The sequence below is a fragment of the Gulosibacter sp. GYB002 genome (assembly GCF_036577665.1).
In the GTDB taxonomy this organism is placed as follows: Bacteria; Actinomycetota; Actinomycetes; order Actinomycetales; family Microbacteriaceae; genus Gulosibacter; species Gulosibacter hominis.
The window spans coordinates 115,343-200,145 of sequence record NZ_JARBDD010000002.1; the positions used below are offsets into that span (position 1 = coordinate 115,343).

Genomic DNA, 84,803 nt, shown 5'->3' on the forward strand with positions numbered 1-84,803 from the left:
TGACGAAGAATCGACCACCAAGTGGATCGCCAACCGGCTCGGTAAAGAAACCATCAACCAGCGCGACGACACGCGCCAGCGCGGCGGGCAGGGCTTTGGCAGTGCCTCGCAGATGTATCGCAAAATCGGTCGCGAGCTGCTCACTCCCGACGAAATTGCGCGCCTTGATGGTGGCGAGTGCCTCTACATGCTGCGCGGTGTGCCACCGTTCCGCAGCAAAAAACTCAAACCCGTGCCGAGCGGTTCGTACGAGTATGTTCCGCTCGCCGAGCGGCCCACCGAATCCGAGCCACCGAAGCCTCCGGCTGCGTCGACCACTGCGCCAGCTGCCGGTACCGTGCCCGCTCAGCCCGCGCGCCAGCCAGCGCCAGTAGCAACAGCACAAACACCGGTGACCACGAACTATGTGCAGCCCCAGTCAGTGCGCAACGCCCCGGTGACCCCATCCGACCGGGCCCAGCTTGCCGCCGCCAGCGCGCGGGCGGCAGCTGCAAGCACCCAGCCGCTTCCCACCACTGGCCAACGAACGCCAGCACCTGCCGGGGTCGCCGCACCCGCCGGTGTAGCCGCAGGCACCGGTGCCGCGGGGCCGCGAGGCTAAGTCGGCACGCGCATCCATCAACACAGCAGTGCGCCCGACCGATTCATATCGGCTGGGCGCACTGCGCTGTGCAGCTCGAATGGTCAGGGGCGGCGCGGTGTTGGCCGTAATACCTCGGCGTCGTTCTCGGAGTCGATGACACCGCCCAGATTGGAGCCCCAGCACCACGGCTTGTCGTGCCCCTCACGCACCGCGCAGGTCGTGAAACGGCTGCCATACAGATCGGTTACTTTCGCCGAGCTGCCGAAATCAACTTTGGTGGGCTCCATTGGATCACCCGACTGACCATTACCGACCTGGCCGACGTTGTTGGATCCCCAGCACCACACCTCGTCATTGCTCGACGCGCAGGTGTGGCTCTCGCCCGCCCACAGGTGCTGCACCGGTTTGTCTGCGAGCGCGGCAACCTCTGCCGGCGTTACCGAAGCGCCGTCTTTTTGACCGGTCTGCCGCCACTTGTTATTTCCCCAGCAGGTGACGCCGAGACCATCCGTGGCACAGGCGAAATGCACGCCAGCCACCAGGTCGGTGACCTCACCATCAAACTTGATCTCGCTCGGCCCGGGTGCTTTATCGTCACCCAACCCGAGGGCCCCGTTGCGGTTACTGCCCGAACACTGCACTGCATTTCCGTAGGCAGCACAGTCAAACGATTCGCCCGCGGCACGAAGCCGCTGAGTGTTGGTGGGACGAGCCGAAGCCGAATTGGGGGCCTCGGTGCTGCCCGGGTCGGCCTGCTGCGCCGCTTCTTGCGTTGGTAGCGGAGCCGCATCCTGCGACGAAGTATTGCGGATCACCGACACCGCGGTCACGGCACCAGCGAGCACCACCAGCGCCAAACTCCCCGAAATCAGGGCGGCACGGCGGGCCGGATTTCGCCGGCGCGGCCCGCGCTGCACTGATTTTGCGTTGCGCGTTCGAGCTGGTCGGGGATGCGCTGCCTTGCCAGTCCGGCGCGGTTTCTCGACCGGTGGCGGCGGTGGCGGTGTGATGTTGCCCGAGTGCAGCTGGCCGAGCTGCGCGAATGCCCAGCTGCGAAGCTCTGGATAGCAATTGGGATGCTCGCCAAGCGCCATGAGCGCCTCGTCATCGAGCACATGCGGGGTTTGCGCGATTCGGTACAGACCCTCGGCATCCACTGACGGGCTAATCACTTCGCAAAACTCTTTCTTCTAGAGGCCGGTTGGTTCGGCCAGGCCAACAATCTCTGCCGATCCGTCATTGTGCATCTTGACGGTAAACATCCACGTAGCCTGGCCGTAGGCAACTGTTTCGCTATCGCCGCCCTTGGGTAGATGCAGCGTGTATTTCACAGGCTGGGCGATGTGGAGTAGCTCGGCTGAATCATCGGCGCTACCGGCAAGCGTTGCCTCCGGGATGTCGTCGACAGTCACCGAGGCACCGGAAATCTCGGTCATGGATGCAGCAAACGGGCTTTCGTTGACGAGATCTTCGGGAATCCACTTCGACACCCGGTTGCGTCGCTCGGCCGCAGTTTCGCCCTGTTGCCACGGCGCGAGTTCGGCTGCAGCGTCATGAACCAGTTCGGCTGCCTCGTCGGGGATTTCGGTGATCACTCGGGAATAGTCGTTCATGCCGTCGGGTGCGTTTGGACGCAGTGTCGAACCGATCCGCGGATTCGGGGCGGCGCTGCTGTTCGAAGGCGCCACGGTCGCCGGCGTCGCGCCGTCTGTGGCTGCGGCGTCGCCACCAACACGCGCACTCACAAACCACACAACAAAACCAACGAAAGCGATCAGCAGGATACCGACCAGCATCCCAATAATTACCCGGCGATCAGACCCCCGCACGCTGTCTCCTAGTACCAGTGCGGGTCGTTCGAGTTCCAAAACTCGAGCGCCGCGGACGGGCTGCCGTAGGTGTCTTTAATGTATTGGAGACCCCAGTCAATCTGCGTGGCCGGATTTGAACGCCAGTCTTCACCCGCCGAAGCCATTTTTTCGGCCGGCAGTGCCTGCGGAATGCCGTAGGCGCCGGAGCTGGGGTTTTCAGCGTTCCACCGCCATCCCGACTCGCCCTCCCACAGGCGGGTCAGCGCTACCATTTCGCTCTCATCCCAACCGAAATCGGCCAGCCGCGACCGGGCATAGTCACGGGCATCCTGCGGGCTGTAAAGCTGTGAGGTGACACCAGCGCCGAGCGCATTACGCACCGGATTGGCAGCGTTGGTTTTGAACACCACGCCACCCTGAATGAACGAAGCGACCTGTTCGGGTGTGTATGTCTGCTGGTAGTAGTGGTTTTCGCCGTAGTGCTCGGTCAGGATCGAGCCGTCCTCGTTGCGCACCGCCACATAGGCCACGTGTCCGTAGGGGCCGCCGCTACTGCCGGCACCGACGTATCCGGCTGGAACCGAAAAAATATCGCCGGGCCCCGGTGTCGTGGTGACCTCCCAACCCGGCATATTGCCCGGCAGACCCCAGTCTTTACCGTCACCGCCGAGCGGGGTGAGATCGCCCCAGGTGTACGACCACGGTTCGCCGTACGAGCCCTGGTCACGGTTGATGCGCCAGGCAACAAAGTCGGTGCAATTGCCGTAGGCGTAGCCCATCGGCGACATTCCCTGGCCGAAATTTTCGGGGTAGGGGTAGTCGTCGAGCCGGCTTGCGGCCGCGGCAGCTGGCACCGAATTGTTCTGCAGCGCCACCAGCGCATAGCCCGTACCCACCAGCAGACCGATCATGACCAGCACCGTGATGACCGCCGCGGCAATGGCTGAAAATGCTGCCGTAACCGCACTGGTAACTACCGACGTGACGGCACCGGCGGCCGTCGTCACCGCCGATGTTGCGGCGCTCACAGCACCGGAAACCGCAGTGGTGGCGGCCCCGGCGGCAGCGCTGGCAGCACCCGAAACCGCAGCGGACGCGGCCGTTGCGGTGGTGGTAGCGGCTGCGCTCGCGGCGGTGGCGGCGGCAGTGGACGCAGCGGTTGTGGCGGCGGTGGCCGTTGCGGTGGTAGCGGCCGTGGCCGCGGTAGTGGTCGCCGTAGTTGCAGCGGTTGTGGCCGCGGTTGTGGCTGCCGTGGCGGCTGCCTGCGTGGCCATAACGCCGGCCTCGGTGGCCCGTTGCACGAGCACCCGACTGGTTTGTGTCGCCACAGTGGTGGCTCCGCGGATGCTGCTGCTCACGAGCGTGGTTGCAGTCTTGGATGCGGCCTGCACGCTGGTGGCCACCGATGACTCAACGATGCGCTGCTGGCCACGCACCTGAATCATGGCGGTTTGAGTGGCCGTATTGGCACCCTGATGCACCATCATGGTGCCGCGCGAACCCGCAGCTAACACATCGCCGTGGCCGCCCTCATCATCCTGTTGCCCGCTCTGGGCCGAGCCGACGCGGTTAATCAACGAACCAACTGCCATACCGCCCTGGAATGCGGTCATAGCTCCCGCTTTGATCGCCTGCTGCCCCTGCTCAGCCGCCATCCGGAAACTCTCACGGCTGATCTCAGCGCTCTGCTGGAAGCTCGCATGAACGAAGTCTTGCGAGCCCGCCACAATCGGTTCGGTAACCGAATGTGAGAGGTCGTATCCGCTGCCGGCTGGTGAGTTCATCGGCGATTTTGCTCCTGGAACTTCGTTGTAAACAGGCGGTACATATCGGTGCTTTCAGGGATGGTGCTGTCGAACGGGATCGTTGCCGTCCCCATCCGGAAAAGGCCGTGACCGCTCGAGACATTGCGGAAGTATGACGATTCCTGCTGGCTGAACCCAAACAGCTGTTGCAGCGCGCGGGCATCGGTTTCTTTTTGGTTGAGCAGCGCGAGCACATCCGAGTTGGCGAGCATCAACCGTGCGCGGTCGTTCAAAAGGAGCTCTTCGATGTTTTGCGTCAACCCCGTGGGATTTAGGCCGTATTTACGGGCCCGCTTGAAGACGCTCTGGAAATAGCGCGCAGCGTATTCATTCGCGAACAGTACGTGGAACTCATCCACATACAGCCAGGTGACCCGACCACGGGCGCGGTTACGCACCACACGCGACCACACCTCTTCGAGCACCACGAGCATGCCGAAAGTGGTCATGTCTTGGCCCAGTAGCGAAATATCGAACAGTGTCAGGCGATTGTCGCGGTCGACGTTCGTCGGCAGCGCAAATCCCGAGAACGAGCCCTGCGCGTAGAGCTCGAGCGAGGTCGCGATCTGCTGCGCCTCGGGCTCGGGCTGGGCTCGCAACGCATCGAATAGGCTCCGCAGCGTGGGCTGCTCGCGAGTGCGCGGTTTGGCCGATTGGAACTCGTTATACAGCTGCGATGCGGCTCGGTCGATGATCGAGCGGGCTGCCGAGTTGAGACCGAACTGGCCGCCGATGAGCACCTCGCACATCGAGAGCACGAACTCGCTTTTGCGGCGCACCGGGTTGTCATCCATCTGGTCATCCACCAGCTCCATCGGGTTGATGGCTGAGGTCGAACCAGCGTGAATTTCGATGCGCTGCCCGTTGAATGCTTCGACCAGCGGCACATACTCGCGTTCGGGATCGATAATGATGACATCGTCATGGGGGCGGCTTGCGAGCACCTGCGCGATCTCGCTCTTGCCGAACATCGATTTACCAGCGCCCGAGGTGCCGAGGTAGAAGGCGTTACCGTTCATGGTGGCCTGTCGCGAACCGATGATGAGGTTGCGCGACAGTTTGTTGACGCCGTAGTAGAGGCCACCCTCATCGAGCAGTTCTTGCACGGTGAATGGCACGAGCACCGCAACACTCGCGGTGGTGAGCGTGCGGAAAAGCGGCAGATCGCAGCGCCCCAGGGGGAGGGATGCATTGAGGGCGTCTTCGTTCATCCACTTGGTGGTGACAAATTCACACGAGTGGCGGCGGCCAACCTCACGGACGCGGTCGACGCGGTGCACGAGCTCTTCTTTGCTGGGGGCCTGCACCATCACGAGCATCGTGGTCGAGAACAGCTTCTCGTTTGACTGTTCGAGCTGGCGGCGCAGTTCGACCGCTTCTTGGTGTGCGCGGCGCAGCGAGTGCGGGACGAGGTCGGCAGAATAGCCCTGTTTGGCTGCCCGCTTCTGCTCGTTAGCGGTTTGGATTTCCATATCGGCGATGCGCCGGTTCACGTGCAGGAGGCCCTCACCCGGATCGAAGGGGCGGGCGTGCAGCGAAATAGCAATGTTGGTGTTGATTTCGGTGAGATCGCGGATCAGCTGGTCTGATAGCCACGCCGGCAGCCGGTCGAGAAAGAGAATCTGTGCGTAGGTGTCTGATTCGCTCGAAAGGCACACCGTGTTCGGGTCGGTGAAATCGATTGCCCAGGGCGCCACCACGTCTTTGGTGGTGATCCCCGAAACCGCCATCGATGAATAATCAAACTCGAGTCGACTTTCGGGACGCAGCAGGCTGTTGAGAATACCGACGCGACCGTATCCCGAAACTATTTCGGCCTTGCATCCACCAACCGCGCGCAGGAAGGTGATCGATTCGTTGGCTAGCCGCATCAGCCGGGTGTGTGCCGACTCGTAATTTTCGGCATCGATCGTGATGGTGGCGTATTTTTCGGTGACGGTGTCGTTGCGGCCCTCAGAGAGCCGCCAGTCGATCATGTCGTTATATTCGGCGCGGTACGAGTCGAACCCGTCGCCGCGGTATTCCATTTCGACGGCGCGACGCAGCGCGGCACGGTCGACGCGCCGGTTAATCACGCTGATCTGCAGGCTTTGGGATGCATCAAACGAGTTGATCCACTGTGCGTAGCGTTCTAGCAGTGCCTCCTGGTGCTCCCGCGCGGCCATCTGATAGTTGATATCGCCGAGTTTCAGTGTGATCGAGTAGCGGCGGTCGTCGAGCACGCAGATGCCGCTTTCGGTGAGCCCGAGGTAGGCGAGTGCATCCTGGGCGGTGTTTCGCGTGCGGCGCGAGTACGACTGCTTGTCGCGTTTTTTGTTTTGTGAACGCTTCGAGTCGCTGTCAGAGTTTGTGTGGTCGGTTTCGTGGTTATCGGCCACACTCGACGACTTCGTTGCGGTTTCGCCGCGTCGACTGAACGGGAACACCGTAGTCCTTTCGTTGTTCGTCTACCTGCCAGATCGGTTCTTGTGCGTAGATGCGCCGTTTTGAGTTCCATTGGTGCGCGAGCACATAACCCGCGTATTTTTCAAAAGGGAGCCCGCGTGGGCGTACCCAACCAAATGCCCCAAACGGAACGGCGATGAGCGCCGCCAGCCACTGGCCTAGGTCTTTCATATTGAGTACGTAAAAAATTGCGAAAACACCGCCGCCGAGCACCAGAGCGCATATGGCACACGCGAGTTGTCGCCAGCTCATGCCCATCATGACTTTGGCCTGGTAGTCGGTGATCTCTTTGTAAACCTTGACTTCGAGCGCCATGACTAACCTGCCTGTCCCACGATTGATTTCGCGAGCTTACTCGACCCGATGACGACGAAAATCATGAGGATCGCTGCCAGTGATACGGGCAAGACTGCTTTCAATGCCCAGCCCGTCACGGTCATCCCCATTGGGCCGATTTCTTGTGGGTCGGGGAATACTGCAAAGCCGCCGTATTGAATCATCAGCTGGTACAGGTAGATGCCGAGTATTAGTGTGGCGCCCTGCAGCGAGACGGAACCGTAGGCGCGCAGGTATCCCACCGCAATACTTTTTGTTTCTGGATGCGCGGCGAAAGCGATCGGCAGCGTCGCGAATGCGGTGAGTGCGTAGATTTCGATGAATCGGAAGATGACCACTGCCTGGGCGACGATTACCGCGAGCCACGAGATGATGAACGGCAGCGCCAAAATAATCAGCACCGGGATAGCGTTCAGCATGTTCAGGTGGGGTTTGATCTGATCGCCGAGCTTGCCTGAGGCCGTGGTCTCCGGGGTGGATGCGGATGCCGCAACGCCCTGGCTGATGGTTTCGGTGACGCCGCTGATTGCCTGCAAAATCTGCGGTGCGTATTGCACTGCCACGATGAGCAGCACGAATTTGAACATCGTGCCGGCGATGATGCGCACGCCGATCTGGCCGTCGCCCTCAAATTTGGAGGCGTTGCGGGCGAGCTCGACCACAAGCATGAGCGAGAGGATGACGGAGGCGACCGGACGAACAACGGTGTCGGCAATTTGTCGCATCGCCTCGTAGGCGACCGGGCTGGCTTCGGAGATTGGCGTCATGGCACCCTGGCCGATTTGGCCGAGGTGGTAACCGCCAACGGCGTTGAGCAGCTCAACGACGATGGAAATGATTGGGTTGTCCATGGAAACGCCTCTTCGCTCGAGAACTTTGGCGGGGATGCACCCGCCCTGCCGAGAACGCCGAAAGCGTTAGACGGTGACTTGGCTGAACAGCTGCGCCGCAGCGATGATGAGGCCACCACCGACGGTCTGCCAAACGCCCGACTGCGTTTGCGGTCCGTTCTGGTCTTTCAGACCACCGGCGAGCGTAATAACACCCCAGACGGCCCACAGACCGCCACCGATGGTGGCAAAGGTGACAAACAGGCCCAGCAGAGTGTTGAGCATCTCCATATTGAAATAAACCCTTCCTAGCGTTTAGGCGTTGATGCGGCGGCGGGTGCTCACGACGGTGAGTGACATACCTGCAGCCAGCAGGGCACCAGCTGCACCACCGATTAGCAGCATCGAGTCGTCTGCACCGGTCTCAGCGAGTTTGGGCTGGGGGGCAGCGCTGGTGTCAGAAGCAGCATCCTGCGAGTCGTTCGGCGGCGTGGCGGTGTCGTTTTCTGCTTCGTCGGTGTCGGATTCGGTCGCGGGTTCTTCAGCTACCGGCGGGGTGGCGGGGGCAGTGCCGGGGCCGGGGGTTGCGCCGGGGCCGGAGTTGCCACCGCCGGGGTTGCTTGGCCCGGGTTCGTTCGGCTCAGGGTTATCGGTTGGGTCGGTGGGGCCGGGTTCGTCGCCTTCACCGGGGGCGGGCTCGTCGGTGTTGTCGTCGTTGCCTTCGCCGGGGTTCGGCTCTACGGTTTCGTCACCGTTGTCGCCACCTTCGCCAGGGCCGTCTTCGCCCTCGCCCGGGGCGGGTTGTTCGGTGTCGCCACCGTCACCTTCGCCGGGGTTCTGGCCGCCTTCGTCAGGGTTTGGTTCCTCGCCGCCGTCTTCGCCGGGTGCGGGTTGTTCGGTGTCGTTGCCGCCGTTGCCGGGCTCGTCTTCGACAATGCCGCCGCCGTTGCCGGGAGCCTGCTCCTTGTCGTCGTTCTCGCCGGGTGCGGGCTGCTCATCAGTAGCCTGCATGAGGTGGAACGATGCAACGTTTGCGTCGGCAGCGGGTGTTGCTGCGACGTCTTCACCCTGCTGAAGTGAGGGGAGTGCAAACGCTGCGGCAGCGGTCAAAGTGATGAGGTCCACGATCAACTCCGAACTAGTTGGGAAGTCTTCCCCGCGCGGTTCACGTAGCGGGTCCGGGGGAAGAGTCTTACTAGTCGAAGTTAACAGCCGGCGAACTTTGCTTGCAGGTGTTGAGTAAATGCTGATGCGGATAGCTGGTTCTACGGTGATATCACAGGGGAGTTGGGTCACTGAAGTATGCGGGAATACGGCGTCCTTGGCTCTCCAGTCGGTAAACCTCTAAAACTAGAGTATTATTGGAGGTGGCTTTGAGTGCCCACAGGGTTGTGCGCACTTAGAAGTTCGAACTGGTCAACGCTGACCTTGAAAGAGAGAACGAGATGACTCAGCAAACAACTGTCGGGCACGAAACTGTGCTCGACCACTCTGAAGAGTTCAAACGAGACATGGGATTTTGGGGCAATCTAGCCCTGGGCTTCACGTACCTATCTCCGGTGGTGGGTGTCTACACGACACTCGCCGCGTCGATTGCGATTGTTGGCCCGCCGGCGTTCTGGATGATTCTCGTTGCCGGCTTCGGTCAGTTGATGGTTTCGCTGGTCTTTGGCGAGGTCGTCTCGCAGTACCCGATTGCCGGTGGCGTGTATCCGTGGAACCGTCGCCTGTGGGGACCCAAGTGGGGCTGGTTCAGCGGGTGGGTGTATGCCATCGCAATTTCAGCGACAATCGCATCCGTTGCCTACGGTGCTGGTCCGTTCTTGGGTGCTTTCTTCGACATCGAAATGGATGCGGTAGCGAACGTTATTATCGCGCTGGTGATTATCGCGCTGGCCACGCTCATTAACTTCGGTGGTACGCGACTGCTCGCAAACGTCGCCTTCTTTGGATTCGTGGCCGAAATTATCGCGACCATTGTCATCGGTACCTGGCTGTTGATCGGTGGTCGCAAGCACGATCTCAGTGTGCTGGTAACCGACTTCCGTCCCGAGGCGTTCCAAGACAACACCCCGTTCATCATCGCGCTCGGGTTCGCTTCAATTGTTGGTATTTACCTCTTCTACGGCTTTGAAGCCTGCGGCGATGTGGCTGAAGAAGTGAACAACCCCGGCAAGGTGGTTCCGCGTGCGATGCGGATGACGATCTACGTCGGCGGTATCGCCTCGGCATTCATTGCGATCGGTCTCATTTTGGCGGTACCCGATTTCACCGCGGTGATTGAGGGTACGGCAACTGACCCCATCGGTGAACTCTTCGTTTCGGTGTTCGGCGTGACCGGTTTCAAGGTCGTGCTCGCGGTGGTGCTGATTTCGTTCTTGAGCTGCCTCATCTCGCTGCAGGCCGCTGCCTCGCGTCTGCTCTACTCGATGGGCCGCGACAGCCAGCTACCCGGGTCGCACCTGCTCAAGCAGTTCAATGCTCGCCGCGCTGTGCCGCCGTACGCGCTTCTGGCTTCGGGCGCCTTCCCCGCGCTCGTGGTGATCATTTCGCTGCTAAGTGAAGACGCATTGATCGCGATTATTTCGTTCTCGTCATTCGGTGTGTACTGCGCGTTCTCGATGGTTGTGATCGCGTCGATCCGGGCCCGTATGCGCGGCTGGCAGCCGAGGGGTCAGTTCAAGCTCGGCAAGTGGGGATGGATCGTCTCGTTCGCGGCCTTGAGCTGGCAGGTTTTCGGCATGTTCATCGTGCTCCAGCCGGGCGAAGGGCCCTGGTATCAGGCCTGGCTGGTTGGGCTCTCGAGCGTCGTGGTGCTGGGGATCGGCCTGATCTACATGGTTGCGGCGAAACCCTACAACCGTGCCAAGAGTATGGCCGGCGATGCTGCGACGGGTGTGGTTGACACCCGCGCGATTGACCCCATTGCTCCATCAGAGGAACTCGTCGACCTGGCAGTCCGCCTCGACGGTGGTAAGCCGCACCTCTACGAGGACCGTAGCCCGCAGCAGTAGCTAGCGAAACAATCGGGGTCACCACTGCTTTGTTGGTGGTGACCCCGATGTTGTGTGTGCCAAGCGTATCTCTGTTCAGCGCATCATGGTGAGCTAGTGCCGGTGCATGCGGGAACTAGTGTGCAGAGATATCGACCACCCGCATCCGGGTTGGTCCATCATCGATAGCTATGCCGAGACGTGCATCCATTCGATCGCCAGGCAACCAGGATGCAGTGGTTGAGCAGATGACCTGGCCCTCCGCATTCGTGAGCGCGGCTTCGCCCGAAAAATCACCACATGCTTGCAATAGTGCGCGCTCAGCATCGGGCACGTCGATATCACAGGCAGTAACGCCGGCGAATTCTCCGTGGTGGAACACCGGTGTAGACAGGGTCAGTGTGAGCTGGTTGGCGCAGAGAAAATCAAAGTAGGGGCCCGTGAATCCGGCACAGCCATACTCGGCTGGCGCGATGTACCAACTGAGGTGGCGATACTCGTAGACATGAGCCGGCGCAACCGCGTGGATGAGCAAATACGGCACCGAGCCAGTTTCGGTGCGCACCCGCCACTGTAGGGCCTGGTCACGCTGCCCGGTGCGGGTGTGTGCGACCACAAACCCGGCCCCTTTCGCGAGTGGCAGGCGTTCGAGTGTTTGGCCGGCGAGGTGCTGAAACTGGGTGGCCTGCTCGCGTGTGAACGGCTCGTCAGGAGCGGCCAAAGACTGTTCCAAAACCTGTTCAATATTTGCGGCCAGTGATGCTAGCTCGCGATATGCCTCATCGAAGCGCAAGGCAATGCGGCCGGCTATCGTGTCGATGGTCGTCATTCGTCGGTTCCTTTCCGCCGAATTGAAGCGCGTTCGATGCGCAGCTTCTCGGCGATGAGAAAACGTGAGTCGTGGCGAATCGTTTCGTTGACCACTTTTTCTGCGAGCGTGCTCGGGTGACCAATTGCAGCGATGATGTCGTGCATTCCGTTCACAGCAGCGTTCAGGTTGTCGGCATCACGATGCTCTGGCCACAACAGCGCAGCAATTTCAAACTGGATGCGCATTTGATGGCTCAGCAGTCGCGCAGACTGTGCCGCGACGGCCAGATCAATCCAAAAGCGTGAATAGTGCTGATTGCGAAGGTTCAGATTTGGCGCGTTCTCGAATCTGAAGACATCGTGCTTGAGGCGTTCGATGTCGGTGTGATCATGGCGGGCTTGCGCGAGCCGGACACAGGCCGTAGTGATCATCGCCCACTCATCGCCAAGATCTCGCAGATCGATTGTCGAGTAACCCTGCAACCGGCCGGCGCGCTGCTCGGCACTTTCGATAGGAGCTTCGACGATGAATGAGCCGCCATTGCGTCCACGGCGAGTCTCAATAACGCGGGCGTCGCGAAGCCGTGCCAGTGCCTCTCGCACGGTGGCCGGCGCCACCTCGAAGGCTTCGGCAAGATCGGTTTCGGTGGGTAGCCGATCGCCGGGCTGTAGTAGCCCGAGAGCAACCGCATCGGATAGCCGGCGAACGATCTGCCCTGCTCGATCGGCAGCGTTCAGTGGCGTATATAGCTCGCGCCTCACCTGAAACGATTGCAGCACCGGTTGCGGCAAAAGAGGTACCTCCTCGCTGCTGTTACAAAACTTTCTCGACGCTAGCCGAGCACGAGCCCTCAATGCTGAGATGCGCATCCTATGTATGAATCTCCACTGGATGTGAGAGAGACCGGCGTGCTGCGAGACAAATATGGTGATGGAAAATTCGGGTGGGAATGACCGCTCGAGTCATTCCCACCCGTGCAGTTTGTCTAGCCGCTACCGCTTACGCCGCTTTGCCTCGACGATGCGGATCAGTTCTTCTTCAGCGTCCGGGCCGGGTTTCACGCCGCCGGGGATGCCGACGAAGAAGATCAGACCGGCAAGCCACCACAGGCCGAACACCACCCAGGGCTCGATGCCCAGCTGTGCCGGCATGAACGGCAGGTAGAGGGCGGTGAGGAACGCGGTGATGAGCGCCGACACTACACCGATCACGATGCCGAAGTTGCCGCTACCGCCGATGCGCAGCGGACGCTCCATGTTGGGTTCGCGGCGGCGTAGGATCACGAACGAAATCGACACGATCAGGTACGCGATCACGATCATCGGCGAGCCTGCATCCACGATCCATCCGAGAGCCTTCGAACCGAAGAACGGTGCGAGCGTGGCGATACCACCGAGCACCAGCAGTGCGTTGACGGGGGTGCGGGTGCGCGGGTGCAGCACGCCGAGCCAGCGCGGAAGCATGCCCGACTGGGCGAGCGAGTAGATGAGTCGCGAGGCACCCATCTACAACGAGTTCCACGAGGTGAGAATACCGGCGATACCGGCAGCCACCATCATGTTGGCGAAGAACTGGCTGCCGAACAGCGCCCCCATGGCGTCGGCTGCGGGGAGGTTCGACTCGGCAAGCGCCGTATCGTCGAGTGCCAGCGAAACGGTGAGCACGATGAGGATGTACCAAACCGCGGCGATTACCACCGAGGCGAACGAGATGCGGCCCACCTTGCGCGGAGGAAGGTTCACTTCTTCGGCGGTCTGCGGAATGACGTCGAACCCGACGAACATGAACGGCACAACCACCAGCACCGCGAAGAACCCGACCTGGCCGTTGACGAACATCGGTTCAAGGTTGGCGGGGCTGCCGCCGGTGAAAGCACCGATGAGCTGCAGAGCGCCGATGGCGAACAGGAACAGCACCACGAACATCTGGAAACCACCGGCGATCTTCACGCCAAGGATGTTGATGATGGTGATCACGATCGCCATGATCGAACCCACCAGCGCCCAGATGAGGTACACCTCAGATTCGTTAATGGTCCACAGATGGATGTGCTCGAGATCGACCACGTACCCAATAGCTCGGGGGAGAGCCACCGCCTCAAAGGCCACCACAGTCGCATAACCACCGGTAATTGCCCACGAACCGATGAACGACCAGCGCGGCCCGAGCGCGCGCATGATGTAGTTGTGCTCACCACCGGCCTTCGGCATCGCGGCCACGAGCTCGGAGTAGACGAGCGCCACGATGGCCATCATCAGACCACCGATGAGAAATGCTCCGGCGGCGCCGAACGAACCGGCGCTGGTGATCCAGTCGCCGACCAGGGTTACCCAGCCGAAACCGACCATGGCGCCGACGCCGAGGGTCAGGGTGCTGAGCGCACCGAGCGAACGTTTGAAGCCGGGGTTATTGCCGTGCGTGCCTGACGCCGGTGCTGCTGACTTCGAGGGAGATGTGGACATCTTTGTCTCGCGATCTGTTATAGATGAATGAATAACTGAGCGTTACTTGGGTAGAACCTAGCAATATGCTGACAGTCGCGCAACATTATTGTGATGTTGCTCTAAGATGCGAAGACGATTCATTTTCTGCGGGAATAGGCATCTGCGCGTACGCTAGAGGAGTTATGCGCACATCCCTCTATAAGTCTCACGACGAACTCAAGATGATGGTCCCAGCGGGGATGCTCACCGCGGCAGCACTCGACGCGGTCGAAGCAGCAATCCGCCCGGGGATCAGCACCCTCGAACTCGACGCGATTGCCGAAAAAACCATCCGCGACGGCGGCGGTGTGCCGAACTTTCAGCTGGTGCCCGGCTACTCGCACACCGTCTGCGCCTCGGTCAACGACGCCGTCGTGCACGGCATCCCCAATTCGACGCCGCTCGAACCCGGTGACGTTGTTTCAATCGACTGCGGTGCCAAGCTGAACGGCTGGAACGGCGACTCGGCGCGCACCTTCATCGTGCCGGGAGAAGTGACGCGCCCCAACGCATCCGAATGGCTCGCCGAAGCGAACCGGGTGAGTGACGCCACTCGCGCCGCGATGTGGGCCGGTATCGCCGCCTTCGCATCCGCGCGGCATCTCAACGACGTCGGGACCGCAATCGAGGTGGCCATCGATGAACAGCTCGGGCCGCTCGGCAACCTCGAAAACTACACCGGTCACGGCATCGGGCGAGATATGCACGAAGAACCCACCGTTTTCAACTATCGGGTGCGCCGCCGCGGGCCGGTGGTGCGGGCGGGCTTGGCGATCTGTATCGAACCGATGCTCACCGGCGGCAGCCCCGACGTCACCGTCGACGATGACGGCTGGACCGTTCGCTCGGCCGACGGTACGGTCGCAGCCCACTGGGAACACACCGTTATCCGCCACGCGGACGGTATCTGGGTGACCACCGTCGAAGACGGTGGCGCCGCTGGGCTTGCCAGTTACGGTGTGGTGCCGGTTCCGCTGGATTAGGGGTGAACCCGCTTCCCAAAGCTAGCTGGCAAGGTGCATCGTTACGGTGCTCGTCACCAGTCCGACAATGATGATGGTTGCGGTCGCAATCGCGCCGAGTATCGCCGGGCGTGGGCCGAGCTTCACAATCGACCGCAGGTGCACGTTGAGTCCCAGTGCAAACATCGCCATCGCGAGGGCTGCGGTTTGGATAAAAGCCGCGGTATCCAGTGCTGGCTGTGGCAGTAGATCTACGCTGCGAATCACAACGCAGGCGATAAACCCCAACACAAAATAGGGGACAAGTGGTGGGCGCTTGCGGCCCGTGTCGGGCAGCTCTTGGCGATTCAAGAGCCCAAGTGCTGCCATTACCGGAGCCAAAAGCAGCACGCGGCCGAGTTTCACCACTATTGCAACCGCGAGAGCCGTGGCGCCAACAATCCCACCCGCGGCAACAACCTGCGCAACCTCATGGGTGGTGAGCCCGATGAACAACCCGGCGGTTTTTGCATCCATACCAAACAGCACGGCCAGCGCCGGACCCGCGGGAATCATGATCGTGCCAAAAATCACCACGAGCGCGACCGCGGTGGCGGTGTCGTCATCATCGGCATCAGTCACTGACCTTGCGCCCGCAACTGCCGCAGCGCCGCAAATTGAAAATCCGGATGCGATGAGCATCCGCAGCCTGCGATCTACTTCCAACCGGCGGCCGGCTGCCATCGTGACCGTGAAAGTGATCACCACTGCTGCGACGATGCCCAGCAGCGGTATCCAACCCAGGTTGATGATGTCGCCGGCCGCGATTTGCAGACCAAGCAGCACAATTCCAAAGCGCAGGATTGGCTTTTCGACAATGGCGTTGCCCGGCATGAGCTGCTCGGGAACCGGAAACAGATTGCGCCAGGCGATACCGGCGAGCATCGTAATCAGCAGGGGGCTGAGTGGCGAAACCCACGGCGCAACGAGTATCGCCAACACGGATACGGCAAGCGCGACAGCAATGCCGGGAAAGTATTGCCGATACTGGATGCGATCTGTTACGAGCATGCTCGAAGTCTGCGATTTGCGGCGCAGTTGCGGAAGACCTCATTAATCGATGCTGATATATCATTGCGATATGGTCACGCTTGGCGGGGAAATACAGCAGGTGTCAATGTCGACGCTGCGCCTACTCGTCGCGCTGGCTGAAGAAGGCTCAATTAGCGAAGCCGCTCGTCGAACTGGAATGGCGCAATCCAACGCCTCTCGCAGTCTGAAAGCTCTCGAGGCAAGCGTTGGAGTGCAACTCATCGTGCGAGCGCATTCAGGCGCGCACCTCACCGATCGTGGCAACCTGCTCGCACTGTGGGCACAAGAGGTTGTCACCGCAATGGACCGACTCCTCGTCGGGATGAACTCGCTCAGCGGAACCAGCGGCGGTCAGATTACCGTTGGTGCCTCGCACACGGTTGCCGAGCATCTCGCCCCCGAATGGCTCGCCACTTTCCACCGCCAACCCCGCGCCGTGACCGTCGCACTCGATATGGAAAACTCCGAACGCGTGCTCGAGGGGATCGCACGCGGTGAATTTGATCTCGGATTTGTCGAGTGTCCAGTAGTGCCCGGCAGTTTCGCGCAGGTCGAAGTTCGCGTGGACGCACTCAAGCTCATCGTGCATCCGGGACATGAATGGGCCGCGCTGGCGCATCGGGACGAGCCGCTGCTGCCATCGGTGCTGGCGAAAACCCCGCTGATTCTGCGCGAATCCGGATCGGGTACCCGTGCAGTTGTATCGGCGGCCCTCGCGCCATACGGCGGTGTGCGCACACTCATGGAGCTCAACAGCACCTCGGCAATAGTGCGGGCTGTAGAGGCTGGCGTGGGGCCGGCGCTACTGAGCGGGCTGTCGGTTGAGGCTGGAATTCGCGAGGGGCGATTGGTGGCAGTGCCGGTGCTTGGCCAGACACTCGAACGCTGCATCCGCGCGGTTTGGTTGCCGAGCTCGCCACCGCGGGGAGAGGTCAGAGATCTCCTTTCGATCGCGGTGAGTGGACAGCTGCTGTAGCTCATTGCTCGGGTTCGGTGGCGATAAATAGGATTGAAATTGCGCCAAATTACTAACGAGGAGACGCAGATGACCGCACCAATCCGTGTAACCGTCACCGGAGCCGCCGGAGCTATCGGCTATGCGCTGCTATTCCGCATCGCATCCGGTGCGATGTTTGGGTCGCAGCAGCCGGTTGAGCTGCGCCTGCTCGAGATTCCGCAAGCGGTGGATGCGGCAGCTGGTACTGCACTCGAGCTCAGTGACTGTGCCTTCCCGCTGCTGCGCGATGTGACCGTGACCGACGATGCGGAATCGGCATTCGACGGCACCAACTATGCGCTGCTCGTGGGTGCCATGCCCCGTAAGCAGGGGATGGACCGCGCCGACCTGCTCTCGGCGAACGCGGCAATCTTCTCGGGCCAGGGGCGTGCCATCGGCGCACGTGCCGCTGACAACGTGCGAGTGCTCGTGGTTGGAAACCCGGCCAACACCAATGCAGCGATCGCGCGAGCTGCCGCGCCCGATGTGCCTGCCGAACGCTTCCATGCGCTGATGCGACTCGACCACAACCGCGCCATTGCGCAGCTCGCGGAGCGTGCCGGAGTGGTATCGAGCGAGGTGCGCAAGCTAACTGTTTGGGGTAATCACTCGAACACGCAGGTGCCTGATGTCGACCACGCGCTCATTGGCAGCCGCTCGGTGCGTGAATGCATCGCTGATGATGCTTGGCTTGATGGTCCGTTCGTTGAACGAGTGGCAAACCGAGGCGCAGAAATTATTCGCGCGCGGGGCGCATCCAGTGCCGCCAGCGCGGCCTCGGCGGTGATTGATCACATTGCCGATTGGCATCTCGGCACTCGCGCCGACGATTGGGTGACCGTAGCGCGGCCATCGCGAGGCGAATATGGAGTGCCGGAAGGGCTGGTGTTTGGGATGCCGGCAACCGCACGTGCGGGGGAGTGGCACACGGTAGAAGGGCTCGACTGGAGCGAGCGCACCCGCGATGCGATTGCCCGCACCGTTGCTGATCTCGAAGGTGAATGGGATGCGGTGCGCGCGCTCGGCATCGAGATCTAGTGGCTGCGGCTGTCGGGAAAGAAAACATGCGCGAGCCCTTGCGGAACACGCCGAAAAGTCTCTATAGTTGACAGTCGGTGTTTCTGCACGCGCCCGCGCGTGTGATGCACTGATTCCGCATGACCGGCATGTGGGCAACGATATCAAAGCGATTAGTGAGGCTATGGCCAAGAAGGACGGCGTAATCGAGATCGAGGGCACGGTAGTGGAAGCACTGCCGAACGCGATGTTCCGCGTGGAGCTCTCAAATGGTCACAAGGTGCTTGCGCACATCTCAGGGAAGATGCGCCAGCACTACATTCGAATCCTTCCTGAAGACCGGGTAATCGTAGAGCTCAGCCCCTACGACCTCACCCGTGGTCGGATCGTCTACCGCTACAAGTAAGCCCACAGCTGGATAAGGAACGGCCGGCGCATCCCGCGCCGGTACGAGGCCAGCGACTCAAAGGACACCTCATGAAGGTCAACCCCTCTGTAAAGAAGATTTGTGACAACTGCAAGGTCATCCGCCGCCACGGCCGCGTGATGGTGATCTGCAGCAACCCCCGTCACAAGCAGCGCCAGGGCTAGGCGAACGAGCTTCGGCTCGAATAACTCAACACTGAAATTGCGACGATAAGAACCCGTACGCGGGGGACACCTCCGGGCCTGAGGCCGGAGCCCAATCGTCGCTCCACACCTCAATAAGGAGCACACTCCCATGGCACGTCTCGCAGGCGTAGACCTCCCGCGCGAAAAGCGCGTGGAGATCGCACTCACCTACATCTACGGCATCGGCCGCACCCGCGCGCTCAAGTCGCTCGAAGCCACCGGAATCGACGGCAACACTCGCGTGAAAGACCTCACCGACGAACAGCTCGTGGCACTCCGTGACCACATCGAAGGCACCTACCAGGTAGAGGGTGACCTCCGCCGTGAAGTCGCAGCCGACATCCGCCGCAAGGTCGAAATCGGTAGCTACCAGGGCATCCGCCACCGTCGCGGCCTTCCGGTCCACGGTCAGCGCACCAAGACCAACGCTCGCACCCGTAAAGGCCCGAAGCGCACCGTCGCCGGTAAGAAGAAGTAACCCATCCGCCATCGCGGATGTGAGTGAACCGGAATTCGTAGGAGAGAAGAATTGGCTACCCCAAAGACCGCGGCGCGTAAAGCTCGCCGCAAGCAAAACAAAAACGTTCCCGTCGGCCAGGCACACATCAAGTCGACGTTCAACAACACCATCATTTCCATCACCGACCCCAGCGGTGCTGTCATCAGCTGGGCCTCGTCCGGTGGTGTGGGCTACAAGGGCTCGCGTAAGTCGACCCCGTTCGCCGCACAGCTGGCCGCCGAAGCCGCTGCTCGTCAGGCGCAGGAACACGGCATGAAGAAGGTCGACGTTTTCGTGAAGGGTCCCGGTTCGGGCCGTGAAACCGCGATCCGTTCGCTGCAGGCAGCAGGCCTCGAGGTTGGCTCGATCAGCGACGTGACCCCGCAGGCACACAACGGCTGCCGCCCGCCGAAGCGCCGCCGCGTCTAAGTCTTCCGGGTCGCCCGCGCGCATTCGCGTTCGGGCGACCAGCGGCATCCGCCGTTCCACCGCCCCCGTACGCCTGCTTACGCACATTCCCCAACTCGCGGGACTGCAGCCCGTGAACACGCCAAGCGTCATATAGCGGACGCTTCGCCGAAAGGACCATATAGTGCTCATTGCACAGCGCCCCACTCTCACCGAGGAAAACATCTCGGAGTACCGCTCGCGGTTCACTATTGAACCGCTCGAGCCCGGCTTCGGCTACACCCTCGGCAACTCGCTGCGTCGCACACTGCTCAGCTCGATCCCCGGTGCTGCCGTAACCAGCATCCGCATCGACAACGTGCAGCACGAATTCACCACGATCGCCGGGGTGAAGGAAGACGTCACCGAGATCATCCTCAACATCAAGCAGCTCGTGGTTTCGTGCGAGTTTGATGAACCGATCACCGCCTACCTGCGTAAAACCGGCGCGGGTGAGGTGACCGCAGCCGACATCTCGGCACCCGCCGGCGTCGAGATCCACAATCCCGAGCTGGTCATCGCCACGCTCAACGACGACGCCAAGTTCGAACTTGAGCTCACCATTGAACGCGGCCGCGGCTATGTGTCAGCACAGCAGAACCGCGACGAGTACTCAGAAGCCGGCCAGATTCCGGTCGACTCGATCTACTCGCCCGTGCTTAAGGTGACCTACCGCGTCGAGGCCACCCGTGCCGGTGAGCGCACCGACTTCGACCGCCTGGTTGTGGACGTCGAAACCAAGCCCTCGATGCTGCCCCGCGACGCCGTCGCCTCGGCAGGTGGCACCCTGGTTGAGCTGTTCAGCCTCGCTCGCGAACTGAACACCGAAGCCGAGGGCATCGAAATCGGTCCGGCCCCGGTCGAACAGGTCATCAGCGACGAACTGTCGATGAGCATCAACGACCTCGACCTGTCGGTTCGCTCATACAACTGCCTCATGCGCGAAGGCATCACCACCGTCGCGCAGCTGGTGGCACTGAGCGAAGGCCAGCTCATGAACATCCGCAACTTCGGTCAGAAGTCGGTTGACGAGGTACGTGAAAAGCTTGCCTCGCTCGGCCTGTCGCTGAAGGACAGCGTGCCCGGTTTTGAAGGTACGCACTTCTACGGCGGCAGCGAAGACAGCGGCGAGTACATCTAAACCTGCGGATCATCGATCCGAAACCTGAGAAAGAGAACCAGCAATGCCTAAGCCCAACAAGGGTCCACGCCTCGGAGGCGGTCCCGCCCACGAGCGCCTGCTGCTCGGCAACCTCGCCTCGCAGCTGTTCACCCACAAGCGCATCCAGACCACCGAAACCAAGGCCAAGCGCCTGCAGCCGGTTGCTGAGCGCCTGATCACCCAGGCGAAGAAGGGCGACCTGCACAACCGCCGTCGTGTGATGCGCACCATCACCGACCCCAGCGTGGTGCACGAACTCTTCACCGAGATCGCACCGCTCGTGGCCGAGCGTGAGGGTGGCTACACCCGCATCATCAAGACCGGCTACCGCAAGGGTGACAACGCACCCATGGCGGTTATCGAGCTCGTGCTCGAGCCGGTGAACCCCAAGCCGAAGCGCCAGAAGGTTGAAGAGCCGGTTGTTGAGGTGGCTGACGAAGACATCGAGCCCACCGAGGCCGAGGTCGAGGCTGCCGAGGTCGCTGACGCTGCTGAAGGCGACGCGCCTGAGGCTGAGGCAGCTGAGGCTGCTGAGGCTGACGCCGCAGCCGAGGAAGAAGCAGCTGAGGAAGAAGCAGCTGAGGAAGAAGCCAAGTAGCTTTCTTCAAGCAAAAGAGTGAGGGGTCCGCACATGGGTGCGGGCCCCTTCGCGTTTCCCGATCGGCTTCGGTGCCGCAGCCCTCTGCGGCAAATGACCCTGTTGTTGCGAAATGACCCTGTTGTAGCAGGGTCATTTGCTGATAACAGGGTCATTTGGTGAAAGGGGCCGCTTGGTCAAGCAGTGCTGTATGCCGATAACAGGGTCATTTGGTGAAAGGGGCCGCTTGGTCGAGCAGTGCTGTATGCCGATAACAGGGTCATTTGGTGAAAGGGGCCGCTTGCTCAAGCAGTGCTGTATGCCATTAGGAGGGTCATTTGCTACTAACAGGGTCGCTTGGCGAGAAGAAGGGGTGGCGTGGGAGGGGAGTCTCGTGTCACGGAGTTATCTGTCTGTGGCTCAGGAGTCTGTCGTTGCGTGGTCAGGCCATGCCATGCGCGATCCCGGAGCCCTCGCGCCGGCGATGCCTCGCGCCGGCGATGCCTCGAACCCACGCCTTCTCTGTAGCAAGTGACCCTGTTGTTGCGAAATGACCCTGTTGTAGCAGGGTCATTTGGTGATAACAGGGTCATTTGGTGAAAAAAGAGCGGCTGGCGGGCGGGCGGCAAGGGGAGAGCGGCGGGCGGGCGGCGGGCGGGGGCGGCAGGGCCCACCCGCACAGGGCCCACCCGCACTGGGCCCACCCGCACTGGGCCCACCCGCACAGGGCCCACCCGCACAGGGCTCACCCGCACAGGGCTCACCCGCACAAGGCTCACCCGCACTGGGCCCACACACCCAAGGCCCACACACCCAGGACCCACACGCCATCGAGCGGGTGCGGCAAGATGGAGATATGCAGGACAACACCGTGCGCATCCGGCTCGACATCGCGTATGACGGCACCGCCTTTAGTGGTTGGGCGACACAACCTGGGCTGCGCACGGTGCAGGGCACGCTTGAGGATGCAATCCGCATCCTGTACCGTGATCTCCCCGACGCCGGCCCGTTGCTCACAGTGGCGGGGCGCACTGATGCCGGGGTACACGCGTTGGGGCAGGTGGCGCATCTTGACCTTCCCGAGTCAATCTGGGCGACCACTGCGCGTCGCCTCGGCCGAGAGCATGGCGAGGTCGCATTCGTGCGGCGAATAACCGGGATCCTCGGCAACGATGCCGACGTGGCAGTAACCGGATGCGCGCTCGCACCCGAAGGTTTCGATGCTCGTTTTTCAGCGCTGCGCCGCAGCTATGAGTATCGCCTCGCCGACCCCACATCGCCGGCGAACCCGCTTGAGCGACACCGCACGGCGCAGGTGCGTCGCCCCCTCGATCTCGAGCTGATGAATGCGGCCGCGCAAGAACTCATCGGACTGCACGACTTCGCCGGATTCTGCCGGCCGCGGGCGGGCGCCACCACGGTGCGCACGCTCGAAGAATTCGCTTGGCATCGGGATGAGCTGGGCGTGTTTGTTGCCCACGTTCAGGCTGATGCGTTCTGTCATTCGATGGTTCGCTCGCTGGTCGGCATGTGTGCGGCTGTGGGGATGGGGCGGTTGTCGCTGGCAAAGGTTCCAGAGCTATTGCAGTTAACCGGCCGATCGAATGACTTCACGGTGCTCCCGGCGAAGGGATTGACGCTGGTGAGCGTTGCGTATCCGGGGCAGGACGAACTCGCATCCCGGCAGGAACAAACGCGCGCTAAGCGTCCCGCGCTGCGGGTGGTGGAATAGGCCAACTGCGCGCCAGCTGAGGAATGGGGCTGGCTGGGATGCATCGGGCTGGCCTGTCCGGGACGGGGAGAGAGTTGGTTGGATGTGCCGGGCTGGATGGAGAGCCCGGGTGTCTTGGACGGGCTGGAAGGATGCGCCGGTCACGTGAGCACAGCCTCGCTACGTTTGCGGAGGTAGCGGCGGGAACAAGGATGCGCCGGCGCGTGAGCACAGCTGGCCAGATGCGCTGACCGGACGTGAAGAATTGCCTGGATGCATCGGACTGGTTCAACGGTGCAGGGCCGGCCGAAGCTCAGCCGCGAAACTCACCATTGCAGTGCATCCCAAATCTGTCGTACAATAAGCAGGTTGCCCGCCACCGGCAGGCATCGAAGTGAGCCCTCAACTGCGACGTTACCCCACGCATCCCGTGGTGAAACTATCGCGACCGAGTGGGATTCACGGACCTCTCACTCCGAACGAAAGTTGCATATTCATGCGTACTTACACCCCCAAGGCTGGTGAAGTCACCCGCGAGTGGTTCGTCATTGACGCAACCGATGTCGTGCTTGGCCGCCTCGCTTCGCACGCAGCTCAGCTGCTGCGCGGTAAGCACAAGCCGACCTTCGCGCCGCACGTTGACACCGGTGACTTTGTCATCATCATCAACGCCGACAAGGTGGCCCTCACCGGTCAGAAGCTCGAACAGAAGCGCGCCTACCGTCACTCGGGTTACCCGGGTGGTCTGCGCTCGCAGAACTATGCCGAGTTCCTCGAGAAGCGGCCCGACCGCGTCATCGAAAAAGCGGTTCGCGGCATGCTCCCGAAGAACTCGCTGGGCCGCGAGCAGCTCAAGAAGCTCAAGGTGTACGCGGGTGCAGAACACCCGCACCAGGCTCAGCAGCCCAAGCCGTACACTCTCGACCAGGTTGCCCAGTAGCGGCAGCGATAACGAAGGACGAATAAGTGGCGACCATCGCAGACTCCATCGAAGAGCAGCCCACCAACTACAGCACCGAGACCCCTGCCGCGGCGGGCGTCGAGGTTACCGAGCGTGCACCCCTCACTGTTTCGGGTGCCGCTGTCGGGCGCCGCAAGCAGGCCATCGCCCGCGTGCGCGTGATCCCCGGCACCGGTGTTATCACCGTTAACGGTCGTGAGTTCGCGGAGTACTTCCCGAACAAGCTGCACCAGCAGCTCATCACCGACCCCTTCACCCTGCTCGACCTCACCGACCGCTATGACGTGATCGCAACCATCACCGGTGGTGGCCCCTCGGGCCAGGCCGGCGCGCTGCGTCTGGGCATCGCCCGTGCGCTCAACGAGATCGACCGTGAAAACAACCGTCCCGAGTTGAAGAAGGCTGGATTCCTCACTCGTGACGCACGTGCGAAGGAACGTAAGAAGGCCGGTCTCAAGAAGGCCCGCAAGGCACCGCAGTACTCGAAGCGCTAAGCGTTTACCAGTACGGTGTCACGTCTTTTTGGAACTGACGGAGTTCGGGGCCTGGCGAATGACCACCTTACGGTGGAACTCGCCATGGCCCTGGCTCAGGCGGCGGCGGTCGTCCTCGCTCGCGAAACCCGCGAGCAGGGCGGCCGCCCCGTCGCCGTACTCGCTCGAGACCCGCGTGTTTCGGGCGAGTTTTTGAGCGCAGCGGTTGCCGCTGGGCTCGCATCCTCGGGCGTGCATGTGCTCGATGCCGGTGTTATCCCCACCCCGGCCGCAGCCTTCCTCACCGCCGATGTCAACGCCGACTTCGGGGTGATGATTTCTGCCTCGCATAACCCGGCTCCCGATAACGGGATTAAGTTTTTTGCTCGCGGCGGCCGCAAACTGCCTGACGAGATCGAAAGTGAAATTGAGCGGCAGCTCGATGCTGAAATGCTGCGCCCGATCGGCGACGGTGTGGGCCGCATCGAACGCTTCGCCGACGCTGAAGACCGCTACGCGCTGCACCTGCTGAGTGCTGTGCCAAGCCAGCGCCCCGATGGAAAGCACGCACTGGCCGGTTTGCACATTGTGATCGACGCAGCCAACGGTGCCGCATCGGGCGTATCACCGCAGGTGTTTACCGACGCCGGGGCGAAGGTGTCGGTAATCGGTAACGAACCTGACGGCCTTAACATCAATGATGGTGTCGGTTCTACGCATCTTGCCGGCCTGCAAGAAGCCGTCACCCGCTTCGGCGCCGACCTCGGTATCGCTCACGACGGCGACGCCGACCGCTGCCTCGCCGTGGACGAAACCGGTGCTGTTGTCGATGGTGATCAGATCATGGCGATACTCGCTACCGCGATGCACGAGCACGGTCAGCTCACTGGTGACACCCTGGTCGTTACCGTGATGTCAAACCTGGGCCTCAAACTCGCGATGCGTGAGCGCGGCATCAAGCTCATCGAAACGAAGGTGGGCGACCGCTACGTGCTTGCCGAGCTGAACCAGCACGGGCTGGCCCTTGGCGGCGAACAGTCGGGGCACGTGATTATTGCTGAACACGCCACCACGGGTGATGGCCTCCTCACGGGGCTATGTCTGGCGAGCATTATGGCGAGCACTGGTAAGCGGCTGTCCGAGCTGAAGCAGGTCATGCGCGTGTACCCGCAGGTGCTCATCAATGTGAGTGGCGTGCATCGAGAACTGTGCGAGTCGAACCAGGCAGTTCAAGACGAGGTCACGAAGGTCAGTGATGAACTTGGCGATACCGGCCGCGTGCTTCTGCGGCCATCCGGCACTGAGCCTGTGGTGCGCGTAATGGTTGAAGCTGAAACTTCCGAGTTGGCGCAGCAGTATGCGCAGCGACTCGCCGATGTCGTGAGCACCGAACTCGCAATCTCCTAGGCCCGTCACACGCGGGCACACCGGGCACATTTCGCGGGAGAATCGTGCAGTAAACGCACCTGAATTCACAGGTGTTTTGCATGTTCGGGTAGAGTATACGGGTCGCATCCATTCACGACGGCTCAAAATGCCGGTCATTGGATTCCCTCGCCACCGCGAAGATCGCTGTGCTCTGGCGAAGGTGCCGCGCTCGTAATCTCATCCTGGTCATTGCTGGCTTCAAGGGCAATTCGTTATGAATTCACTCATCATCATGTTCATCGGCCTCGCCTTCATTGCGGCGGGCTATTTTCTCTACTCGAAATACCTCTCCGAAAAGGTTTACAAGCTCAACCCCCGGGCAATCACACCCGCACACGCGCAAAAAGACGGGGTCGATTTCGTCCCCACCAACAAGTGGGTGCTTTGGGGCCACCACTTCACCTCGGTCGCCGGCGCCGCACCCATCACCGGCCCAGCTATCGCCATGATCTGGGGTTGGCTCCCCGCCTTCCTCTGGGTAACTATCGGCACCGTATTTTTTGCCGGGATGCACGACTTCGGTGCCCTGTGGGCGGCCACCCGCAACAAGGGTCACACCATTGGTGATCTCGCCAAACGCTATATCGGTTCGCGCGGTTCACTGCTGTTCACCATCGTGATTTTCCTGCTGATCGTGATCGTCAATGCCGTTTTCGCTTCGATCATCGCCGGCCTGCTGGTGTCGACGCCGACTTCGGTGATCCCCACCTGGGGTGCGATTGTGGTGGCGCTGCTTATCGGTCAGGCAATCTACCGGTTCAAGTGGAACCTGCCGCTGGTGTCGATCGTCGGCGTTATCGTGCTTTACGGCCTGATGATCCTTGGCGATATGTTTCCGATCGTGCTGCCTGAAACCATCATGGGTATGTCGGCACAGTCGTTCTGGATTGTGGTGCTGTTCATCTATGCGGGTGTCGCATCGCTGATGCCGGTGTGGATGCTGCTGCAGCCGCGTGACTACATCAACGGTCTGCAGCTGTTCGTGGGGCTCGGCATCCTTTACCTTGCCATCATTCTTTCGGCACCCACCGTGCTGCTCGATCCGATCGCAACCGAGGTTCCTGCCGGCACGCCGCCGATCTGGCCGCTGCTCTTTGTGACCGTTGCCTGTGGCGCGATCTCGGGTTTCCACGGTGTGGTCGCCTCGGGCACCTCATCGAAACAGCTCGATAAAGAAACGGATGCGCGTCTGGTCGGTTATTTCGGTGCCGTGGGTGAGGGTCTGCTGGCGCTCGGCACTATCGTGGCCGTGTCGGCTGGTTTCAACACCGTTACCGAATTCCAGGATGCATACGCTAAGGGCGGTATCGGTGCCTTCGTTGCCGGTGGTGGCAATATCCTCAATGCCGGGCTCGGTATTCCGTTCAGCTTGAGCGCCACTATTCTCGCCACTATGGCGGTGCTGTTTGCGGCCACCACGATGGACACCGCGGTGCGGCTGCATCGTCTGGTGATTGTTGAGCTCGGGGCCCGAATGGGCGTCAAGATTTCGCCGCTGGTCGGCACCGTCATTGCCGTTGGGCTGGGGCTCGGGCTCGCCTTCGGTGCTGGCGAAAACGGTTCGGGCGGTATGGTGCTGTGGCCGCTATTCGGCACCACCAACCAGATTCTCGCGGTGCTGACGCTCGCGGTGCTCGCGGTTATTCTGATGCGCAAGCGCCGACCGGTGTTGCCGATTCTGATCCCGTTGCTGTTCGTGTTCGCGATGACGTTCTGGGCGCTGGTGCTGCAGTTAATCACCTTCGTCAAGGATGGTGACTGGCTGTTGCTCGTGCTCGGTGGCGCGGTCTTTGTGGCAGCGCTGTGGACGGTTATCGAGTCGGTCACTTCGATGCGTCGGGTGATGACCGAAGCTCCCGAGCCAGCAGACGCCGACGGTGTTGAAGAGTGGCCTGAGCAGGCTGAAGTGGGCTCGGGCCAGTCGGGCGCGGTGAACTAATGTCACCGCAACGGCAGCCGGGTGGCGGGGAGCAATCAGACTCTCCGCCTCCGGGCTGGCCGCAATTTGTGGCGTGGCTGCGCGAAAAGTTTGGTGCTTTTAGCGCGGGGCTAAATGAGTACTATGTGGGGCCGTATCGGCAGACCATGAAGCGTGCCGAGCGCGATGAAGACGATCTGTTGATGCTCTACATCTACGGTGAAGCGCTCGGAATTCCCGGGCCGGCAAACTACTACCTGATGGAGCTCTATCCGGTGCTGCTTGATGAGCTGCACGAGTGGCACACCCGGGTGGGGCTTGAGCGTTCGCCAATCGCGGGAGCCCGTTGCTGCTGAGGCGACTATCTCTCGGATGCAGCAACGACGGTACTAAACGGGGGTGCGGATATGTTCCGTGACGAGATCGCGCAGCGGCGCGTGCTGTTTTTTGGCGGTAAGGGTGGTGTTGGGAAAACCACCAGCGCTGCCGCGGTAGCCCTCGACCAGGCTCGGGCTGGCCGTCGCGTGCTGCTGGTTTCAACCGACCCGGCGCACAATCTTGGCCACCTTTGGGGTCGAAAGATTGGTGAAAAGCCGGTGGCGCTGCATCCCGGTTTGGATGCGGTGGAAATTGATCCCGACCGTGAAGCCGGCCGTCATTTCAAGGCGGTTGGGCAGCATCTGTACGGCATGATGCCCGAACATTTGCACGGCGAGGTGCGGCGTTATTTGCAGGTGTCGGCGCAGGCGCCGGGCGCCCATGAGGCGGCGATGCTTGAGCGCACCGCGCAGCTCACAGTTGATGGGCTGCGTGACTACGACCTGGTGGTGTTCGACACCGCTCCGAGCGGGCACACCGCGCGGCTGCTGGCACTACCCGAGATGATGGCGCAGTGGACGCGGGCGCTGCTCGATAATCGCACTCGTGCCGACCGTTTTGGTTCGGTGGCCCGCTCACTCGACGGTGGTAAAGAAGAATCAGGTATTGGTGCCCGTCGCAGCCGAGATCAGCGCATCCGCGAGCTGCTCGAACGGCGACAAACACTACTGGCTGAGTTTCGCGCCGTCATTACTGATGCCAAACTCAGCGGGTTCATTATCGTTTTGGCGGCAGAGCGGATGCCGGTGCTCGAAACACTCGAGTTGCGTAAGCAGCTGGCCGAGTCAAATATCGCGGTTATCGGCTATCTCATTAATAAGCGCACACCGGATGCGGCTGATAGCGAGCTGCTTGCCACCCGTCACGCGGCCGAAGAAGATTGGGTGGCGGAGCTTCGGAAGGGGACCGGCCGAGGCGCGCTCATCGTGCAAACGCCGCTGCTCGCGCACGAGCCGATCGGTGAGGCTGCGCTCATCGAGTTTGGTGGGATGCTGTGCGGCACGCGGTAGCCCCCGCCGCGTTGCGGTGCGTCGGCTTAGACTTTCCGCAAGAGCACTCGCTCAACCGTGTGATCGGCAGCTTTGCGCAAAATCAGCCGCGCGCGGGAGCGAGTCGCGAGCACATTCTCTTCCAGGTTTGGCAGATTGATTGTCGACCAAATTTCGTGAGCCGTTGCGCGCGCATCCGCCTCGCTGAGGTCGGCGTAGCGGCGAAAGTATGAGGATGGGTTGGCGAACGCGCCCTTTTGCAGCTTCAAGAAGCGTTCGATATACCAGCGCTCAATATCGGCGGTGCGTGCATCCACGTACACCGAAAAATCGAACATGTCGCTCACCGAAAGCGCGCGGCCCGGCTGCGGTGGCTGCAACACATTGAGCCCCTCAACGATGAGCACATCCGGTGCGTGCACCACGATTTCGGCGTCGGGAACGATGTCGTACACCATATGCGAGTAGAACGGCGCCCGCACCTCTGGCATACCCGATTTCACCTGAGTCACAAAGCGCAGCAGCGCCCGCTGGTCATATGACTCGGGGAAGCCCTTGCGATGCATAATGCCGCGCCGCTTGAGCTCGGCGTTGGGATAGAGGAAACCGTCGGTGGTGACGAGTTCAACCCGCGGGGTGTCATCCCAGCGCCGCAGCAGTTCGCGCAGCAGTCGCGCCACGGTCGATTTGCCCACCGCGACCGAACCGGCCACGCCGATCACGAAGGGTGTGCGAGCCGACCGCTCGCCAACAAACGAAGAGGTGGCGCGATGCAGTTCGCGGGCGTTCATGATGTGCAGGTTCAGCAGCCGCGATAGCGGCACATACACCTCACGCACCTCGGCGATATCCACCGGGTCGCCGAGCGAGCGCAGCCGCAACACATCGGCCTCGTTGATTGTGAGCGGGGTGGTGGGTGCGAGGGCCGCCCACTCGTCACGTGCCACCTCGAGAAACGGGGTCGATGAGTGCGCGCTGGTATCACGACGGTGGCCTGCCTGCATGGGGTTCAAGCTTAGCGAGCATCTCACTGGTTTTATGCGCGAGAATGGTGAGCATGTGTGGAATTGTTGGATACATTGGACCTCGTGCCTGCCAGGAGATTCTGCTGAGCGGATTGGGGCGACTGGAGTACCGCGGTTACGACTCATCCGGCATTGCGCTGGTTGACGATACGGGTGAGCTGCAGATGCGTAAGCGTGCCGGCAAGCTTTCGGTGCTGCGCGATGATCTTGCCGCTCACCCGATGCCTGACGGGAAGGTCGGTATCGGGCACACCCGCTGGGCCACGCATGGCGCCGCAAACGACCTCAATGCCCACCCGCATCTGAGCGATGGTGGCAAGCTCGCCGTGATTCACAACGGCATTATCGAAAACTTTGTGGCCCTGCGTGACGAGCTGCTCGCTGAGGGTGTTGAGTTTGTTTCTGAAACCGACACCGAAGTGGCGGCGCATCTGCTCGGCCGCGAATATCGTCGCACCGGCGACCTGATCGAGGCTTTCCGCGAAGTTGTAGGCCGACTCGAGGGCGCGTTTACGCTGCTGGCGGTGCACGCCGATCAGCCCGATGTGATCGTGAGCGCGCGGCTCAACTCACCGCTGGTGGTTGGGCTCGGCGACGGGGAAAACTTTCTCGGGTCGGATGTGGCGGCGTTTGTGGCCCACACCCAGACCGCAATCGCGGTGGGGCAGGCGCAGATGGCGATTGTGCGGGCTGATTCGGTTGAACTGACCGATTTTGACGGTAACCCGGTGGCCGGCGAACAGTTCCACATCGACTGGGATGCATCGGCTGCTGAAAAAGGCGGCTGGTCGTCATTCATGGCCAAGGAGATTTCGGAACAGCCCGAAACCGTTGAGAACACGCTGCGCGCCCGTATCAAAGATGGCCGAGTCGTGCTCGACTCACTGATCGACCTCGGCAGCGATTTTTTCCGCGAAATCAATCGCATCATCGTAGTGGCCTGTGGCACGGCCTCGTACGCCGGGATGACCGCCGCCTACGCCGTCGAGAAGTGGACCGGCGTGCCGGTGACCGTTGAACTCGCGCACGAGTTCCGTTACCGCCAGCCGGTGCTCACCCCGCAGACGCTGGTGGTTTCGGTATCGCAGTCGGGTGAAACGATGGACACACTGATGGCGGTGCGCTACGCCCGTGAGCGCGGCGCCAAAACGCTCTCGATCTGCAACACTCAGGGGGCCACCATTCCGCGCGAATCGGATGCCGTGGTGTACACGCACGCCGGGCCCGAGGTGGCGGTGGCCTCGACCAAGGCGTTCGTCGGACAGGTGTCGGCGCTTTACCTTGTGGGGCTCTATATTGCGCAGCTGCGTGAGTCGCTGCCGACGGCAGAAGTCGAGGAGATCACCACCGAGTTCGAGACCCTGCCGGGCAAAATTGCCGAGGTGCTCAACCACCACGAGCGCATCTATCAGTTGGCCAACTGGATGGCCGATACCCGCTCGGTGCTCTACCTTGGCCGCAATATGCTCTACCCGATTGCACTCGAAGGCGCGCTCAAGCTCAAAGAAGTGGCGTATATCCACGCCGAGGGCTTCGCTGCGGGTGAGCTTAAGCACGGCCCCATCGCGCTGATCGATCACGGTCAACCGGTGTGGGTGCTGGTGCCGAGCCCGCGCCACGATGACACCCTGCATCCGAAACTGATTTCAAACATCCAAGAGATCCGCGCTCGCGGCGCCCGCGTGCTGGCGGTTGCCGAACGCGGAGACGCTGCGGTGCTGCCGTTTGTTGACGAGGTGTTTGATGTGCCCATGACCAAGCCCGAGTTTGAGCCGCTGCTGCAGGTAATTCCGTTGCAGTTCTTCGCACTTGAGCTGTCGACCGCGAAAGGCCTGGACGTTGACCAGCCACGAAACCTCGCGAAGTCGGTCACGGTCGAATAGTCGATGATTGTCGGAATCGGCACCGACTCGGTTGAGATCGACCGAGTTGAGCGCGCGCTGCGACATCCAGGGTTTGCGCGGCGTGTGTTCATGCCGGCCGAACTCGAACTGCCGCTGCCCTCGATCGCAGCCCGGTTCGCTGCGCGCGAGGCGGTGGTGAAAGCGCTCGGCGGGCTGGGGCGGTTTGGTGCGGATGCGCCGCCGCTGCGCGAATTTGAGGTGGTGCGCACACCGCTCGGGCCGCCAGCGTTCAAACTCGGTTTAGCTGCTGCAGCTGCGGTGAGTAGCATCGGAGTGACCGCTTTGCACGTGTCGCTGAGTCATGACCGCACCTATGCATCCGCGTTTGTGGTGGCGGAGCGACTCGAAACCGGCTCGCAAGCGGAGACAACATGCTGAATTCAGCGGTAGAGGAGTGACCGTGGGTCCGATCATTGACGTCGACCTCAACGCCATCGTTCACAACTACCTCGCATTTGCCGATGCGGTGCAGGTGCCGGTGCTATCGGTGGTGAAAGCGGATGCTTATGGGCACGGAGCGCTGCCGGTGGCGCGTGCTGTGACTCAAGCCGGATGCGGCTGGCTCGGTGTCGTTGATATTAGCGAGGCACTGGCACTGCGCGCCGGTGGGGTGGCGGATGCGCGCATCCTCACCTGGATGCATTCGCCGGCCACCGACTGGGCGATGGCATTCGACGCCGATATCGATATTGCGGTGTCGACCATTGAACAGCTTTCGCTTGTGGAGCGGGCCGCCAAGAAGTTTTGCGGTAAAGGCACCAAAGCTCCGCGGGTGCACCTCAAACTCGATACCGGCCTGGGGCGTAATGGTGCCACCGCCAAGACCTGGCGGGCATTGATTGCTCAGGCGGCCGAGGCTGATCGTGCCGGAGTGTTGCGAGTGTGTGGCCTGATGAGCCACCTTTCGGGCACCGGTGCCGCTGAAGATGTACAGCAGGGCAAGCAGTTCGATGCTGCCCGCGAGCTGGCGCAGGAAGCTGGCCTGCACATCGAACACGCTCACATCGCCGCTACCGCCGGCGCCATGAAATATCCGCAAATGCGACACGACCTGGTGCGGCTGGGAATTTCGCTGTACGGCCTGGCCCCTGAAGAATCGGGTGCTGCGGATGCGCTAAAGCTGCGCCCGGCGCTGCGGCTGCGGGCACCCATTCGTCGTTTTGATAATCGCTGGGCTGTGGCGGTCGGTGAGGGCGACGGACTGCCACCGCTCGTGTCGGCGCTGCCGCCGCTTGTCGACTCGCAGGGCACCTATTGGAAAATTGACCGGATGGGGCCGCTGCACCTGTATTTGTCACCGATGGGGGAGGTGCCGGTCGATGAGAGCGCGGCGACAACAGCACCCGCGCGCGAGCTCGTTGTGATCGGCCACGGCCGCAATCAAGACGGTGAACTCGTCGGCGCCGACGCGGATGATTGGGCGCGTGCTGGCGGCACGATCAACTATGAAATCACCACTCGACTCACCCGCCGCATCCTGCGTGACTACGCTGAGCATCCTGCAGCCGAGGGCACCAATATTGCCTGGCCGCCGATGGAAGAGTCGGAGCAGCGCAGCAAGCGTTCGATCACCGCGCCGCTTCGCGAGGCGGTCATTGATCTCGAGCTTTTTCAGCGCCGGCTCACCCGCCTGACGCAGCGGTCGCTCGCGGTGGGGGCGCAGCGCCGCAGCGCCGAGTTCGGTGTGGACGTGTCGTCGGATGCGTACGGTCACGGTCTCGATCAGATTTTGCCGTATGTGCGCAGCTCAGGGCTGCCGATTGTGGCGCGCACCCGCACCGATATGGACGCCCTCGAACGTCGCGGCGTGACCGGGCACTATTTCCCCGACGCGCCCTCGGCCACCAGGGGAGTGTACGGCCTTGACCCGCGCGAACCGCTGCCACCGACGCTCTCGCTGGTGAGCGAATTGGTGAGCGTGAAGCGGGTTCCTGCCGGGCAGCGGGTGAGCTACGGCTATGAGTGGACCGCGTCGAAGTCGACCACGCTCGGGCTTGTACCGCTCGGTTATGCGGATGCGCTGCCGCGCAGCGCTTTCGGTAAGGCTCAGGTTATGGTTGCCGGCTGGCCGGCACCGATTGTTGGCCGAATTGCGATGGACCAGGTGGTCGTTGATCTCGGCGATCGTGAATGCTGGCCGGGGATGCGCGTGCAGGTGTGGGGCAGCGCCGGGAATGATCTCAGCCTCAGCCAGTGGGCCACCTGGACGGGTTGGTCGCCCGAGGCGCTGTGCGCGAATCTCGGTAGCCGGGTGGAGCGCCGCTACCGTGGCCGACAGGTCATGGTGGAGGTGAAATGAACGAGGTGCAGCTGACCGTTGCCGATTCGGCCGCGATGCATCGACTCGGTGCCGCTCTCGCGCAGCTGTGCGAGGCTGGCGATGTGGTGGTGCTCACGGGGGAGCTCGGAGCGGGAAAGACCACGCTGACGCGCGGTTTTGGTGAGGCACTGGATGTGCGCGGCACGGTTGCCAGCCCCACCTTCGTGATTGCCCGCACCCATCCCGCGCTCGGAGACGGCCCGGCACTCATCCACGTGGATGCGTACCGGCTGAGCTCGGCACTCGAGCTTGATGATCTCGATCTCGACCTGGATGCATCCATCACCGTGATCGAGTGGGGTGCCGAGATGGTCTCGGCGCTTACCGACAGCTGGCTCGAGGTGCTCATCGAGCGGCCCACGGGCACACCGGCCGCTGCTGACGAGCTCGAACAGCCGCGCCTGGTGACGGTTCGTGCCGTGGGTGGGCGATGGCAGCCCGTGCAGCTTGCGGGGCTTTCGGCTGCGCTTTGAACGCGAGCTGCCGTTCCGGGGGTGAGGACGACAGCAGTAGACTCGAGACTATGTTCCTTGCGATCGATACCTCGGCCGGCACCGATGTTGCGGTGGTGACCGACGCCGGGCGGTTGCTCGCCGAATATCGCCTGCCGGATGCGCGGCGGCACGCTGAAGCAGTGGGTGTTGCGATCGAACTGGTGCTGCGGGATGCCGGGCTGCGTCCGCGACACCTTGACGGCATTGTTTGTGGCATGGGCCCGGGGCCGTTTACCGGCTTGCGGGTGGGTGTGGCCGCGGCCCGCACCTTTGCGTTCGCTGCCGGTATTCCGCTGCATCCGGTTGCCAGTCACGATGCAATCGCACACGAATGGCGACACGGTCACGATCATGCCGGCCCGGTTTTGGTGACCACGGATGCGCGCCGGCGCGAGCTGGCCGCATCCCGATACGAACACGGTGAGCTGCACTCACGTGCGGGATTCACCCTGATTGCACCGGACGATGTGGCCGGTATTCTCGCCGCCGATCCCGAACTCGCCCGGGCGGATGCGCGGCAGGTTTCGGCGCACCATCTCACGCTCGCCTGGCTCGAGGCAAGGCAGGCGCAGCTGCCCGAAATTTCCGATGACATCCTCTATTTGCGTGCGCCCGATGCGAAACCCGGCGCGCAGCCGAAGCGAGTGACCGCATGACTCAGCAGCCAGCAACCCCGCATCCGACAACCCAGCAAATGACAACGCAGCCTGCCATTCGCACCGCCACCGCGGCAGACCTGCCGCAGCTGGTTGCACTCGACGAGCAGTCATTTCCACAAGCGTCGTGGAGTGAAGCCGCATTTGCCAGCGAACTTGCCAGTGAGCACACCGGGTATTGGGTGGCCGAACTGGCCGGAACCATCGTTGGCGCGGTGGGCATGCTCGCAGCGGCCGGCGCGGGCGAGGGTGACGTACAGACTATCGCCGTTGCGCCCGAGTATCGCCGGCGCGGGCTCGCCACCCGGCTGCTGCGTGAGGCGACCGCCTGGGCGGCGGACCGCGGCACGAAGCAGGTGTTCCTCGAAGTGCGCGAAACCGGCACCCCGGCGCGCACACTCTACGAATCGCTCGGGTTCACCGAGATTGGGCGCCGCGAAAATTACTATCCGGCCGAGCAGTGTGCGGCGATCGTGATGCGCGCCGATGCGCGCCAGCTGCTGACCGCGATCGAAGCGAGGCTGCGCGCGGGCGCTGCCGAACAGCCACTCGTGCTCGGTATCGAAACGAGCTGCGATGAGACCGGCGTCGGGATTGTGCGCGGCCGCCAGCTGCTCGCAAACGCCGTCGCCTCATCAATGAATGAGCACGCCAAATACGGGGGTGTGGTGCCAGAAGTTGCAGCCCGGGCACATGCCGATTCGATGGTGCCGGTGCTGCGACAGGCACTCGATGAGGCCCGTGTCGAGCTGCACGAGATTGACGCGGTTGTCGTCACTGCCGGCCCCGGGCTCGCCGGCGCCCTCATGGTGGGAGTAGGGGCCGCGAAAGCGCTCGCGGCCGCCACTGGTAAACCCCTCTACGGTGTCAACCACCTGGTTGGACATGTTGCTGCCGACCTTTTGCGTGATGAGGGTGCCGCCATCGAATTCCCCGCGATCGCGCTGCTGGTTTCGGGCGGGCACACCTCGCTGATCCGAGTCGATTCACTCACCGGCGACTCGCGAATGCTCGGCGAAACCATTGACGATGCGGCCGGTGAAGCCTTCGATAAGGTGGCGCGCGTGCTCGGGCTGCCGTACCCCGGCGGCCCGCATATCGACCGCATGGCTGCCGAGGGAGATCCCGGGGCCTTCACATTCCCGCGCGGGCTAACGCATCCCAAAGACCGCGACCGGCACCGGTTCGATTTTTCGTTTTCGGGGCTCAAAACCTCGGTGGCGCGCACAGTCGAAGGTTACGCCGATCGCGGCGAAGCCGTTCCGGTGGCGGATATTGCCGCAAGCTTCCGCGAGGCCGTAGCCGATGTGCTGCTCACCAAAGCAATCGACGCCTGCCAGCATGAGGGTATTCCTCGGCTGCTGCTCGGTGGAGGCGTGGTCGCCAATGCGCGGGTGCGTGAACTTGCCGAACAGCGTTGCGCGGCAGCCGGCGTCTCGCTGCACGTGCCGCCGCTGTCACTGTGCACCGATAACGGTGCCATGATCGCCGCACTCGGTGCCGAACTGGTTGCGGCCGGTCGCGCGCCCTCGCCGGTAAGTTTTGCTGCCGACTCCACCCTGCCAATGACCTGCGCCCAGGTGGTTACGGGTGCATCCGAACTGGCACCGGTAACCGGCACCGAGATGGAAACGACCCGTTAATTCCGTCAAAGTTTTGGGGGATCCCAGCATCTGCACCCCGATTACCGGCAAGTTGCAAACTTTTACCTCATAAGATGACGACGACAAGTAGCGTTACCTGGAGGCGTGATGACGGCATCGAACGACCGATCGCAGAACCCCATGCCGGCAAACGAGCCCGATGAAATCATCCACCTTGACGAGGGGGATGCGGGCGAAGCGGCAGTTCCCGCTGCCGGCGGCACATTTGGGGTTACTGACGAAGATTCGGCCTACGGTGCCTCCGGCGACGCGCATCCCGACCGTCAGGTAGACGATTCGGCTGTCGCGGCCGACGAACGCATCCAGCGGGCCAGACCAGTGCTGCCCGAAACCGAGGCTGAACCCGCAACTGTTGAAGCTGTGGTGCGTGACGGAAACCGTGAAGTGCCCGCAGCCGGCGGCACCTTCGGTGTCACCGAAGACAACTCGGGCTATCAGGCGCCCGGGCAGCGGCCGTTCGTCCCTGGACGGGCACGTGAAGAAGAAGGGCCGGGGATGCCCGCCAATGCGGGATATGCGCCCGCCGTTGAGGGACAGTTCGCGCCAACCCAGTACGGGCACGAGCCCGAGGCGGAGCACACCAGCGCACCGCAGACGCTCGCCTATATCGCGCTGGGTCTCGCGCTTTTTGCGCTGATCGCGCTCATGATTCCCGGCTGGGCCTGGATCGTTGGGGGAGTGCTCGGTGTCGGCGCGGTCATTGCCGGTGTGATCGGGATGCGCCGGTCAAACCGCTCGCTGTCGATGATCGCCACCGCCGGCGGTGTCGTGGCGGTTGCGCTCGCGGTCGCCACACTGGTGGTGCTGCTGATCGTTTAGCACCTTCGGGGGCGCTGCTGATCGTTCACCCCCTTCGGGGAACGGCCCTTGAAAGTTTGTGACCGGCCGGTCTAACTGCGCCGATGGTTTGTGACCGGCGCAGCGTCCGCGGATAGCTGGGAGCTAGCTGCGTTCGGCGAGGATGGCCACGCGCCGCTCACCGAGCCGCGTGCAGATGAGCGTGGCCGACTGTCGGCCCTTCAACTGCAGTTTTCGGCGGAAATCCTGCGGGTCGATATCCACTCCGCGCACTTTGATTTCGAGCGTGCCGATCTCGCGCTCCTGCAGCTCGCGCTTGAGCGTGGCGATATCGAGCTTGAACTGCTCCAAAACTCGGAACGACTTCGCAAACGGGGTCTCGACCGGCTCATCCGTGGTGATCCAGGCAATCTGTGGCGCAATCATCCGGCCACCGAGCTGACCGGCCAGCTGGCCAATAAACCGACCCCGGATGATGGCCGCATCCGGTTCGTGTAGCCACGCACCCAGCTCACCGACCGCGGTGTCGGGCACCGCATCCACAACCGATGTTGTAGCGGTCATTTCGGCGGTGCCGGTCGCCGAAATCAGCAGCGCACTGCGGCGCACCCCGTCACGGGCAGCTGGCCCAAACCACAGCGCACACTCGACGAGATCGCCACCAACTGAGACCCACTGTGCCTCGGCGGTGTCGGGGATGAGATCGTGATCGAGTGCCGGGCCGAGCTTGACTCCCACCGCGCGTTTGCCGTCGGCCAGCCCGAAAGCGAACTCGAGCGAGGGCTGCCACTGGGCGGGATCATTGAGGCGGATGCTGTCGCCGTGTTCGGTGGCACCCTCACGCTGGGCGCGACGTGCCGGGTCAAGAAATACCCCGTCGAAGTTCGTGAGATCGACCGTTTCAGCCGGTGCCTGATCAACGGTGGCGTTCGGGAACGGTGCCAGGTTGTGGGTGGCGATCGCCGCGGTGAGTTCATCTGCATCCACCGCGAGCAATTCGATGCCGAGACTGGCGACGGCCATTGAATCGGCGCCGATTCCGCATCCGAGATCGGCTACCCGCTCACACCCGGCACTGCGAAATCGATTCGCGTGATGGGCCGCAACCTCGAGGCGCGTGGCCTGCGCGAGACCGTCGGGAGTGAACAGCGTCCGCTGAGCAAATTCACCAAACTTTGGGTGCGCTTGGCGGCGCAATTTCAGCTGCGACATCACCACCGCCGACTGTCGTGGTGTGGCCCCGGCGCGGCGCAGCGCGCTCACCGCCGCCAGCGCATCACGCCCGGATCCGAGCTCGGCAAACTGGTCTAACATCGCCAGGGTTTCGGGAGTGAGCAGGGTGCGGGCGTCGTCAAGATTCATGCTTCTACGCTAATGGCGTACAGCCGGGAGCGCGCTCAGTTGGAACCTCCAGGAAACCGGCCGTAGAGTAATCGTTAGCACCCTCAGGGTGAGAGTGCTAAGACTTAGCCAGTAAGCATTTCTGCAACGAAAGAGGTCAACTGTGTCGGTGAACATCCAGCCGCTCGAAGATCGCATCCTCATCAAGCAGCTCGAGGCCGAGCAGACCACGGCCTCGGGTCTGGTCATCCCCGACACCGCGAAAGAGAAGCCCCAGGAGGGCGAAGTTGTCGCGGTGGGCCCGGGTCGTTTCGATGACGAGGGCGAACACCGTATTCCGCTCGACGTCGCGGTCGGTGACAAGGTCATCTACTCGAAGTACGGCGGCACCGAGGTGAAGTACGCGGGTGAGACCTACCTGCTGCTGTCGGCACGTGACGTGCTGGCAAAGGTGCTCTAAGCACAGCCAACTTGCCGATGCGCTGACATCGGCGCCCAGACGCGCGGGGCGTCACCGAGTACGGTGGCGCCCCGTTGCCTTTGTTTGATCGATTGCTGACGGTTGTTTCGAGGCGGATGCGTTCTGTTACGCTCGGCTTCGGCGGGCGGCCGGTGATCCGCGAAAACCATTAGCATGCAGCCATGACGCATCGCAGTGACCGGGCCGTCGGCATCACCCACGCACTATTTGCGTATGGCATCTGGGGCATCCTGCCCATCTATTTGTGGTTCACCCGGCCAACCGGCACCGTCGAGCTCATTGCCTGGCGGGTGCTGCTCTCGGTGGTGTTTTGCGCGGCGGTGCTCCTGATCACGCGGCGGTGGGCACGGTTCACTGCTCTGCTGCGTGACCGGCGCACGGTGCTGCTGCTGGCACTGGCGGGGGTGCTGGTGCTTGGCAACTGGCTGCTGTACGTGTGGTCGGTTGAGCTAAATAAACCCCTCGAGGGTGCGCTCGGCTACTACCTCAACCCGCTCATGTCGATGCTGTTTGGGATGCTCGTCTTCGGTGAGCGGTTGCGGCCACTGCAGGTGCTGGCGCTCGTGCTTGCAGTGGCAGCCGTGGTGGTGCTGATTGTCGGATATGGATCGCCGCCCTGGTTGTCACTTTCGATTTCGCTCACCTTCGCGCTGTACGGCGTGGTTAAAAAGGCAATCAGCGGACGAGTCGACCCGGTTGCGGGATTCATGGTTGAAACCGTCATGGTGACGCCGGTGGCGGTGGTGTTGCTGGTGCTGGTGATCGCCCAGGGGAGCCTCACATTCGGTACGATCTCGCCCGGCCACACGGTGGTGCTGCTATTCGCCGGTGTGATTACGAGCCTGCCCCTGGTGCTGTTTGCCTCAGCCTCGGCAAAACTGCCACTGATTGAAATCGGCTTCTTTCAATTTTTGGCACCCACGCTGCAGTTCATCGCCGGGCTCGTGTTGTTTCGCGAACACATGCCGGTCGAACGCTGGCTCGCGTTTGGGATTGTCTGGGCGGCACTGACGGTGTTCGTAATCGATATGGTCCGCAACCTGCGCACGAGCCGGAACCTGGTGGTGCCCACTCCCGGTGCCTAGCGGCTGGTGTTACCACGCTCACCGTGACACTCGGGCATCGGGGCGTAGGATGAGAGTCTCACTGTGTACCAACCCGTAGACCCTGGAGCTGCGCAGAATGACCGAACACAACCCGTTCGCTTTCACCGGACTCACCTACGACGATGTCCTTCTCCTTCCCGAAGAAACCGATGTCATCCCCAGCGAGGTTGACACCACGACCCAGGTGACCCGCAATATTTCGATCAAGGTGCCGCTGATCTCGGCGGCAATGGACACGGTCACCGAGTCGCGGATGGCGATTGCCATGGCCCGCCAGGGTGGTCTGGGCATCCTGCACCGTAATGTCTCGATCGAAGACCAGGCCGAAATGGTCGACCGCGTGAAGCGCTCTGAGTCGGGTATGGTGACCAACCCGGTGACCGCGACTCCCGATATGACCGTCGCCGAGGTCGACGAAATCTGCGGTCAATACCGTATTTCGGGTCTGCCAGTCGTGGAAGAGGGCAGCGGCAAGCTCGTCGGCATCATCTCGAACCGCGATATGCGATTCGTGCCCCTGAGCGAGATGCGCACCACCAAGGTACGCGAGGTGATGACCTCGCAGCCGCTGATCACCGCCAAAGTCGGTATCGACGGCGACGAAGCGTTTGCGCTGCTGGGCAAGCACCGCATCGAAAAGCTGCCGTTGATTGACGACAATGGTGTGCTCAAAGGACTCATCACCGTCAAAGACTTTGATAAGCGCGACAAATATCCAAACGCGTCGAAGGATGCGCAGGGTCGGCTTATCGTTGGCGCCGCGATCGGCTTTTTTGGGGATGCATGGGAACGTGCCGGTGCGCTGCGCGATGCCGGCGTGGACGTCATCGTGGTTGACACGGCCAACGGTCACTCGCGCGGTGAGCTCGAGATGATCAATCGGCTTAAGAGCGACCCGGTATTTAAAAACGTTGACGTTATCGGCGGCAATATCGCCACCCGAGAGGGCGCGAAGGCGCTCATCGATGCCGGTGCGGATGCAATCAAGGTGGGTGTCGGCCCCGGCTCGATCTGCACCACGCGGGTGGTTGCCGGAGTGGGTGTTCCGCAGGTGACCGCGATCTACGAGGCCGCGCAGGCCGCGAAGGGCAGCGGTGTTCCGGTGATCGCTGACGGTGGCCTGCAGTACTCGGGTGATATCGCCAAGGCGCTCGTGGCTGGTGCGAACTCGGTGATGCTCGGGTCGCTGCTTGCCGGCACCGATGAGGCACCGGGCGATCTGATCTTCGTGAACGGTAAGCAGTACAAGCAGTACCGCGGCATGGGTTCACTGGGGGCGTTGCAGACGCGTGGCAAGAAGACCTCGTACTCGCGCGACCGCTACTTCCAGGCCGATGTGCCCACCGATGATGACCTCATCGCCGAGGGCATCGAAGGTAAGGTGCCCTACCGGGGTACGGTGCGCCAGAACGTGCACCAGCTGATCGGCGGTCTGCACCAGTCGATGTTCTATGTGGGTTCGCGCACGGTGCCCGAGCTGCAGCAGCGCGGCCGATTCGTGCGAATCACGCCGGCAGGGCTGAAAGAATCGCACCCGCACGATGTGCAGATGGTGGTGGAAGCGCCGAACTACCGCCGCTAAGCACAAGAGGGGGGCGGGTATCCCAGTCGGGATACCCGCCCCCCTTGTTCTGCACTCTCGACGCTCCTCGCTCGGCGCCCATCGCTCGGCGCCCCGCACCACCGCGCGACCTTGCACACGGGATTTGTGTGTGTCCGCGTCATTTGTATGTGGCAGAACACACACAAATGACGCGGAGGCACACATTTGGCGAAGTTAGCGCGCCCGCGAAGCGTAGGCGTCGTTGTGGACGGCGCGCTATAGGCTGGTCCGGCGGTATTAGCTGAGCAGCCCCAGCAGCTCGTTGAACTTCGCGCTCGGACGCATCACCGCATTGGTCTTGTCGGTGTCGGGTCGGTAGTAGCCGCCCAGCTCAACAGCCCGGCCCTGCACATCCAGCAGCTCCTGGGCGATCGCGTCACCGTCGGCGGCGAAGGCGTCTGCCAGCGGCGCAAATTTTGCGGCCAGCGCTGCATCGTCGGTCTGCTTGGCGAGCGCCTCGGCCCAGTAGCGAGCCAGCCACAGATGCGAACCGCGGTTATCGATCTCGCCGACCTTGCGTGAGGGCGAGTGGCCTTCGTCGAGCAGTCGTTCGGTGGCAGCATCGAGCGTGTCGGCAAGCACACCGGCGGCGGTGTTACCGCGCTGCGACTCGAATCGCAACGACTCGGCCAGCGCCATGAACTCACCCAGCGAATCCCAGCGCAGGTGGTTCTCTGTCACCAGCTGCTCAACGTGCTTCGGCGCCGAACCACCGGCACCGGTCTCAAACAGGCCACCGCCGTTCATCAGCGGCACCACCGAGAGCATCTTCGCCGAGGTGCCCACCTCGAGAATGGGGAAGAGGTCGGTGAGGTAGTCACGCAGCACGTTGCCGGTCACCGAAATGGTGTCTTCACCGCGGCGGATGCGTTCGACCGAGAACTTGGTCGCCTCGATCGGCGAGAGGATGCGAATATCCAGCCCCTCAGTGTCGTGGTCACCGAGGTATTCGTTGACCTTGGCGATGAGGTTGAGGTCGTGTGCGCGGGTTTCGTCGAGCCAGAACACTGCCGGAGTGTTCGACAGGCGGGCACGGGTGACCGCCAGCTTCACCCAGTCGCGAATCGGCGCATCCTTGGTTTGGCAGGCGCGCCAGATGTCGCCCGTAGCGACCTCGTGCGACATGAGCACTTCACCAGCCGCATTGACCACCTCGACGCGACCGTCCGCGGCAATTTCGAAGGTCTTGTCGTGCGAACCGTACTCCTCGGCCTTCTGCGCCATGAGCCCAACGTTCGGCACCGAACCCATCGTGGCGGGATCGTAGGCACCGTTGGCCTTGCAGTCGTCGATCACGGCCTGGTAGACGCCGGCGTATGACGAGTCGGGGAGTACCGCGATCGTGTCGGCCTCTTCACCCTGCGGGCCCCACATTTTGCCGCCGATGCGGATCATGGCCGGCATGGATGCATCCACAATCACGTCGCTCGGAACATGCAGGTTGGTGATGCCCTTGTCGCTGTTCACCATGGCCAGTCGCGGACCCTCGGCGTAGCCGCGTTCGATGGCGGCGAGAATTTCATCGCGCTCGGGCAGGTTTTCGACACCGGCGATGATGCTGGCGAGACCGTTGTTGGGCGAGAGACCGGCGGCGGCGAGCACATCCCCGTAAGTGTCGAACAGATCGGGGAAGTAGGCGCGCACCACGTGGCCGAAGATGATGGGGTCGCTGACCTTCATCATGGTGGCCTTCAGGTGGGTCGAGAACAGCACATTCTCTTCTTTGGCGAGCGCCACCTGGGCGCGCAAGAACTCGTCGAGAGCGGCGGCGCGCATCACGGTCGAGTCGATAACCTCACCGGAGAGCACCGCGAGGTCGCCTTTGAGCACGGTGATGTTGTCGGCGGCGTCGATGTGGCGGATGGTGAGGGTGTCGTCGGCGGGCATCACAACCGACTGCTCGTTCGAACGGAAGTCGTTTTCACCCATGGTGGCGACGCGGGTTTTTGAATCGGCGGCCCAGGCGCCCATCGAGTGCGGGTGCTTGCGGGCAAAGTTTTTGACGGCGCTGGGGGCGCGACGGTCGCTGTTCCCCTCGCGCAGCACCGGGTTCACAGCCGAGCCCTTGATCTTGTCGTAGCGGGCCTGCACCTCGGGCGAGGCGTCGTAGTCGGGCACCGCGTACCCCTGGGCTTGCAGCTCGGCGATTGCGGCCTTCAGCTGCGGAATTGACGCCGAGATATTCGGTAGCTTGATGATGTTGGCCTCGGGAGTTTTGGCGAGCTCACCGAGTTCGGCGAGTGCGTCACCAATGCGCTGCGATTGGTCGAGTGCCTCGGGGAAGTTGGCGAGGATGCGGCCGGCGAGTGAGATGTCGCGGGTGTCGACCTCGACGCCGGCTTGCCGCGCGTAGGCCCGCACGATCGGCAGGAACGAGTGGGTGGCAAGTAGTGGGGCCTCGTCGGTGTAGGTGTAGATGATCTTCGCCATTAGCGTGCGCTCCAATCGTGATCACGGAAAGCGGCGGGTCGGGATGCGGTTGTCGCCGCGGCCGGTTATGTCCATCGAACCAGATTCGGTTCGGTGCCAGCTGGCGATTTGCGGCACCCGACCTCACAAACTCTCTTGACGTCGAGATTTCTCTTTGAGTTTAGCGATCTCGTCGCCGACGCCGGTGAACGCGTCGTGAGTAAACACCCGCAGCAACATCGCCGCGGGCTAATTTGCCAGCCCGAACGAGTGTTCAACCGCGCGCCGCCAACCCGCCACCAACTTTTCGCGTTCGGCGGCAGACATTTGCGGGGTGAAGCGGCGCTCTTCCCGCCACAGCCCGCGCAGCTCATCCAGCGACTGCCAAAACCCCGTCGCGAGCCCGGCAGCAAAAGCAGCGCCGAGCGCCGTGGTTTCGACCACCTCGGGTCGCACCACCGCTACATCCAGCACATCCGCCTGAAATTGCATGAGCATATTGTTCACGGTCATACCGCCATCAACACGCAGCTCGGTCAGCGGCACCCCGGCGTCGGCATCACAGGCGCGCAACACATCCAGCACCTGGTAGGCGGTCGATTCGAGCGTCGCGCGGGCAATATGGCCGCGGTGCACATAGCCGGTGAGTCCCGTAATCACGCCGCGCGCATCCGGCCGCCACCAGGGCGCGAAAAGTCCCGAAAAAGCGGGGACGATATAGCAGCCGCCGTTGTCGGCAACCGAGGCGGCCAGCGGCTCAATTGCCGCCGACGATTCAATGATGCCGAGATTGTCGCGCAGCCACTGCACCAGGGTGCCGGTCACCGCCACCGACCCCTCGAGCGCATACACGGGCGCGGCGTCGCCGAGCCGATAGGCCACGGTGGTGAGCAGTCCGTGCTCGGAGCGCACCGGCGTTTCACCGGTGTTGTAGAGCAAAAATGATCCGGTGCCGTAGGTGTTTTTCGCCGACCCGGCGGTAAACGCAGCCTGCCCAAAGGTTGCGGCCTGCTGGTCGCCCAGAATGCCGGCGATGGGGGTGCCGTGCAACAGCGACTGTGCTGCGGCGGCGCCATACACCTCGCTGGATGAGCGGATCTCGGGCAAAATCGCGGCCGGAATATCGAAGATCTCAAGCAGCTGCGCATCCCACTGGCAGGTGTCGATGTTCATCAGCAGTGTGCGCGAGGCGTTGGTGACATCGGTGGCGTGCACTCCGCCGTTGACGCCGCCGGTGAGGTTCCACAGCAACCAAGAGTCGATGGTGCCAAACATGAGCTCGCCCGCTTCTGCTCGCGCGCGCAGCTGCGGATTATTTTCAAATAGCCACACGAGTTTGGTGGCCGAAAAATAGGTGCTGGGAAACAGGCCGCTGCGCTCGCGGATGCGGTCGGCCTGCGGCGCGAAACGTTGCACGATCGTTTCGGTGCGGGTGTCTTGCCACACAATTGCGGGATGCACCGGCAGCCCGGTTTGGCGGCTCCACATCACTGTGGTTTCGCGTTGGTTGGTGATGCCGACGGCGGTGAGGTTGGCGGCGGTGATTTCTGCGGCGCCGAGCGCGAGCCCGATCACTTCGCGCACATTGCGCCAGATTTCGAGCGGGTCGTGTTCCACCCATCCCGGGTTGGGGAAGTGCTGGGTGTGTTCGCGCTGACCGGTGCCGCGGATGTGTCCGGCGCGGTCGAAAATGATGGCGCGCGAAGATGTTGTGCCCTGGTCGATGGCGCAGATGAACTCGCTCATTGGTCCAGTGTGACAGGTTCGCGGTTCATCCTTGCTGGAGTAATAATTCACGCTGGTTGCGTCAGGCGGTCGATCCTGCCACCGCTCACCAAGGCAACCGGATACCCTAGAAGGGTGACTGAAATTGAGATCGGCCGCGCCAAGCGTGCCCGCCGCGTGTACTCGTTCGACGATGTAGCGATTGTGCCTTCGCGCCGCACACGTGATCCAGAAGACGTGAGCACGGCGTGGAAGATCGACGCCTTTAATTTTGAGGTGCCATTCATGGCCGCGCCGATGGACTCGGTGATGAGCCCCGCAACCGCCATCGAATTTGGCAACCTGGGCGGTCTCGGTGTGCTCGATCTCGAGGGCCTGTGGACCCGCTATGACGACCCCGAGCCACTGCTGGCCGAGATCGCCGACCTGCCCGCAAAACAGGCGACGGCGCGCATCCAGCAAATTTATGCCGAGCCGATCAAGGGTGAACTCATCAAAGCCCGCCTGCAGCAGCTGCGCGATGCCGGCGTGGTGGTGGCTGGTGCACTGTCGCCGCAGCGCACCCAGGAGCACTACGAAGATGTGCTCGCGGCTGGCGCAGATGTGTTCGTGATTCGCGGCACCACCGTTTCGGCTGAGCATGTCAGCGAAACAAAAGAGCCGCTCAACCTCAAAAAATTCATTTATGAGCTCGACACCCCGGTCATCGTGGGTGGTGCCGCCAGCTACACTTCCGCACTGCACCTGATGCGCACCGGTGCCGCCGGCGTGCTTGTGGGCTTTGGCGGCGGTGCCGCCTCGACCACGCGCCGCGTGCTCGGCATCCAGTCGGCTATGGCTACTGCCGTTGCCGATGTGGCCGGCGCCCGCCGAGACTACATGGATGAGTCGGGTGGCCGTTACGTGCACGTTATCGCCGACGGGGGTGTGGGCAGCTCGGGCGACATCGTGAAGGCAATCGCCTGCGGCGCGGATGCGGTCATGCTCGGCACTGCGCTGGCGCGCGCGAACGAGGCACCGGGGCGCGGCTGGCACTGGGGCGCTGAAGCGCGCCACGAGCGCCTGCCGCGCGGCCACCGGGTGGAGGTTGGTGCCGCGGGTTCGCTCGAACAGATCGTGAAGGGTCCTGCCACGCAGGCACTCGGCGAATCGAACCTCGTTGGTGCCCTGCGCAGCGCGATGGCGAACTGCGGTTACACCGACGTGAAGTCGTTCCAGCGCGCAGATATCGTCATCGTCGGCAACTAGGTGGGCGGTATGCTGCGTACCGCGCTGCGGCCCAAGTGGCTGGCGCTGCTGGTGGTTGCGCTGGTGACGTGCGGGTTGTTTGCTGCGCTGAGCTGGTGGCAGCTGAACTCGGCGTTTAGCAGCGCGCGGGCACCGGTTGACGCCGATGAGTATCAGCGCGAAGTCCCGCTGGGCCAGCTGCTCGAGCCCGGTGTCGGAGTCACCGAGGAAGCCGCCGGGCGGATGATCGTGGCCGAGGGGTGGCTGGATGGCCGAGATACGGTCGTGGTTGAGGGGCGGCTGCAGGATGGTGCCGAAGGCTATTGGCTGATGGCGCGGCTCATCGTCGCCGATGCCGCACCGGTGGCCGGAGTTGCAATTGACACTCCCGAAACTGTCGCAGGTATGCATCCGAGCATCCCCGTGGCACTCGGCTGGGTGGCCGACCGCGGCCGAGCCCACGAAGTCGCCGCCGACCTCGCCGAAATCGCGCCGCCGTCAGCTGACGACGCCGAAACGATCAGTGTGGTGGCGCAGCTGCAGCCGCCTTCCGAGCCTCGGCCCGCGCGCAAGGCTGACGATCCGCAAACTGTGCTGACTCTCGCACCGGGGCAGCTGATCAACCTCTGGTCAGAACCTTCGCCGGGCTACTACTCGGCCACGCTGGTGAGCGCAAGTATCACCCCTGAGCTTTCGCTGCCGAATGATGTCGAGGCGATCGCGCTGGTTGGTGTCGACCAGAGCCTGCAGCTCAACCTGCTCAATATTTTTTATGCCATCGAATGGGTCATCTTCATTGGTATGGCGCTGTACATCTGGTGGCGACTGGTGCGTGACGAATACCTGGCTGAACGCGCCGCGGTAGCCGAGGCACCTGACCGGTTGGCAGCTGAGATTCGGCGCGAAAAGCTATTGAAAATTGCGGCGCAGCGCGCCGAGGCGACTGATCGAAAGGACGAATCATGAGCGACCAGATTGACCCGCGCACCATTCCGCATCCGCGCGAGTTTCCCACTATCCGGCGCTTTTTGGGGTTTTACAAAATCACCGCCTGGATCACCGGTATTTTGTTGCTGCTGCTGGTGGTCGAGATGGTGCTGAAATACGCCTTCCACCTCGAAATCGAGCTCCTCGGGCCGTTCGGGTTCATCACCACGGTGCCTGAAAACACCGTGGTGGCGGTGAACCTTTCGCGATGGATCCTCATCATTCATGGCTGGTTCTACGTCGTGTATTTGATCGCCAGCTACCTGGTGTGGCAGCGCATGAAATGGGAGCTCGGCTGGTTGCTGGCGATGGCCGGCGGTGGTGTGGTGCCGTTCCTTTCATTCATCACCGAGGCGCTGATGGCCCGCCGTGCAAAGCGGCAATTGGCCGAATACGGCGAATTTTGGGCGGCACACGATGATGAGCAGGCCGAGCTCGACCGCATCGAAGCGTCGCTGAGCGACGCCGAGCGCGCGGCGCTTGACGCCGAGGTCGCCGACGAGGTCAAGCGTCGCGGTGGGGAAGCGGCTGACGTGTAGCGAACGGTGGTGAGTTTTTCGCCAGATTTCGGGGCCAGGATGCTGTGGGGCGCATCCTGGCCCGAAATTTTTCCGCTGAGCTCACTCCGGGGCCACCGGCCCCACCGCGCACGCACGCTCGCGATGCCGGTCAGCGCGGCACCGTGCGGGCAGCTCGCCATTCGGAATACAATGACCGGGTGACTGCCCCAATTGTTACCGAAGCCCGTCCGGTACTCGTCGTCGATTTTGGCGCGCAGTATGCCCAGCTGATCGCGCGCCGCGTGCGCGAAGCCGGTGTGTACAGCGAGCTCGTGCCGAGCACCATCTCTGCCGCGCAGGTGCGCGAAAAAAACCCGGTGGCGATCGTGCTCTCGGGTGGGCCCTCGAGTGTTTATGCCGAGGACGCGCCCGGTTTTGACGCCGAAATTTTTGCGCTGGGTGTTCCCATGCTCGGGATTTGCTACGGCTTCCAGACCATGGCCACTGCCCTCGGCGGCGAGGTCGCCCGCACCGGCAAGCGCGAATACGGCTCGACCGCCGTTCGTCTCGAACCGGTGGAATCGACCCTGTTTGCCGATCAGCCGCACGACCAGATCGTGTGGATGTCGCACGGCGACTCGGTGGTGCGTGCCCCCGAGGGCTTTACGGTGCTAGCTGCCACCGATGCGACGCCAGTGGCGGCGTTCGCTGACGAGCAGCGCAAACTCTATGGCGTGCAATGGCACCCTGAGGTGCTGCACTCGCAGCACGGCCAGGCGCTCATCGAGTCGTTTTTGCACCGCTCCGCGGGGCTGCCGGCCGACTGGAGCGCGGCCTCGATCATTGACGAGCAGGTGGCCCGCATCCGCGAACAGATCGGTGGCGATGAGGTGATCTGCGCGCTTTCGGGCGGCGTCGACTCGGCGGTGGCGGCGGCGCTGGTGCAGCGCGCCGTGGGCGAGCAGCTGACCTGCGTGTTCGTCGACCACGGCCTGCTGCGTGCCGGCGAACGAGAGCAGGTTGAGAACGACTTTGTGGCAGCAACCGGGGTGCGCCTGGTGGTGGTGGACGCAGTCGACCAGTTCTTGGGCGAACTCGCCGGTGTTACCGACCCCGAAACCAAACGCAAGATCATCGGCCGCGAGTTCATTCGTGTGTTTGAAAAAACGGCTGCCGAACTCGTTGCTGCCTCGCACACCGATGACATTCCCGGCGAGATCAAATTCCTCGTGCAGGGCACCCTCTACCCGGATGTTGTTGAGTCGGGTGGCGGCACCGGCACCGCGAACATCAAATCGCACCACAATGTTGGTGGGCTTCCCGAAGACATGAAATTTGAGCTCGTTGAGCCGCTGCGTGCGCTGTTTAAGGATGAGGTGCGCGCGATTGGCCGCGAACTCGGTGTTCCCGAGGTGATCGTTGCCCGGCAACCTTTCCCAGGGCCGGGTCTGGGCATCCGCATCATCGGCGAGGTGACTCGTGAACGGCTCGACCTGCTGCGCGAGGCCGACGCCATTGTGCGTGAAGAGCTCACCGCTGCCGATCTCGACAGCCAAATCTGGCAGTGCCCGGTGGTGCTGCTCGCGGATGTGCGCTCGGTGGGCGTGCAGGGTGACGGTCGCACCTACGGGCACCCGATCGTGCTGCGTCCGGTTTCAAGCGAGGATGCAATGACTGCCGACTGGTCGCGGTTGCCCTACGAGGTGCTCGCGCGCGTTTCAAGTCGCATCACTAACGAGGTGGATGGCATCAACCGAGTGGTGCTCGACGTCACCTCGAAACCACCGGGGACTATCGAGTGGGAATAAACAAGCGGCGGCCTCCGGGCCGCTTTCTTGTTTGCGGTCGGTCGTCTGCATTCGGTCGTTTGCGCCCGGTCGTTTGAACCTGTGGGCTGCCGTGTCAGAGTCGATGCCGCGCACGCCTCATTCGGCAAATAGCCGAGGCAGTGTTTCGCCGATGCTCGAATGCAGTTCGACCACACCCTCGGCATGCTCGTAGCCGGTGGCGTCGCGGTTGATGATCACCACGGGTTTGCCGAGTGAAAGGCAGCGCTGGGGGAGCGCCGCGATCGGATACACCACCAGCGAGGTGCCGAGCACGAGTAGCGCATCCGATTGGTCGGCCAACTCAAATGCCGCATCGATATTCGGTAGCGCTTCGCCATACAGCACCACATCGGGGCGTAGCAGCCCGCCGCATTCGCAGCGGAACGGGGTCGTCGGTTGCAGCTGCTTGTTGGCATCGGCGTGACGCCCGCATCCGGTGCAGTAGAACCGCGCGAGCGAGCCGTGCGCTTCCACTACGTGCTGTGAACCCGCGGCGGCATGAAGGCCGTCGATGTTTTGCGTGATGATTCCGCTCACCCGCTTTTGCCGCTCGAGCGCTGCCAAGAGCCGATAGGCGGCGTCAGGTTGCACTCCTTGAAAATTGAGATTGGTGCGCAGGTAGTCGAAAAACAGTTCGGGATGCGTTTCCAGGCAGTCGATTGAGAGCAAATACTCGGGCGGGTAGTCGTGTTTGCGGCTATAGAGCCCCGACGCCGAACGAAAATCGGGGATGCCCGCCTCGGTTGACATGCCCGCACCAGTGAGCACCGCTATTTGCCGTGCTGTCGCGAGCGCTTGCCGCGCCCGAGTGAGTTTGTCGTTCATCCGGTCTCCGCTCCCAGTGCGAAAGCTGTCGTGGTTCGTTCTAGTTTCGCTGGTCGGCCAATACCGCCGGTGTAGGCTTGGCCGGGTGAAAGCAATTCGTGCTGGTTATACCCGTCATCCCTGGATTGCGCTTTTGCTTGATGTCGCAGTCGTCATTTTTTTCGCCACGCGGGGCCGCGCGAGCCATGACCTCGGCACCGGGATGCTCGAGATTTTGCTCACCGCGATGCCGTTCTTGCTCGCGCTGGTGGCGGCATGGATTTTTGTTGGTATGGCGGGGCAGCTTCGGATCGTGTCACTTGTGCCCACTCGGTTTTGGGTCGCTGGCGTGATCATCTGGGTTATGACCGTGTTCGGTGGTGTTGGTATTCGCCTGATGACCGGCGACACTGCCGCGATGCCGTTCGTATTGGTGACCGCTGGCGTGCTGGGCGCACTTTTCCTATTGCCGAGGCTTCTGCTGCACAGCGACCGGGCGTTTGCTGAGTGGCTGGAAGAACGCAACGCGAGCGCAGCCTGAGCCGTGACCCCGGCCGGGTGAAGTAATGCTGTGGGTGAACACGGCATAAAGCTGAACGGTTCAGGCAGATTTTTTGGGGAACGGTCCGTAAACTGGGCGGAAGTTCTGCCATGACTATGCTTGGAGGCCCTTTCAATGGCTAACGCAGCGCTCGAGCGCAACCCCTATTTCAACGGCACTGCATCGCAGCAGCCGGCTTACGCTCCGCAGGGCGGTACGGCTCAGTTTGGAGCGCAGCAGCAGGCAGCTCCCGGCTGGCAGCAGCCCGGTGCCCCGCAGTATGGCGCCCAAACCGGCTGGCAGCAGCCCGGCCCGCAGCAGCAGTACGCTCCCTCGGCGGATGCGCTGAACCACCAGTACGGTATGCCGGCAGCTTCGGCTGATCAGATGGACCGGATGAGCGTTGAAGACACGCTCGCCAAGTCGGCGATGCTGTTCGGTATCGTGCTGGTCACGGCCGTTGTTAACTGGTTCATCACCGTGGCTCAGCCGGCGCTCGGCCTGGGTCTTGCGATCGCCGGTTCGTTCGCGGCGCTCATCATCGGCCTGGTGCTCGCTTTCGGTAAGCAGGTGCGGGTGCCGCTGATCATGGTCTTCGCGGTCGCTGAAGGGTTGCTCGTCGGTGGCTACTCGGCCTATCTCGAGGCATTTTTCCCCGGCGTTGTGATCCAGGCAGTGCTGGCAACCTTCGTGGTGGTTGGCGTCACGCTGGCGCTGTTCACCTCGGGTAAGGTGCGTACCTCGCCGAAACTGACCAAGTTTTTCCTGATTGCCGGGCTCAGCTACCTGGTGTTCTCGCTCATCAACTTCGGGCTGATGGCGTTCAACGTGATGGACAACCCGTGGGGTATGCGCGGCGTTGAGATCTTCGGTATTCCGCTGGGTGTGTTCCTCGGTATTTTTGCGGTGGTGATGGGTGCCTACATGCTCATCGCCGACTTCGAGTTCATCCAGCAGGGGTCGCGCAACGGTGCGCCGCGCGTGTACGGCTGGCTGGGTGCCTACGCACTCGTTTCGAGCGTGGTGTACATCTACCTCGAACTGCTGCGTCTGATCGCGATTATGCGGTCGAACGACTAGCACCTCAACGCATCCCAGCTGTTGCGAGCGGCCACCCGAACGGGTGGCCGCTCGTGCGTTTCCGCTGCTGAACCGGCGCATCCAGGATGGTGAAGATTCGGATGCAATTCGGCGCCGGGTAACCGATTCGTCACCCGCCATCGAAACACTGTTGGCGTGTCAAGACCGCTCATTATTGGCCATCGCGGGGCACCCTGTGTGGCACCCGAACACACTGAGGCAAGCTACCGCGCCGCGTTTTCCGCGGGGGTTGATCTGGTTGAACCTGATGTTGTGGTCAGCAAAGACGGCGTTCTGGTGGTGCGGCACGAGCCCGAATTGGGGTCGACCACCGATGTCGCTGAACGGTTCGAGTACGGCGGCAGGCACACGCGCAAACGCGCGGGCCGCATCGCCGAAACGGGTTGGTTCGCTGAAGATTTCACGCTGGCTGAATTGCGCACCCTGAGCGCCCGTGAGCGTCTGCCGCAGCTGCGTCGTGACAGCGCGGTGGTTGGCGAGCACGCTCGCGGCACCCGGCTCACACAGATTCTTTCGCTGACCGATCTCGTGGCGCTCACTCGGCGGACGGCACCGTGGGTGGGGCTCGTGATCGAACTCAAACATGATGGCCGCACTCGGCGGCTGGGATACGACTTTGCCGAACTACTTGCTGAGCAGCTTGACGGACTTTGGGATGCGTCACCGCTTCGGGATGTGCGCTGGGAGTGCTTTGAATACGGGTTGCTTGAGCGGATGCGTGAAAAAAATCTGCCGGGTAAACGCATCCTGTTGATTGCGCCGGCGGTGGCTGAACAGGATGAGGCCGGGCCGGGATGGTTGTCGGATGCGGCACTCGATCGCGTGGCCGCGCATCACCACGGCATTTCGGTGCATGTTTCGCAGCTCAGCCGCGGCCTGGTGCGGCGCGCCCATCAGCGCGGACTGGAGATTTTTAGCTACACGGTGCGACCCGAGCCGCAGTTCTTGCCTCCGGCGTTTGGCGGTAATGCCGCCGACTATCTGCACTATCTCGCCGAAACCGGCGTGGATGCGCTGTTCTGTGACGATCCGGCCGGCGCGATTGCCGCGCTTGGTGCCTAGGGATTGTGTCGGAGGTTGCGGATAGGGTTTACGAGACATGTTCAACCTGTTTGCTCCCGAAGTTCCCTCGCATCTGGTCGACGGCCTCAACCCACCTCAGCGTGAGGCGGTGGAATACCGTGGCGATGCGATGCTCATCATTGCCGGGGCCGGTTCTGGTAAGACCCGTGTGCTGACCCACCGTATCGCCGGCTTGATTGCCACCCGTGAGGCCTGGCCGAGCCAGATTTTGGCGATCACCTTCACGAATAAGGCCGCTGCTGAGATGCGTGAGCGTATCGGTCAGCTGCTCGGTGAAGCCGTTGAGGGGATGTGGGTATCGACCTTCCACTCGGCCTGTGTGCGCATCCTGCGCCGCGAGGCGCCGCGGTTTGGCTATCCGCAGGGTTTCACGATTTACGATGCCGCCGATTCGAAGGCGCTCATGAAACAGATCGTAAAAGCACTCGAGGCCGAGTCGCTGGGCGTCACTCCGGCGGCCGCGCTGAACCGAATTTCAGGGCTCAAGAACGAGCTGATTGACCCGGATGGTTTTGCGCGCAGCATCGACGGCAGCAACCCGCGCGATGCGCTCATCCTTGAAATTTACCGCCGCTATCAGCGTGAATTGCAGCGCAATAAGGCGTTCGATTTTGATGACCTGATTAGCGAGACGGTGTGGATGTTCCGCAGCTTCCCCGAGGTGGCGGCCCTGTACCGGCGCCGGTTCCGGCACGTGCTGGTGGATGAGTATCAAGACACGAACCACGCACAGTACGCGCTCATTCGTGAGCTCACGCGCCGTACCGAAGCCGATCATGTACCGGCCGATACCCGCATCGAACGCGACCCCGACGGTTCGCTACCGCCGGCATCTCTCACCGTTGTGGGTGACTCCGACCAGTCGATCTACGCATTCCGGGGCGCGGATATTCGCAACATCACCGAGTTCGAGCAAGACTTCCCCGGCGCCAGGGTGGTGTTGCTCGAGCAGAACTACCGCTCAACGCAAAACATTCTCGATGCGGCGAACGCGGTGATCGGCAACAATTTCGACCGGCGCGAAAAAAACCTGTTCACCACGGCCGGTGCTGGCGCAAAAATTGTCGGCTACACCGGTTTTTCGGCGCACGATGAGGCGCAGTTCATTGCCGACCAGGTTCACAAGCTGCGTGATGAGGGGTATCGCTACGGCGATATGGCGGTGTTCTATCGCACAAACGCGCAGACCCGTGCGCTCGAAGAAATTTTGATCCGCTCGGCGGTGCCGTACAAACTCATTGGCGGCACGAAGTTCTACGAGCGCGCCGAGGTAAAAGACATCGTGGCCTACCTGCTTACGATCGCCAACCCCGCCGATGAGCTTTCGGTGCGCCGCATTATTAATTCCCCGAAACGATCGATCGGCCCGGCCACCGAGACTGCGATCTCAAACTTCGCGCGTGAGAACGACATCACCTTCCGCGAGGCGATGGGGCGTGCGGGAGAGCTGGGGCTCGGTCCGAAGGTGACGCGAGCAATTGCCGAGCTCGCAGAAATTCTTGACCGGGCTGAGGCCAGTATCGATCCCAACCGGTCGCAGGGGCCGGTTGCGGTTTCGCAGTTGCTGATAAACCTGCTGCAAGACATTGGCTATGTCGACAAATTGCGTGCCACGGGCAACCCGCAGGATGAGGCGCGTGCCGAAAACGTAGAAGAACTCGTCAGCGTCGCGAAAGAGTTCGACAAACAGCATCCTGATGGTACCCTTGTCGATTTTCTCACCGAGGTGGCGCTGGTTGCCGCCGCCGATGAAATCGACGACGAATCGGGTGTGGTGTCGCTCATGACGCTGCACACCGCGAAGGGGCTCGAATTTGACGTGGTGTTCATCACCGGAGTTGAAGAGCAGCTGCTGCCGCACCGCATGAGCGCCGACGAACCCGGTGGACTCGCTGAAGAACGGCGCCTGTTCTATGTGGGCATCACGCGCGCGCGGAAGCTGCTGCACCTGACGTTGGCGATGCAACGCACCACTTTCGGTGAGTCGGCGCCTTCGCTTCCCAGCCGTTTTTTGCAGGAGGTTCCGGATGCGCTGATCGATTGGCGGCAACCGCCGGGCATGCCACAAACCCGGCAGCTCGGCAGTAGCGGCTTCGGCGGCTCAGCGCGGCTGCGGGAATCAGCACAGATACCTGCCGGCCGTGGGCTCAAAGGAACTTTTAAACCCACGCGTGAAAATCAGCGGTTCGCCAACCGGGTCACCGGAGCGGTGCGCGATAATTCGGCGCTTGAACTCGCGACGGGCGATCGCGTGAAACACACCGATTTTGGTGAGGGCACGGTTCGTGCCGTGCTGGGGGCGGGTGCCAAACGCATCGCGGAAATCGACTTTGATGAGGCCGGCCGCAAAAAACTGCTCATCAAGATCGCGCCGATCGAAAAGCTCTAAGCATCCACGCTGCTGATCGGAGCCCCCCGGCTGCTATCGATCGGCACCCGTAGCTCGCTCGCGCTGCATCCAATCTCCTTCGCCACACCCACAGCGGCCACCAATCGGCACACTTGGTGGTTTGATTAACATGTCACGCAAATATGCAGATCGAGCGCATATTCGCACCAGAAGCAGGGGAGTGGGGCAGCATGCGGTCGGCGCGTGTGGGAGTAATCGGGCTCGGGTCAATCGGCGCGTTCGCGCTCTATGAGCTGGTGAAGCGCGGAGCCGATGTCGTTGGGTTCGAAGCGTTCGGTATCGGCAACGATCTTTCGGCGGTGGGCGGCGAAACCCGTCTTTTTCGACGCCTGTACCGAGAGGGTGCGGCCTATCGCAAGCTGATCGAGCGCTCACTCGAGCTGTGGCGAGAGTCGGCTCAGCGGCTGCCCGGCTCGTTTGTGCAGTGTGGCGCGCTTTCGATCGTGCCGCGGGGCTCGATGTATGCCTATGATCTCGAGGCCTATGCCGAAGAGTTCGGCGTGGCCTATGAGGCGCTGGATCCGGACGAAATTGCGACACGATTCCCGCAGTTCGCGCAGGCGCACGGCGATATCGGCTATTTCGACCCTGACGGCGGGTTTGTGCGCACCGACCTGGTGGTGCGGGATGCGGCCGACCGAGCACTTGATCTTGGCGCAACGGTGATCGAAAACCCGGTGCGACTCATTGAGCGGCACGGTGACGGGGTGGTGGTGCACACCGAATCGGGTGCGTGGCTGTTTAACCGGGTCATTGTCGCCGCCGGTGCCCGGACGGTGCAGATCCTGCCGCAGCTGGCGGCGGTTGCCAGCCCCGAGCTGCAAATTATGACCTGGTTTCAGGCCGATGATCCTGAACTTTTCCGTGCCGGCAGGATGCCCGTTTTCATTCGTGAGGGCGCCGGCTTTCACGCCTACGGCGCACCTTCGCTCGATGGTTTGCACGTGAAGGTTTCGGGCCTGACCGAGCGTCGACGCGCCGAGTTTACGGGGCTCACTTACGACCAGTTTGTAACGCGCGAAGACCTGCTCGCCTGCGAGGCCGGCATTCCTCGGGTGCTGAATGGGATGCATCCTCTGCCGGTGCGCACCGCAATCTATCCCGAGCTGTACGCGCACGACAATCGTTTTATTCTCGATTACGTTGATGACGATCAGCGCATCTTTGCGGCCACCGCGTTCTCGGGCAAGGGCTTCAAAATGGCGAATGCAATCGGTGAGTATATTGCTCGGGTGTTTTTTGACGAGACGCCGATTGACCCTGATTTTCAATTGGCTCGGTTCGGCAACTAACCGCATTCAGATCGCTCGTAGCTGCGAATAGTTTGGGAGGGGTGCTGTGTCGCGCAGCCGGAACACGGGGATGGTTATTGCGGTGTTAACCGCGATTGCGTTTTCAGGGTCGGGTCCTTTCGCAAAACCGCTGATGCTTGCGGGATGGTCACCCAACGCGGTGGTTGTGATGCGGTTGGCTGCGGCCGCGCTGGTGCTGATGCCGGTTGCGCTGTGGCAGACGCGCGCCGATTTGAGCGTGTGGTGGCGGCGCTGGCGCTGGATTATTGGCTACGGTGTGATCGCGTTGGCGGCGGCGCAGCTGTTTTATTATTCGGCGGTGGCGAGGATGCCGGTGAGTATGGCGCTGCTAATCCAGTATTTGTCGCCGGTTTTGATGCTGATGGCGGCGTGGGGCTACACGAAGTACCGGCCGGCCGCGCTTTCGCTGGTCGGTTCGGCACTGTCGGTGATCGGGCTCGTATTTGCCCTGGATGTGTTCGGCTCGGGGGAGGGACTCGACCCGATCGGTATTTTGCTCGCCACCCTGTCGATGCTCGCGGTGTGCGGCTACTACCTGATTGCCGCGGCTATTCCGGATGATTTGCCACCCACCGCGCTCATTGGCGGCGGTTTGGTGGTGGCCGCTTTGGCGACCGGGCTCGTCGGTGTTATTGGTGTGGCGCCGCTGGAATTTCATTTCGGCGCGGTCGAACTGCTGAATCAGCAGGCCCCGTGGTGGGTGCCGATGGCGGTTGTGGTGCTTGTCGGCACCGTTGGCGGCTACGTCGGTGGGGTGGCCGCGGCAAAAATTCTTGGCTCGCGGCTGGCCTCGTTTTTCGGGATTTTGGAGGTGCTCGCGGCGATCGGTGTTTCGGCGATTTTGCTTGCCGAACTGCCTACTTCTAGCCAGCTGATTGGCGCGGCGCTGGTGATTGGTGGTGTGGTGTGCGTGCGTCTCGCGCCCGATACGGTCACTGTCGAAGCGCCGCTTGGTCCGGTTACCGCACCGATTACGCTGCCGCTCAATGAGGAAGAGTTCGAGGTGTTGCGCGAGCTGGAAGAGGCGGAGCCAATTACCGCCAGTATCCCGGTTATTCGCGACGACTCGACACTTGCCGGGGGAGTCGATCAGTCGGTTGCGCCGACGCTGCCGCAACCCACCGTTGCAGACGAGCCGGGCGGCGAAGACGGGGATGCGCGGAGGTAGCGCTCGCGGCTCAACGAAGGGCATTACCGGGCAGCTGTGAAATGCATCCGAATGAAAAACTGAACGTAAGGTTGGGGGCGTTAGACTTCGGGACTGGATGCGTGCCGGCTCACCAGGGTGCGAAGCTGTGGTGCGGTGCCGCGCCTCTAGTTTTTAGTTAGGGCTCGGGTGGATAACCAGCCGAGGAGTCGATCGACGCGGCTCAGCCGCGGATGGGAAGTCAACGTGGATCTTTTCGAGTACCAGGCGCGCGACCTGTTTGAAGCGCACGGCGTTCCGGTGCTGGCCGGTATTGTCGCAGACACCCCCGAAGCAGCGCGCGCTGCCGCTGAGCAGCTGGGCGGCGTGACCGTCGTCAAAGCACAGGTGAAAATCGGTGGTCGCGGTAAGGCCGGTGGCGTCAAGGTGGCAAAGAACCCCGACGAGGCGTTCGCTGCCGCGCAGCAAATTCTTGGCCTCGACATTAAGGGGCACATTGTTGAGCGCGTGATGGTTGCAGCCGGTGCCAATATCGCCGAAGAGTACTACTTCTCGGTGCTGCTCGACCGTGCCAACCGCAACTACCTCGCCATGTGCTCGGTTGAGGGCGGTATGGAAATCGAGCAGCTCGCTGCCGAGCGCCCCGAGGCGCTGGCTCGCGTCGCCGTTGACCCGATCGTGGGCATCGATGAGGCGAAGGCTCGCGAAATTGTGGCGCAGGCCGGTTTCGAGGCTGAGACGGCCGAAAAGGTTGTGCCCGTGCTGCAGAAGCTCTACGAGGTGTACCGCGACGAGGATGCAACCCTCGTTGAGGTGAACCCGCTCGTGCTCACCGCCGAAGGCGATGTGATTGCGCTCGACGGTAAGGTCACGCTCGACGACAATGCCGAGTTCCGTCACCCCGACCACGAGTCGCTGCGCGTCGCCGCCGGCGGCCTCGACCCGCTCGAAGAAAAGGCGAAAGCGCACGACCTCAACTACGTCAAACTCGACGGTCAGGTTGGTGTTATCGGTAACGGCGCCGGGCTTGTGATGTCGACGCTCGACGTTGTGGCTGGCGCTGGCGAAAAGCACGGCGGGGTGAAGCCCGCGAACTTCCTTGATATCGGTGGCGGCGCGTCGGCCGAGGTGATGGCTGCCGGTCTCGACGTCATTCTCGGCGACGAGCAGGTCAAGAGCGTGTTCGTGAACGTTTTCGGTGGAATCACCGCCTGTGACGCCGTCGCCAACGGTATCGTCGGCGCGCTCAAGACGCTCGGTGACACTGCATCGAAGCCGCTCGTGGTGCGTCTTGACGGCAACAACGTTGAGGCCGGCCGCACCATCCTCGACGAATTCAACCACCCGCTGGTCACCGTGGTCGCCACCATGGATGAGGCCGCCGACAAGGCCGCTGAGCTCGCAGCAGCCGCCGCCTAGCCCAAAGCTACCAATTAAGGATTTAACAACATGGCAATTTTTCTTGACGAAAACTCAGTCATCATCGTCCAGGGCATCACGGGCTCGGAGGGTTCAAAGCACGCAACCCGCATGCTCGAGGCCGGTGCCAATGTCGTGGGCGGCACGAACCCCCGCAAGGCTGGCCAGACCATCGAGCTCGCCGGTAAAGAACTGCCGATTTTTGGCACCGTAAAAGAAGCGATGGACGCCACCGGCGCCAATGTGTCGGTCATTTTTGTGCCGCCGGCATTCGCCAAGGATGCGATCATCGAGGCCGCCGAGGCTGAGATTGGTCTGGCTGTTGCGATCACCGAGGGTATTCCGGTGCGCGACGCCGCCGAAGCGTTCACTCGCGTGCAGGAAATTGGTAAGACCCGTCTGATCGGCCCCAACTGCCCGGGGATCATCACCCCCGAGGTTTCGCTGGCCGGTATCACTCCCGCCAACATCACCGGCTCGGGCCCGATCGGTCTTGTGTCGAAGTCGGGCACCCTGACCTATCAGATGATGTACGAGCTGCGCGAGATCGGCATTTCGACCGCAATCGGTATTGGTGGCGACCCGGTGATCGGCACCACGCACATTGATGCGCTTGCTGCTTTCGAGGCTGACCCCAACACCAAGGCCATCGTGATGATTGGTGAAATCGGTGGTGACGCTGAGGAACGTGCCGCCGAATACATCAAGGCGAACGTCACCAAGCCCGTTGTCGGCTATGTTGCTGGTTTCACGGCCCCGGAGGGGAAGACCATGGGGCACGCCGGTGCAATTGTTACCGGTTCGGCCGGTACCGCGCAGGCCAAAAAAGAAGCCCTCGAGGCTGCTGGCGTGCGCGTGGGTACCACACCCACCGAAACTGCCAACATCATGAAGGAGATCTTCGCCGGGCTCTAATCCCAGCGCCTGTTTTAGGTCTTGCACCTCGGGGTCGGCAGCGGCAGCTTCCGGCCCCGAGGTGTTTGTGTGTGTCGGGCGGTCGAGCGTTCAGCGGCGCTCCGGTTCGATGCCGCGTTTGCTGCGCCCGAGTCGACTACTCTCAGAACGCAATGTTTCGGCCACTGACTCTGATCTCGCTCATCGCCGACGCTCTGCTCTGCGTCGCGGTGGGGCTTGGCGTACCGACGCTTGTGGGCGCGATCAGTTGGCTTGCCACGCAGGGATGGGTTGACACTCCGTTTGGCGCGATCATTACGGCTGCAACCGCGGTTTGGGGGCTCGGGCTGGGCGGTGAGGTGACCTTCACCATCGATCCGGCCACCTACCCGCAGCTCGGGCTTGCCGAGCCGTTCAGCTTCATGGTTTCGGTAGCCCCGCTGCTATTTACGGTGCTTATTGCCGTGTTCGGCTGGCGTGCCGGTGCACGAATGACGGTTGATGAAAACGAACTGCCCTGGTTTGAATTTGTGATCGGTGTTGCGGCATTTGTTGGGGCCGCTTTGGTTTCGTTGCAGCTCACCAACCCCGAAGTGGTGGCCGTTAATGTTACGAGCGCGGTGGTGCCGGGCGCACTGGTCTGGCTGCTGGCGATGCTTGCCGGGATGCGAGTATGGGAATTTTTTCCCTGGGAACGCTGGCTTGGCGAGAAGACCGATCTTGTGTTCGAACTTGCTGGGCGTGCGGCTCGGGTTGCTGCGGGGCTGGTTGTTGGGGTTTTTGGGTTGGCGTCGCTGGCGCTGTTGGTGGCTTTTTTTATCGGCACCGGACGTGTTATCGCGCTGCAGCAGGCGCTGCAATTGGATATTTCGGGTGTGGTCACCGTGGGGCTCGCGCACCTGGCGTATTTGCCCACCGCTGTGGTGTGGGCGGTGTCGTGGCTGCTTGGCTCGGGTTTCGCGCTCGGTGAGGGAGCGTATTCGCAGCTTGGTGGTACCCATGCCGGTCCGCTGCCGGCGATTCCGCTGCTCGGGCTGGTTCCCGAGGGTGAGTTGCCGGCACTTTGGGCGCTCGTGGCGTTGCCGCTGGCGCTGGCAATTGCGCTGTGCCTGGCCGACCGGATGCTGACGCCGAGTGACGCTAACCGGCCCTGGTATTTGCGGCTGCTGCCCGGTGCGGTTGGCGGACTGCTGGCCGCGGTCGCGCTGTCGCTGTGTGGGGTGTTGGCGCGGGGGTCGCTCGGTCCCGGCCGGCTGAGTGATTTTGGCCCGCATCCGGGATGGATGCTCGTGGCTGCGGTTTTGATTTTTGTGGCGGCTGCGTGCATCGGTACTTTCGTGCCGCTTGAGATGATCGGGATGGATGCTGCCGCTAAGGTGCTGCGGCCGGCTCCGGTAGCGTCGACCGCAGCCCAACAGGGCGAGACTGTGACTTCGCCCGCGGCCCCCGAACCGTCCGCCGCGAATGAACCAGTGTCGCCAGCTTCGCCAGTGCCACCGGCGTCGTCACAGGAACCGGGGCCGTCGTGGTTTACCGACGACCCGTTCGAGGCTGAGCCGTACGCGGCCGAGATTGATGAGCACGACCCGGTCGCACAACCAGAGGTCAGGCAGCCAGAAGGGAGCGGCGATAGGGCGAAACGGCCGGATGCGCACTGGTCGCGAGCGGACGGCTCTGCTGCCGCGGATGCGAGCGAGGGCGCGGCCGATGAAGGCCGAGACGCCCAGCGCCGCGACCCGAAAGAAGTGTCTCGCCGCGACCTGTCTGAAGTGCTGCGGCGCCCCGACGAACCCGATATTTACGCCGATCTCGATGAAGATCTCTAATCGGGGGCGGTCGCCTCGCCGCCGCCCATCGGCGCCGGCGCGATAAGCTGGAGCGGTGCTGAAGCTCGTAGTTCTTATCTCTGGGTCGGGAACGAACCTGCAGGCGCTACTCGAAGCGCTCGAGGCATCGCAGGCTACACCAAACCCGATCGCCGCTCGTGTGGTCGCCATCGGAGCAGACTCGCCGCGAGCCAACCTGGCGTTCGCAGACGAACTTGGCATTCCAACTTTTATCGTCAACCCGGCCGACTACGACAGTCGCGCCAGCTGGGGCGACGCGCTACTTGAAGCAGTGCAGCAACACCAGCCCGATCTCACCGTGCTCAGCGGCTTCATGCGCCTGGTGCCGCCGCGATTTGTGGAGGCCCTGGCACCGGCACTGCTCAACACCCATCCGGCCTACCTACCCGAATTTCCCGGCGCACACGCGGTGCGCGACGCACTCGCCGCCGGCGCCACCCAGACCGGGGCCACCATCATGATCGTCGACAACGGTGTCGACACCGGCCCAATCATTGATCAGGTTCGCATCCCCATCGAACCCGACGATGACGAAACCACACTGCACAACCGCATCAAAGTAGCCGAACGAAAGCTACTCATCGACACGGTGCGCGGCATCGCCGACGGCACCATCAACCTGGAGGAAATCACGGCATGAGGGCCCCCAAAATCACCGAACCACGTCGGGAACGCGACCGAATCACCGTTCGCCGCGCGCTCATTAGCGTGAGCGACAAAACCCGTGTCGAAGAACTCGCCGCCGCAATCCACGCCGCTGGCGCCGAAATCGTTTCGACCGGCTCCACCGCATCCCGCATCCGCGAGGCGGGCATCCCCGTAACCGATGCCGCCGAAGTAACCGGATTCCCCGAAATTCTTGACGGTCGCGTAAAGACCCTGCACCCGCACGTCCACGGCGGGCTGCTCGCCGACCTGCGCCTCGCCTCACACGAACAGCAACTGGATGAGCTCGGCATCGCGCCGTTCGAACTCGTCGTCGTCAACCTTTACCCGTTCGCGCAAACCATCGCAGCCGGCGCCGAATACGACGACGCGGTCGAACAGATCGACATCGGTGGCCCGGCCATGGTGCGCGCCGCCGCGAAAAATCACGCCAATGTGGCGATCGTGGTCAACCCCGACCGCTACGACGACATCATTGCCGCGCTCGCGGCGGGTGGCACCACCTACCAGCAGCGCCGAGAACTCGCAGCCGCAGCATTTGCGCACACCGCCGAATACGACACCACTGTCGCCAACTGGTTTGCCGAACAACTCGCCACCGACGAGCCCGAAGTCGGCAGCACCCTCCCCGCCCGATTCGAAGTGGCGGCCACCCGCGCCGCCGAGCTGCGCTACGGCGAAAACTCGCACCAGCAGGCCGCCCTCTACACCTTCGACGGCGGTGCCGGCATCGCCCAGGCGACACAGCTGCACGGCAAAGAAATGTCATACAACAACTACGTTGACGCCGATGCCGCGCTGCGAGCAGCCTACGACTTTACGGTGCCAGCAGTGGCGATCATCAAACACGCTAACCCTTGCGGTATCGCCATCGCTCCCGCCGGGCTTGATGACGCCGCCGCCATCGCCGAGGCACACCGCCGAGCTCACGCCTGCGACCCGCTCTCGGCATTCGGCGGGGTAGTGGCGGCCAACCGCGAAGTCTCACTCGAAATGGCCCAGACTCTCAGCGAAATTTTCACTGAAGTGGTTGTGGCCCCGAGCTTCGCCGCCGAAGCCGTCGAAGTGCTCGCCAAAAAGAAAAACATCCGCCTGCTGCAGCTGCCCGCCGGCTACCGCCGCGAAGACACCGAGCTACGGCAGATCTCCGGCGGCCTGCTCGCACAAACTCCTGACCGCTTCCCGGCAGCCGGGTTCTCGGCCAACTGGGAACTCGTCACCGGCCCTGCCGCCGACGTCGAAACCCTGCGCGATCTCGAATTTGCGTGGATCGCCTCGCGCGCCGTGAAATCGAATGCGATTTTGCTCGCCAACCAGGGCGCCTCGGTGGGCGTCGGCATGGGGCAGGTGAACCGGGTTGACTCGTGTCACCTCGCGGTGAGTCGCGCTGGCGACCGCGCAAAGGGTGCCGTGGCCGCATCCGACGCGTTTTTCCCGTTCGCAGACGGCCTACAGGTACTCATTGACGGTGGCGTTCGCGCCGTCGTGCAGCCGGGCGGTTCGATCCGCGACGATGAAGTGAAAGCCGCCGCCGAAGCGGCCGGACTCACCATGTATTTCACCGGTGAGCGCCACTTCTTCCACTAGGCAGCAGCCCCGCTCGCGAAAACCAAAACCGCGGCTGCCGCACGGCCTGCAACAAGCACCGTGCGGCAGCATCCCGACAGACTGACAACCAGACTGAAAGAAGCCCCGTGGCCCGTATTGCTCAACCCACCCATGCCGCACTGGGAGCCGCACTCGCGGCCGCAACCGTCACCCTCGCCGGTACCCTGCTCATCACCAACCAGCGCGACCTCACCTTCGTGCTCTCACCCTTCGAGACGTTCGGTCGGGCACTCGGGGTGGCCGCAATGCCGGTGCTGTTCTACCTGGTGCTGATGTTTGTAGCGGGCGCGCTCGGCTGGTTGCGCAGCTGGTGGCAGGGCGTACTGGCGGGGCTCGTATCGGTGATTGTCGGCGGCGCGCTCGGGCACGTCATCCTCATCATCACCAATGGTGCGCAGCTTGATGGCGCAGCCTGGGGCGCCGTGTTCGCCGAGTTTTTTGGACTGAGCTTCCCCTACGCTATGACCGGTATTTTGACCGCGGCGCTGCTGGCACCGCCGGTGTACCGCTCGCTCGCGGGGCTGCAACCCGGCGCGCAGCGCCTGGTCGGCGATGTTGCAGCCCCAGTTTCAACCAGCGCCGCAGGCTCGGCATTCGTGCGCATCCCGTCGCAGGCGATGCTCGACGCCGCCGCCAACGATGACGCCCGCGAAGCACTCAATGCCCAATGGGAAGCGATGGTCGCAGCGTTTGAATCACACGGCTGGGGCACCGAAGCAATTGCCGAGGCCGCGCACGAACAGCAGTCGGTTTTTGTTGGGGATGCGGCACTCGTTATCGGTGAACAGGTTGTGCTCGCGCGGCCCAAACAGGATGCTCGCCGTGCCGAACTTGCCGATGTGCGCGAGGTGCTTGTGGGGGCCGGCGCGGTGCTGGAAGAGCTTGAGGCGCCGGCGTTCTTTGACCCGGCTGACGTGCTGGTGAGTGACACGACCGTCTACGTGGGTGTGGGCGGCGCAACCAACGCGAGCGCGGTGCGGCAGCTGCGTCGCCTGGTCACGCCCCGCGGTTACCGAGTGGTATCGGTGCCGGTGGTTTCGGGGATGCATCTGAGCGAGGTGGCCTCGGTGCTACCAGATGGTGCCGTGCTGGTGTGGTCGGCCGCGATTGCGCTGCCGGAATCGCTTGGCGGGTTCATCCCGGTGCCCGAAGCTCGCGGCGCGGCGACGGTTGCGTTCGATGAGTACACTATCGGGGTGTCGGCCGCCGCTCCCGAAACCGCAGAGCTGATTCGCGGTCTGGGATACGACGTGGTCGAGCTGGAAATTAGTGAGTTTGAGGCGGCCGGTGGCTCGTTGCCGCGGCTCTCGCTTCGCTCGCGCGACTAGTATTCGTGCAGCCCGTTGCTTAAACAAGCAACGGGCTGTTCGCGCGGCCGGCCGCTTAGGCGACCGGTTGCTCGCGCGGCGCAAGCTACTTAGAGGGGCAGGGGCGGATGTCGCGCCGCTGCTACTGCATGATGCGACGCTCGCCGATGACCTCACCGTAGGGGGTCTCACCGACGACCTTGAAACCCATCGCTTCAAAGAACCGGCCGGGACCGAGGTCCCCGTCTTCCCACACCGCGATCACGCGGTCAAAGCCGCGGTTGAGCGCCTCGGTGAGCACCGCATTAACTGCGAACGCTCCCACACCCTGGCGCTGGTGGCCGGCATCAACGTTCATGCGCAGGATCGTTGAGCGAAAAAGCTCGTCTTCGGCATCCGGGTCGAAAGTGGCCATGATGAAGCCCACGACTTCACCATCGGCCTCGACAACGCGCGGCCACATGGTGTCTTGATTGACGTACGCCTCTGAGATTGAGTGCGAGACCGGAGCGACGAATGCTTCCTGCCCGGGCTTCAGCGTCAAGGTATTGGCTGCCACAACATTGTCAGCGGTAAGTGGAGTAATTCGCAGCTCAGTCATAGCTCGAGCCTACCCGCTGTAGGTAACGCTTCACAGAAACCTCACTGTGCACCGGCTGGGGTTGTGCTTGCTGGCCACACGGTCAGTAACAGGTGTTCTCGAGCCGTACGGCACTAGCATGGCCAGGTAATGGCGCACACCCCAACCGGGTTGCGCTCGCGGCTTTCGATACTCACCGGTATCGATGTTCGACTCGGCTCATGCACTCGCTGGAGGTTGCTCGTGACACGTGATTCAAGTGACGCACTGCACGGTTTGATCGCGCTGGTTCGCCTTGACGGTAAGGGCGAATTGCGTGAGGGGATGCACGTTGAGCGTTTCGAAGCCGTCGACGCCGACTCGGTGCGTGAACTGGTGCTCACCAGGGCGATGGAGCGTGCCGCTGAGCTTGGTGAAGACCTCGATGTGCGCACGATTGATGTTGATGCGGTTTATCCGCTGCGAGTGAGTGCGAGCGGTGGGCTCGACCAGGTGGGCGATCCCGAGCCACTGCAGCCGGGCGACACCGACCTCGCGCCAGATACTGAGTCGCTGCACGAGACGGTCTCGCTGCCGCGAACCTCGATGATGGCGGCACTGCAGGCTGAACCAGAATCTGCGCCCCAACCGGCGGAATCAAAGCCTGCTGCGCACAGCGACACCGATCTCGATGATGAGCCGCTGCTCTTGCAAGAGCCTGAGATCGTCGACGAGTCTGACGACAGCGCGAGCACGGCCACGGCCGGTGCGCATCCGAAAGATGACGACCGCGCCGCTCCGGAAACTGACGAGGTGCCGATCGTCGCCAACATGTTCGCGGATGCTGACGAAGACAGCGGCGTCACCGTCGACGAGTACCACGATGAGGGGCTCGACCACGACTTCGACGACCTTGATGAGGATGAGTTGGAAGCCGAGACAGCAGACGCTACGGCTGACGACGAGTGGTCGCCCGTGTTCGCGCGGGATGCGCGTGCCGCCGCGGCGGCCACCGCGCAGCGCGATCAGACGGATGAAAATCTGACTGCCGAGTCTGCACCGAGCGAGTCGGCACCGAGCGATTCTGAGACAGGAGAACACGGGGCGGCTGAATCAGCGCCGGCCGAATCAGGAGACTCTGCACCGGCGAAACCGCAGCCAGCGCCAACCGCTCAGTCAGGCGTATCCCGGCCGGCCGTAATCGCTGGCAGAGCCGGTGGCCCGGCCGGCGCACCGACGCTTGACGACTTTTTTGCCGACGCGCAGCGACCCCGCAAGCGGGTTGCTGAAACCGGTTGGCGGGCAGGACTACGCAAACTCACCGGCGGGCTCATCACCCTACCCCCGGGTCGTGCCGAGCGCACCGAAAACGACGATATCGAGGCCATCCAGCGCAGCTTCGACGGACCGCGCACCATCGTGGTGGTCAATCCCAAGGGTGGCGCCCACAAAACCACCACAACGCTCATGATCGCCGCGATGTTCGGCATCTACCGTGGCGGCTCCACCCTGGCCTGGGACAACAACGAAACCCGCGGTACCCTCGGCTGGCGGTCACGCCCCGCCAATCACTCGAACACCGCTGTTGACCTGCTGCGCGAACTGCCGAAATTCGAAATTTCCGGCGGTGCCTCGATCAACGAGCTCGACCAGTACGTGCGCAACCAGGGCCACGCCCGGTTCGACGTGCTCGCCAGCGACGACGATGCCGCCAGTGCGGCCATCATTGACGACGACGCGTTTAGTCGCCTGCACCGGGCACTGAGCCGTTTCTACCGCATCATGGTCATCGACACCGGCAACAATATGCGGGCATCGAACTGGGAAGCCGCGGTCGACGCAGCCGACCAGCTCGTGATCGTTTCGACCTCGCGCGAAGACACCGCCGCATCGGCCGCGTGGCTGGCCGACGGGCTGCGCGAGCGGGGCCTCGGCGAAAAACTCGCCAACGCCGTCACGATCATTTCGGCGCCCTCGGCGAAAGAAGACTCTGAACGCACGAGCCGACTCGCTAGCCACTTCTCGCAGCTGACCCGCGTGGTGCTTTCGGTGCCGTATGACGAAGAATTTGTTGGCGGCGGTGAGCTTGATGTGCGCTCACTCAAACCCACAACCCGGGATGCGTGGCGGCGCGTAACCGCCGAAATCGCGCGCGGGCTCTAGTCAAGGCTGGGCACGCCGGGGAGCGCGAAAATATTACCGGCAACGGTCACTATTGCCGTGCATCCCCGCCGCAGTGGTGGGGAGGTTGCGCACGTGCATCCCCGCGGCGCATCCACGCAGTAACCTAGCTTGTATGCTCACAGTCACTACCTCCACGCATGCAGTCGACCCCGCCGAGATGACCGACATCATCACCGGGCTTGACTGGCGCGCTGGTGTGGTGCTGTCGAGCGGGGTCGAGTTTCCGGGTCGCTACACCCAGTGGGATCTTGGCTTCATCGACCCGCCCCTGAAACTCGAAGGTCGCGGCTTTTCGCTGCGGATGCAGGCACTCAACGACCGCGGGCTTGTACCGCTGCGGGCCTTCGTGGATGCGCTGCAGCAGATCGATGGGCTCACCCTCAGCGCCGTATCGAGCCACGAATACCTGATCGAAATCACCCCGCAGCGAGATGAGCTGCTGGCCGAAGAAGACCGCACCCGGCGGCGCTCATCGTTCACCGTACTGCGTGCGCTCATTGCCGCACTGCCGTCGGACGCCCCGCACCTGGGGCTGTACGGCCCGTTCGGCTACGACCTGGTGCGCCAAATCGAGGCGTTGAACGAACCCGCCGGCGGTGACCAGCGCGACCTCGTCGTCTACCTGCCCGACTCGGTGCTGGCCGTTGATCGGCAGCGCGGGGATGCTCGCCGCTATGACTACGAGTTCGAATACCTCGGGCAATCAACCCAGGGGACCCCTCGCACCGAAGTCCCGGCCCCCTTCAGCGGCCCCGACCCGCAGGCGCAGCCGAGCCGCGACCACCAGCCCGGAGAGTATGCGCAACTGGTGCGCCAAGCAAAAGACTCGTTCCGTCGTGGCGACCTGTTCGAGGTGGTACCGGGGCAGGCATTCCGCAGGCCACTACACACCACGCCCTCACGGGTGTTCCAGCGGCTGCGCCGCGACAACCCGGCACCCTATGGCGCGCTCATGAACCTCGGCGGCAATGAATTTCTCATCACCGCATCCCCCGAAATGTTTGTGCGGGTGAACGGCCGTCGCATCGAAACCGCCCCCATCTCGGGCACGATTGCTCGAGGCACCGATGCCATCGAAGATGAGGGGCAAATCCGCACGTTGCTCAATAGCGAAAAAGATCGCGCCGAACTGACGATGTGCACCGATGTTGACCGCAACGACAAGGCACGCATCTGCGAACCCGGATCGGTGCGAATCATCGGCCGCCGCCAGGTAGAGCTGTACGCCAAGGTGATTCACACGGTCGACCACGTCGAAGGTACGCTGCGCCCCGGCTATGACGGAATCGATGCGGTGGCCACACACATGTGGGCGGTCACCGTAACCGGGGCGCCAAAAATCTGGGCCATGCGGTTTATTGACGAGCACGAGCGCTCGCCGCGCACCTGGTATGCGGGTGCGCTCGGGGTGCTCGGCGCGAATGGCGATGTCAACACCGGGCTCACAATTCGCGCGGCAATGATCCGCGACGGAATTGCCGAGGTGCGCGCCGGCGGCACGCTCCTCATCGAATCGGTTCCCGAAGAAGAAGAACGCGAAACCGAGATGAAAGCCTCGGCGCTGCTCGAGGCCATCGACGCGGCCGACGCTTACGAATCCGAACCCGAAGCCGCGCCGCTGGCTGGCAGCGGACACCGCATCCTGTTTTTTGACCACGAAGACTCGTTCGTACAGATGCTCGCCGGATATATGCGCGAAACCGGTGCCGAGGTGCACACTGTGCGAGTGCCGAAGGGCGGCCTCGATACGGACGCTATTGCCGCGGTGATCGACCAGCAGCAGCCCACGCTCGTGGTGATGTCACCGGGGCCGGGTAACCCCGACGACTTTGCGGACGCCCGGATTCTCTCCGAAGTTGATCGCCGCGGTCTACCGGTGTTCGGGGTGTGCCTCGGGCAGCAGGCGATGGCCGAATATTTTGGTGCCACCCTCAAGCAGCTCGAACATCCGTTGCACGGCCAGGAACGCGAGGTGCGCGTGGTGGCCGCAGGTTTTCTCGATTCGCTTCCCGAAACATTTGTCACCGGGCGGTACCACTCGCTGTATGTCGACCCCGCTTCGATGCCCGAAAACCTCACAGTGGTTGCCAACGATGCAGACGGCATCCCGATGGCCATTCAGCACCGCGACAAACCGTGGTTTGGGGTGCAATTTCATCCCGAATCGCTCATGACGCTGCGCGACCGGGCCGGGCACCGGATTATTGATGCGGTGCTGGCGCAGTGCGACGCCCCGCAATAGCGACCTGGCGCACGCGCGAGCTGTCGAGGGTCAAACCGTAACCACCATTTCACCCCGGGTTCGGTCGCGCTCGATTACACTCGCTTTCGGCGCTGACCACGCGCTATTTCACCCGCGTGTACCGGCGCCCCAAACGGACCGGGTGCATGCCTGAGCCTGAAAGGCATTTGTTGAGCAGCAAAATCGAGTTCCGCTACCTCTCCGAACCCGACACCATCGCGGCCGGCGTACTGGATATGCCCTCGTGTGTGGCGGTAATGGAAGAGACTTTTCAGCTGTATGCGCGCGGTGATTATCGGATGGCCGGTCCGAATAATGATTCGCACGGAGCTCGGATGACCTTTCCTGAAAACCCGGCGATTCCGACCATGCCCGCGCACGCCGACGAGCGCCGGTTTACGGCGATGCCGGCATATTTGGGCGGCTCGTTCGGCACCACCGGGATGAAGTGGTACGGCTCGAATCTTGAGAACCGCGACAAGGGTCTGCCGCGTTCCATCCTCATGTTTATGCTCAACGACACCGACACCGCGGCGCCGCTGGCGCTCATGTCGGCGAACCTGTTGTCGGCGATGCGCACCGGTGCGGTCTCGGGGGTTGGTGCCAAATATTTTGCGCGCCCCGACTCAAAAGTGGCCGGTGTTGTTGGCCCCGGTGTGATGGGCCGCACGACCCTCGCCGCGATGGCCGCAGTGCTGCCCGAACTCGACACCGTGAAGGTGCGCGGCCGCAGTCAGGCGGGTATCGACGAATTCCGCGCGTGGGTGGGCGAGTGGGTTCCGCAGATCCGCGATATTCAGGTGGTCTACTCCAACGAAGAAGCCGTGCGCGGTAGCGATGTGGTGGCCTATTGCGCCACTGCCAAGGCCGGCGACGTCGAGAACTATCCGCTGCTGAAGCGCGAGTGGCTGCGCGATGGCACATTCGTTGCCATGCCGGCGCCGGCAAATATTGACGAAGAACTCGAAGACCTCTCGGTGCGCAAGGTCGTCGACTCATACGGTCTGTATGAGGCGTGGGCGCTGGACGCGCCATATCCCACCCACAATTTTGTCGGCATCATCGGCTGCAAATTCCTCGACCTGGTGTCGGAAGGCAAGATGCGCCACTGGGATATTGAAGAGCTTGGCGCGGTGGTCGAAGGCAGCGCGGATGGGCGTCGCAGCGATGACGAAATCGTGCTGTTCTCGGTGGGCGGCCTGCCGATCGAGGATGTCGCCTGGGGCACCACCATCTACCGCAACGCGGTCGAGCGCGGCATCGGCACCCTGCTGCCGCTGTGGGACACCCCGGCGCTCGCCTAAAAGAGGGAGGGGAGTGTCACAGCGTGTGGACACTCCCCGGCCGGTTGCTCAGCTCGATTGCTCGCTAGTCAGAAACGGGCGTGCTTGCTAATCAAAAACGATCGTGCGCTGGCCATCCAGCAGGATGCGGTGCTCGGCAAACCATTTCACCGCTTGGGTGAGGGTGCGCGACTCTTCATCCTGACCGAGCGATTGCAGCTCGGCAACCGACTGCGAGTGGTCGACACGGCGCACATTTTGTTCGATGATCGGCCCCTCGTCGAGGTCGGTGGTGACAAAGTGCGCCGTGGCGCCCACGAGCTTCACACCCCGGGCGTGCGCCTGACGGTAGGGGTTGGCACCCTTGAAGCCGGGTAGGAACGAGTGGTGAATATTGATGGCGCGGCCCTCGAGCGCATCGCATAGCTCGGGCGAGAGAATTTGCATGTAGCGGGCAAGCACCACCAGCTCGATATCGTGTTCGGCAACCACCTCGAGTACCCGACGCTCGAACGCGGCTTTTTCTTCGGGGTTTGTCACCGGAAGATGTTCAAACGGCACCTCATAAAATTTGGCGAGCGAGGCGAGCGTGGGGTGGTTTGACATCATCATCGGCACCTCGATCGGCAGATAGCCCGAGTGATACCGGAAAAGCAGGTCGTTGGCGCAGTGCTCGGCTTTAGACCCGAGAATCAGCGTGCGGATGCGACGCTCGGTAGCGTCGAGGTGGATCTGTGCGTTAAACCGAGCGGCAACCGGCTCGAGCTCGGCCATCAGCGCACCTCGCGTCACCGGGGTCGCGACCTCCAGGCGCAGAAAAAACCGACCAGTGTCGGTGGACGAAAACTGTTGCAGTTCAAGAATGTTTCCCGAGGCCGCGACCAGGGCGGCCGTAATCGCATGGACAATTCCGGGGCGGTCGTCGGCGACTAGCGTCAGAATCCACTGCTGTTCGTTCGGGGTGCTGGGCTGCTTCGTCGAGGAATTACTCACCAGGTCAGCCTACGACACCAGCCAAGCTTCACCGCGTAACCTGGGGCAGTGAGTATGAGCCCCGACACCAAACGTCCGCTGCCGATGCTGGCGCTCATCGCGCTCGCCACGGCCTCGTTCATGTCGATCACCATCGAGATGATGCCGTCGGGCTTGATGCATCTGATGGCGCCCGAGCTGCAGGTGCAGCATTCGGATATCGGCAACCTGGTGTCGGTTTTTGCGCTCACTGTTGTGCTCACCTCCACACCGCTGGTGCTGCTGCTCAGCCGCATCCCCAAACGCACCCTGCTGGTGGTGGTGCTCACGATTTTTTCGATCGGCACGGTTTTTACGGCGCTGGCCCCGAACTATGCGTTGGTGGCGGTGAGTCGAGTGGTTACCGGTGTCGCCCACGGTGTGTTTTGGGCCACGGTTACCGCCTACACCGCAACCATTGTGCGACCCGAACAGGTCATGAAAGCTGTCTCGATCACCGGCGGTGGCGGCAGTCTTGCCTTCGTGCTGGGCGTGCCGATCAGCACCTCGCTGGGGCAGTGGCTGGGGTGGCGTGCGGCGTTCATTGCCGTGGCGGCAGGCTGTTTGGTGGTCGTGCTCATCCTGCTCATGGTGCTTCCCAAGGGCCGGTCCGGGGAACCGACAGTCACCACCGGTGCGATCGACACCGAGGCCGTGGCCAATGCGCTGCAGGGTCCGCAGCACTCACTGCGCATGGTGACGCTAGTGTGCATCCTCACCGCCATTGTCATGTGCGGGCAATACAGCTTCTACTCGTATAACGCGCCATACCTGCTGCAGGAGGTGGCGATTACCGAGGCGCAGCTGCCGGTGGCGCAGTTTGGCTACGGCATCGCGTCGGCGCTCGCGGCGACTGCCACCGGGATGCTGTTCACCAGCCGGCCCAAATCGGGCTGGTATTTCACCGCGGTGCTCATGCTCGCCGGCGGTGCCGTACTGACAATCTTCCCGGGGATGCAGCCGGTTGCGCTCACGGGTTTTGTGCTGTGGGGTGCCGGGATGGGATTCATGCCGGTGCTGCTGCAGGCACGGCTTTTGGCGGCCGCGTCGGCGCGCCAACGAGATTTGGCCGCGGCGCTTTACAACACCGGGTTCAATATCGGTATCGCATCCGGTTCATATTTGGGTGGTCTGCTGCTGACATCGTTCGGGATGCGCGCCCCTGGCACGGCATTTATGGCGCTATTGGTGCTGGCCATCGTGCTTTCAATCGTGATTGATTGGCGGCAACGAAAATCGGCCGCGGCTGCGGTGTGAGCCCGGAATTTTTGTTGCGCACCGGATTGTGAGCCACTGTCAACTTTTGCCCGCTCTAGTATGGAACGAGCCGCGACTGGCGTCGGGTGGGTCACCATCGGGAAGCGGCAGAAGGAACACGAGCCGCACGCCTGGGTTCGCCGATCCAGTTCAACAAGCCATTGAATTGAACAAGGAGTCAATGTGTCCGACTACCAGAACTTGCCGCTTTCACAGGTCGATCCGGAAATCCTCGAGGTGCTGCGAGGCGAGCTTGATCGTCAACGCAACACGCTCGAGATGATCGCCAGCGAAAACTTTGTGCCGCGTGCCGTGCTCGAATCGGCCGGCAGCGTGCTCACCAACAAGTACGCCGAGGGATACCCCGGCCGCCGCTACTACGGTGGCTGCGAGGTTGTTGACGTGGCCGAAAACCTGGCCCGCGAACGCGCAAAACAACTGTTCGGAGCCAAGTTTGCGAATGTGCAACCGCACTCGGGTGCGACCGCGAACGCTGCCGTACTGCACGCACTCGCCACCCCGGGCGACACCATCCTTGGGCTTTCGCTTGACCATGGTGGGCACCTCACCCACGGGATGAAGATCAACTTCTCGGGCCGCCTCTACGATGTGGCAGCCTACGGCGTCGACTACGACACCGGTCGCGTCAACATGGAAGAAGTCGCCCGACTCGCACGCGAACACAAACCCAAGGTCATCATCGCCGGCTGGTCGGCCTACCCGCGCCAGCTCGACTTTGCTGCGTTCCGCGAGATCGCCGACGAGGTTGGTGCGTACCTGTGGGTTGATATGGCGCACTTCGCCGGCCTGGTAGCCGCTGGTCTGCACCCCAACCCGATGGAACACTCCGACGTCGTCTCATCGACCGTGCACAAGACCATCGGCGGCCCCCGCTCGGGTCTCATTCTCACCAATGACCCCGACCTGTCGAAAAAGATCAACTCGGCCGTGTTCCCCGGACAGCAGGGCGGCCCGCTCATGCACATCGTGGCAGCAAAGGCCACCGCCTTTAAGCTCGCCGCCAGCCCCGAGTTCAAAGAACGTCAGGAGCGCACTCTGCGCGGCGCAGCGATCATTGCCGAGCGTCTCATGCAGCCCGACATGGCCGAACACGGTGTGGCTCTGACCACCGGTGGCACCGAAGTGCACCTGGTGCTCGTCGACCTGCGCGACGCCGAAATTGACGGCCAGCAGGCTGAGGATCTGCTGCACCAGGTGGGTATCACCGTCAACCGCAACGCCGTACCCAACGACCCGCGCCCGCCGATGGTGACCTCGGGGCTGCGCATCGGTACCCCGGCGCTGGCAACCCGCGGTTTCGGTGATGAAGAGTTCCGCGAGGTGGCCGAGGTGATCGCCGAGACCCTCAAGCCAAACCCCGATATTGAAGCCCTGCGCGCACGGACGCAGGCGCTGGCTGATGCCTTCCCGCTCTACCCGGGGCTGGTGTACGCGTGAGCGCACAACGTCTCGACGGTAAGCTCGCCGCGGCCCAAATCAAGACCGAGCTAAAAGAGCGCGTGGCGGCGCTTCGCGAACGCGGGTTTGTTCCCGGGCTCGCCACGGTGCTGGTGGGTGACGACCCGGCCTCCAAGCTTTACGTGGGCGGTAAACACCGCGACTGCGAGGAGGTTGGTATCGCCTCGATCCGTGTTGAGCTGCCGGCCGACGCGACGTTCGAGGCGGTGGCGGCCGAACTCGATCGGCTCAACGCCGACGAGAGCTGCACCGGGTACATCGTGCAATTGCCGCTACCGAAGCACCTCGACCAGGATGCGCTGATTGAGCGTATCGATCCCGCCAAGGATGCTGACGGCCTGCATCCGATGAATCTCGGCCGACTCGTGCTCAACGCCAAGTCGCCGATCGAAACACCGCTACCGTGCACCCCGCGCGGCTGCATTGAGCTGCTCGAACGCAACGGCATTTCGCTCGACGGTAAGCATGTGGTGGTGCTCGGACGTGGCGTCACGGTGGGGCGTTCAATTGGCCCGCTGCTGACACACCGTCGCTACAACGCCACTGTCACGCTCACTCACACTGGCACCCGCAACCTGCCCGAGATTGTTCGCACCGCCGATGTGATCATTGCCGCCGCAGGCTCGCCCGGAGTGGTGACTGCCGAGATGGTGAAACCCGGTGCCGCGGTACTCGATGTGGGGGTGTCACGCATCCCCGACCCGGAAACCGGCAAATCGAAGGTGCGCGGCGACGTTGACGCCGCAGTTTGGGATGTTGCCGGCCAGGTTTCGCCGAACCCCGGCGGTGTGGGTCCCATGACCCGCGCGCTACTGTTGGCAAATGTGGTCGAGACTGCCGAACGTGCGCTCGCGGCCCGAGAGATCGAGCGCTAATTAACTCCGCACAACAGGCCTAGCTACGCACAAAAACCGGGGTGTGCCTCATCGTGGGGCCACCCCGGTTTTTTGCTGTTTGGTGTGCCGACCCTTGCGTTAGGCGTCGCGGCGGGCGGCCCCGGTTTTTACCGCCGGGTAGATTTGCAGCCCATCCCAGCCATACTCGGTGAATGCTTCGCGCAGCATTGCTTCGAGTCGGTCGTAGTCTGCCTGCGCCACGATGACGAATACGGCACCGCCAAAACCCGAACCTGTCATGCGGGCCGCCGGTGCGCCAGCTGCCGCAGCCACATCGCAGATGAGATCAATGCGCTGGGTCGAAACCTCAAAATCGTCGCGGATTGACCGCTGCGACTCGTTAAAAAGCGGTAGCACTGAAGGCAGCCCCTCGGTGCGGTTGAGTCGCGTGAAGTCGAGCACACGCTGAATTTCGGTCACGATATAGCGGGCACGGCGATAGTCGGCCTCATCGAGCTGTTCTTGCGCGGCTTCGAGTTCTTCGATCGACAGTTCGCGAAGCGACTGATAACCGAGCTGCTCGGCAACACGTCGGCAGGCGGCGTGGCGATCGTTTACCTTACCGGCCCAGTTGCGATGCGTTTCGCCACTTTCAACGATCATTCCCACATAGCCGTGTGCCGAGAGCGGGTTGACATCGATGGCCGTCGCATCACCGCCGCGAGCATCGTAGAACACATCGCGGTGCTCTTCGGCGAGGAGCACTGTGACGTGGTCGCTCATCCCCGATGAAGCGCCGATGTAGTCGTTTTCAACCTCGTAGCCGAAGCGTGCCAGGCGCATTGGCGTTTGATCGAGGTTCCACAGTTCGTTGAGCGCGGTTGAGAGGGCAGCGCACAGCGAGGCGCTCGAGGCCAGCCCGGCACCGATCGGTACATCGGTGGTAATGAACATGTCGAGGCCCGTGAGCTGCGGTGTTGGGCGGTCATCGTCGAATACGTGCTCGGGCAGCCAATTGCGGATGACCCAGAGCAGCCCCAGCGGATAGTCCTGCCAGGCGTGGGCGGCGGGCGGAGCGATGTCATTAAGCTCGACATCGATTGCCTCGTCAACCAGATCAGTGCGGATACGGATGAGTCGGTCAGTGCGCGGTGTGAGCGCCACTGCCGAGCGGGCACCATAGGCGAATCCGTAGGTGATGCCATCCTGGATGTCGGTGTGGTCGCCCATCAGGCTGATCCGCCCGGGGGCAGACCATACTCCGGCGGGGTTGAAACCAAACGCATCGGCGAAACCTGTGCGAACGACGTCGCTCGTATTGCGGTGCATCAGCTGCTCAATTTCCTACGTCGATAACTACGGATACCTCTATCGTATCCGGCACTGGTCAACGGTTCATGATGCTGCGGGCGGTCGTGGCGGCAAGCGGCAGAGGGACGGTGCTCGTTAGTGGTCCGCTGTGCTGGTTGGGGCTTCCGATAGCAGCGAGCGCAACTCGGCGGGAGACACCGTGGCGTGGGCACGTGCCCGCTGCTGCAGTTCGCGGTCGGCCGTGGCGAGTGCGATGAACTGCTGCGGGCCGTTTTCGCGCAGCTGATCGACTGCGGTGACCAATTCATCATCACCCGCGGCGCTGGCTGTACGCACTGTGATGAGCTCGCTCGGGGTGGCATCGGGATCGCTTGCGGCGGATTTGGCGTCTCCTTCGAGCACGATTACAAACTGCGGCCAGATTCGCTCGAGCGGCAGGCCCAGTAGTTGGGCCGGCACACCCGACCGGCTCAGTGCGGCGAACTGATTCATGAGCGCGCGGGCGGCTGCGGCGCGGTCGCGCCACCAGCCGTCGGGTACCGTGCCCATGACGTTTGCCAGGTCGACCACGATCACGGGACGAGCACGCAGGACGGCATCGAGATCGGGGAGGGATGCGGCAAATCCGGGATGCAGTGGTAGCTCGGCCAATTTTTCGATCGGCACCCAGCGCGCATCCGCCGACTCGGCGTCGTTGAGCTGCGGCTGAAACGGATAGCGCGCTTCGGCGATCAGGGTGGTGTATGACCAAAACCCGAGGTCGAGCACCCGGGTAGCAATAATGTGCGCTGCATCTGGCGGTACGGTGAGTTCTTCGTGTGCTTCGCGCAGTGCGGCCGCAGCGGGAGTTTCATCGCGATCGCGGGCGCCGCCCGGGATACCCCAGGTGTCGCCGTGGTGGCTCCACGCTGCGCGGTGTTGCAGCAGTATTCCGCGCTGCTGATCGACAATAGCCAGGCCAGCGGCTCCGTAGCGTCCCCACATCCGTTTACCTCCGGGGCCGTATACCCAGGCGTCGCCAGACTGTGGTTCGGTAGCGCGTGGCTGCTCCATAACTCCTCGCTTTCGGATGCCGAATCGGAAGAATCTGCCGGCATCAGCCTAGGTGCTGTAACTCAATCGCCAATACAGCGGCGTTTTGCAACGGCGAGTGGCTGATGCTAATCGAGGCCGTTATGCCAATACCATTGAAGCGGTCAAAAAAGGGCATTCTTATGCGCGTGTTGCGCGCTATACTTGATGGGAGCGGTGCTCTCTATCTTGTGATATTCACGGCAGTGGAATTCTTGAGATCTGCAACCGCTCAAGTTTGAATGCTGAGTCGGTAGTGGGGGTGCTCGCTCGATGCGGGTTTTTGCAAACAATTTGCGTCGGGGTGCCGGTGTGCTGGTAGCCGGTGCGCTCGTTTTTGTAACACCGGTGTTTTCGGCCACCGCTCAGCCGCTCGACGGCTTCACCGTGCGCGCGGTTGATACAGATACTCCAACCGAGCCTCAGACCCCATCCGAGCCTCAGACCCCCAGCGAACCGGAAACGCCCGAGGCGCCCACCGACCCTGGCGTTACCGATCCGGGTACGACTGAGCCTGGTACTACTGAGCCGGGTGCGAGCGAACCGAGCGCTACTGAGCCAGATCCGAGCACTCCGGCGCCCGGCGAGTCTGCCCCCGGCACCACGGCACCCGATCCCGGCGACACGAGTGCCCCCGGCCCCACCGGTGAGAACACCCCGACCCAGCCGGGCACCCCGCGACCTAGCGCGTCGCCAACCGCGCCAGCAACCGATGCCCCGCAGTACGACCTCGACAGTGTTGACTTTGTCACGCCGGAAGATGTTGATGCCGCTGGCAGCGATCCGGCGCAGCGCAGCCAACTCACCGGTCGCGCCCTCGAACAGCTCGAACTTATCGATAAAGCGCTTCGAGAATCACGCGAACGGGTCAACAAGGCCGGTGAACGCTATGCCACCGCGAGAGACAAGGCCGATGACGCGCGTGCCGAAGTGAAACGGCTCGAGAGCAGAATTGAAAACGAACGCAATAGCGCCGAAGTATCCGATCAGGTGGTGGGCCTGATGGTGCGCGAAATGCGCCAGGGTACCTATTCGGTACCTCCCGAACTCAACGTGGTGCTCGAGGGCGGCGACGACATGCTCTACCGTTACGGGGTGGTGTCATCTCTGACGCGGGATCAGGTGCTCAACGCGAAGCGGGCAACCCGGGCTGCCGACCGGCTCGAGCAGCTGCTGCCGGAAGCCGACCGCAAACGTAAAGAGGCCGAGCAACTCGAATCTGAGGCTGCGGCAGCCAAACGCGAGGCGGTGGCCGCTCAGGAATGGCTCACCAATCAGCTCAAAAAAGCTGAGAGTAGCTCAGACGCGCTGCTCGAAGTGCTTGCCAAACTCGGCTACGAAGGCGGCACTGTTTCGAGCGAGCTGCTGGGGCTGCTGAAAACCCGTAATGATTTGCGTGCGCTCAGCGACACCGAGCTCAAGGGCAACGGTAAGGTTGCCCAGCCGCTAGAAAACTGGCGGGTTACCGACGGCTACGGCTACCGCACCGAACCCAAGGTGGGGATGCACCGCGGCACCGACTTCGTGGTGAACGGCAACACCTGCGGCGCGCCACTCTACGCGATGGTCGATGGCACCGTCACCTACGCAGGCGCACTCGGCACCTTCGGCAACCACGTTGAGATCACCACCGCGAGCGGGCTTGTCTACTCGTACTCGCACATCCAAGACAACGGCATTGGCGTGGGTCTCGGAGACAAGGTGCGAGCCGGGCAGCCAGTGGCACTCATCGGCAACACAGGATTCTCGACCGGCTGCCACCTGCACCTCGAGGTCCTCGTCGACGGCCAGCACATGGATCCGATGATCTGGCTGCGAGCGAACGGTTTGGCCTAAGCCACCACGAAAACGGCACCAGCACACCAATAAAACGGTTGAAATCGCGTTCAACCAACCCGGCGATGAGCTTCAGCTCGGCGATTGCTGAGCTTGAAACATGCAAACAACTGTCGCCACATTCGCTCAGCACGCCCTCGGCCGCCGCGGTGCTTGGATCGCGCTCGGCTCACTATTGCTAATAATCACGCTACTTTTCGGGCTTTTCGGATCCGCACCGGCACCGGCACGAGCCGATCACGCCGCCGATAATGCCGAATCGACCCGCGCCGCCGAACTGCTGTCGACATTCCCCGATGCCGACACCCAGTCGGTGCTGATCGTCGCAGAACGAGACGACCGGCAGCAACTCACCGCCACTGACATCGATCGGCTGGCGGCCCTGTCGCCCGCGCAAAACCTCGACGCGCCCCGCGGGCCAATCGTCAGCGAAGACGGGCGAGCGGCACTCATGGTGCAGGCGATCACCACCGGTGAATCGAACTCTGACACTGCCGAGGAGATCTCAACGCTGCGTCAGACACTCGCAGACTCGGACGTGCCCGGAATGAAGCTGTACGTTACCGGTGGTCCCGCCTTCGGAGCCGATATTGCCGCATCCTTCGATGGTGCCGATTTCACCCTGTTGCTGGTCACCGTCGGTATTGTTGCGGCACTGCTCATCGCCACCTACCGGTCGCCGGTCCTCTGGTTGGTACCGCTGGCAGTGGTGGCGATCGCTGACGGCCTTGCCGGGCGCGTCACCGCGGCACTTGCCGACTGGCTCGACTTGGGTTTTGACACCGGCATCATCAGCGTGCTCGTGTTCGGAGCCGGCACCAACTACGCCCTGCTGCTGATCTCGCGATACCGCGACCAGCTGCGCGAGGAACCCGACCACCGCGTGGCGCTCGCGACCGCCTGGCGTGCATCCCTCGGTGCGATCGTTGCGTCGAACCTCACCGTTGTGCTGTCACTTATCACCCTGGTTTTCGCGGTGATTCCCGGCACCCGCGGCCTGGGAGTGGCGGCCACTGCGGGCCTGCTCATCGCCGCAGCTGCCGTACTGCTGGTGCTGCCGCCGGCGCTCGCGGTGTGTGGACGCGGGGCATTTTGGCCGGTAATTCCGCGGCCCAACCATCGGCCCGCCCGCGTCAATATTTGGCAGCGGGTGGCAACCACAGTTTCGCGTCGTCCCGCAGCGAGCCTGGTTTCAGGGCTGGCGCTGCTGGCTGTGCTCGCGGCGGGGCTCATTGGCACCTCGGTGGGGCTCGACCAGTTGGCCAAGTTCCGGGTGCAATCCGAGTCGGCGACCGGGCTCGAAGTGCTCAGCAAACATTTCCCGGCCGGCGAAGCCCAGCCGATTCAGGTGGTGGTGCAAACTCACGACACCGATGCCGTGGTGGCGGCAGCTGCCGATGTGCCAGGCGTGTTGCGGGCCCACCCGAGCGGTACCGCCGCTGATGGTGCACTCACCCGCATCAGTGTGACCAGTGAGTATTCGCCGAGTTCCCTCGAAAGTCTCGATCAAATTCCAGAGCTTCGCAGTGTTCTTTCACAGGCGGCCGAGGGGGAGGTGTTGGTTGGTGGCGTGGTTGCGACCGACTATGACTCCCGTGCCGGTAATGTGCGCGATTTTGCACTGCTAGTGCCGATGATTATTGCCGTGAGCCTGCTGGTACTGGCAGCGCTTACCCGGTCGGTGTTGGCACCCATCCTGCTGATCGCGGTGAATATCGCCAGTGCGGTGGCGGCGATCGGCGCCGGTTCGTGGCTGAGTCGGCTGCTGTTTGACCAGCCTGCGCTCGACCTGCAGGTGCCGCTATTAGCTTTCCTGTTCTTGGTGGCGCTCGGTATCGACTACACCATCTTCCTGGTGCATCGAGCGCAATCCGAGGCGCGTACGCGCGGTACCCGCGAGGGTATGGTGGCTGCGGTCGCGCACACCGGTGGCGTTATCACCAGCGCCGGCATCGTGCTGGCCGCTGTATTCGCGGCACTCGGCGTGCTACCACTGGTCACGCTCGGCCAGCTGGGACTCATTGTTGGAGTTGGCGTCATCGTCGATACGCTGGTGGTACGAACAGTCATCGTCCCCGCACTGTTCGCGCTGCTGGGCGGGCTCTGTTGCAAAAATCGTGAAGCTTGAGCATGCTTGGCGGAGATTGGACGGACGGAACGATGACGGATTTCAAGTGGCGCCATTTCCAGGGTGATGTGATCCTGTGGGCGGTGCGCTGGTATTGT

72 protein-coding genes, 1 pseudogene and 1 riboswitch (1 of these 74 cut by a window edge) are annotated in these 84,803 nt (G+C 62.6%); of the genes and pseudogenes, 52 read left to right on the forward strand and 21 right to left on the reverse strand.

The window, feature by feature from the left end:
* A protein-coding gene (locus PV375_RS01740) for a VirD4-like conjugal transfer protein, CD1115 family (RefSeq protein WP_332105881.1) crosses the window boundary here: on the forward strand, positions 1-601 show its 3' end. 1,454 nt of this gene lie to the left of the window's left edge; 601 of the gene's 2,055 nt are visible here — the last part of the coding sequence; its start codon lies beyond the left edge, outside the window; it ends in the stop codon at positions 599-601.
* An 83-nt stretch (positions 602-684) separates the two neighbouring features.
* On the opposite strand, the gene PV375_RS01745 is transcribed toward PV375_RS01740, so the two are convergent.
* From PV375_RS01745 to PV375_RS01780, 8 genes are all read right to left on the reverse strand, one after another.
* Complete coding sequence (locus tag PV375_RS01745; protein WP_332105882.1) at positions 685-1,755, reverse strand: RCC1 domain-containing protein; 1,071 nt, start codon at positions 1,753-1,755, stop codon at positions 685-687.
* A gap of 18 nt (positions 1,756-1,773) precedes the next feature.
* Positions 1,774-2,412, reverse strand: a complete 639-nt coding sequence (locus PV375_RS01750) for a hypothetical protein (RefSeq protein ID WP_332105883.1) — start codon at positions 2,410-2,412, stop codon at positions 1,774-1,776.
* Between the two features lie 8 nt (positions 2,413-2,420).
* The gene (locus tag PV375_RS01755; RefSeq protein ID WP_332105884.1) at positions 2,421-4,178 is read right to left on the reverse strand and encodes a CHAP domain-containing protein; all 1,758 of its coding nucleotides are present in this window, start codon (positions 4,176-4,178) and stop codon (positions 2,421-2,423) included.
* Complete coding sequence (locus tag PV375_RS01760) at positions 4,175-6,625, reverse strand: VirB4-like conjugal transfer ATPase, CD1110 family (RefSeq protein WP_332105885.1); 2,451 nt, start codon at positions 6,623-6,625, stop codon at positions 4,175-4,177. Before PV375_RS01760 ends, PV375_RS01755 begins: the two co-directional genes overlap by 4 nt.
* Positions 6,567-6,959, reverse strand: a complete 393-nt coding sequence (locus PV375_RS01765) for a PrgI family protein (RefSeq protein WP_332105886.1) — start codon at positions 6,957-6,959, stop codon at positions 6,567-6,569. Before PV375_RS01765 ends, PV375_RS01760 begins: the two co-directional genes overlap by 59 nt.
* 2 nt (positions 6,960-6,961) lie before the next feature.
* Entirely contained in the window at positions 6,962-7,831 is an 870-nt protein-coding gene (locus PV375_RS01770; protein ID WP_201517649.1) for a hypothetical protein, read from the reverse strand.
* Positions 7,832-7,897: 66 nt separating this feature from the next.
* The gene (locus PV375_RS01775; RefSeq protein ID WP_230972667.1) at positions 7,898-8,095 is read right to left on the reverse strand and encodes a hypothetical protein; all 198 of its coding nucleotides are present in this window, start codon (positions 8,093-8,095) and stop codon (positions 7,898-7,900) included.
* Between the two features lie 30 nt (positions 8,096-8,125).
* A complete protein-coding gene (locus PV375_RS01780; protein WP_332105887.1) occupies positions 8,126-8,935 on the reverse strand; it encodes a hypothetical protein in 810 nt (269 codons plus the stop codon).
* 320 nt (positions 8,936-9,255) lie between these two features.
* Between PV375_RS01780 and PV375_RS01785 the strand changes: the two genes are divergently transcribed.
* Positions 9,256-10,824 (forward strand): APC family permease, encoded by a 1,569-nt coding sequence (locus PV375_RS01785; RefSeq protein WP_332105888.1) that lies wholly within the window; start codon positions 9,256-9,258, stop codon positions 10,822-10,824.
* Positions 10,825-10,939: 115 nt separating this feature from the next.
* On the opposite strand, the gene PV375_RS01790 is transcribed toward PV375_RS01785, so the two are convergent.
* The 3 genes and pseudogenes from PV375_RS01790 to PV375_RS01800 form a co-directional block, all read right to left on the reverse strand.
* Positions 10,940-11,632: a cache domain-containing protein gene (locus tag PV375_RS01790; RefSeq protein WP_332105889.1), complete on the reverse strand. Its 693-nt coding sequence runs from the start codon at positions 11,630-11,632 to the stop codon at positions 10,940-10,942.
* Positions 11,629-12,405, reverse strand: coding sequence for a FadR/GntR family transcriptional regulator (locus tag PV375_RS01795; protein ID WP_332105890.1), 777 nt, complete (start codon positions 12,403-12,405; stop codon positions 11,629-11,631). Before PV375_RS01795 ends, PV375_RS01790 begins: the two co-directional genes overlap by 4 nt.
* Positions 12,406-12,606: 201 nt before the next feature.
* A pseudogene (locus tag PV375_RS01800) lies at positions 12,607-14,076 on the reverse strand (APC family permease).
* Between the two features lie 164 nt (positions 14,077-14,240).
* Between PV375_RS01800 and map the strand changes: the two are divergent.
* Positions 14,241-15,080: a type I methionyl aminopeptidase gene (gene map, locus PV375_RS01805; protein ID WP_332105891.1), complete on the forward strand. Its 840-nt coding sequence runs from the start codon at positions 14,241-14,243 to the stop codon at positions 15,078-15,080.
* A gap of 21 nt (positions 15,081-15,101) precedes the next feature.
* Here the strand turns inward: map and PV375_RS01810 are convergent, their stop codons facing one another.
* Positions 15,102-16,109 carry a YeiH family protein gene (locus PV375_RS01810; RefSeq protein ID WP_332105892.1) on the reverse strand — a complete coding sequence of 336 codons (1,008 nt, stop codon included), beginning with the start codon at positions 16,107-16,109 and terminating at the stop codon, positions 15,102-15,104.
* Between the two features lie 70 nt (positions 16,110-16,179).
* Between PV375_RS01810 and PV375_RS01815 the strand changes: the two genes are divergently transcribed.
* The 15 genes from PV375_RS01815 (at position 16,180) to PV375_RS01885 (ending at position 29,320) form a co-directional block, all read left to right on the forward strand.
* Positions 16,180-17,106: a LysR family transcriptional regulator gene (locus PV375_RS01815; protein WP_332105893.1), complete on the forward strand. Its 927-nt coding sequence runs from the start codon at positions 16,180-16,182 to the stop codon at positions 17,104-17,106.
* 69 nt (positions 17,107-17,175) lie between these two features.
* Entirely contained in the window at positions 17,176-18,165 is a 990-nt protein-coding gene (locus PV375_RS01820) for a malate dehydrogenase (RefSeq protein ID WP_332105894.1), read from the forward strand.
* Between the two features lie 163 nt (positions 18,166-18,328).
* Complete coding sequence (gene infA, locus PV375_RS01825) at positions 18,329-18,550, forward strand: translation initiation factor IF-1 (RefSeq protein ID WP_124970725.1); 222 nt, start codon at positions 18,329-18,331, stop codon at positions 18,548-18,550.
* A gap of 71 nt (positions 18,551-18,621) precedes the next feature.
* Positions 18,622-18,735, forward strand: coding sequence for a 50S ribosomal protein L36 (rpmJ, locus tag PV375_RS01830; RefSeq protein ID WP_201518798.1), 114 nt, complete (start codon positions 18,622-18,624; stop codon positions 18,733-18,735).
* Positions 18,736-18,865: 130 nt separating this feature from the next.
* A complete protein-coding gene (gene rpsM / locus PV375_RS01835) occupies positions 18,866-19,234 on the forward strand; it encodes a 30S ribosomal protein S13 (RefSeq protein ID WP_201518799.1) in 369 nt (122 codons plus the stop codon).
* Positions 19,235-19,285: 51 nt separating this feature from the next.
* Positions 19,286-19,684 carry a 30S ribosomal protein S11 gene (gene rpsK, locus PV375_RS01840; RefSeq protein WP_201518800.1) on the forward strand — a complete coding sequence of 133 codons (399 nt, stop codon included), beginning with the start codon at positions 19,286-19,288 and terminating at the stop codon, positions 19,682-19,684.
* Positions 19,685-19,847: 163 nt separating this feature from the next.
* Positions 19,848-20,843, forward strand: a complete 996-nt coding sequence (locus PV375_RS01845) for a DNA-directed RNA polymerase subunit alpha (protein ID WP_201518801.1) — start codon at positions 19,848-19,850, stop codon at positions 20,841-20,843.
* A 43-nt stretch (positions 20,844-20,886) separates the two neighbouring features.
* The gene (rplQ, locus tag PV375_RS01850) at positions 20,887-21,462 is read left to right on the forward strand and encodes a 50S ribosomal protein L17 (RefSeq protein ID WP_332105895.1); all 576 of its coding nucleotides are present in this window, start codon (positions 20,887-20,889) and stop codon (positions 21,460-21,462) included.
* A gap of 835 nt (positions 21,463-22,297) precedes the next feature.
* A complete protein-coding gene (locus PV375_RS01855; RefSeq protein WP_332105896.1) occupies positions 22,298-23,173 on the forward strand; it encodes a tRNA pseudouridine synthase A in 876 nt (291 codons plus the stop codon).
* Positions 23,174-23,648: 475 nt separating this feature from the next.
* Positions 23,649-24,092 carry a 50S ribosomal protein L13 gene (rplM, locus tag PV375_RS01860; protein ID WP_332105897.1) on the forward strand — a complete coding sequence of 148 codons (444 nt, stop codon included), beginning with the start codon at positions 23,649-23,651 and terminating at the stop codon, positions 24,090-24,092.
* Positions 24,093-24,118: 26 nt separating this feature from the next.
* Entirely contained in the window at positions 24,119-24,607 is a 489-nt protein-coding gene (rpsI, locus tag PV375_RS01865; protein ID WP_332105898.1) for a 30S ribosomal protein S9, read from the forward strand.
* Positions 24,608-24,622: 15 nt separating this feature from the next.
* Positions 24,623-25,993, forward strand: coding sequence for a phosphoglucosamine mutase (glmM, locus tag PV375_RS01870; protein ID WP_332105899.1), 1,371 nt, complete (start codon positions 24,623-24,625; stop codon positions 25,991-25,993).
* 235 nt (positions 25,994-26,228) lie between these two features.
* Positions 26,229-27,953 (forward strand): carbon starvation CstA family protein, encoded by a 1,725-nt coding sequence (locus PV375_RS01875; RefSeq protein WP_332105900.1) that lies wholly within the window; start codon positions 26,229-26,231, stop codon positions 27,951-27,953.
* On the forward strand, positions 27,953-28,288 hold the full coding sequence (locus PV375_RS01880; RefSeq protein ID WP_332105901.1) for a cory-CC-star protein: 336 nt from the start codon (positions 27,953-27,955) through the stop codon (positions 28,286-28,288). Before PV375_RS01875 ends, PV375_RS01880 begins: the two co-directional genes overlap by 1 nt.
* A gap of 51 nt (positions 28,289-28,339) precedes the next feature.
* Entirely contained in the window at positions 28,340-29,320 is a 981-nt protein-coding gene (locus tag PV375_RS01885) for an ArsA family ATPase (RefSeq protein ID WP_332105902.1), read from the forward strand.
* Between the two features lie 26 nt (positions 29,321-29,346).
* On the opposite strand, the gene coaA is transcribed toward PV375_RS01885, so the two are convergent.
* Complete coding sequence (gene coaA, locus PV375_RS01890) at positions 29,347-30,303, reverse strand: type I pantothenate kinase (RefSeq protein ID WP_201522173.1); 957 nt, start codon at positions 30,301-30,303, stop codon at positions 29,347-29,349.
* Positions 30,304-30,356: 53 nt separating this feature from the next.
* On the opposite strand from coaA, the gene glmS reads away from it, so the two are divergent.
* The 7 genes from glmS to PV375_RS01925 all read left to right on the forward strand — a co-directional run bounded on the left by glmS (position 30,357) and on the right by PV375_RS01925 (position 38,181).
* On the forward strand, positions 30,357-32,207 hold the full coding sequence (glmS, locus tag PV375_RS01895; RefSeq protein WP_332105903.1) for a glutamine--fructose-6-phosphate transaminase (isomerizing): 1,851 nt from the start codon (positions 30,357-30,359) through the stop codon (positions 32,205-32,207).
* Positions 32,208-32,210: 3 nt separating this feature from the next.
* On the forward strand, positions 32,211-32,606 hold the full coding sequence (gene acpS / locus PV375_RS01900; RefSeq protein ID WP_332105904.1) for a holo-ACP synthase: 396 nt from the start codon (positions 32,211-32,213) through the stop codon (positions 32,604-32,606).
* A gap of 22 nt (positions 32,607-32,628) precedes the next feature.
* The gene (locus PV375_RS01905; protein ID WP_332105905.1) at positions 32,629-34,527 is read left to right on the forward strand and encodes an alanine racemase; all 1,899 of its coding nucleotides are present in this window, start codon (positions 32,629-32,631) and stop codon (positions 34,525-34,527) included.
* Positions 34,524-35,021 carry a tRNA (adenosine(37)-N6)-threonylcarbamoyltransferase complex ATPase subunit type 1 TsaE gene (gene tsaE, locus PV375_RS01910; RefSeq protein WP_332105906.1) on the forward strand — a complete coding sequence of 166 codons (498 nt, stop codon included), beginning with the start codon at positions 34,524-34,526 and terminating at the stop codon, positions 35,019-35,021. Before PV375_RS01905 ends, tsaE begins: the two co-directional genes overlap by 4 nt.
* Positions 35,022-35,071: 50 nt before the next feature.
* Positions 35,072-35,698: a tRNA (adenosine(37)-N6)-threonylcarbamoyltransferase complex dimerization subunit type 1 TsaB gene (tsaB, locus tag PV375_RS01915; RefSeq protein ID WP_332105907.1), complete on the forward strand. Its 627-nt coding sequence runs from the start codon at positions 35,072-35,074 to the stop codon at positions 35,696-35,698.
* Complete coding sequence (gene tsaD, locus PV375_RS01920; RefSeq protein WP_332105908.1) at positions 35,695-37,341, forward strand: tRNA (adenosine(37)-N6)-threonylcarbamoyltransferase complex transferase subunit TsaD; 1,647 nt, start codon at positions 35,695-35,697, stop codon at positions 37,339-37,341. The genes tsaB and tsaD overlap by 4 nt, the downstream gene beginning before the upstream one ends.
* A 108-nt stretch (positions 37,342-37,449) precedes the next feature.
* Positions 37,450-38,181, forward strand: a complete 732-nt coding sequence (locus PV375_RS01925) for a hypothetical protein (RefSeq protein ID WP_332105909.1) — start codon at positions 37,450-37,452, stop codon at positions 38,179-38,181.
* Positions 38,182-38,304: 123 nt separating this feature from the next.
* Here the strand turns inward: PV375_RS01925 and PV375_RS01930 are convergent, their stop codons facing one another.
* Positions 38,305-39,522, reverse strand: coding sequence for a class I SAM-dependent methyltransferase (locus PV375_RS01930; protein ID WP_332105910.1), 1,218 nt, complete (start codon positions 39,520-39,522; stop codon positions 38,305-38,307).
* Between the two features lie 142 nt (positions 39,523-39,664).
* Here PV375_RS01930 and groES point away from each other — a divergent pair, with 142 nt between their 5' ends.
* The 3 genes from groES (at position 39,665) to guaB (ending at position 42,670) form a co-directional block, all read left to right on the forward strand.
* Positions 39,665-39,961: a co-chaperone GroES gene (gene groES, locus PV375_RS01935; protein ID WP_332105911.1), complete on the forward strand. Its 297-nt coding sequence runs from the start codon at positions 39,665-39,667 to the stop codon at positions 39,959-39,961.
* Positions 39,962-40,143: 182 nt separating this feature from the next.
* Positions 40,144-41,067 carry an EamA family transporter RarD gene (gene rarD, locus PV375_RS01940; RefSeq protein WP_332105912.1) on the forward strand — a complete coding sequence of 308 codons (924 nt, stop codon included), beginning with the start codon at positions 40,144-40,146 and terminating at the stop codon, positions 41,065-41,067.
* Positions 41,068-41,164: 97 nt separating this feature from the next.
* Positions 41,165-42,670 carry an IMP dehydrogenase gene (gene guaB, locus PV375_RS01945; RefSeq protein ID WP_332105913.1) on the forward strand — a complete coding sequence of 502 codons (1,506 nt, stop codon included), beginning with the start codon at positions 41,165-41,167 and terminating at the stop codon, positions 42,668-42,670.
* A gap of 258 nt (positions 42,671-42,928) precedes the next feature.
* Here guaB and PV375_RS01950 read toward each other — a convergent pair whose 3' ends face one another.
* Both PV375_RS01950 and glpK read right to left on the reverse strand, forming a co-directional pair.
* Positions 42,929-45,121 carry an NADP-dependent isocitrate dehydrogenase gene (locus PV375_RS01950; protein WP_332105914.1) on the reverse strand — a complete coding sequence of 731 codons (2,193 nt, stop codon included), beginning with the start codon at positions 45,119-45,121 and terminating at the stop codon, positions 42,929-42,931.
* Between the two features lie 228 nt (positions 45,122-45,349).
* The gene (glpK, locus tag PV375_RS01955) at positions 45,350-46,846 is read right to left on the reverse strand and encodes a glycerol kinase GlpK (RefSeq protein ID WP_332105915.1); all 1,497 of its coding nucleotides are present in this window, start codon (positions 46,844-46,846) and stop codon (positions 45,350-45,352) included.
* A 114-nt stretch (positions 46,847-46,960) separates the two neighbouring features.
* Between glpK and PV375_RS01960 the strand changes: the two genes are divergently transcribed.
* The 4 genes from PV375_RS01960 (at position 46,961) to guaA (ending at position 51,347) form a co-directional block, all read left to right on the forward strand.
* Complete coding sequence (locus PV375_RS01960; protein ID WP_332105916.1) at positions 46,961-48,073, forward strand: GuaB3 family IMP dehydrogenase-related protein; 1,113 nt, start codon at positions 46,961-46,963, stop codon at positions 48,071-48,073.
* 9 nt (positions 48,074-48,082) lie between these two features.
* The gene (locus tag PV375_RS01965; protein WP_332105917.1) at positions 48,083-49,018 is read left to right on the forward strand and encodes an SURF1 family cytochrome oxidase biogenesis protein; all 936 of its coding nucleotides are present in this window, start codon (positions 48,083-48,085) and stop codon (positions 49,016-49,018) included.
* Positions 49,015-49,578, forward strand: coding sequence for a DUF3817 domain-containing protein (locus PV375_RS01970; RefSeq protein WP_201518556.1), 564 nt, complete (start codon positions 49,015-49,017; stop codon positions 49,576-49,578). Before PV375_RS01965 ends, PV375_RS01970 begins: the two co-directional genes overlap by 4 nt.
* Positions 49,579-49,757: 179 nt before the next feature.
* Positions 49,758-51,347, forward strand: a complete 1,590-nt coding sequence (gene guaA, locus PV375_RS01975) for a glutamine-hydrolyzing GMP synthase (RefSeq protein ID WP_332105918.1) — start codon at positions 49,758-49,760, stop codon at positions 51,345-51,347.
* Between the two features lie 117 nt (positions 51,348-51,464).
* On the opposite strand, the gene PV375_RS01980 is transcribed toward guaA, so the two are convergent.
* Positions 51,465-52,193, reverse strand: a complete 729-nt coding sequence (locus PV375_RS01980) for an NAD-dependent protein deacylase (RefSeq protein WP_332105919.1) — start codon at positions 52,191-52,193, stop codon at positions 51,465-51,467.
* Between the two features lie 85 nt (positions 52,194-52,278).
* On the opposite strand from PV375_RS01980, the gene PV375_RS01985 reads away from it, so the two are divergent.
* The 12 genes from PV375_RS01985 (at position 52,279) to PV375_RS02040 (ending at position 67,529) form a co-directional block, all read left to right on the forward strand.
* Positions 52,279-52,713, forward strand: a complete 435-nt coding sequence (locus PV375_RS01985) for a DUF3054 domain-containing protein (protein ID WP_332105920.1) — start codon at positions 52,279-52,281, stop codon at positions 52,711-52,713.
* 135 nt (positions 52,714-52,848) lie between these two features.
* Positions 52,849-53,793 carry a Bax inhibitor-1/YccA family protein gene (locus tag PV375_RS01990; protein ID WP_332105921.1) on the forward strand — a complete coding sequence of 315 codons (945 nt, stop codon included), beginning with the start codon at positions 52,849-52,851 and terminating at the stop codon, positions 53,791-53,793.
* Positions 53,794-53,949: 156 nt separating this feature from the next.
* Entirely contained in the window at positions 53,950-54,876 is a 927-nt protein-coding gene (locus PV375_RS01995) for a glycerophosphodiester phosphodiesterase family protein (RefSeq protein WP_332105922.1), read from the forward strand.
* A gap of 37 nt (positions 54,877-54,913) precedes the next feature.
* Entirely contained in the window at positions 54,914-57,286 is a 2,373-nt protein-coding gene (locus PV375_RS02000; protein WP_332105923.1) for an ATP-dependent helicase, read from the forward strand.
* A 191-nt stretch (positions 57,287-57,477) separates the two neighbouring features.
* Positions 57,478-58,599 carry an FAD-dependent oxidoreductase gene (locus PV375_RS02005; protein WP_201518563.1) on the forward strand — a complete coding sequence of 374 codons (1,122 nt, stop codon included), beginning with the start codon at positions 57,478-57,480 and terminating at the stop codon, positions 58,597-58,599.
* A gap of 46 nt (positions 58,600-58,645) precedes the next feature.
* Complete coding sequence (locus tag PV375_RS02010; protein WP_332105924.1) at positions 58,646-59,788, forward strand: DMT family transporter; 1,143 nt, start codon at positions 58,646-58,648, stop codon at positions 59,786-59,788.
* A 225-nt stretch (positions 59,789-60,013) separates the two neighbouring features.
* Positions 60,014-61,186 (forward strand): ADP-forming succinate--CoA ligase subunit beta, encoded by a 1,173-nt coding sequence (sucC, locus tag PV375_RS02015; RefSeq protein WP_332105925.1) that lies wholly within the window; start codon positions 60,014-60,016, stop codon positions 61,184-61,186.
* Between the two features lie 30 nt (positions 61,187-61,216).
* Positions 61,217-62,101, forward strand: coding sequence for a succinate--CoA ligase subunit alpha (sucD, locus tag PV375_RS02020; protein ID WP_201518566.1), 885 nt, complete (start codon positions 61,217-61,219; stop codon positions 62,099-62,101).
* 152 nt (positions 62,102-62,253) lie between these two features.
* Positions 62,254-63,906, forward strand: a complete 1,653-nt coding sequence (locus tag PV375_RS02025) for a cell division protein PerM (RefSeq protein ID WP_332105926.1) — start codon at positions 62,254-62,256, stop codon at positions 63,904-63,906.
* A gap of 55 nt (positions 63,907-63,961) precedes the next feature.
* Entirely contained in the window at positions 63,962-64,567 is a 606-nt protein-coding gene (gene purN, locus PV375_RS02030; protein ID WP_332105927.1) for a phosphoribosylglycinamide formyltransferase, read from the forward strand.
* Positions 64,564-66,180: a bifunctional phosphoribosylaminoimidazolecarboxamide formyltransferase/IMP cyclohydrolase gene (gene purH / locus PV375_RS02035; protein WP_332105928.1), complete on the forward strand. Its 1,617-nt coding sequence runs from the start codon at positions 64,564-64,566 to the stop codon at positions 66,178-66,180. Before purN ends, purH begins: the two co-directional genes overlap by 4 nt.
* 107 nt (positions 66,181-66,287) lie before the next feature.
* A complete protein-coding gene (locus tag PV375_RS02040; protein ID WP_332105929.1) occupies positions 66,288-67,529 on the forward strand; it encodes a dimethylarginine dimethylaminohydrolase family protein in 1,242 nt (413 codons plus the stop codon).
* A 121-nt stretch (positions 67,530-67,650) separates the two neighbouring features.
* On the opposite strand, the gene PV375_RS02045 is transcribed toward PV375_RS02040, so the two are convergent.
* Positions 67,651-68,109, reverse strand: coding sequence for a GNAT family N-acetyltransferase (locus PV375_RS02045; protein WP_201518571.1), 459 nt, complete (start codon positions 68,107-68,109; stop codon positions 67,651-67,653).
* Between the two features lie 129 nt (positions 68,110-68,238).
* Here PV375_RS02045 and PV375_RS02050 point away from each other — a divergent pair, with 129 nt between their 5' ends.
* The 3 genes from PV375_RS02050 (at position 68,239) to PV375_RS02060 (ending at position 73,797) form a co-directional block, all read left to right on the forward strand.
* On the forward strand, positions 68,239-70,230 hold the full coding sequence (locus PV375_RS02050; RefSeq protein ID WP_332105930.1) for a MinD/ParA family ATP-binding protein: 1,992 nt from the start codon (positions 68,239-68,241) through the stop codon (positions 70,228-70,230).
* A 133-nt stretch (positions 70,231-70,363) separates the two neighbouring features.
* A complete protein-coding gene (locus tag PV375_RS02055) occupies positions 70,364-72,493 on the forward strand; it encodes an anthranilate synthase component I (protein ID WP_332105931.1) in 2,130 nt (709 codons plus the stop codon).
* Between the two features lie 170 nt (positions 72,494-72,663).
* A complete protein-coding gene (locus PV375_RS02060; protein WP_332105932.1) occupies positions 72,664-73,797 on the forward strand; it encodes a tyramine oxidase subunit B in 1,134 nt (377 codons plus the stop codon).
* A gap of 87 nt (positions 73,798-73,884) precedes the next feature.
* On the opposite strand, the gene purU is transcribed toward PV375_RS02060, so the two are convergent.
* Complete coding sequence (gene purU, locus PV375_RS02065; protein WP_414146392.1) at positions 73,885-74,718, reverse strand: formyltetrahydrofolate deformylase; 834 nt, start codon at positions 74,716-74,718, stop codon at positions 73,885-73,887.
* A 105-nt stretch (positions 74,719-74,823) separates the two neighbouring features.
* Between purU and PV375_RS02070 the strand changes: the two genes are divergently transcribed.
* The 3 genes from PV375_RS02070 (at position 74,824) to PV375_RS02080 (ending at position 78,398) form a co-directional block, all read left to right on the forward strand.
* Positions 74,824-76,044: an MFS transporter gene (locus PV375_RS02070; protein ID WP_332105942.1), complete on the forward strand. Its 1,221-nt coding sequence runs from the start codon at positions 74,824-74,826 to the stop codon at positions 76,042-76,044.
* Positions 76,045-76,106: 62 nt separating this feature from the next.
* Positions 76,107-76,188, forward strand: a riboswitch (ZMP/ZTP riboswitch).
* Between the two features lie 39 nt (positions 76,189-76,227).
* Complete coding sequence (glyA, locus tag PV375_RS02075; RefSeq protein ID WP_332105934.1) at positions 76,228-77,502, forward strand: serine hydroxymethyltransferase; 1,275 nt, start codon at positions 76,228-76,230, stop codon at positions 77,500-77,502.
* The gene (locus PV375_RS02080) at positions 77,499-78,398 is read left to right on the forward strand and encodes a bifunctional methylenetetrahydrofolate dehydrogenase/methenyltetrahydrofolate cyclohydrolase (protein WP_332105936.1); all 900 of its coding nucleotides are present in this window, start codon (positions 77,499-77,501) and stop codon (positions 78,396-78,398) included. Before glyA ends, PV375_RS02080 begins: the two co-directional genes overlap by 4 nt.
* Before the next feature lie 99 nt (positions 78,399-78,497).
* Here PV375_RS02080 and PV375_RS02085 read toward each other — a convergent pair whose 3' ends face one another.
* Both PV375_RS02085 and PV375_RS02090 read right to left on the reverse strand, forming a co-directional pair.
* Positions 78,498-79,688: a galactokinase gene (locus PV375_RS02085; RefSeq protein ID WP_332105937.1), complete on the reverse strand. Its 1,191-nt coding sequence runs from the start codon at positions 79,686-79,688 to the stop codon at positions 78,498-78,500.
* A gap of 117 nt (positions 79,689-79,805) precedes the next feature.
* The gene (locus PV375_RS02090) at positions 79,806-80,723 is read right to left on the reverse strand and encodes an NUDIX hydrolase (protein ID WP_332105938.1); all 918 of its coding nucleotides are present in this window, start codon (positions 80,721-80,723) and stop codon (positions 79,806-79,808) included.
* Between the two features lie 291 nt (positions 80,724-81,014).
* Here PV375_RS02090 and PV375_RS02095 point away from each other — a divergent pair, with 291 nt between their 5' ends.
* Together PV375_RS02095 and PV375_RS02100 are read left to right on the forward strand one after the other, a co-directional pair.
* Entirely contained in the window at positions 81,015-82,577 is a 1,563-nt protein-coding gene (locus PV375_RS02095; RefSeq protein WP_332105939.1) for a peptidoglycan DD-metalloendopeptidase family protein, read from the forward strand.
* 100 nt (positions 82,578-82,677) lie between these two features.
* Positions 82,678-84,705 (forward strand): MMPL family transporter, encoded by a 2,028-nt coding sequence (locus tag PV375_RS02100; protein ID WP_332105940.1) that lies wholly within the window; start codon positions 82,678-82,680, stop codon positions 84,703-84,705.
* Positions 84,706-84,803 lie beyond the last annotated feature (98 nt).

Coding starts and splice junctions, on each gene's coding strand:
- PV375_RS01755 (WP_332105884.1), bottom strand. CDS start 4,178: ATGAACTCACCAGCCGGCAGCGGATACGACCTCTCACATTCGGTTACC.
- PV375_RS01765 (WP_332105886.1), bottom strand. CDS start 6,959: ATGGCGCTCGAAGTCAAGGTTTACAAAGAGATCACCGACTACCAGGCC.
- PV375_RS01770 (WP_201517649.1), bottom strand. CDS start 7,831: ATGGACAACCCAATCATTTCCATCGTCGTTGAGCTGCTCAACGCCGTT.
- PV375_RS01775 (WP_230972667.1), bottom strand. CDS start 8,095: ATGCTCAACACTCTGCTGGGCCTGTTTGTCACCTTTGCCACCATCGGT.
- PV375_RS01785 (WP_332105888.1), top strand. CDS start 9,256: ATGACTCAGCAAACAACTGTCGGGCACGAAACTGTGCTCGACCACTCT.
- PV375_RS01790 (WP_332105889.1), bottom strand. CDS start 11,632: ATGACGACCATCGACACGATAGCCGGCCGCATTGCCTTGCGCTTCGAT.
- map (WP_332105891.1), top strand. CDS start 14,241: ATGCGCACATCCCTCTATAAGTCTCACGACGAACTCAAGATGATGGTC.
- PV375_RS01810 (WP_332105892.1), bottom strand. CDS start 16,109: ATGCTCGTAACAGATCGCATCCAGTATCGGCAATACTTTCCCGGCATT.
- PV375_RS01815 (WP_332105893.1), top strand. CDS start 16,180: ATGGTCACGCTTGGCGGGGAAATACAGCAGGTGTCAATGTCGACGCTG.
- PV375_RS01820 (WP_332105894.1), top strand. CDS start 17,176: ATGACCGCACCAATCCGTGTAACCGTCACCGGAGCCGCCGGAGCTATC.
- infA (WP_124970725.1), top strand. CDS start 18,329: ATGGCCAAGAAGGACGGCGTAATCGAGATCGAGGGCACGGTAGTGGAA.
- rpmJ (WP_201518798.1), top strand. CDS start 18,622: ATGAAGGTCAACCCCTCTGTAAAGAAGATTTGTGACAACTGCAAGGTC.
- rpsM (WP_201518799.1), top strand. CDS start 18,866: ATGGCACGTCTCGCAGGCGTAGACCTCCCGCGCGAAAAGCGCGTGGAG.
- rplQ (WP_332105895.1), top strand. CDS start 20,887: ATGCCTAAGCCCAACAAGGGTCCACGCCTCGGAGGCGGTCCCGCCCAC.
- PV375_RS01855 (WP_332105896.1), top strand. CDS start 22,298: ATGCAGGACAACACCGTGCGCATCCGGCTCGACATCGCGTATGACGGC.
- rplM (WP_332105897.1), top strand. CDS start 23,649: ATGCGTACTTACACCCCCAAGGCTGGTGAAGTCACCCGCGAGTGGTTC.
- PV375_RS01875 (WP_332105900.1), top strand. CDS start 26,229: ATGAATTCACTCATCATCATGTTCATCGGCCTCGCCTTCATTGCGGCG.
- PV375_RS01880 (WP_332105901.1), top strand. CDS start 27,953: ATGTCACCGCAACGGCAGCCGGGTGGCGGGGAGCAATCAGACTCTCCG.
- PV375_RS01885 (WP_332105902.1), top strand. CDS start 28,340: ATGTTCCGTGACGAGATCGCGCAGCGGCGCGTGCTGTTTTTTGGCGGT.
- coaA (WP_201522173.1), bottom strand. CDS start 30,303: ATGCAGGCAGGCCACCGTCGTGATACCAGCGCGCACTCATCGACCCCG.
- glmS (WP_332105903.1), top strand. CDS start 30,357: ATGTGTGGAATTGTTGGATACATTGGACCTCGTGCCTGCCAGGAGATT.
- acpS (WP_332105904.1), top strand. CDS start 32,211: ATGATTGTCGGAATCGGCACCGACTCGGTTGAGATCGACCGAGTTGAG.
- tsaE (WP_332105906.1), top strand. CDS start 34,524: ATGAACGAGGTGCAGCTGACCGTTGCCGATTCGGCCGCGATGCATCGA.
- tsaB (WP_332105907.1), top strand. CDS start 35,072: ATGTTCCTTGCGATCGATACCTCGGCCGGCACCGATGTTGCGGTGGTG.
- tsaD (WP_332105908.1), top strand. CDS start 35,695: ATGACTCAGCAGCCAGCAACCCCGCATCCGACAACCCAGCAAATGACA.
- PV375_RS01925 (WP_332105909.1), top strand. CDS start 37,450: ATGACGGCATCGAACGACCGATCGCAGAACCCCATGCCGGCAAACGAG.
- PV375_RS01930 (WP_332105910.1), bottom strand. CDS start 39,522: ATGAATCTTGACGACGCCCGCACCCTGCTCACTCCCGAAACCCTGGCG.
- rarD (WP_332105912.1), top strand. CDS start 40,144: ATGACGCATCGCAGTGACCGGGCCGTCGGCATCACCCACGCACTATTT.
- guaB (WP_332105913.1), top strand. CDS start 41,165: ATGACCGAACACAACCCGTTCGCTTTCACCGGACTCACCTACGACGAT.
- PV375_RS01950 (WP_332105914.1), bottom strand. CDS start 45,121: ATGGCGAAGATCATCTACACCTACACCGACGAGGCCCCACTACTTGCC.
- glpK (WP_332105915.1), bottom strand. CDS start 46,846: ATGAGCGAGTTCATCTGCGCCATCGACCAGGGCACAACATCTTCGCGC.
- PV375_RS01965 (WP_332105917.1), top strand. CDS start 48,083: ATGCTGCGTACCGCGCTGCGGCCCAAGTGGCTGGCGCTGCTGGTGGTT.
- PV375_RS01970 (WP_201518556.1), top strand. CDS start 49,015: ATGAGCGACCAGATTGACCCGCGCACCATTCCGCATCCGCGCGAGTTT.
- PV375_RS01980 (WP_332105919.1), bottom strand. CDS start 52,193: ATGAACGACAAACTCACTCGGGCGCGGCAAGCGCTCGCGACAGCACGG.
- PV375_RS01990 (WP_332105921.1), top strand. CDS start 52,849: ATGGCTAACGCAGCGCTCGAGCGCAACCCCTATTTCAACGGCACTGCA.
- PV375_RS02000 (WP_332105923.1), top strand. CDS start 54,914: ATGTTCAACCTGTTTGCTCCCGAAGTTCCCTCGCATCTGGTCGACGGC.
- PV375_RS02005 (WP_201518563.1), top strand. CDS start 57,478: ATGCGGTCGGCGCGTGTGGGAGTAATCGGGCTCGGGTCAATCGGCGCG.
- sucD (WP_201518566.1), top strand. CDS start 61,217: ATGGCAATTTTTCTTGACGAAAACTCAGTCATCATCGTCCAGGGCATC.
- PV375_RS02025 (WP_332105926.1), top strand. CDS start 62,254: ATGTTTCGGCCACTGACTCTGATCTCGCTCATCGCCGACGCTCTGCTC.
- purH (WP_332105928.1), top strand. CDS start 64,564: ATGAGGGCCCCCAAAATCACCGAACCACGTCGGGAACGCGACCGAATC.
- PV375_RS02045 (WP_201518571.1), bottom strand. CDS start 68,109: ATGACTGAGCTGCGAATTACTCCACTTACCGCTGACAATGTTGTGGCA.
- PV375_RS02050 (WP_332105930.1), top strand. CDS start 68,239: ATGGCGCACACCCCAACCGGGTTGCGCTCGCGGCTTTCGATACTCACC.
- PV375_RS02055 (WP_332105931.1), top strand. CDS start 70,364: ATGCTCACAGTCACTACCTCCACGCATGCAGTCGACCCCGCCGAGATG.
- PV375_RS02070 (WP_332105942.1), top strand. CDS start 74,824: ATGAGCCCCGACACCAAACGTCCGCTGCCGATGCTGGCGCTCATCGCG.
- PV375_RS02085 (WP_332105937.1), bottom strand. CDS start 79,688: ATGCACCGCAATACGAGCGACGTCGTTCGCACAGGTTTCGCCGATGCG.
- PV375_RS02090 (WP_332105938.1), bottom strand. CDS start 80,723: ATGGAGCAGCCACGCGCTACCGAACCACAGTCTGGCGACGCCTGGGTA.
- PV375_RS02095 (WP_332105939.1), top strand. CDS start 81,015: ATGCGGGTTTTTGCAAACAATTTGCGTCGGGGTGCCGGTGTGCTGGTA.
- PV375_RS02100 (WP_332105940.1), top strand. CDS start 82,678: ATGCAAACAACTGTCGCCACATTCGCTCAGCACGCCCTCGGCCGCCGC.